Raw genomic sequence first — 110,104 nt, 5'->3', positions numbered from 1 at the left:
GCCGTGCAGCGCGGCGAGCACGCGGGGCAACCCATTGACGCGGGGCTGATCATCCACGAGTCGCGCTTCACCTTCCACGAGTACGGCCTGAGCCGACTGCTGGATCTGGGCGCGTGGTGGGAACAGGAGACGGGTCTGCCGCTGCCGCTGGGCGCGATCCTGGTGCGCCGCGACCTGCCGCACGACGTGCAGCGCGGCCTGAACGCGGCAGTGCGGGCCAGTCTGGAGTACGCGTACGCGCATCCGGACGCGGCCCGCGCGTACATCCGCGAGCATGCGCTGGAGATGTCGGACGAGGTGATGCAGGCGCACATCGACCTGTACGTGAACTCCTTCAGCCTGGACGTCGGCGAGGAGGGTGAGCGGGCCGTGCGGGAACTGCACCGCCGCGCGGTGGAGGTCGGGGCGACCCGCCCCAGCGAGTGGCCGCTGTTTGTGGAGTGACGGGGGCGCGGGCTCATGAGGGGCTTCCTGATCTGACTTTGGGACGAACCTGAAGGGAGCTTCACAAGGTGGGACGGCCCCCGTTTGGGGGCGGTCAGGGTCTGGGATGGTGGGGTCGTTCGACCGAAGCCGGCCGGTTCCTGACAGGTGCGCTCACGGCGCGGCCGGGGACGGCCCGGCCACACGACGAGGTTTCCCCATGAAACGTACCCTGACCACCCTGACTGCCTTCCTCGCCACCGCTGCTCTCGCCGGGGGTGCCCAGGGGCAGACCGTACCCGACCGCGGCACCGTGACCGTGAACGGCTCGACCGTGTTCTACAAGGCGACCGGCAGTGGCCAGCCGCTGCTGCTGATCCACGGGTACCCGCTGAGCGGCGAGCTGTTCAAGAACAACCGCGCGCTGCTCGCCCGGAACTTCCGCGTGATCACCGTGGACCTGCCCGGCTTCGGCCTGAGCCGCGCCCCGAACGCGGACGCCAGCATCGAGAACTACGCCAGCACCGTGCTGGGCGTCATGGACGCCCTGAAACTGAACCAAGTGGTGGCGGGCGGCATGAGCATGGGCGGCATGACGCTGTTCCAGATGTACAAGATGGCCCCCGAGCGCTTCAGGGGCCTGATCTTCATCGACACGACCGCCGATCCCAGCGGCGTGGCCGAGAAGGTCAACTGGCTGGGCACCGGGCAGCAGGCGCAGGAGAAGGGCGTGGCGAGCCTCGTGGACATCCTGATGCCGCGCATGCTGACCGGCCAGAGCCGCATGACGATGCCCAATCAGGTCATGCACCTGGGCAGCCTGGTGAAGCAGGCCAGCCTGAACGGCGCGGTGGGCGGCGCGACGGCCCTGGCCAACCGCCCGGACGCGAATCCCATCCTGCCGACCATCCGGGTGCCCACCCTGTACCTGTTCGGCGCGGAGGACAACCTGACGCCGCCCGAGGTCGCCATGAAGATGCAGATGAACACCCCGGGCAGCCGACTGGTGCTGATTCCCGGCGCGGGGCACGCCGCGACCTTCGAGAAGGCCAGCGCCGCGGCGCGCGCCATGAACGACTTCGCCCTCAGCCTGCGCTGAGCCTGACCCCGCTCTTCTCTGCGGCACGCCCTCTCACGAGACCGGGCGCGCCGTCTCTCCCCACCCTCACCCTCCGGAGGTCACCCATGAAGACCCTGACTCACCTGCTGGGCCTCGCCGCGCTGCTGAGTGCTGGCGCCCTGGCACAGACGGCCCCACCCACCCCCCGACCCATCGCGCCCGGCGAGCCGCCCGTGACCGTCACCGCCACCCGCAACGAACCCACGCCGCTGGAGTTCACGGCGGACAAGCTCGCTCGCCTGAAGGTGCCGGCCGGGTTCACGCTGAAGGTCATGGCGACCGGGCTGGGGAACGCCCGCATGCTGCACGTCATGCCCGACGGCGGCATCTACCTGTCGCGCCGCGCGCAGGGGGACGTGTGGTACCTGAAGGACACCAACCGGGACGGTCTGATCCGCGCGACCGAGCGGCGGCAGGTGGCGCAGAACATGAAGCTGGCGCACGGCCTGGATGTCAGGGACGGCAAACTGTACGTGGTGGGCGAGAAGACCATCTGGGTGATGGACATCGCCCGTGACGGCGGACTGAGCGTGCCGCGCGTGTTCGCCGACGGCTTCCCGGACGCCGGACAGCACCCCGCCCGCAGCCTGAAATGGGGCCCGGACGGCTACCTGTACGCCAGCTTCGGCTCGACGAACAATGACGCGCCCACACCCAACCCCGAGGAGGCCACCATGCTGCGCATCAGCCCGGACGGGAAGACCCGCGAGATCTTCGCGCGTGGGCTGCGGCACACCATCGGCTTCGGCTGGCACCCGGTCAGTGGCGTGCTGTACGGCGCGGATCAGGGCAGCGACTGGCACGGCGACAACATCCCCCCCGAGGAGATCAATGTCATTCAGCGCGGGAAGAACTACGGCTGGCCCTTCTGCTACGGCGACAAGCAGCCCGACCCGTACGTGAACGTGGGCAACATCCCCGGGAAGATCACGAAAGCCGAGTACTGCGCGGGCACGCAGGGCAGCGTCCTGAACTACACGGCGCACGCGGCGGCCATCGCCATGACCTACTACACCGGTACGCAGTTCCCGGCCGAGTACCGCAACGACGCGTTCATCGCGTACCGCGGCTCGTGGAACCGCACCGAGCCCAGCGGCTACGAGATTGCCCGCGTGGTGTTCGGCACGCAGAACACCCCCGAGCGGATCGAGCCGTTCGTGACCGGGTTCGTCTTCCAGGACGGCGAAGTCTGGAAGCAGTTCGGCCGGGTGGCGGGCGTCGCCACGTACACCGACGGCAGCCTGCTGTTCACGGACGACCAGAGCGGCGTCCTCTACCGCGTGCTGTACACGGGAGGGAACTGAGATGCGACTCACCTCGGGCAGACTGAATGCCGGCCAACGCACCCTGATCACGGCGGCCCTGCTGGGCAGCGCGGCCCTGACCGGAACCGGACTGGCGGGCGGGGCCACCCAGCCGGTGCCCGCCCCGGCCTCCACACCGCTGAAAGCCACGGCGGCCCTGCGCGACACGGCCGGGCAGGTGCTGGGCACCGCTACCCTCGAGCAGCAGGGGGCAGGCGTGCGGATCACGGTGAATGTGACTGGCCTGAAGCCCGGCCAGCACGGCATGCACGTCCATGAGTACGGGCGCTGCACGCCCGGCGTGGACGCCGCGACGAACACGGTCGTGGCGTTCGGCGGGGCGGGCGGGCACTTCGATCCTGGCATGAGCCGCAATCACGACGATCCGCAGGCGGACAACCACGCCGGGCACGGCGGGGATCTGCCCATGCTGACGGTCGGTGCGGACGGCACCGGGCGCATGACAGTGGTGACCACCAAGGTCAGTCTGACCGGCATGACCGGTGTCCTGAACCGCTCGCTGGTGATTCACGCTCAGCCGGACGACTACCGCAGTGACCCGGCGGGCCTGACGGGCGCGCGGGAACGCTGCGGCGTGATCACGCGGGACAATTTCAGTGTCCGTGACTACCCGCTGCCCGGCTCCCAGACCTTCCCGGAAGGTGTGGCGGTCGATGCAGCGCGGGGCGTGGCCTACACGGGCAGCGCAGCTAGCGGCACGATCTACGCCGTGAACCTCGCCAGCGGGGCCGTGTCGACCTTCGCCGAGGGGGGCGGGCACGGCCGGGCGTCTGCGCTGGGCCTGAAGGTGGACGCGCAGGGCCGCGTGTGGGCGGCGGGCGGCGCGAGCGGCACGGTCAGTGTCCTGCGCCCCGATGGTTTCCCGGTCGCGATCCTGAACACCCCGAAGTCCCCGAACGCGTACGTCAATGACCTGACGCCCGCCCCGGACGGGAACGTGTATGTCACGGATTCCAGCCGCCCCGTGATTTTCCGGGTCACGCCGGATCTGAAGCTGAGCGCGTGGCTCGACCTGAGCGGCACGCCCATCCGGTACGCGCCGGGCATCAACCTGAATGGGATCGTGCCCACCCCGGACGGGCGGGCGCTGCTGGCGGTGCAGCTGAACACGGGTGACCTGTGGCGAATCGACCTGCGTACGAAGGCCATGCGGCGCGTCATGGGCGGCCTGACCCGCGGGGACGGCCTGCTGCTGGACGGCCGGACGCTGTACGTGGTGCGCAACGCCGAGCAGGTGATCACGAAGGTCACCCTGAACGCCGACTGGACGGCGGGGCAGGTCGTGGCCGAGGAACCGCTGATGGGACTGCGGTTTCCCACGACCCTCGCCGCGGTCGGTGGGGACCTGATCGTCGCGCAGGGCCAGCTCGACAAGTTGCAGGGCGGCACGCCCGAGACGCCCTTCAAACTGACACGGTTCAAGAAATTCTGAACCCGGTTCAACGCGCTGGGCACGGCTGGGACACACCCCAGCCGTGCCCGCGCCCCTGCAGGTGAGGAATGTAAGAGCCGGATGATCGCCAGTAGGGTACGCTGTGCGGGTGACGAAGCAAGGCGCGCCAGCCGTCCCGGCCATCGAGGTCCGGGGGCTGTACAAGACATACGGTTCGAACGCCGTCCTGGAGGACGTGCACCTGACCGTGAAACCCGGAGAGGTATACGCCCTGACCGGCCCCAACGGCGCCGGGAAGACCACCCTGATCCGCACCATGACCGGCCTCGCCTTCCCCTCGGACGGCGAGGTCCGGCTGCTGGGGCGTGACGTGCACACCGACGGCCAGCGGGCCCGCGCGTACCTGGGCGCCGTCGTGGAAGCCCCCGCGAAGTTCTACCCGCAGTTCACCGGCACGCAGAACCTGCAGATCCACGCGAACCTGTCCGCGATGGCCCCGGGCGGGCGCCGCATCAGCCGCGACCGCATCCGCGAGGTGCTGGCCCTGCTGGAACTGACCCGCATGGCCGACCGCCGAGTCGGCGAGTACTCTCTGGGGCAGCGGCAGCGGCTGGGCGTGGCGAGCGCCATGCTGGCCGAACCGAAGGTCCTGATCCTGGACGAACCCACCAGCGGCCTGGATCCCCTCGGCATCGGGCTGATCCACCGGATCGTGACCAGCCTCGCCACGAGCGGCTGCGCGGTCGTCCTGAGCACGCACCACCTGCGCGAGATCGCCACGTACGCACACACGGTCGGCATCCTGACCGGCGGGCGACTGGTGGACACCGTGGACCTGCGCGCTCGGCAGGCCGCGTACCGCTTCCGGGTGGACGACCCGGTCGGCGCGGCCGCCGTGCTCGAACGCCTGCCGTTCGTGCGGCGCGTGAGCACCCGCACGCCGTACGCGATCGCGCACCTGGGCGGCGAGTCGCGCGTGCCGGACGCCCTGTCGCACCTGCATGGCGAGGGCATCCGCGTGTTCGAGGCCAGCCCCGACCACTTCGACCTGTACGAGTACTACCGCGAACGCGTGGAGCAAGCATGACCACCATTCACCGCACCGGGGGACGCGCATGCTGACCTTGCTCAGCCTGGAATTCCGCAAACTGTTCGGCGCGCGCAGCGTCCGGCTGGCGCTGCTCGTCACGCTGCTGCTGCCGCTGCTGTGGGCGTTCGCGCCGCGCCTGGACCAGCTGTTCGCGCCGGGTCAGGCGGTCGCGCTGGTCAGCGGGTGGCAGCTGCCGTTCATCAGCATCTTCACGAGCATCCAGTTCCTGCTGCCGCTGTTCATCGCCGTGATGGCCGCCGAGATGATCGGCGCGGAGGTCGCGCACGGCACGCTGGCGCCGCTGCTGCTGCGCCCCGTGGACCGCACCCGCGTGATCCTCAGCAAGCTGATCGTGGCGATCACGTACCCGTTCATCCTGCTGCTCGTGACGCTGCTCGGGTCGCTCATCGCGGGCCTGCCCCTGGGGTACGGCAACTTTCAGGGCGGCACCGGGCTGGGCGCCGGCGGCCTGGTGGGCGTCGGCACGCTGACCAGCGAGGCGGCCTTCGGTGAGGTCCTGCGCGGCACGCTGCTCGCCGGGGTGTCCCTGATGCCCATCGCGGCGCTGGCGCTGCTGTTCGGCATCCTGTACCTGAACACCGCCGCCGCCGCGCTGGCGACCTTCGCGACGCTGATCGTCATGCGGCTGTTCGTGGTGCTGCCCCAGGCGATCCAGCCGGTGCTGCTCACGAACTACTTCCAGCTGTTCCTGCCCAGCAACCAGGACACGCTGGGCAAGGACGTCATCCTGCTGCTGATCTACACGGTGGGGTTCGGCTTGCTGAGCATCTTCGCGTTCGACCGCCGCGACGTGTAATACGGACTCCGATTGAATGGGCTGCAAAGCCCGCTGGGTCCGAGCGGATGCGAGAAGGAGAGAAACGCCCCTCCGGACGTGCAGCCGGCAATCCGGTGAAGTTCCGGATTGTTGGCGAAACAAACGGAATCCGTATAACGGACCGGCACGCACGCGGGAGGGGGTCACGGTTCACGCCGCGGCCCCCTCTGCCCGTGTGTCATTTCGGCGCGCCGGGACGGTCGGGCTGCGCTACAGTGCGCCGCGCCCGCCCGAGCGGGCCACGGAGGTTTCCTGTATGCGTCATCCTGCTCTGCTCCTGACCCTGGCCCTGTCGTTCCTGCCTGCCGCGCACGCCGCGCCCACGCAGCCCAAAGCGCAACAGCTCGCGGTGTTCAAGGTCGCGGCCCTGGCCAGCGCGACCGTCACGCCCGCCACGCTGCTCGCCTCGGGCGTGACCGCCGAGACGGTCACCATTCCCGCCGACTACCTGTACAAACGCGACCTGCGCGTGCGCGCCTACGACCTGGACGCGTTCCTGAAGGCCCGCATCCCGGACATCGAGGCGCTGGCCGCGCAGGGCGCGCAGGTGATGTTCTGGTGCCGTGACGGGTACGCGCCCATGGCGAAACTCTCGGACCTGCTGGGTCGCGGCGGCCTGATCGCCGTGGCGGACGCCGACGCCACGGCGGACGTGCGGTGGCCGAACGCGCCGTACAAGACGTCCGTCCTGACCGCGCCGGAGATCGGCAACTACGTCGTGTGGCGCGCCGCGCAGTTCCCCGCCAAGCCGCAACCGTGGGGTCTGGAGACTATCTACGTCCTGCCCGCGGGCACGGCACTGAAGAAGTAACGCCGTCACCCCCCACCCCGGTCCGCCGCCGCATCCATGCGGGCGGCGGACATTCGTTGGGGCACGCACAGCGGTTTCCAGTTCCGCCCAGGGGCCAAGGGGGCACGCCCCTGGGTTCCACTTCCAACCGCTGATGTGGGCGGCGTCTCGCTCTACTCGTTTGAGACTGAGGGGGTTGCTCAGCGTCCCTGGACCCCGCTGTTTGGGCTAACCTGCGCGCATGACGGCGCCCATCTCCCTGAACGCGGGCGGCAGCCTGTACGACCGGATCGGTCCGGACGCCCTGTCTGCCCTCGTCACGCGGTTCTACTCGTACGTGGCGCAGGAGCCGCTGCTCACGCCGATCTTCCCGGACGACCTGACCCTGACCGCCGAGAAGCAACTGGCGTTCCTGACCGGCTTCCTGGGCGGCCCACCGCTGTACCACGAGCGCTACGGGCACCCGCGTCTGCGCGCGCGGCACCTGCCGTTCGAGATCACCCCGGCGCGCGCGCGGGCGTGGCTGGCGTGCATGAACGCGGCGCTGCGCGACACGCCGCCGATCGGCGCGGAGCAGATCAGCGTGGACGACGCGCGGGAACTGTACGCGGCCCTGTCGCGCGTGGCGGTGCACATGGTGAACGCAGAGGACCACCCCGCCTCCTGACCGGGACTGTGTGATACGGATTCCGTCTGTTTCGTTCACAACCCGGAACCACACCGGGTTGCCAACTCCACGCCCGGAACCCGTTTGTCTCCTCCTCGCTCTGCTGCGCAGCTCTGCGAGTCCGCTCGGGTTGAAAGTTTATGCAAACTTTTCAACCGGAGTCCATATGACCCGGCGAAGGGTTGGACAACTCCTGGCAATTGACTAGCAGGGTGGGGGCGGGGGTTGCGGGGCTTTCCTACACTGCGCAGCATGACCCACCAGCGCAGCATCGAGGACCTCCGCGCCGAGGTCGACCAGATCAACCGTGACCTGCTGACCCTGCTGTCCAAACGCGGCGAGGTCGTCGCGCAGATCGGGCACGCCAAGACCCAGGAGGGCCGCCCGAACCACTACGACCCGGCCCGCGAGGACAAGCAGCTCAAGGAGATCGAATCCCTGAACCAGGGCCCGTTCACGAGCGCCGCCGTGAAGGCCATCTTCAAGGAGATCTTCAAGGCCAGCCTGGACCTCGAGGAGAGCAACGACAAGAAGCAGCTGCTCGTCTCCCGCAAGGTCAAGAGCGAGGACACCGTGCTGGACATCGACGGTGTGCGCATCGGCGGGGACGCGCCCCCCATCATCGTCGCCGGTCCCTGCTCCATCGAGAGTGAGGAGCAGATGGAGCAGACGGCCGCGTTCCTCGCCGCGCGCGGCGTGAAGATCCTGCGTGGCGGCGCGTACAAGCCCCGCACCAGCCCCTACGGCTTCCAGGGCATGGGCGTGGACGGCCTGATCCTGGGCAGCCGCGTCGCCAAGGAGCACGGCATGCTGTTCGTGACGGAAGTCATGGACACCCGTGACGTGGAGATCGTCGCGGAGCACGCCGACATCCTGCAGGTCGGGGCGCGCAACATGCACAACTTCGCGCTGCTGCGCGAGGTGGGCCGCTCCCGCCGCCCGGTGCTGCTCAAGCGCGGCCTGAGCGCCACCATCGAGGAGTGGCTGTACGCCGCCGAGTACATCCTCTCCGAGGGGAACAACGAGGTCATCCTGTGCGAGCGCGGCATCCGCACGTACGAGAAGTGGACCCGCAACACCCTGGACCTGTCCGCCGTGGCGCTCGCCAAGCAGGAGACGCACCTGCCGGTCATCGTGGACGTCACGCACGCCGCCGGGCGCCGCGACCTGCTGATCCCCCTGGCGAAGGCCGCCCTGGCCGTCGGCGCAGACGGCATCCACGTGGAGGTGCACCCCAGCCCCGCCACCGCGCTGAGCGACAACGAGCAGCAGCTGGACTTCGCCGGGTACGACAAGTTCAGCGACGCCCTGAGCAGCCTGCTGCGCCAGCCCGCCTCCGTCTGACAGCGGTTTCCAGTGGAATGGAAGGGCCGACACCGCGCCCTTCCATTCCACGTTCGACCACTGGTGGTGTCAGGTGCCCGCTCTGCTTCGCGGCTCTCCGAGTCCCCTCGTTCAGTTCTGCTGTGACACGGGATGAAAGTGACCTGCGTCCAACTTGATCGCGTTGCGTTATGCCCTCTTCCCCGTGTGACTCGGAAGAGCTGAGCGGCAGAGCGGGCGGGGCTCGCAGAGCAGCGAGGCAGTGGAGCGACAGTGCGGAAGAGGCAGGTGTTCACCGGGCGACTCCGAGTGACGTGGAATCATACGGACTCCGGTTGAAAGGTTTGCAAAAACTTTCAACCCGAGCGGAGCGAGCAGGAGAAACACGGGTTCCGGGCGTGGAGTTGGCAACCCGGCGTGGTTCCGGGTTGTTAACGAAACAGACGGAATCCGTATCACTTGGATCCCGCATGAGTCTCATGCCCTGAAGCGGCGCCCCCGACCTGTCCGGGGGCGCCGCTCCGATATGAACTAGAAGGGGCTGAAGACGAACTTGTCGCTGTTGCCGCCGCGCAGGACGCTCTCTGTCTGCTCGCCCAGGTAAGTGCGGCCCGTGATGGCTTCCAGGGCGCCCCACACGGCGCCGAGCGTGAAGGTGCAGCGGCGGTCGCTGCCCTGGGGTTCCCCGGCGGAGCAGACCGTGTCCTGCGTCTCGATGATGACATTCTCGCCGTCGTCGTAGGAGCGGGTCACGGCGGCCAGTCGGGTGCCATCATGGCCGATTGCCGCGTTCAGCAGCGAAGCGATCTGATCGGTGGGTGGGTTGCTGCCGGTCAGGCCCAGTTCCCGCACGAGAGTGTGCCCGCGGACCTTTCCGGCGCGCGTGAAGACCACGGCGGCGCCATCCGCGCCGAGGGTGTCCTCGACACCGACGATCACGGCCTTGAAGCAGACGACAGAACTGAAATCTCCGAGCTGAGAGCGGTAGGTGGGGGCGGTCATGGGGGTCCTCCTGGGGTAGCGGGTGGCGAGCAGGTCACGGAGTTCGGCGGGCAGATCATCCATGCCAGCGGTGGGGCAGACGAGCGGGAATTACAGGATGCCGGCGACGAGTTCGGCCGCGTCGCGGGCTTCCATGTGCAGCAGGCCCAGGTTCACGCCGGGCGGCGTGACGACGGCGAGCACGCCCTTGAGTCCGGCGGCGTAGATGTACACCTGGCCGCTGGCGCCGCCGACGCTCATGTCGGTCAGGCTGCCGGAACCCAGCGTGTCGTTGATGCGTTTGCCCAGGCCCAGGGCAGTGGCGGCCATGGCGGCCACGCGGTTGGCGTCGGTACCCTCGCCCATGGCCTGCGCGATGGGCAGACCGTCGACGGTGGCGACCAGTGCGCCGCGCAGTTCGGGCATGGCGCTGCGGAGGCTGGTGAGGACGGCGTTGAGGCGTTCTTGCTTGCTGATGGTTGCGGTCATGAGGAGCTCCTTGTCGTTCCGGTCAGGCCGGGTGGTGGGTGAGGGTGCGTTCCAGCAGGCACACGAGCAGGTGCCGGGCGTCGTCGGGGCGGGTGGTATTCAGACCAATGACCTGCGTTTCGGGAAGGTCGAAGTACAGTGCAACGTCGGTGGGGTCCCACACGCGCGGCTGGTCCTGCCGGGTCACGCCGATCACGAAGGGGACCGGGACGCGGCTGGTAATGAATTCGAGAATGTTGCGGGCGTGCGTGAAGTCCTGCGGTCGGTCACCGGCGACGAGCAGCACGAGGCCCAGCGCGCCTTCGCAGAGGACTTCCCACATGAAGTTGAAGCGTTCCTGCCCCGGTGTGCCGTACAGGTGAACGTCGTGACCGGCGAGGGCCAGGGTGCCGAAGTCGAAGGCGACGGTGGTGTTGGCCTTGCCGATGTCCTCGCTGGCTTCGGCTTCGGTTGCGAGGACGGGCGTTTCAGACAGGGTCTGTACGAAGGTGGTCTTGCCCGCGCCGACCGGGCCGGAAATCACGAGTTTCAGGGGGGCGTGCGGGTTCAAGCGCGCGCTCCGGTGAGGCGGCGCAGGGCGCCCAGCAGTCGGTTGATGATCGGGGCACTGGCGGTCAGGGTGGGCTGGGCAGCGGGCGCCGGGTCCGTCATGTGCCCAGCCTGGCGCTCTGCCTGACCATTCGCCTGAGTGGTGGGAGGGGTGAGCGATTCGGCGCTACGGACAGGGCCGATGAGCGCGGCGGCGCGCAGGTGATACAGACTGATCTGGAGGTCCTGGATGGTCCGGCCCGTGGCGCGGCTGAGTTCGGTGGCGCTGGCGCCGACGCGCAGATGCGGGGCGAGATCAGTCCAGGTGGCCTGGAGGGCGCCCGGGACAGCCGCGGGGGCCAGCGACTGGAAGCGGGTGTCGGGGTGGGGGCGGCGTTCGGCGGGCACGTCTGCCAGTGGCACGTTCTGAAGTGTTTCCAACAGAGGCAGGACGTAGAGGGTCTGCTCGTTGGAATTCAGGGAGCGCTTCTGGAATTCGAACGCACCGGTCCGCCGGGTGCTGACATCCTGCAGGACCTGGGTCGCCTCGTTGGAGACCGTGACGGGGAAGCCGTCGATGTACAGTGCGAGCAGGTGTCCCTGTAGCAGGGTGAGTTCCAGGGTGCGGCCCTGGTAGGCTTCGTGGAGGTAGAGACTGCCGGTCTGGGGTCTGAGTACCTTCGCCAGATCGGTGAAGGCATGGTGCGCGAGGTCACCGAAGAGGGCCATATCAACTCCTTTCCGTGAGAGAACCTGTTGAGTTGGTCAAGGGTAGGAGAGGACGTAGGAATCGCGGTGATGCTCGGCCCTTATGTGTAAATTCTGGCAATTGTCATTTGACTGATTTCTTACATCCCCGGGTCGCGCTGCCCGGTCCCACCTGAAGTACGTCCTGGACGGTGGGTGCTCCAGCTACACAGGCGCGCCAGCAGTGGACTCGCGACCATCAGTGTTACGCTCGGAACTCAGCACACCGCTGGAGATCTTGCAGATTCCTGACAGACCGCGTGACTCCGTCCGGCACCGGGGCGGCACATGGATTCACCCACACGGCCCGCAGTCCGGCGCGCCGGGCGCCCTGCACGTCCTTCTCCCAGGAGTCCCCCACCATCACGGCCTCCTGTGGCGTGACGGCCAGCGCGGCGCAGGCGGCGTGGTACGCGCGCGGGTCGGGTTTCGCCGCCGGGACCTCCTCGACGCACAGCACCGCGTCCACCAGGGCGGCCAGGCCGAAGTGCGCGAGTTTCAGGGCCTGCACCTCGCGCACGTAGTTCGTCAGGACCGCCAGCCGTAACCCGGCGGCGCGCAGGTCCCGCAGCACGTCCGCCGCGCCGGGCAGGGGCGCCCAGGCGGCGCGGTACGACTCCCGGTACGTGACGGTCGCCGCCTCGCCGTCCGCATCCGGCACGCCCAGTTCGGTCAGGAGGCGCGTGAAGCGCAGCACCCGCGCCTCGTGCGCGGTCAGCTCGCCCCGGAACAGCAGCGGGTCGATGGCGCGGATGTGCGCCGCGTGCCGCGCGAACAACTCGGCGGGCGGGACGCTCAGGCCGGACTGCGCCGCCAGGACACGCAGCCCCGCGTGCGTGCAACTCGTGTCGTCGAACAGCGTGTCGTCCAGGTCGAAAATCACGGCGCGCAGGGGCAGGGTCACCGCCCGACTCTACCCCCCCTGTGCCCTATCCGCCCAGCAGAAGCGGCTGCGTGGGCACCTGCCCGGCCGGGACCAGTCCCGCCGCCGTGATGCCCGCCAGCCGCACGCCCCGCCCCGCGAGCAGCTCCGGCGTCAGCAAACGCGCGGCGGCGCGGGCCAGCTCCGGCGCGGCGTGAACGGGCAGCGGGAGGGTGACCCGGCGCGTCAGGACGCTGCGGTCGTCGAACTTCAGCTTCAGCACCACCGTCCGCGCGGCCAGCCCCGCCCGCTCCAGGCGGCGCTCCACACCCTGCGCCAGCACGGGCAGCCGGGCCGCCACCGCGTCCACGCCGCGCAGATCGTGCCCGTACGTCTCCTCGGTGCCCACGCTGCGGTGCGGGCGGTCCGGCTCGACCGGCCGGTCATCCAGGCCCCGCGCGATCCGCGAGAAGTGCGCGCCGTGTACCCCGAAGCGCGAGGTCAGGGCGGCCGGATCGGCGGCGCGCAGGTCCGCGCCCGTGCGGATGCCCATCCCGGCCAGTTTCGCCGCGGTCGCCGGGCCGATCCCGTGAAAATCCCCAACCGGCAGCGCAGCCAGCAGTTCGTCCACCTGCGCGGGCAAGATCACGGTCAGCCCGTCGGGCTTGTGCAGCCCGCTCGCGAGTTTCGCCAGGAACTTGTTCACGCTCACGCCCGCCGTCGCCGTCAGGCCCGTCCCCGCGCGGATCTGCCGCCGGATCGCCTGCGCAATCCGCGTCGCACTCGGCCCGCCCATCAGGGGCGCCGTCACGTCCAGGTACGCCTCGTCCAGCGACAGTGGCTCCACCAGCGGCGTGAACGCGTGGAACACCGCGCGGATCTGCGCGCTCACCTCCCGGTACGCCTCGAACCTCGGCTCCACCACCACCAGCGCCGGGCAGCGCTCCAGCGCCCGGTACAGCGGCATCGCCGACCGCACTCCGAAGGGCCGCGCCTCGTAACTCGCGGTCAGGACCACCGACCGCCGCCCGCCCCACGCGACCGCCACGGGCCGCCCCCGCAGCCGCGCGTCATCCCGCTGCTCCACCGACGCGTAGAACGCATCCATGTCCACGTGAATGATCTTGCGGAGCGCAGGCACCCGCCCATGCTAGAGCGCAGCGACCGGTGGGGTCAGGGGCGGGTCTGGAAGGCCGAGATCTCCCGGTAGATCAGGTGCCGCGTGCCGTCCACCGGCGACCAGAACCACACCCGGACCGGGTACCCATACCGCCAGTCGAACACGGCCGCCACCTGGAAACAGAAGCTGGGGGCGTCGCGGGCCCTGTCGAGCATGGCCTCCACCTCGCCAAAGAGCCCTTCAATGGGACCTGGGCTGCCCCGCACCGGCGGCCCGGTCAGCACCGTCGTCTCGCTGTTCGTGTCCTGAACCCGGTACAGGGTGAAGGTGTAGCCCGCCGGGGCGGCCCTCTGCCAGCGCAGGTGCGCAGCCTCCAGCGCGTGCCCGGTCCGGGTCAGGCGCTCGTCCTGGCCAGGCGGGCAGCCCTGCGCGCCCGCCACACCCAGCAGGAGGCACAGCGCCGCGCCCGTCCACCTTGCAGCCCACCAACGCCCTGTGCGCATGCGGCAGTCCACCACACCGGTCCGGGTCAGTCGAACTGGATGAAGATGGCCTTGAGGTACTGCGCTTCCGCGAAGGTCGCGTGGTGGTCGGGGGCGTGCTGGCTGGTGTGCAGTTCGCGCCACTTGCGGCCCGAGCGGGTGGCGGCGTCGCGGACGGCGTCCCAGAATTCCTCGGCGGTGACATGCGCGGAGCATGAGGCGCTCAGGAGGATGCCGCCGGGCGCGAGGCGGCGGATGCCGTCGGCGGCGAGTTTCCCGTACGCGCGGATCGCGCCCGCCCGTTCGGTCTCGCGGCGGGCCAGGGAGGGCGGGTCGAGAATCACGAGGTCGAAGTCGCGGTCGGTGTCGGCCAACCACTCGAACACGTCGGCCTGGATGGTCTCGTGCGGGGCGGTCAGTTTCGGGTTCAGGGCGTAGTTGCGCCCCGCGCTGTCCAGCGCGTGCGCGCTGATGTCGAGGCTGACGACATGCGCCGCCCCGCCCCGCGCGGCGTACAGGCTGAAGCCGCCGCTGAACGAGAAGGCGTTCAGGACCCGGCGGCCCCGCGCGTACTTCTCGACGCGGCGGCGGTTGTCACGCTGGTCGAGGAAGAACCCGGTCTTCTGGCCGCGCAGCACCTCCGCCTCGAACGCCAGTCCGGTCTCGTGGAAGACGACGGTGCCGCTTCCGACACTCCCGGCGAGGAGCTGACCGTCGAACAGGCCCTCCTCTCGGGCGCGGGTCTGGATGTTGCGGCTCAGGCGCAGCACCAGCGCGAAGTCCGGGAAGCGCTCGGCGAGGAGGCCCAGGATGCGTTCCAGGTGCGGGAACCACGCGGCGGTGTACAGCTTCACGACCAGCGTGCTCGCGTAGCGGTCCACGACCAGCCCGGGGAAGCCGTCGGATTCGCCGTTCACGACGCGGTACCCGTCGGTGTCCGGGCCGAACAGCGGCGCGCGGCGCAGCAGCGCCTCGTCCAGTCGCGTGGCCCACCACGCGTCGTCCAGCGTGGCGGGGGTGCCCTGGTGCAGCACCCGCACCCGCAGCGGACTGTCCGGGTCGAACAGACCGATCGCCAGGAAGCGGTCGCGGCGGTCGTAGATCACGGCGAGTTCACCCGCTTCGCCGTCACGGTTCTGGGCGCGGAGGCTGGACTCGTACACCCAGGGGTGCCCGGCGCGGACGTGCGCCTCGGCAGCGGGGGACACCCGCAGTCTCAGGCGGGAACGGGTGGGGGGGGCGGCAACATCCGGCATCCCTCCAGGGTATCGCACGGGCCCGAATTGGCGGGAGGGGGCGCGCCCGACTGGACGGCCCCCTTCCCTCTCTGCGCGACTCATACGGATTCCATCTGCTTCGTTGACAGATCGGAACACCACCGGTCTGCCAACTCCACGCCCGGAACCCGCTCCACTCCTTCTCTGCTCCGCAGCTCTACGAGTCGCATCCGCTCGGATTGAACGGTTTTGGCAAACCATTCAACCGGAGTCCGTATCAGGCGGCGGGCGCGTCCCCCTGCGCGCGGGGGGCGAGGGCGCGCAGCACCAGCGGCGCCAGCACGGTCGTCAGAAGGACCATCAGGAGCACCTCGGCGTACACCTGCTTGCCGATCACGCCCGCCGCGAGGCCCAGGCTGGCGACGATCAACCCGACCTCGCCGCGCGGGACCATGCCCACGCCGACCAGCAGCGACTGCCGCCCGCCCATGCTGCGCGCGCCGATCAGGCCGCCCGCGACCTTGCCGATCACGGCCAGTACGGTCAGGATCAGGCCCGCGACGATCACGACCGGGTCACCCAGCACGCCCAGGTCCAGTTGCAAGCCGACGACGACGAAGAACACGGGGGCGAGGAAGGACTCCAGCGCGTGCACCTTCGACTCGAATTCCACCTCGTCCTTCACTTCGGCCAGGACCATGCCCGCCAGGAACGCCCCGATGATCGGCGCGAGGCCCGCCACGGTGCTCAGCGCCGCCACGCCCAGACCCACCACGATCGCCACGTTGAACATGCGCGACAGGCTCAGGTTCTGCAGACGGGGCTGGAAGCGCCGGACGAGCGGGATGCCCACGGCGAGCACCAGCGCCACGAAGCCCACGCTGAGGCCCAGGATCAACGCCACCTGCGCGGCACTCATGCTCTCCCCCGCCCCCAGGCCACTCACGACCGCCAGCAGCGTCAGGCCCAGGATGTCGTCGATGACGGCCGCGCCCAGGATCACCTGCGCGAACCGGGCGTCCAGCACGCCCATCTCCTGCAACACCTTCGCGGTGATGCCCACCGACGTCGCCACCAGGGACGTCCCCACGAACAGCGCACTGACGTTCTCCTGCCCCTGCCACAGCCCGAAACCGAAGCCCAGCGCCAGCGGGAACGCGATACCCAGCACCGCCACCAGCAGCGCCTCCTTGCCCACCGACAGCAGATCCCGGAAGCGGGTCTCCAGGCCCACCATGAACAGCAGGAACACCGCCCCCAGTTCCGCGAGGCTGAGCAGGAACTCATCCGGGCGGACCAGACTCAGCACGCTCGGCCCGATCAGAATCCCGGCCAGCACCTGCCCCACCACCGCCGGAACCCCCAGCTTCGAGGCCACCGTCCCGAACACCGCCGCGGCCAGCACCACCCAGAACAGCCCGAACAGCAGATCCGCCGTTCCCGCCGAACTCGCCGCCAGCGCGCCGCCCGACAGCAGCACGCCCAGCGGCAACGCCGCACGCCAACCCAATCCCTTGAACACCACGATCACCTCCACACCTGAAAGAGCGAAAAGCAAAAGGCATGGAGTCAGGCCAACTTGACCTGACTCCACCCCAGCGGTCTATGGGAACCGCACCCCGCCGCACCGAAGCGACGAACTTGCTTTCCATCCTAAAGGAACAGACCCCGCCTTGATCAGAATCTTAATGTCAGGTGAACAGCGGGGGGGATGCCCAGCATGCGCCACATGAGAGACCGGGGCCACCCTACAGTGACCCTCGTGCAACTCGCCGCTCCCCTCCTGCTCCTGACCGCCACTCTCATGACCGCCTGTGGCGGTGACCAGACCACGAACACCCCGGACACCACCGGCCCACAGCTCACCCTGACCCAGAGCACCTCCAATCAGGACAGTGACGTCACCATCACGGCCAGCGCGACCGACACCAGCGGCGTCAGCAGGGTCGAGTTCTACCAGAAGGGCGTGCTGAAGGACACCGACACCACGGCGCCCTACGAGTACACGGTCAACGTCCTGAACGACAACCGCACCGGCTTCACCGCGAAAGCCTACGACACCAAAGGCAACGTCAGCACCAGCGCCGTGTTCAACGTCACCACACTGAACCAGGGCGTGTGGGAATGGGGCATCTACGACTCTGCGAACACCCTGCTCGACAGTGGTGTCGCCGTGTACGACGACGAGGTCATCGACACCGACGGCAGCGTAGCCCTCGGCGGGTACGCCAACAAAGCCCTGACCCGCACTGGCCTGACCCTGCTGGGCAACATCAGCAGCAAGACGAAACTGGAAACGGCCTTCGAACTGAACTCGAACCTGTACTTCGCCGGTGAGGATCTCGACGGGAAATTCAGCGTCGAGAAGCTGAGCGACGGGAAGTTATACACGGCGTTCATCGGCGGCGGCAGCACCTTCGACGGCAGCAACACTCCCGTCCAGAACGTCGCTATCGTCATGCTTCAGGTGTCCACCGAGGTGCCGCAGATGACCGCCACGCGGACCGCCACCACCATCCAGCGCCTCGCCGCGCAGCGCACCCTGGGAAGCCTGAGCGTCCAGTCCCAGTCCGTGAACGCCGCCGCGATCCTGAACGCCAGCCGGTTCATCAAGCGCTGAACCCGTAACGGAAGCAGGGCACCCCCTTCCCGGCGGGTGCCCTGCTTCCGTGTTCAGGTCAGTCGGCGGCCTGGTCCGCGCCGTACACCTCGATGATCCCGGCGGCGCCCATGCCCCCGCCGATGCACATGGTGATCAGGGCCTTCCCGCCCCCACGGCGCTGCAGTTCGTAAATGGCGGTCGTGGCGAGTTTCGCGCCGCTGCACCCCAGGGGGTGACCCAGGGCGATCGCGCCGCCGTTGACGTTCATGATGTCCTGGTTCAGGCCCAATTCGCGCGCGACGGCGAGGGACTGCGCGGCGAACGCCTCGTTCAGTTCGATCAGGTCGATGTCGTCCAGGGTCAGGCCGGTCTGCGCCAGCACCTTCGGGACGGCCTTCACGGGGCCGATACCCATCAGTTCCGGTTCGACGCCCGCCACGGCGAAGCCGAGGAACTTCGCCAGCGGTTTCACGCCGAGTTCCTGCGCCTTCTCACCGCTCATGATCAGCACGGCGGCCGCGCCGTCACTGAAGGGGCTGCTGTTCGCGGCGCTGACCGAACCGGTCGCCTTGAACGCGGGGCGGACCTTCGCCATGTCCGCGAGGTTCGCGTCCCGGCGGATCAGTTCGTCCTTGTCGAAATTCACGGTCTCGGACTTCATCTTCGTGCCCTTCAGCTTGTCCACGCGGACGGGCACGGGCACGATCTCGGCGTCGAACTTCCCGGCGTCCTGCGCCGCTGCGGCGCGCTGGTGGCTGCGGAACGCGAACGCGTCCTGATCCTCGCGGCTGATGCCGTACTTCGCGGCGACGTTCTCGGCGGTCATGCCCATGCCGATGTACGCGCCGGGACGGGCGTCCACCAGTTCCGGGTTCGGGCTGGGGTTGTGACCGCTCATGGGCACGAAGCTCATGCTCTCCACGCCGCCGGCCAGCATCACGTCCGCCTGCCCCGCCTGAATGGCCGCGGCGGCCATGGCGATGGTCTGCAGGCCGCTGGAGCAGAAGCGGTTCACGGTCACGCCTCCCACGCTGTCGGGCATCCCGGCGCGCAGCGCGGCCAGACGGGCCACGTTCAGGCCCTGCTCCGCCTCGGGAATCGCGCAGCCGAGGTACACGTCCTCGACAATCCCGGCCTCCACACCGGCGCGCTTGACGGCCTCGTTCAGCACCAGCGCCGCGAGATCGTCGGGGCGGGTGTTCGCCAGGGTACCTTTCACGCCACGACCAACGGGCGTCCGGACGGCAGAAACAATAACAGCATCACGCATAGTCGTTACTCCTTACAGATTCCAGGCGTCATAATCGCCAGATAGATATTTTTCGAGGAAGCCAGCCAGAGAGAAGGCAATCTGTATTCGGCTGTCATCTTCATGTCGCCACACGTAGACACTCTGATCAACACAGCTCTTCAAGCGCCTGAAGAAGAAGAGGTCACCGCTGGCATCTTCGCCAAAGAAAAACAGTCCCGTGACAGGCATATACAGCTCGTCCCAGTTCTCAGTGATGGGTCGAGTGTTTCTGACGACGGCATCTTTTGACGGGAAGACAATAGACGAGTACACATCAAGACCATCCGAACAGCGCAGGAAGTCCTCGTACTCCTGGGGGAGTTGAAGCCCAGCGCAGCTGCGGAGATCCTGCAAGTCCATGTCAGTGACAGGTGCCCTCAGAGTCACTCTGTCCGACATGGTCGTCAGTCTCCGCCAGTCGCTCATCCCGCCACCTCTGGCAGGACTTTGCCGATGAAGGTTTCGAGTTGGGCGTCGTACTGTTCGGGGTTGATGTTCCACACGCGGATGTGTTTGCCGCCTTCGACCCGGTGGTATTCGATGAGGTCGGGGCGGGCGGCGGCCAACGCGTCGGCCTGCGCGATGGGGATGGTGCGGTCGCGCGTTCCGTGCCACATGAGGATGGGGAGGTTGAAGCTGGGTGCGGCGCGGATCTGGTCGACGGTGTCGAAGTCCTGGCCGCTGCGGCGCGTCACGACCCACTGAGTGAAGGTGGCGACGTGCCGCGCCAGGAAGGGTGGGAGGCCGAAGCGTTGGCCCTGGGAGAGGATGGTGGCGCGCCAGTCCAGCGCGGGGCAGTCGAGCATGACGCCCGTGACGGGAATGGGGTAGGGCTGGTGCCGTTCGCGCAGGGCGCTGAGGGCGATGTTGCCGCCCATGCTGAACCCGTACAGCACGGCCCGTCTGTACCCGGCCTGTTGCGCCCAGTGCAGGGCGCTGATGACGTCCTCGGCTTCCTGGTCGCCCAGGGTCAGGTAGCCGCTCTCGCTGCGGGGCGCGCCGTGCGCGTTGCGGAACGTGACGAACAGGCTGCCCGCGCCGGTGCGCCGCAGCGCGGGGAGCATCCGCAGCGCCTGGGCGCGCTGTCCGCCGTGCCCGTGGATGACGATCACGACGGCGTCCGCGCGGCCCGGTGCGTCCCCGCTGGGGGGGATGTGCCACGCGGGCATGTCGCCCAGCGGCGTGTGCACGTTCGTGTCCTCGAACTCGACGCCCAGCTGGGCGGGCGTGCCGTTGTACACGAACGTGCTGGCCCACGCGAGCGCGCCGTTGGGCAGCACGCCGCGTTCGTCCTGCACCTCGCGGCGCACCAGGGTGCCGACGACCTTCCGTTCGCCCAGCACCGCGTGCCCCTTGTTCGGGAGCAGCGGCACGATCCCGATGGGACCACGCGAGAGCGTCTCGGCACTGGCGGGCAGGTACACCTCGTTCCCGCGCCGACCCACCGGTACGAACACGCCCTTCACCCAGCGCGTCTTACTCCGCAGGGTGATGTCCGCGCCCACCAGCGCGCCCGCCAGCACCACCCCGGCGTAGGCCAGGGCAGCCCAGCCGAGGGCGCGGCGTTTCCGGACGTTCAGGAGTCGGTCGGTCAGGCGGGTCATGCGGTCATCCTTGCAGAAGGTGCGGGGCGGAGGTGACTTGCTCCTCCCCCTTCAGGGGGGAGGCCGGGTGGGGGTGGCCCGCGGCGCTGCTGGCGCACCCCCTCTCACCCCCTCTGCTTCGCAGCTCTGAGAGTCCGCCCCTGTGGGGCACCTCCCAGGGAGAGGCGGGGCTCAGTTCCTGAGCGGTTTGCCGGTCTTGAGCATGTGCTCGATGCGCTGCTGGGTGCCTTTCTTCCCGAGGAGGGTGAGGAAGGCTTCGCGTTCGAGGTCGAGGAGGTGCTGTTCGCTGACCTTGGCGGTGCGGTTGTTGCCGGTGCCGCCGGACAGGACCTTGGCGAGCTGTTCGGATACGACGAGGTCGTAGTCGGTGATGTAGCCGCCCTGGTGCATGCCGTGCAGGGCGCTCTTGATGGCGCCGATGGCGGCGTCGCCCATGACGGGGATGTCCTGGCGGGGGGTGGGTTGCACGTAGCCGGGGGCCAGGGCGATGACCTGACGTTTGGCGTCACCTAGGATGTGGTTCTTGTTCATGGCGACGGTGTCAGTGTCGCGCAGGAAGCCGAGGTTGCGGGCTTCGAGAGCGCTGGTGCTCACCTTCGCGGTGCCGATGAGTTCGAAGGCGCGCTGCACGGCAGGCAGGAGCGTGGCGCCGAGGCGCTGGCTGGGCTGCTGCATGTCCGTGAAGCGCAGCAGCATTTCCTTGGTGCCGCCGCCGCCGGGGATGAGGCCCACGCCGACTTCCACGAGGCCCATGTACAGTTCGGCGCTGGCGACGACGTGGTCGGCGTGCAGGGTGAACTCGGCGCCGCCGCCGAGCGTCAGGCCGAAGGGCGCGGCGACGGTGGGGTGGGGGCTGAAGCGCAGGCTGGTGGTGACCTGCTGGAACTGCTTGATCATGTCGTCGAGTTCGTCCCACTCGTCCGCCTGGGCCTGCGACAGGATCAGGGGGAGGTTGGCGCCCGCGCTGAAGTTGTCGCCCTGGTTGCCGATGACGAGGCCGTGGTAGCCCATGTCCTGCACGAGTTTGTGGGCGTCCTGCACGGTGCGGAGCTGGTCCTCGCCGAGGGCGTTCATCTTGGCGTGCCATTCGGCCAGGAGGACGCCGTCGCCCAGGTCGACGACGCTGGCCCCGGCGCGTTTCTTGACGATCTTGGTGGCGTCCTTCTTCAGGTCGGTCAGGATGAAGTAGGGGGCCTGGTAGGGGGTGGGCTGACCTTCGGGCGTGACGATCTCGCCGTTCTGGTAGAAGGCGTCGCGGCCACTGGCTTTCATGGCGGCCAGCAGGGGGGGCAGGGTGCGGCCCTCGGCTTCCAGGTTGGCGATGACGGTCTGGACGCCCAGGGTATCCATGGTCTCGAAGGGACCCTGTTCCCAGCCGAAGCCCCACTTCAGGGCGTTGTCGATGTCCTGAAGGCGGTTGCTGACGTTGCCCGCCATCTTGGCGGCGTACCAGAAGCCGTCGTTCATGACGCCGCGCAGGAAGTCGCCTTCCTTGCCTTCGGCGGCGTACAGGGCCTTGACGCGCGCGGCGAGGGGCTGGCCCTTGACGGCTTCGACGGCGGCGACCTTGACCTTGCCCTGGTCCTCGTACTCGAAGGTGTCGAGGTTCAGGTTGAGGATCTTGGTCTTGCCTTTCTCGTCCTTGGTCTTCTTGTAGAAGCCGCTGCCGGTCTTGTCGCCCAGCCACTTCTTCTCCTCGACCAGGGTGCGGAAGGCGGGCGTGAGGGTGAAGTCCTCGTCGTCCGGGGTGGCCTTCCCGAGGTCGTTGGACACGTGGTAGATGATGTCCAGGCCGGACAGGTCGGCGGTGCGGAAGGTGGCGCTGCTGGCGCGGCCCAGGGCGGGGCCGGTCAGCTGGTCGACCTGCGCGGGGGTCAGCCCGGCCTTGACCATGTGGTCCATGGCGCGGACGATGCCGTACACGCCGATGCGGTTGGCGACGAAGCCGGGGACGTCGTTGGCGACGACGATGCCCTTGCCGAGGGTGGTTTCCGCGAATTCGCTGAAGGCCTCGGTGACCTTGGGGTCGGTCTTGGGGGTGGGGATGACTTCCAGCAGGTGCAGGTAGCGGGGCGGGTTGAAGAAGTGCGCGCCCACGAAGCGGCGCTGGAAGTCCTCGCTGCGGCCCTCGATCTGGAGGTGCATGGGGATGCCGCTGGAATTGCTGCTGATGATCGCGGTCTTCTTGGCGACCGCCTCGACCCGCGCCCACAGGTCGCGTTTGGCGTCGAGTTTCTCGATGATCGCCTCGATGATCCAGTCGGCGTCCTTGAGTTTCTTCAGGTCGTCTTCGAGGTTGCCCACCTGGATCAGGGCGGCGCGGGCCGGGTCCATGAACGCGGCGGGGCGGGCTTTCAGGGCGCGCTGCACGCCACTCTTGGCGAGGAAGTTGCGGTCGGGGTTGTCGGGCAGGACGATGTCCAGCAGGGTGACGGGAATCCCGGCGTTGGCGAGCTGGGCGGCGATGGCAGCGCCCATGACGCCTGCGCCGATGACTGCGGCTTTCTGAATCTTCATGCGACCTCCTGCGAGATACCTATAAAATTAGACTCGGTTCAAGTTTAAGACTGCGGCGGGGCGTTTGTCCACCAGCCCCGCAGGCCCGTCAGCGCCCGCCGTCCCGCCACCAGATACGCGGGCCGGCCCTGCTGCACCGCGAACGCCAGATCACCCAGCGCGCGGCACAGCGCGTACCACGCCGCGCGCTCCCACACGGCACCAGACGCCGGGTACACGCTCCGCGCCGCCTGCACCACTGCCCGGTCACCCCAGTGGAGCAGACCCGCCAGATCCCGCGCCGGGTCCCCCAGCGCCGCGTCCGCCCAGTCCAGCACACCCACGAGTCGCCCCGCCGGGTCCAGGTGAACGTGCTCGGCCGCGAAATCCCCGTGAATGGGGACCGGCCCCACCTCCCCCAGGTCGGGCACCGCTTGCACGCGGGCCGCCCAGGTCCCGGCCTCCGGCAGGACACCCGCGTCCGCCGCGACCCTCAGGTCCTCCAGCGCCGCGTCCCGCCAGTCGTGCCCGGTCGGGTCGAGATCCACCCCCAGCCCGGAGCCCTGCGGATTCAGGGCGTGCAGGTCGGCCAGCCAGCCCCCCAGCGCCCCGCCCAGCGCGCCCGGATCGGACAGCGGCTGCCCCAGTGCCGACACGCCGGTCACCCGCCGCGCCACGCTGAAGCCCTCCGGGGCCAGGGGCGCCGGGTCACCCAGGTGCAGCACCTCCGGCAGCGGCGCGCCGGGCAGCCGGGGGGCCAGCCACGCCAGCAGCCGGGCCTCGCGCCGCAGGGCCTCTCCCCCACCCGGCCAGCGGGGCAGGCGCACCACCCGGTCCTGCCCCAGCGCATAGGCGCGGTGGTCGCTGCCCGCACCCAACCATGACACCGCCCCCAGCAGGCTCACCGCGTCCGGCGGGGCGCACAGCAGGGCCGCCACCTGCGCCGGAGTCAGGCTCGGGAGTGCCGGGGCGTTCATGCCGCCAGTCCACCACGCGCGGGTGAGGGGCGCGCTACTTGATGAAGCCTTTCACCACGAACACCAGCGCCAGCCCCGCCAGGGCCAGCAGCGCCGCGCCGCTCAGGCGGCGGTCCGTGCGCCAGCCCGCCGCCGCCACCCACAACGCCGCCAGGACCGGCACGGCCGCCACCCATACCACGCCCACCCAGGAGTAATCCGGCAGCAGCACCCCCACCGCCAGCAGCGCCACGCCCACCCGGAAGCCCAGCGGGTACAGCCACGCGGGCAGCCCGGCCAGTTCGCTGCGGTCGGGTGTCATACGGACTCCGATTGAATGGGCTGCAAAGACCATTCAATCCGAGCGGACGCGAGAAGGAGCAACACGGGTTCCGGACGTGGAGCCAACAATCCGGTGAAGTTCCGGATTGTTGGCGAAATAAACGGAATCCGTATCATTCCCAGTCCGGGTACTGCTCTGGCGCGGTGCCCAGGCTGTCCAGCACGCGGGGCAGGCGCACGCGGGGCGGGGCGTCCTGCAGGCCCTGGTAGGTCACGTCGAACATCCAGTCGTCGCCGTAGTCGAACAGGAACGTCCAGGTGGGTGTGCGTCCGAATGGTTCGGTGACCGGGACGCCCTTCACGCCGCGCTCGACCGTTGCGTCGGTGTCACCCGCCGCGCTGGCCGCTCCGTACAGGTGGAGCATCTGCTCCAGGCCGCCGGGCTGCGTCAGGGCCTCTCGGAAACCGGGCGGCAGGCCGTCCGTTTCGATGTCGTCCAGGTCGAGCAGATCCGCAGCGACGATGTTCAGTTCGGCCTCCACCTCGGCCCGCAGCCGCTCGGGCACGAGTGGCAGCAGTTCCTCGCCCAGGCGGCGGGTCAGGAACGTGGTGGTGTCCGCCATGACCTTGCGGCGGTCCACGACCTCCAGCAGGAGCGAGATCGCCACCTGCGCCTCGCTGGGCGCGGCCGCCTCGCCCAGCATGGGCTGCACGTCGGCGTCGTGGAACAGTTCGTACTTCACGCCCGAGCGGTACGGGTCCTTCCCGTCGAAGAAACCGAAGGCGTGATCGAAATCGAAGTCGAACGCGCCGACGATCCCGGCGGCCAGGGCGTACAGGTCGGCGTCGTGCGGCACGCCCAGCACCCGGTAGGGGGAGCGGCGTTCGCCGGGCACCTTCACGCGGCTGACCACCTTGAACACGTGCATCTGACGGGGGGTTTTCTTCGTCATGTCGGGTCTCCTGCGGGCGTCAGGCCCAGTACTTCCACAGCAGTTGCGTGGCGGTGAAGATCAGCAGCAGGCTGAAGAACAGTTTCAGCTGCGCGGCGGGAATGCGGCTCTGCAGGCTGGCCCCGGCGCGCGCGCCGATCAGGACGCCCAGCGCCACCCCGGCAGCCAGCCGCAGGTCGAGCAGGCCGCCCGCCTGGTACACCAGCGCGTTGCCGACGGCGGTCAGGCCCATGATGAAGGTACTCGTGGCGATGGCCTGCCGGATGGGTACGCCCGCCATGAGGTTCAGGACCGGGACCTGCACAGTGCCGCCGCCGATGCCCAGCAGGCCGCTCATGATGCCCGCGAAGGTCATGGCCGGGGGCACCAGCCGGGAGGGTTCGCGTTCGACCTCCACGCGTTTCAGGCCGCGCAGGAGGGTGTACGCGGAGTACAGCAGCAGCGCCGCGAACACGGTCGCGACCGCGCGCGCCGGGAGGATCAGGCCCAGGAACGACCCGGCGGCCCCGCCGACGATGGTGTACGGCGAGAGCAGGTACCCGGTCCGGGCGCGCACGAGGCCCTGCTGCAGGTAACTGGCGGCGCCGCTCAGGCCCACGGCGAGCACCCCGATCTGGCTGATCGCGACCGCCTGCGCGATCGTGATGTCCCGCCCGAAGTGCGGCAGCAGGAATTCCAGCGCGGGGACGACGACCACGCCGCCCCCCAGGCCCAGGATCGCGCCGAGCACCCCGGCGAGCAGGCCCACGCCGATCACGGCGAGCGTCACGGCGCTGATCACGCGCGGCCCCGCCCGGCGGGCGTGGTCAGGAGGCGGACACGGGTTGAACTCACGTCCCGGAGGCTAACACGGGCGGGTCACTGGCCCGGCGGGTCGGTCCGCAGCGCGTCCGGGAGGGCCGCGGCCTCGCGCAGCTGCCCGCCGCCCCCACGCTTGGCGAGGTACAGGGCGGCGTCCGCGCGACCCAGCAGCGCGTCGGGGGACACGCCGGGTTCCCCCTGCGCCGCGCCGACCGACACGCCCAGCGTCATGTGACCGCCGCGCACGTCGAAGGGGTCCGAGAGCCGCTCGATCAGGCGCGTGGCGACCTGCCGGACCTGCGGGGCGTCCAGGGGCGCGCGGCTGAGCAGCGCGAACTCGTCGCCGCCCAGGCGGGCCGCGTCGAACCAGGGTTCGCCGACCTCGTGGATGCGGCGGGCCACGTCGCGCAGCACGCGGTCCCCGGCGGCGTGCCCGTGCGTGTCGTTCACGGGTTTGAACCCGTCGAGGTCCAGCATGAGCAGGGTGCGCGGCCCGGTCTGGGCCTGCATGAGCTGCCGGAACCCGTCACGGTTGAGCAGGCCGGTCAGGCTGTCGTGCAGCGCGCGGTATTCCATCTCGTCGCGGCTGCCGCGCAGTTGCGCGGCCTGTTCGGCCAGCAGGCGGTTCAGGCGGGTGGTTTCGCTCAGCGTGTACGCCTGCCGGATCATCACGAGCGCGAACACGGTCACGGTGAACCACACGACGCCCCGCCCGCGCAGGTCGAGGCTCAGGCCGTTGAAGATCAGGATCAGGCAGGCGGTGAGCACCGCGAGGTACGGCAGGGTCCGCACGATCAGCGTCACGGCCGCCGGGGTGGGCGCGGCGGGGGCGGACCGCCGGGCGAGCAGCGCGAACCCCACCGCCTGCCCGGTCGTGCCCCAGGTCCACAGCAGGTCGGTCAGGCCGACGGGAATGCGCACGGGGCCGTCGACGAGGTACAGCAGGTCCGCGGCGACGTAGGCCAGCAGGCCCGCCACGAGCGGCCAGGTGGGCGCGCGGTCCACCCGCAGCCGCAGCAGCACCAGGGTCAGGAGGATCACGTCCAGCATGACGTACGACACGTTCACGGACTTGAACAGCAGCGTGGCGCGCGGGTCGGCCAGCAGCGGCACGAGGCCCAGCACCCAGGAGAGTTCCGCGACGACCACGCCGGTGATCAGGCTGTCGAGCACCCATTCGGGCGGGGTCAGGCGCCGCTCACGGGGTGCCGGGCGCGGTCCGGTGCGGGCGGCGCCCAGCAGGAGCGCCACCAGCCCCAGGTAGTACGCGTGGTACAGCGCGTCCCCGACGCCGTAATCGGGGGCGCGCAGGTCCCGCAGGTCGTACGCGGCGACCAGGATGACCTCGGCGCCCGCCAGGAAGGCCAGGCAGGCGGCGGCCCACACCGCCAGCCGCCGGTCGCGCGCGCCGCGGACCGCCTGCCAGCTGGCCAGCGCGGCCAGCGCCGGAACGAACAGGTACAGCCGGTCCGAGACGGTCAGGAGTTCCCCGGCGCGGTGACTGTAGATCAACGACACGCTGTGCGCGGCGGCCAGCAGCAGCAGCGGCACGAACAGGGTGGGCAGCGGGAAGGGGCGCATGGGCGGTCCAGTCCCAGGGTAGCGCGCGGCACTCCGCCGTGGCTTCCGCGCGTTCCCACCCGGTGAGGGGGGCTGCGGGGGTGCCTTCGGGCTTCACGTGATGCCACGTCCGCCGCAGTCGCCCGGTGGCCTCCTGGCCCTTGCGCCCGATTCGCTCGACTGCGGCGCAGCTCTGCGGGTCGCGCGGGGGCGAGGGGACACCGACTCGTGTTCAGGTCGGTTCATCCCGTCTGGCCCGGCCAGGACGGCGTCAGGGCCCGGGGGACCGCAGTGCACGGCCGATCTGACCGGCGGTCGGGGACGCAGCCGGCCAGAGAGCGCACCGGACGGTCCGGGCGCCCGCCACCGCAGATGACCGGGTGATCGATTCATGAAGGTGCGCCGCGCCGGCCGTCAGAGTCTGACAGACCGGCCACGACCCGGCCCGCCCGGTCAGGCGACCACGCGGCCCGCGCGCAGACCGCCCTCGGGCCGCGCCTGGAGCCGTCCCTGCCCGCGGCGCCCGCAGCGGCGTCCCCCGTCCGGCCCGACCCATTCATGAAACCCAGGGCGGACGGCAGGTGGGGAGCCTGTCAGGGGCCCTCCCGTACCGTCAACGCACCACTGGCAGACCCCTGACAGCTCCGGCAGGCCGCCTGCCCCACCCCCGGATTCCTCAGCCCTCACACTCCATCCGGAGGCTCACCCATGAAAGGAACGACCGCCCTTCTGACTGCCGCCCTCAGCCTGCTCAGCGCCGCCATGGCCGCCGGGACCACGCAGGGCACCTCCATCACGAACACCGCGACCCTGACCTACAAGGACGCGCTGAACCAGAACCGGACCGCCAGTTCCAACATCGTGACCGTCACCGTCCGTCAGGTGTACGTGACGACCGTCACGCCCGACGCCGCCGAGGGCAGCATTCCCGCCGGGCGGCAGCTGAGCACCTACGTGGGCGGCACCCGCCAGTACCCGTACACCCTGACCAACGGCGGGAACGGCCCGGACAGCTTCACGCTGAGCTTCACGCAGTCCGGCGCGGACGACTTCAACCCTGGCCTGACGGTGTACCGCGACCTGGACGGCGACGGGAACTTCACCGACGAGGTCACCGCGCCCATCAGCCTCGCGGCGGACGCCAGCGTGAACCTGATGGTCAGGGCCACCGTCCCCAGCGGCCCGCAGGTCGGGGACACCGGGATCTTCGCGCTGGTCGCCACGTCCACCGGGGACACCAGCGTCACCGACACCAACAACTACGCGCAGCTGACCGTCTCCGCCGACGGCCTGCTGGGGGTCACGAACACCGTCTCGCCTGGCGGGACCGCCGTGCCCGGCGCCACCCTGACGTACACCGTGACCGGCACCGTCGCCAGCGGCAACCCGGTCGGCGCGGTCAGCAACGTCGTCACCGTGGACGGCGCCCCCCGCAGCGGCGTGCTGATCACCGACACGCTGAGCAACCTGAACTTCACGGCCCTGAGCAGCGTCAGCGCCACGAACGGCGCGGCGACCGCGCTGTACTCCACCGACGCGGGCAGCACCTGGACCGCCACGAACCCCGGCAGCGGCGTGAACGCCGTGGCCATCCTGGTCGAGGGCAGCGGCAGCTTCCTGCTGGCCGGGAACACCGTGCAGCTGGTGTACACCGCGCAGGTGCCCGCCACCGCCCTGGCGGGCAGCACCGTGGGCGGCAGCGCGGCCGCGCGGTTCGACGGGAACGGCGACGCCGCCACGAACGAACTGCCCGAGACCACCACGCCCGTCGCCGTGAGCACCACGGTCGCCACCGTGACCGGCGGGGCGGTCGGCCCCAGCGCCTTCCCGCAGGCCGGCGCGACCGGCACGTACACGCTGGGCGGCGTGACCATCGCCCGCAGCGGCGACACGCAGGCGACCCAGACGGACATCGTCGCGGGCACCCGCGTGACCTTCCGGCAGACGCTGCGCAACACCGGCAACGCCAGCAACGACTTCACGCTGGCCGTCAGCGGCGCCCCGAGCGGCTGGACCTGCACCGTGAACACCATCGACGGGTCCGACACGCTGGGCACCCTGACGAACCCCGTCACGGTCGCCGCGCTGACCGACTACGCCTTCGCGGTGTCGTGCGCGGTGCCGTTCAGCGCCGCCGGCAGCACGAACGTCGCCCTGACCGTCACCGCCACCCCGGCGGGCGGCAGCGCCGACACGACCACCAGCACCGTCACGGCCGTCACCGCCGCCGGACTGCCGCAACTGGGCAACGGGGACGGCAGCGACGCCACGGCGCCCACCAGCACGAACGTCACGGTGGGCGGCAACCCGGGCGGGAACGCCCTGTTCCGCCTGGAACTCCTGAACGGCGGGCCCGTGGACGAGGCCTTCACCCTGAGCGGCCCGGCGGGCACCGCGTTCTCCCTGGACCTGGACGGCGACGGCGTGATCGACCCGGGCGAGCCGACAGTCACGACCACCACCGCCCTGACGCCCGGCCAGAGCGTCAACCTGATCGCGGCCGTGCCGGTCGCGGCGGGCAGCGCCACCGGCACCAGCGCCGCGGTGTTCACCGCGACCAGCACCCTGGACGCGACCCGCACGAGCAGCGTCACGGACACGCTGCGCGTGGCGGGCCGCAGCGTGACCGTGACCGGCAGCGGCGGCTCGCGCAGCGCGACCACCCCCGCGGACGGGTCGTTCACGCTGTTCGTGCCCGGAGGCTGGACGGGCGTCACGCTGGACTTCTCGGGCGCCGAGACCGTCACGGGCGTCCGGGTGGATGGCGCGGCGACCCTGGCGACCGACGCGCTGGGCAGCGGGGTGCGGCCCGCGACCCTGCCGGTCCCGGCGGGCGCGCCGAGCGTGGTGACGCTGGGCGTCACGGGCCGCCCGGCGCTGAGTCCGGACCGGTCCGGGCGGAGCATCGCGCCGGGCACGCTGCGGTACCTGCACACCCTGAATCCGGGGTCGGTGGGCACGCTGAGCTTCACGAAGACCGGCGCGTTCGGGCGGGCGTTCTACCTGGACAGCGACTGTGACGGCGTGGTGGGGGCCGCCGAGCGCACGCCCGTGACGACCGTGACGGTCGGGGACAGCTGGCCGCGCGCGGCGGACGGCGCCCTGCGAAGCTGCGCGCTGGAGGTCGAGGTGAGCGTCCCCGCGAACGCCGCGTCCGGCACGGCCGAGGCGGCCACCGTGACGGCGCAGCTGGCCTGGGCGGGCAGCGCGGTGACGGACAGCGCCGCCGTGACGGACACGACGACGGTCAGTCCGCCTGCGGCGATCACGAAGACGGTGGAGAACCTCACGGGCGCGCCGGGCGTGGTGGGCACGGCGGCGCTGGCGCGCCCGGGCGACCGGCTGCGTTACTGCCTGAACGTCACGAATCCCGCGCCGGACGGTGTGACGGACCTGACGGTCAGTGACACGCTGACGGGGGCGGCCGGGTACGAGCCGGGCAGCCTGTCGCTGGACGGGGTCGCCCTGACCGACGCGGCCGACACGGACGCCGGGAGCGTGAGTGGCCGGACGGTCACGGTGACGCTGGCGACCCTGACGGCCGGTCAGACCCGGCAGGTGTGTTTCGAGGTGACGGTCCCCTGACCCCGGGGGGCATGGGGGCGCGCAGCCGACCGGTCGAGCCCCGCACCCCGCGCAGCAGAGGCGTTCCGGGCGTGGTCCCGGTGCCTGCGCTGCGCGGGGTGCGGCCCGCTTCATGCAGGCGCGGGGGCTGTGGGGCGGGTGGGTGGCGGGTGGGGCAGGACATTCGTCTCATCATTAATCCAAGCGGTTTACTTAGGATTAAGGGGATGAAACGCACCCTGCTCGCCGTCACCGCCCTGCTGCTCACCGGCACCAGCCTCGCGCAGACCAAGACCCTGACCGTGTACTCCGGCCGCGCCAAGACCTTCGTGGACCCGGTCGTGCAGCAGTTCGAACGCCAGACCGGCATCAAGGTCAACGTCCGCTACGGCACCGACGCGCAGCTCGTCGCCGCCCTGCGCGAGGAAGGCAGCCGCAGCCCCGCCGACGTGTACTGGGGCAACTCGGTGGGTGCGCTGGGCGAACTGGCCGAGGAAGGCAAGTTCAGCAAGCTGGGCGCCGCCCTGACCCGCAACGTCAGTGACGACTACCTGCCCGACAGCCGCACCTGGCTGCCCACCACTGTCCGCTTCCGCACGCTGGCGTACAACACGGGCAAGATCAAGCCGGATCAGCTGCCCGACTCGATCATGGACCTGCCCAAGATGACCAGCCTCAAGGGCCGCATCGGCTGGACGGTCAGCTACCCCAGCTTCCAGGACTTCCTGGGCGTGATGATCGCGCAGCAGGGCGAGCAGAAGACCCGCGCCTGGATCGAGGGCATGAAGGCCCTGCAGCCCAAGGACTACAAGACCAGCAACGTGGGCATGCTCGAGGCCATGCGCGCCGGTGAGATCGACGTGGCCCTGACCAACCACTACTACATCCAGCGCGTGAACCGCCTGAGCTACCCGATCGACACGTACTTCTTCAAGAACGGCGACATCGGCAACCTGGGCAACGCCACGGGCGCGGGCATCCTGAAGACCAGCAAGAACCAGGGCAATGCCGCGCGCTTCCTGAGCGCCCTGGTCGCCAGGGACGCCCAGACGTTCTTCCTGAGCGTGAACTTCGAGTACCCCGTGACCTCGAACATCCTGCAGCCCACGACCATGCTGCCCTACGCGGACGTGATCAAGCGCAGCCCCAAGGTGGACCCCACCGTCATGCCGAAGAACATCGAGAAGGCGCAGAAACTCCTGCGTGACGCCGGACTGCTGTAAGCCCCGTCCGGTCAGGCCGCCGCCCCGCTTGGCAGGGGTGGCGGCCTGCTCATGGTCCGGGGACACCCGACCCGAAACCCGAGTAAACCGCTCTGCTATCGTGACGGGGCTGCCCGCGTGGGCGCACCCCACCCATGACCCGACGACGCCCGCCCCTCGCCCTGCTGCTGCCCGCCCTGCTGACCGTGGCGGGCGTCCTGCTACCCCTGATGTACCTCCTGATCCGCGCGCTGGGCGCCGAGGGCACCGAACTGCGCGAGATCGTCTTCCGCACCCGCAACCTTGAACTGCTCGCCAACACGCTGCTGCTGACGGCCAGCACGCTGGTCACGACCACGCTGGTCGCCCTGCCGCTGGCGTACCTCGCGGCGCGCACCGACCTGCGCCCCCGCCGCGCGCTGATGCTGGCCGGCGTGCTGCCCCTGGCGATTCCCGGGTACGTGGGCGCGTACGCCATGATCGCCGCGAGCGGCCCCGGCGGCACCATCGAGGCGCTGACCGGTCTCGACTGGCCCGGCCCCAGCGGCTTTACGGGTGCGCTGGGCATCCTGACGCTGTTCACGTTCCCGTACCTGTTCCTGAACCTGCACGCCGCGCTGCGCGCCCAGGACCCCGCCCTGGAGGACGCCGCCCGCCTGCTGGGCCGCACGCCCGCGCAGACGTTCCGCGAGGTGACCCTCCCGTACCTGCGGCCCGCGTGGCTGTCCGGCGCGCTGCTGATCGCCCTGCACGTCCTGGGGGACTTCAGCGTGGTCAGCCTGATGCGCTACCCCACCTTCAGCGCCGCGATCTACCAGCAGTACACCGCCGCGTACGACCGGGTGTACTCCGCGTGGCTGGCGCTGGGCCTGCTGCTCGTGACCGGCGCGGCCCTGCTGCTGGAGGCGCGGCTGATGCGCGGCCTGCACCTCGCGCGGGTCAGTCCCGGCGGGGCGCGCGAGGTCCGCACCACCCGCCTGGGCCGCGCCCGGCCCCTGGCGTGGGCGTTCGTGGCGGCCCTGGTCGGCGCGGCGCTGATCGTCCCGCTGGGCACCATCGGGTACTGGCTGCGCCTGGAAACGAACCCCTTCGCGTGGGCCAGCCTGTTGGACGCCCTGAAGAGCGCGCTGGGTGCGGCCGCCATCGCCGCCGTGACCACCACCGCGCTGGCGTTCCCGCTGGCGTACATCGGCAGCCGCGCGCAGGGGCGACTGGCGCGCTTCACGGAACGCGCCGCGTACCTCGGGTACGCCACGCCCCCCCTGGCATTCGCGCTGGCGCTGGTGTTCTTCAGCCTGAAAGTCGCCCCGCCGCTGTACCAGACCTTCCCGCTGCTGATCCTCGCGTACACCCTGCACTTCGTCGCCGAGGCCGTCGGCCCGATCCGCACCAGCTTAAGCACCGCCACGCCCCGCCTGGAGGAAGCCGCGCGGCTCCTCGGGCAGACCAGCCGGGGCGCGCTGGCCCGCGTCACGCTGCCCCTCATCCGCCCCGGGCTGCTCGTCAGCGCCGCGTTCGTGTTCCTGAGCGTCCTGAAGGAACTCCCGCTGACGCTGCTGCTCGCCCCCATCGGCTTCGAGACGCTGGCCCGCAACGTCTGGGCGTACACCGAGGAAGCCCAGTACGCCGCCGCCGCCCCCTACGCCCTGGCGCTGGCCCTGAGCGGCGCGGTCCTGACCCTGCTCATCCTGCGCCGCGAACGCCGCCCCGCCCCCAGACCACCCCGCCCCCCCAAGGAACAGGCATGACCCCGATCCTCCAGCTCGACCACCTCAGCAAACGCTACGCCCCCGGCCACCCGCCGGTCGTGAACGACCTGAACCTCAGCGTCAGCGCCGGGGAACTCCTGACCCTGCTCGGCCCCTCCGGCTGCGGCAAGACCACCACCCTGCGCCTCATCGCGGGCCTCGAACAGCCCGACAGCGGCGACGTCCTCATCGGGGGGCGCAACGTGACCACCCCCTTCGCGCCCCCCGAACGGCGCGGCGTGGGCCTCGTCTTCCAGGACTACGCCCTGTTCCCGCACCTGAGCGTCCTGGGGAACGTCCTGTTCGGCCTCTCGCACCTGCCCCGCGCCCAGCGCCTCCCGCGCGCCCGCGAGACCCTCGCGCTGGTCGGCCTGACCGTCTTCGAGAGCCGCCGCCCGCACGAACTCAGCGGCGGACAGCAGCAGCGCGTCGCCCTGGCCCGCGCCCTCGCGCCGCGCCCCACCCTGCTGCTGCTGGACGAACCGTTCAGCAACCTCGACGCGCAGCTCAGGCACGCCACCCGCCAGGAAATCCGCAGCATCCTGCGCGCCGCAGGCACCACCGCCATCCTCGTCACGCACGACCAGGAAGAGGCGCTGGCGTTCAGCGACCGCATCGTCCTCATGCGCGCCGGACAGGCCGAACAGATCGGCACCCCGCACGACGTGTACACCCAACCCCGCACCGCGTTCGTCGCGAACTTCCTGGGCCGCAGCAACCTGCTCTCCGGCACCGCCGACCGCCACATGGCCCGCACCGCGCTGGGCATCATCCCCCTGCAGGAAGCCCGCAGCGGCCCCGTCCTCGTCAGCGTCCGCCCCGAACACCTGCGCTTCACCGACGACCCCGCCGCGCCCGAGGTCACCATCCAGGCCCGCGAATTCAAGGGCCACGACATCACGTACACCGTCACCCTCGACGGGAACCGGCAGGAACTCCTCGTGCACGGCCCCAGCGACGACCTGCGCCCCGAAGGCAGCCGCGCGCGCCTGAGCGTCACCCAGCCCGCCCGGCCCGTGCAGTGAGGACAGGCAAACCACCGCCGCCACCAGGGCAGGATATCCACAAGGGGCAGTGTGAAGCTGGGCCGTGAGCCTGTCGGACTTGGTGCGCCCAGGGTAATGAACTAGTACTTTATCCGACTCTCTAAAGGTTTTAGCAACGCGGAACCAAGGCGTTTGAATCCTTCCAATATAACTTCAGGTCGATCAGAGGCAATCAAATGACCAGATCGCACGTAATATGATAATCCAGTAGATTGACCGACTAATTTCACCGTGGATAGAAGTGAAGTTTATCCATTTGAGGCCGGACTATTACTGAATTCAAGCACCATTTTTACGTGTTCTGCATATGGGCCTTCAGGACTTACAAGCAGGCATTCCAATGCCGTTGATGTAGGGACCATTGATGCAAACGGGTACTCACTTTGCAGATACTTTTCAATCTCGGATTTGCGGCCACCGTTGAGGTCTACAACCTCGGTGGTGCAGAAGGTGAGACCGTCAAAGGTCCGGATTGTCTCACCCGTACTGCTCAATCCAAAGAGGACCAGAGCAAATAGTCGCTTCATAGTCTTATTCTGCATTTTTGATGGCACCGATGAACGCGCAGAAAACCCGACAGATTTCAGCGTTGCTCACGGGTTGGTCACGCGCCCCTCTGGGGGAATCAGGGACAAAAAGAAAACCGCGCACTCGGCGCGGTTTCTTATGGTGGAGGCTTGGGGATTCGAACCCCAGACCCTCCGCTTGCAAAGCGGATGCTCTCCCGCTGAGCTAAGCCCCCTCAGCGCCCGGCAATGTATCAGAGGGGTGCGGTTCTGGCAAGGGGGGGGCGGCGTAGGCCGTGCGGCGGAGGCTGCCCGGGTGGGGGGCGGGTAGAGTGGCGGGCATGTTCCGTCGCCGCCCTCCTCTGCCCCCGTTCCCGCCGGGTGGGGTGCTGGTGGGTGGTGCGGCGCGTGACTGGTTGCGTGGGGTGGCGGCGAAGGATTTCGACTGGATGGTGCCGGACCCGGCGGGCGCGGCGCGGGGGCTGGCGGGAGCGCTGGGTGGGTCGGCGTTCGAGCTGGACGCGGCGCGGGGGTACTGGCGGGTGTCGGCGGCGGGTGGGGTGCAGCATGATCTGGTGCCGCGCCCGGCGGACCTGGAGGAGGACCTGCGGCGGCGGGATTTCACGGTGAATGCGCTGGGGGTGCTGCCGGGTGGGCGGGTGCTGGACGTGGTGGGCGGGCAGGCGGACCTGCGTGCGCGGCGGCTGCGGATGGTGTCGCGGGAGAATCTGCGCGCGGATCCGCTGCGGGCGTGGCGGGCGGCGCGGTTCGAGCTGACGCTGGGGTTCCGGCTGGAGGCCGGGACGGAGGCGGCGGTGCGGGAGGTCGCGTCGGATCTGGCGGGGGACCGCCTGCCGCTGCCCGCGTGGGAGCGGGTGCGGGATGAGGGGCACGCGCTGCTGCGATCAACGGACGCGGCGCGGGGTGTGGAGCGGCTGGAGGAGCTGGGCCTGCTGGCCCTGACCGTGCCGGAGCTGCGAGAGGGACGGGGCGTGACGCAGGGCGGCTTTCATCACCTGGACGTGTTCGCGCATGGCGTGGAGGCGCTGCATCAGCTGATCGGGCGCTTCCCGGACGCCCCAGTGCCGCTGCGCTGGGCGGCGCTGCTGCACGACGTGGGCAAACCCCGCACGCTGGCGCGTGACGAGCTGACCGGGCGGGCGTCGTTCCACGGGCATGACAGGGTGGGGGCGGCCATCACGGCGCAGGTGCTGACGCGCCTGAAACTCCCGGGTGAGGACGTGCGGCACGCCTCGGCGCTGGTCGGGGCGCACATGGTCCCGCTGCCCGCCACCGAGCGGGAGGCGCGGCGCTTCGTGCACCGCCGCCGCGCGCTGCTGCCGGATCTGCTGGCGGTGATGCTGGCCGACCGGGAGGCGGCGCGCGGCCCGATGAGCAGTGAGGCGTCCCGCCGGGCGTACGCGCGCGGTATCGAGCGGGTCCTGGCGGCGCTGGAGGAACAGCCCAGCGCCCCGCCTCCGCTGCTGCGCGGCGAGGAGATCATGGCCCTGCTGGGCGTGCCGCCGGGCCCCCGGGTGGGCGAGGCGACCCGCGCGCTGGCCGAGGCGACGGCCCTGGGCGAGGTCACGACGCCCGACGAGGCCCGCGCGTTCCTGCGCGCCTGGAACGCCCCGAACTAGCCGGGTCCAGGGGCCGTCAGCATTCCGACAGGCCGGGGGGGCTATCCTGGCCCGGTCATGAACGCGCTTCACCCCGACCACACCCTCGATCCCCGTCCCGTCACGCCGCAGTGGGTGACGGACGCGGTGTTCTACCAGATCTTCCCCGACCGCTTCGCCCGTTCGGGTCGCGTGCGGGGCCTGAACCTGCAGGAGTGGGGGGACACGCCGCACTTCAACCGCTACATGGGCGGTGACCTGTGGGGCGTGGCGGCGAAACTGGACTACATCCAGAGCCTGGGCGTGAACGCCATCTACTTCTGCCCGGTGTTCCAGTCGGCCAGCAACCACCGCTACCACACGCACGACTACTACCAGGTGGACCCCATGCTGGGCGGCAACGAGGCCCTGCGCCACCTGATCGACGAGGCGCACGCGCGCGGCATGCGCGTGGTGCTGGACGGCGTGTTTAACCACGCCAGCCGGGGGTTCTTCCAGTTCAACGATCTGCTGGAGCAGGGCGAGGCGAGCGCGTACCGCGACTGGTTCCACGTGGACGGCTGGCCGCTGCACCCGTACGACGACGCGCGGCCCGCGAACTACGCGGCGTGGTGGGGCAACCGCGCGCTGCCGAAGTTCAACACGGACAACCGCGCGGTGCGGGCGTTCCTGTGGGACGTCGCCGAGCACTGGATCCGGTTCGGGGTGGACGGCTGGCGGCTGGACGTCCCGAACGAGATCGACGACGATTCGTTCTGGCAGGAGTTCCGGCGGCGCGTGAAGGCCATCAACCCGGACGCGTACATCGTCGGGGAGATCTGGGGGGACGCGCACCGCTGGCTGCAGGGCGACCAGTTCGACGCGGTCATGAACTACCACTTCACGCGGCCCTGCCTGGCGTTCTTCGGGGCGCACACGCTCGATCACCCCATGAACGAGCGCAGCGGCACGGGGCGCGTGGACGCGATGGACGCCGCGGCGTTCGTGCAGCGCATGACCGAGGTGACGCGCATGTACCACCCGGACGTGGTGCGCGTGCAGCTGAACCTGCTCGACTCGCACGACACGGCGCGCTTCCTGACCGCCGTGGGCGGGGATCACTCGGCGTTCCGGCTGGCGACGGTGTTCCAGATGACGTACGTGGGCACGCCCTGCATCTACTACGGCGACGAGGTCGGCCTGCCCGGCGGCCCGGACCCCGACTGCCGCCGCGCGTTCCCCTGGGACGAGGGCGCCTGGAATCAGGAGACCCTGGCCCTGACCCGCAAACTGACGGCGGCCCGTCACGCCACTCCGGCGCTGCAGCGCGGGGACTTCCACGTGACGCACGCGCAGGGCGAGCAGCTCGTGTACGCCCGCCGTCACGCGAGCGGCGCGGCGTTCGTGGGCCTGAACGCGGGCCGCGAGGACGCCCACCTGCCCTTCACGGGCGTCACGCCCGGCGACTACCGCGACGTCATCACGGGCCGCACCGTGCACCTGACCGGCGACACGCCCCTCAGCGTGCCCGCGCGCGGCGCGATGGTGCTGGTGCCGCTGGGGTTGTAGGTTGTCGGCTGTGGGTTGTAGGGCATGCATCCGGTGTTCCCACAACCCACTGCCCACTTCCCACACCCTTTACAGCAGGATCACGTCCACGTCGTCTCCGGGCTGCACGGGCTGTCCTTCGGGGACGATGACCAGGGCGCCCGCGTCGCTCAGCGAGCGCAGGATGCCGCTGCCCTGCTGGCCGTAGTCGCGGACCTGCCCGCCGTCGATCACGCCGCGCCAGAACGCGGTCTTGTCGGGCAGGGCGCGGAAGGGCGTGGCGGCGCGCAGGCGCAGCGTCTGGGGGGGCTGGCCGGTCAGGGCGGGCCGCACGATCACGTGGAACACCACGAGGCTGCTGACCGGGTTGCCGGGCAGGCCGAACACGGGGAGGCCGTTCCAGCCGCCCAGGATGGCGGGGCCGCCGGGGCGCATGCGGACCTTCCAGAAGCTCACGCGGCCCTGTTCGACCAGCAGGTCCCGCATGAAGTCGTACTTGCCCATGCTGACGCCGCCGCTGGTCAGGAGGACGTCCGCGCCGCCCGCCGCGTCGATGGCCGCCTGGAGCGCCTGCGGGCTGTCGGGCGCGTGGCCGAGCGGGAGGACCTCGCACCCGGCTTCGAGCAGCATGGCGTGCAGGCCGACGCTGTTGCTGTCGTACACCTGCCCGGCGGTCAGGGGCTGGCCGGGCGGGACGACCTCGTCCCCGGTGGAGAGCAGCGCGACCCGCAGGCGGCGCTGCACGCTCAGCCGCGCGTGCCCGAGGGCCGCCGCCAGCGCCAGCCGGGGGGCCGTGAGGAGCTGCCCGGCGTGCAGGACGACCTCGCCCGTGCGGAAGTCGCCGCCTTCAACGCGGACGTCGGCGGGACTTGCAGGGCGGCGCAGGAGCACCCCGTCCGGGCCGTCGTCGCTCAGCTGTTCGACCGGGCAGATGGCGTCCGCGCCCGCCGGGAGGGGCGCGCCGGTGTAGATCCGCACGCACTCGCCCGCCCCGACCGTGCCGCCGAACGCGGCCCCGGCGCGGCTCTCGCCGATCACGCGCAGGCGTGCCGGGGCGTCCGGGGAGGCGCCCAGCGTGTCGGCCTCGCGGGCGGCGATGCCGTCCAGGGCGCTCTCGGTGGCGCTGGGGTGGCTGACCAGCGCGGGCACGTCCGCGGCCAGGGTGCGGCCGTACGCCTGCGCGAGGGGCACCGTCTCGGCCGTCCGGGCGGGCAGCAGGGTGCTCAGGTGGGTGCGGGCGTCGTCCACGCTGACGTGCATGGGGAAGGTCGGGGCGGTCATGAAGGCAGGATAGGCGCGCGGCGCACGCGGCGCAGCCCCGGCCCGTCTAGCCTGAAGGGATCATGGTGGGTTGGAGGCGGGCCCTGTGGGCGATTCTGGGTGGCGCGGCGCTGTTCGCGCTGGGACTGCTCGGCATCTGGCTGGCCGGGTGGTGGCCGGGTCGGGATGCGGCCCGGCCACCCGCGCCGCGCGTGGAGGCACCGCTCGCGCCGCCCGGGGCGTCCGCACCGGAGGTCCCGGCCGCCCCTGAGGTTCAGGAGCCGTCCGTGCCCACGGACCTCGCCGGGGCCCGGCAGGAGCCTCTGGGCACAGTGCCCACCGCCCCGACCGCAGAGGAGCAGACGCCAGGTGAGCAGACGCCAGAGGAACGGACGCCGCCCGCCTCCGCCCAGTCGGCGCCGGACACGCCGGAACCGCTGCTCGCTCCACCAGTGTCGGCCTCACCAGAGGCGGCCCCACCGGAGTCGGCCCGACCGGAGTTGGCGGGTGCCCGGACCTCTCCCCTGCTGGCGGGCCTGAACCGGGTGCGGGCCCGCGCCGGACTTCAGACCGTGACGGCCGAGGCGGCGTGGCAGGCGGGCTGCGCGGGGCACGCGCGGTACCTCGTGCGGGAGGACCGCGCCGAGCACCGTCAGGACCCCGCCAGTCCGTTCCGGTCCGCGGCGGGCGAGGCGTGCGCGCCCGGCCATTACTTCGTGTCCAGCCGCGCGGAGTCCGGGCCCGAGCGGGCATTGACGTACTGGTTGGGGGGCGCGTTTCACCTGCCGCAGCTGATCGATCCGCGCCTGACGCGCGTGGCGGCGGGCGTGGCGCACGACGCCGCCGGGGCCTTCCAGTCGGCGGTGGTACTGGATGTCCGGCGCGGCCTGACAGGGACGGGGCGCTACCCGGTGCGGTACCCGGGGCCGGGGCAGGCGGCGCCCAGCCTGCGGGCCGCGACGGGCGAGTGGCCGGACGCGCTGGCCGGGTGCCCGGCGGTGGCGGCGCGCGGCGCTCCGGTCGCGCTGCTGCTCGGCCCGGACCGGGCGGGTGAGGTGAGCGGCGTGACGCTGCGCGTGAACGGGCAGGCGGTGGGCGCGTGTCTCCTCACGGCGTCCACCTTCACGGGGGCGAACGAGGCCGAGACGCGCGTGGGCCGAGCCGTCCTGGCCGCGCAGGGAGCGGCGCTGGCCCTGCCGGACGCGCCGCTGCCGACCGGGGCGGACGTGCAGGTCAGTTTCGACACGCCGCGCGGGCCGGTGGCGTGGGCGTTCCGCACGCAACCGTGACCGTCAGGAGACCGCGACCTGCGGGTGCCGGGGTACACTCCTGAGTGGCGAGCACGCCTCTCGCGCCCACCTGATCTCGGTGGGGCCGCGAAACGGAGACCCCATGAACATCACCCAGGACAAGGTTGTCGAACTCGACTACACACTCACCGTGAACGGTGAGGTCATCGACCAGAGCGAACCCGGCGAGCCGCTGGTGTACCTGCAGGGCCACAGCAACATCATTCCCGGACTGGAGCGCGCCCTGGAAGGCAAGGCCGTCGGGGACGAGCTGCAGGTGACCGTGCAGCCCGAGGACGGCTACGGCGAGCGGGACGAGGAGAACGTCGAGGAACTGTCCCGCGAGGACTTCGAGGACGACATCGAGGTCGGCGCGACGTACTACGCGCAGGCCGAGGACGGCAGCGTCATCCCCTTCACCGTGATGGACGTCAGCGGCGACACCGTCAAGGTGGATTTCAACCCGCCCCTGGCCGGGATGGTCCTGAACTTCGACGTGAAGGTCCTGAACGTCCGTGACGCCACGCCCGAGGAACTCGACCACGGGCACGCGCACAGCGACGGCGACCACGACCACGAGTAAACCCTGAACCAGAGCGGCGCCGCCCCCGGCATGGATGGGCGGCGCCGCTGCGTTTCAGCTACTCCTGATCGTCGTAGAGGTGCAGGAGCATGGCCTCCGGGTCCCCGCCCGGGTGGTGGTGCCGGGCGACCAGCCGCGCGACGCGGGGTCGCGCGCCCGCGTGTGCCAGCAGCCGCGCGCCGAGTTCCGGGTGGTGCGCGCGGATGCCGACTGCCCCGACGGGCGGCAGCACGCGGGACAGCCGGTTGGGAATCAACCCGACCAGCACGCGTTCCCACAGGGAGTAGGGGCGCAGGCTCTTGCCGCAGTCGTGCAGCAGTGCGGCGGCGATCAGTTCGGGGTCGGCGTGCGGGTGGTCGCGCAGCAGGTGCCGGGTGACGCGGCAGGCGTGCTCGCGGTCGCGGGGGTCCATGGCGCGGTACACGACCTGCTCGGCGGGGGTGAGCAGGTGCTCGGCCCAGGGGTCGTCGGGGTGGGCGTCCTCGGCGTTCACGCTGCGCAGCAGGCGGCGGGCCTTGGCTGCGTACCCGTTGGCCTTGCGGCGGAGTCGGGCGAGGAGGGAACGGCGCGGCATGCGCTGAGCATAGTACGGATGCGGGCGCCCCCGGTTTTAGAGAACTCTGGTCAACGGAGCGGGACGCCCCGGGAGATCCCAGAGCGTCCCGGCGGGGCGACGATCAGTCGGCGGCGGTCTCGGTTTCGAGTTCCAGGGCGGCCAGGGCGCGTTCGGCGCTCATGGCGGCGCGGGTCCCGGCGCCGACGCTGGTGCCCAGCTGGCGGTAGATGTAGTCGCTGACGTCCCCGGCGGCGAACAGCATCGGTACGCTGGTGTAGATCTCGTCGGTGACGTCCACGTACCCGTCGGGGCGCAGCTTGACGGTGTCCTTGACGAATTCGGTGTTGGGGGTGTGGCCGATGAAGATGAACACGCCGTCGGTGCTCATGTCGGTCTCCTCGCCGGTCTTGAGGTTCTTCAGGCGGACGCCGGTGACGGTGTCCTCGCCCTTGATTTCCTCGACGGCGGTGTCCCAGATGAATTTCATCTTGGGGTTCGCGAACGCGCGGGCCTGGGCGACCTTGTTGGCGCGCAGGGTATCGCGGCGGTGGATCAGGGTGACCTCGTCGGCGAACTTGGTCAGGAACAGGCCTTCCTCGACGGCGGCGTCCCCGCCGCCCACCACGACGACCTTCTTGCCGCGGTAGAAGAAGCCGTCGCAGGTGGCGCAGGTGCTGACGCCCTTGCCCCAGAAGTGCTCCTCGCCGGGCACGTACAGGCGTTTGGGGTTCGCGCCGGTGGCGAGGATCACGGCCTTGGCGCGGTACGTGCCGCTGTACCCGGTGACGGTGAAGGGGTAGGCGTGTTCGCGGTCGTCGTCGGTGCGGGTGATGCTCTGGACCTCGTCCATCTCGATGATGCCGCCGAACTTCTCGGCCTGCTGCTGCATGCGGCTGGCGAGTTCCATGCCGCTGATGGGTTCGGGGAAGCCGGGGTAGTTCTCGACTTCCTCGGTCTGGGCGATCTGCCCGCCGGGGAGGCCCTTTTCGAGGATCAGGGTGCTGAGGCTGGCGCGGCCGGTGTAGATCGCGGCGGTGAGGCCGGCGGGGCCGCCGCCGACGATGACCACGTCGTAGTTCTGGGTGTTGCCCGTCATGGTTGAAGGGTACCACCGGGCACGATTGGGGATGGTCAGCCACGCACAGTTTATTTTTTAAAGCATCACCCGGATGGGCTGGCGGCCCGGGCAGGAGCGCAGGCGTCCACCCACCCCCCCATCCACAGGCCGCCGGACCGCTCCGCTCACAGCGGTTGCCAGTTCCGCCCAGGGGCCAGGAGCACGCCCCTCAACGCCACGGTCAACCGCTGTCCTGCCCAGGTGCCCGCTCCGCTCGATTCAGAGGTCCTGGGACACCCCTTCAAGACCTCCGAATGCTGCTGTCAGCGCGCGTCCACGGCGAACTCCGCGCCGGACTGCAGGCTCAGCAGGCGCGCCACGTTCACGGGGAACACCGCCGTACGCCCCGCCACACCCAGTTCCACGCCGCGCGCCGCGCCGGACACCAGCCGCACCTGCGCGCCCGGCAGGTCCGCCAGTGCGGCCAGCGGCACGAACGCCACCCGGTCGAACAGCCGCACCGTCACCGGGAGGTTCTGCGCCTGCACCCGCAGCGTCGCGGTCCGCACCGTCACGTTCCGAACGGTCAGGCCCAGCGCTCCGGCCACCTCGGTCAGCGGCAGGAACAGCTGCCCGTCCGCGACGCGCGCCTGCTGCCCCGCCGCCGCCGCGAACTGCTCCGGCGTCAAGGCGGGTTGGGCAGGCTGGGTGGGTTGCGCAGGCTGGGTGGGTTGGGTCGGCTGGGCGGGCTGGGTAGGTTGCGTCGGCGTCGTGGGCTGCGCTGGTCGGGTCGGCTGGGCCGGTTGGGTCGGCTGCGCGGGCTGGGTGGGTTGCGCTGGCTGAGTGGGTTGGGCCGGCTGGGTGGGCTGCGGGGGCCGAGCGGGCTGCGCCGGGGCTGTCGCGACCGGCGTGGCCGGCTTCAGGGCCGCCACGACCGCGCTGGCCGCCGCGCGGCGCGCCTGCGTCTGCGCCTGCAGCTCGATGGGCGTGGGCACGCGCCCCACCGGGTTCGGCGCGCCGTGGAAGGTCGTCCATGGCCCCACCGCCAGTGGCCGCTGCTTCTGCACGATGTTCAGGCCGCCGCCGTCCGTCACGAAGTACAGGCTCCCCTGATCGCTGACGCTGATCCCCGTGTCGATCTTCTTGCCGGTCTTGATCTGCCACAGTGCCTGCCCGGCCTTCCCGATGGCGTGCACGGTGCCGCTCAGGTCCGGGACGATCACGGACCCGTCACTGAGTTCCACGGCGCTGCCCGCCACCCCGGCACCGGCGCGGTACGTCCATTCGGTCTCGCCGCTGGTGTTCACGGCGTACACATTGCCGTCGTAACTGCCCACCACGACCAGCCCGCCGCTCGTGATGATCGGGCTGGCGTTCACGAACAGCCCGGTCAGGACCGTCCACTTCGGCTGGCCGTCCGGCCCGACCGCGTGGATGCGGCGGTCGCTGCTGCCGAAGTACACGCTGCCGTCCGGCCCGACGGCCGGGGAGCTGAACACCAGCGAACCCGCCGTGTACGCCCACTTCAGCTGCCCGCCCGGCGTCAGGGCGTGCATGCGGTTGTTCTGCGCGCCGAAGTACACCGTGCCGTCCGGGCCGATCGCGGGGCTGCTGAACACGGGCGCGCCGACCTTGTACGTCCACAGGGTCTTCCCGGCGGGACTGAGCGCGTGAATGGTGCCGCCCGCCGTGGCGACGATCACGCTGCCGTCGATGCGCAGCGCGGGCGTGGCGAAGATGTCCCCGTCCAGCTTCAGTTTCCACAGCAGCTTCCCGGCGGGGTCCAGGGCGTACACGGTGTCGTCGTAGGACGCGGCGATGGTTACGCCCTGCGGAGTCACGACCGGGTACGCGCGGCCGATGTCGCCCACCGGGAACACCCAGCGCGAGCTGCCGGTGGCGTCGGTGCGGTGGATCTTGGCGTCCGAGCCGACGAACGTGAGCTCACCGTTCCCGGAGACCGTCACGCCGGAAATGACGCGCAGTTCCTTGAAGACGTCCACCTTCGGCGCGATGAACTGAGGGGCGGGTGAAGGCGTGGATTGCGCTCTGGCAGCGGAAAAACCGGCCAGAGTCATCAGAAGGACAGCGGGGAAAACGGAGGTTGTTCTCATGTTGGATTGGGCTCCTTTACACACTCTTTACGGTGCTGTTCGCGGCGTGGACGAGCCCCAGGGTAGAGCCTAAGATGCGAACTGTTATGAAGAAGATTCTCATGCTGACCGCGTTCGCGCTGACCGGCCTCGCCGCCGCGCAGGACACCACCACGACCACCACCGAGACGACCACGACCACGACGACCGTCGCGGAACCCGTGAACGCCCCGGCCATGATGAGCGCAGGCGACAACTTCGCCAAGGCGCAGGAGTACGCCGTGCAGGCCGACGTGGCCTACCCCGTGCCCTTCTACGACCGCACGCTGTGGAAGGCCGCCGTGGACCACGCCTACTACGCCGCCAGCATGGAAGCCGGCAACCGCGACTACAACGCGTACCTGGCGCAGCTTTACACCAAGACCCAGTGGTGGATCAACGCGTACAACGCCTGGACCCGCCTGGGCGACCTGAACGACCAGGAGAAGCAGTGGGCGTCCCTGAGCGCCGCCAAGCTCGCCTACCTCGCGCTGCAGCGCGGCGACCAGACCATGGCCCGCATGTACGTCGAGAAGGGCATGGCCTGGGCCGACAGCGCCAGCCTCCAGGCCATCATGAAGCGCCTGCAGTAAGTCACCCAGCACAGCATGAGAGCGGGAGGCCCAGCGTGGCCTCCCCTTTCATTGCTGTGCGAGTCATACAGGATCACATTGACCTGCTTGCACCGTGATCGTGTTCCGTTGTCCACTGTCCCCCTATGGGACACGTAGAGCTGCGCAGCAGAGAGAGCGGGAGGCGCGAAGCGACGGAAGGGTGAGGGGACCACCGGGCGACTCCGAATGATGTGGAATCACTCGAATCCCCCATCATTGCTGTGCGGGGCGGGCAGCGGCGCGCGGGCAGCCGGAACCGCAGCAGGAGGCGGGACGCCGCATATCTCCCACGGCGTCCCGCCTCCTGCACGCCGCGCCCTTACTTCAGGGTGCGCAGCGTCTCACGCATGATCTCCAGACCCGTCGCGGCCTCCTCGCGGGTCAGGATCAGCGGCGGGGAAATGCGGATCACGGCCTCACCGCAGTCGAGGTTCAGCAGGCCACGCTCGAACATCGCCATGCTCGCCCGGTCCCGCAGCGCCCCGTCCGGGCTGCCGTCCGGCTTCACGAACTCCAGACCGATGAACAACCCGCGCCCGCGCACGTCACCCAGGAACGGGAATTCCGCCTGCATGCCCTTCAGCTCGGCCATGATGAACTCGCCCACCTGCGCGGCGTTGTCCATGAGGTTTGCGCCACAACCCGGGTGCTGCACCTTGCCTTCCAGCAGGTCCAGCGTCGAGTGCGCCGCCGCCGCCGCCACCGGGTTCCCGCCGTACGTGCTGCCGTGCGACCCGACCGGCCACGTCATGACGCTCTCCTTGGCCAGCAGCGCACCCAGCGGCATGCCCGACGCGATGCCCTTCGCGGACGTGATGATGTCCGGCTGGCAGTCCATCCCGTTATTGCCGAAATGCTGGAAGCTGAACATCTTCCCGGTGCGGCCCATCCCGGCCTGCACCTCGTCGAAGATCAGCATGATCCCGTACTTGTCGCACAGCGCCCGCAGGCCCGGCAGGAAGTCCGCCGGGGGCACGATGTACCCACCCTCGCCCTGCATGGGCTCCACGATGATCGCCGCGACCTCATCGGCGGGCAGGATGCCCACGAACAGGCTCTCGATGTGCTCCAGCACCGCCTGACCGCACGTCTCGGCCGTGCTGCCCAGCGGCGGACGGAACGGATTCGGGTACGGCACGTGCGACACGGCAGGCAGCAGCGGACCGAAGCCACGCTTGTACTTCGTCTTGCTGCCCGTCAGCGTGATCGCGCCGTACGTGCGCCCGTGGAAGCTGCCCATCGTCGAGATGATGTGCTGCCGCCCCGTGTGGTTGCGCGCCAGCTTCACGGCCGCCTCGACCGCCTCGGCGCCGCTGTTGCTGAAGAACACGCGCCACTTCTCGGTGCTGCCATCAGGAAGGGGTTTCTCCACGTGCTTCACCAGCCGCTCGGCGAGGCTGGTCGTGATCTCCTGCGGATAATCCGTCAGGCACACGTGCGTGAACTTCGTGATCTGCTCCTGCACCGCCTGCACCACATGCGGATGCGCGTGCCCGGTCGTGCTCACCGCGATCCCCGCGAAGAAATCCAGCATGGTGTTGCCGTCCACGTCCGTCAGCCACACGCCCTCACCGTGATCCGGCACGAACGGATACGGACGCATGTAGGACGTCGAGAGGTGCTGGCTGTCGCGCTCCATGATCGAAGCGGTCTTCGGGCCGGGCAGGGAGGTCTTCAGTTCAGGTTGACGGGGTTTCGGAAGGGTGGTCATGTTCACTCCTGTCTTGGTTGGGAAATCGAGAGGTCGAAAAGTCGAAGAGTCTGAGCGTCTAAGGGATAGGGTTCAGGCGTTTGATCAGGGTCATGAGTTTGGCCGAGAGGGTGTGTGCATCCTGCCTGAGGGTACGGGCCGCCTCTGCATCGAGGAAACCCAACTGCTCTGCAATCTGCGCACCTGCCACCACTTCAAAGAGAGATCCACGCGCGATCATCAGGTACCGCACCAACTCCCGGTCGCCGCCGCGCCCCCGACCCTCTGCGATGTTCAGTGAGATGGACACGGCAGCGCGGCGCATCTGATTGGTCAGACCGAACCTCTCCGTATCTGGAAACGTGGTGGTTGCCCGGTAGACCTGCGTGGCGTAGGCCACCGAGAGGTGATAGACGTCCAGCTGCTCGAACGGAAAGTAGGAGTCCACGCCTTCACCTTAGACACTTCGACCCTCAGACCCTTGGACGCTGCTCAGTCGCCGCTGACGGGTTGCGGGGTCTGGGTCATGCCGTCGGGGGCGGTGTCGGTGGCCTGCGCGCCGATGCCGTGGGCGGCCCATTTGTCTTCGCGGCTGTTGAGGCGGTGCTGGGTAGCGCCAGGGCGGTGGCGGGATTCGGCGAATTCCTTGGGTTCAATGGAAATGCGCTCGCCTTCCATGAGGCCGAAGATGCCGCTCTGGCCGGGTTCCTTGCGTTGCCAGTCGGTGGGGACGAGCATGTCGGGGCCGGTGTAGTCGGTGGGTTCGCTGTACGCGGCGATGTAGCCTTCGAAGTTGCGCAGGATGAGCTTCTCGGGGCTGTGCGAGAGGACGTAGTTGGGGGCGACGGGGATCTTGCCGCCGCCGCCGGGGGCGTCCACGACGTAGGTGGGGACCGAGTAGCCGCTGGTGTGGCCGCGGAGGCTTTCCATGATTTCCAGGCCCTTGCTGACGGTGGTGCGCAGGTGCCCGGCGCCGTGGACGAGGTCGCACTGGTAGATGTAGTAGGGGCGGACGCGGATCTTGACGAGTTCGCGCACGAGTTTCTGCATGATGACGGGGTGGTCGTTCACGCCGCGCAGCAGCACGCTCTGGTTGCCCAGGGGCACGCCGGCGCGGGTGAGGCGGTCGCAGGCGTCGGCGACTTCCGGGGTGATTTCCTTGGGGTGGTTGACGTGGATGTTCATCCACACCGGGTGGTTTTCACTGAGGACGTCGCAGAGTTCCTGCGTGACGCGCATGGGCATGAACACGGGGACGCGGGTGCCGATGCGGATGATCTCGATGTGCTCGATCTTGCGCAGTTCGGACAGCAGGCGGCCCAGGACTTTCGGCGCGAGGGTCAGGGGGTCACCACCGCTGAGCAGCACGTCGCGGACCTGGGGGGTGTTGCGCAGGTAGTTCAGCTGCTGCTCGTACTCGGCGGGGTTGAAGGTCTCGGTGGGGTCGCCCACGATGCGGCTGCGGGTGCAGTAACGGCAGTAGCTGGCGCACTGGGTGGTGACGAGCATCAGCACGCGGTCCGGGTAGCGGTGCACGAGACCGGGGACGGGGCTGTGCTTGTCCTCCGCCAGGGAGTCTTCCATCATGCTCGTGAACGGCTGGAGTTCTTCCTCGGTGGGAATCACTTGGCGCCTGACGGGGCAGGTGGGGTCGTCGCGGTCCATGAGGCTGGCGAAGTAAGGGGTGATGTCCAGGCGGAAGATGCCCTCCGCGCTGGCGCCCTTGCGCTCGCTGTCGGTCAGGGTGAGGACTTCCTCGAGTTCGGCGACGCTGTTGATGCGGTTTTTCAGCTGCCATTTCCAGTCGTACCACTGCTCGTCGGGCACATCGGCCCATTTATCGGCGCGGTGGTTGCGGGGCAGCATCATCTGGCTGCGAAGGGTGGCCTGCGGGTGAATCGGCATGGGAGAACCTCCGGTGGTGCGGCGTGAACGGGTGAAACTCGAATTGAGTGCGCCTTTATTGTCCGCGCTGGGCGGGCCGGATTGGAATGCGCGTCGCCTGTCAGGTGCGCGGGGGTCGCCGCACACCAGCCTCGCAAACGCCACCCCCCACCTTCCAAATGCTAAGGTGGTGCGGATGAGACAGTCCGGCGGCCACCTCGACCCCCTCGACCACCGCATCCTGCAGGAACTCCAGACGGACTCCCGCCTGAGCATGCGAGAACTCGGCCGCCGCGTCGGCCTGAGCGCCCCCGCCGTCACCGAACGCGTCCGCCGCCTCGAAGACGCCGGCGTGATCCTCGGCTACGGCATCCGCGTCGCCAGCAAACCGCTCGGGCGCACCATCACCGCGTTCATCGGCGTGCAGGACAGTGGCCGCAACGACCCCACCCTGGTCCGCTGGGCCACCAGGCACGACGGCGTGCTGGAATGCCACAGCGTCACCGGGGACAACTCCTGCATCCTGAAAGTCGCCGTGCCCGACGTCGGCGCACTGGAGAACATGCTGACCGAACTGATCAACATGGGCTTCACCTGCGACACCAGCATCGTCCTCAGCACGCCCCTGGAAGGCAAACTGCTCCTCCCCCCCAGGTGATGACAGGGCGACTGAACCCGGCAGGCGACTTCTCGTTCACGCATCTGCTTGATCACATCCGCTCGCTCGGGTTGACCCCGAATCCCCCAGCGACACTCGAGAGCGTGGAGCGCCTGGAACAGACGCTCGGCCTTGAGCTGCCCGCCCCTGTACGCGACCTGTACCTGACCCTGGATGGGCTGGACGGCCCACAGCGGGAGGTGATGTGGTGTCGCCTGCTCGACCTCAGTGACATTGCACCGGCCCTGAACGACCTGAACGCGCCGCTGCACGAACTGGCCCCGAGTCTGGTGAACTACGGCATTCCCCTGTTCAACGACGGCGGGGACAACTACCTCGTATTCACGCTGCTGCCGGAGTGTCCGGGCCGACTGGTGTACTCCACGGCTGGCGACGATTTCTCACCGGAGGTCATGTTCCGCAATCTTCACGAGCCGTTTTTCGCTCACTGGCATGGAGGGGAGCTGATCCTGCCACAGGGGTACACCGCGCAGCCTGAACCGACGACGGCTGATGCTCTGGCCCGGCAGGCCTGCCTCCAGCGGGCCCAGCACGCGACGGAGTATGAGGCCCACTTCTTCCAGAGCCTCGCTGCTGGCCTCACGCCGTCCCGGTAAGCTGCTGTCATGTGGCCTGAGCTGCGGGAGCTGTTCGTGCGGGACCTGGGGAAGCTGATCGCGGCACTGGAGGCGTACCCGGACGACGCGGCCGTGTGGCGGGTGCGGGGGGACATCGTGAATCCGGCGGGGACGCTGGCGCTGCACCTGATCGGGAACCTGTCGCAGTTCGTCGGCGCGGATCTGGGCGGCGCGGCGTTCGTTCGGGACCGGGCGTCGGAGTTCGCGCGGCGGGACGTGCCCCGCGCGGATCTGATCGCGGGGCTGCGGGAGGTGTCGGCGCGGGTGGTCTCGGCCCTGGACGGTCTGGACGCGGCGCGGCTGGACGAGGTTGAGTGCACGGCAGTTGCCGGGTTTCCCGGACGGCATGACGGTCCGGTACTTCCTGATTCACCTGTACGGGCACCTGAACTGGCACCTGGGGCAGGTGGCCTACCACCGGCGGATGCTCTGACCAGGGCTGGATCGGGTAGACTGCGGGGCTGATGTCCGACGCTGCTTCCCCCTCCTCCACTGTTCCGCCCCAGGCCACGGGCATCACCCTGGTCGTCACCGAACGCGTCCGCCTGTCGAAACTCGACGCCTACGAGGCGTGGGCGCGGCGCCTGCATGCCCTCCAGGCGACCCAGCCGGGCTTCCTGGGCCTGCACGTCCTGCGGGACGCGGGCGGCCCGGTCGCGGAGTACGTGACGCTGGTGCGGTTCGCGTCCCCGCAGGCCCTCGCCGCGTGGCGCGCCACGCCTGCGTACCGTTCGGCGCTGGCGGAACTGGACGAGTTCACCGCCGACGAGGTCGAGTACCGCGAGGCGCAGGGCCTGGAGGCGTGGTTCGACCGCCCGGCGCGCCTGCCCGCCCCGCCGCTGTGGAAGAACGTGATCGTGGGCATCGTGGGTGTGTACCCGCTGATCATGCTGTTCGCCATGCTGCTGCGGCCCTTCACCGGGGAGTGGCCCGCGTGGGCGGCCACGCTGGCGACCGCGTCGCTGTCCACGCTGTTCCTGAACTGGCCGGTGCTGCCGTGGCTGTCGCGCCTGCTGCGCCCCTGGCTGTACCCCACCCGGCGCGGGTGAGCAGGACAGCGAGGCGGCCCCGGTGTGCATCCGGGGCCGCCTCCCTTGCGTGCGGGTGTCACGTCCAGGTGCCGCTGACCTCACGGACGTGCAGGGTGGGGCCGTCCGCCGCGACGATCACGACCCGCGCCCCCTGTGGGGTGTCGGGGCCGGTGGCACGCCACTCGCTGTCCCCCACCCGCACGCGGCCGATGCCGTTCACGATGGGCGTGACGACCGTGACGGTCTGCCCCACCAGCCGGTGCGCGCCCCGGTTCACGCGGCCCGCCTCGGGCGAGTCCGGCAGGACGCGCGTCACGTAACGGCGGCCCAGCGTGACCGCCGCGACGCTCAGCGCGGCGAACAGCAGCAATTGCACGGCGACCGGCAGGACCGGCAGGACAAACACCAGCAGGCCCAGCGCGAACGCCGCGAGGGCCAGCCACACGAAGAAGATGCCGGGCGCAGCGACTTCCAGGATCAGCAGCAGCGCACCCAGCACCCACCAGTGCCAGGACTGCACGCGTTCCAGGGTGGGCAGCCAGTCCACGGTCAGCCCTTGCGTCCGAAGGCGTCGCGGGCGATCTCCGCGACGCCCTGCAGGCTGCCCAGGATGCTGGTCGCCTCCAGCGGCAGGATCAGGGTCTTCTGGTTGGGCGCGCTGGCGATGTCCTTCAGGGCGTCCACGTAGCGCTGCGCGACGAAGTAGTTGATGGCCTGCACGTTCCCGGCGGCAATCGCGTCACTGACCAGCCGGGTCGCCTCGGCTTCGGCCTGCGCGGCGCGTTCGCGGGCCTCGGCCTCCAGGAACGCCGCCTGACGGCGCCCCTCGGCGGAGAGGATCTCGGCCTGCTTCTCGCCCTCGGCCTTCAGGATCGCGGCCTGCCGGAATCCCTCGGCGTCGAGGATGTTGGCGCGTTTCTCGCGTTCGGCCTTCATCTGGCGGGCCATGCTGGCGACCAGATCGGCCGGCGGCTTGATGTCCTTGACCTCGATGCGGGTGGCCTTCACGCCCCACGGCTCGGTGGCCTCGTCCACGACGGTCAGCAGGCGGGCGTTGATCTGGTCGCGGTTGGACAGCAGTTCGTCCAGGTCCATGCTGCCCATCACGGTGCGGATGTTCGTCATGGTGAGGTTCAGGATCGCCTGGTTCAGGTTGCTGACCTCGTAGCTGGCCTTGGCGGCGTCGAGCACCTGGTAGAACACCACGCCGTCCACGGTGACCAGGGCGTTGTCCTTGGTGATGACTTCCTGGCTGGGCACGTCGAGCACCTGTTCCATCATGTTCACGCGGCGCCCGATGCGGTCGATGTACGGAATGATGATGTTCAGCCCTGGCTTGAGCGTCCGCTGGAACTTCCCGAAGCGTTCCTGCGTCCACTCGCTGCCCTGCGGGACGCTCTTGACCCCGGCGAACAGGGTGATGATCACCAGCAGCAGCAGGACGATCACGAAAATGGTGAATCCCATGAAATTGCCTCCCTTTACGGGGCAGTACGCGCCCCCACCGGGCCGGGTTCCCACGGGACGCTCAGCACCCCCAGCAGGGGCAGATCCTGCCACAGCGGGTACGGCTCCACGCCGCGCAGCGCCGCGACGAGCAGGCTGATGACCGTCCCGTGCGCCACGACCGCCACGGTCGGCTGCGGGTTGGCGGCCATGACGGCGTTCACGGCGTTCGAGAAGCGGGTGTGGGCATCCCGCGCGGTCTCCTCACAGCGGTTTCCAGTTCCATTGAGGGGCCAACAGCACGCCCCTCAACTCCACCTCCAACCGCTGTCCTTCTCAGGTGCTCGCTCCGCTCGATTCAGAGGGATTGAGAAAAACCTTCAATCCCTCTGAATTCTGCTGTCGCCGACCACCAGCTCATCCGGCTGCGCGAAGAACGCGCGGTACTCCGCCTGGAAGTCCGCCGGGTCGGCGTGAAAGCGGACCGTGTAGCGCAGCTGCTCGTGCAGGCCGTGCATGGGCCGCAGCGGCACCCCCAGGTGCCCGGCCAGCGCCTGCGCGGTCGCGTGCGCCTTGGGTTCCAGCGAGCACACGATCACGTCCGGGCGCGGGTCCAGCCGGGCCGCCAGCGCGGGCAGCTCGGTCAGGGCGTCCGGGGCCAGCGGCCACTCGTGCGCCGGGACGCCCGCCACGAACTGTGGTTTGCCGTGCTTGATCAGGTGCAGGGTGCGGGACATGAGCGCAGCAGAGCATGGGCGCTGTCCCGCTGGCGTCTGCCGGATCGCGTAGACGGGACGACCGCCCACTCCCGGACGCGCCGCTAGACTCGCGGGGATGAGTGCGCCGCTGGTGGCCCTGAGGAACGTGGACGTGATCGCGGGCGGGGACACGCGCCTGCGCGGGGTGACGCTGGACGTGCCGCGCGGCGCGGCGCTGCGGCTGTGGGGACCGAACGGGGGCGGGAAGACGACGCTGCTGCGCCTCCTGGCGGGCGAGGTCGCCCCGGTGCGCGGCGAGCGGGTGTACGGGCTGGGGGGCGGGGTGCAGCGGTCGGCGGTGCGGGCGCGGCGGTCGCTGCGGCTGGTCGGGCCGGACGCCGAGGCGTTCTACCTGACGCGCGAGTGGGTGCAGACCGTGCAGGACGTGCTGCTGGCGGCGCTGTCCGGCGAGAGGTTGAACCTGTGGGAGGCCACACCGGGGGCGCAGGCGCGCGTGGCGGAGGTCGCGGCCCTGACGGGGCTGGGGGCGCTGCTGGGGCGGGACGTACGGACGCTGAGTCATGGGCAGCGGCGGCGGGTGATGCTGGGCGCGGCGCTGATGCCCGCGCCGGAACTGCTGCTGCTGGACGAGTTCACGGACGGCCTGAGCCCGCAGGCCCGCGCGGAGCTGAGCGCGCTGATCGCGCGAGTACACGCGTCGGGGGTGGGCGTGGTGCTCGCCACGCACCGGCCCGAGGAGGCCCCGGACCTGCCCTGGCGGACGCTGCGGGTGGAGGGGGGCGTGGTGACCGAGGCCACGCCGGTCGGGCCCGCCCCCTCCCCTGCCCTGGTGCTGCCGGGAGCGTCGGGTGGAGGGGAGGTGCTGCTGGCCGTGCAGGACGCGGTCGTGTACCGGGACGGGCACCGGGCGCTGGGGCCGGTGGGCTGGACGTGGCGCTCGGGGGAGCACTGGCTGGTAACCGGCGAGAACGGCAGCGGCAAGAGCACCCTGGCGCGCCTGATCGCCGGGGAGCTGCACCCCGCGCTGGGCGGGCGCGTCCGGCGGCCGTTCCTGCCCCGTGACCTGCTGACCGAGCGCCGCGCGCAGATCGGGCTGGTCAGCGCGGAGCTGGGCATCCGGCAGCGGCGGGACTGGACGGGCCGCGAGGTGATCGGCAGCGCCTGGAGTGGCGCGGAGGGCTTCAGCCCCGACCTGACGCCCGAGCAGGCACGCGCGGTGGCGGCCCTGGCGGCGGACCTCACCCTGACGAACCTGCTGGACCGCACGGCGGAGTCGCTGTCGCAGGGGCAGCTGCGGCGCCTGCTGCTGGCCCGCGCGGTCGCGCACCGCCCGCGCCTGCTGATCCTCGACGAGGGCCTGGACTTCCTGGACGCCCACTCACGCGCCGCATTCCTGGCGCTGCTGCCCGGGCTGGTCCGCGCGGGCACGCACGTCCTGATCGTCGCGCACCGTGACCAGGACGCCCCGGCGGGTCTCACGCACCACCTGCATCTGGAGGGCGGCCGGGTCGCGTTCACGCGCCCGCTCCGGTCAGACTCGGCTCACCTTCAGGCTCTACCCTGACGCTCATGAAGCGCGCCACCCTGCTTGCTCCCCTGCTCCTCGCGGCCCTGAGCCTCACCCCCGCCCTCGCGCAGGGCCCCACCACGCCCGCGACGCCCGCCGCCGCGGAGGGGACGCGCACCGTGGAGGCCGTCACCGCCACCAGCACCAAGGGCTACTCGATCCGCGTGCCCGCCGGGTGGATTCCGCTGAAGAACGTGCCGGGCGCGGACGTGGCGTTCATCAACCGCAATGCGGGCACCGTGCGTCCCACCGTGACCGTGCAGGTGCAGGACGTGGACCCCAAACTGAAGGCCACCCTGGCGGACTTCCGGGACCTGTTCGCGTCGCAGCTCGGCAAGGACGTACCCAAGTTCAGGATGCTGGGCGAGAAGACCATCAAGCTGGGCAGCACGCCCGCGATCCTCTGGACGTACCTGGGCGACGGCGAGGGCGGCATGGTCCGCTGGACGCAGGTGTTCACCGTGAAGAACAACCGCCTGTTCACCGCGACCCTTGTGCAGCCCAGCGGCACCACCGCCGAGCAGATCGAGGAAGGCCGCGCGATCCTCACCAGCCTGACCCTGAAGTAAGGCCCGACGAGACCGCGACCGCCCTGCATGTGGCGGTCGCGGCCTTTCTGTTACAGCGCGTTGACGATGTCGCGGGTGGCCGGGTACAGCGCGCGGTACAGGCCGTACAGGCGGTCGTACTCGGCGCGGGTGGCCGCGTCCGGCGTGACGGGCGGGCCGGGCTGCACCCAGCGGTCCAGATCGGCGCGGGTGAGCACCCCGGCGGCCAGCCCGGCCAGGAACGCGTCGCCGTAGCTGGCGCCGACGGTCACCTGCGGCACCTCCTGCACCTGCCCGGTGATGTCGGAAACGATCTGCAGCCACGTGCCGCCCTTCGTGCCGCCGCCCACCGCGATGACGCGCCGCACGTCCGCGCCCAGGTCGCGCAGCGCGTCGAGGTTGTGACGGATGCCGAAGCCCACGCCCTCCAGCGCCGCGCGGAACAGGTGCGCGCGGGTGTGCGAGAGGGTCAGGCCCGCCACCACGCCGCGCGCCCGGGGGTCGTTGACCGGCGTGCGCTCGCCGCTGAAGTAGGGCAGCATGAGGAGGCCGTCCGCGCCGGGCGGCAGGGCCGCCGCCTGCGTGAACAGCGTGTCGTACGCGGCGGCGGTGTCCTGCTCGCGGGCGAATTCGTCCACGATCCAGCGGGTGAGGCTGCCGGTGGTGCTCATGCCCGCCGCGAGGTTCACCTGCCCCGCGAACGCGCCGCCCACCGACCACACGCGCGGGTCCGGGGTGGGGCTCTCCTGCGTGAGGATGAAGAAGGTGGACGAGCCGTACATGATCATCAGGTCGCCGGGCCGCGCAGCGCCCACGCTGAGGCCCTCGGCCAGGGCGTCCACGGTGCCCACCGCGACGGGCGTGCCGGGCCGCAGGCCGGTTTCGGCGGCCGCCCCGGCCGTGACCTGCCCGGCCCGCTCGTCACTCCAGGCGAGGCGGGGCAGCACCTCCAGGCCCCGGTCGCCCAGCACCGCCGTAGCGAATTTGTCTGTCCAGGTGCGGGCGCGCGGGTCGTACAGCGGCATGAAATGCGCGCCCGTGTGGTGGTCGATGACGTGCTCGCCGGTCAGGCGGAACACGAGGTAGCTGCCCGCGCTCGTCAGCGTGCGCGCCTGCGTCCAGACCTCCGGTTCCTGTTCGCACAGCCAACGGATCTTGGGGCCGATCGCCTGACTCGTCAGGGCCATGCCGCTGTGCGCGAGGATCGCCGCCTCGCCCAGCTCGGCGTTCAGCGCGTCGATCTGCGCCTGCGCGCGGGTGTCCACGCCGTACAGGATGCCGGGCCGCAGCGGCCGCCCGTCCGCGTCCAGCGGGAGCAGCGTGGGGCCGATCGCGCTACACGCCACGCCCGCCACGCGCCCGGCGGTGCCGGGTTCACGCAGCAGCGCCCGCAGGATCGTGACCACGTCCGCCCACCACACCGCGTCCGCGTCCTGCTCCACGTGCCCGTGCCGGGGCACCGAGATGCCGTGCGCCGCGACGTGCTGCGCCACGATCTCCCCGTCCAGCGTCGTCAGGACGCCCTTGCTGGAGTACGTGCCGACATCCACGCCGATCAGCAGGTCCCGCGCCGGTTCAGTGGACATCGATCATCACCTTCATGGACGTGCGCTTCTCGCGGTCGGCGAAGGCGAACGCGTCGGGTGTCTGCGCGAACGGGAAGCGGTGCGTGACGAGCGCGTCCAGGTTTACGCGGCCACTCGCGGCGAGTTCCACGGCCGCCGGGTAGCAGTTCGCGTAGCGGAACACGCCGCGCAGCGTCACCTCGCGGCTCGCGGCGCTCACGATGTCCAGGCTGACCTCCGGGTCCGGCGGGAGGCCCACGAGTACGGCCACGCCGCCCGGTTTCGGCGCGGCCAGGGTCAGGCGCGTGGTGGGGAGACTCCCGGCGGTCTCGAAGGCGACGTCCACGCCCGCGTGCGACAGTGGCAGCCCGTCGCGCGCGGCGCACAGCTCGCGGATGGCGGCCAGCGCGTCCCCGCTCCGCGCGTTGAGGGTGTGGGTGGCACCCACCTCACGCGCCAGATCGAGCCGGAAGTCCTCCAGATCCACCGCGATGATCGTCGTCGCGCCCGCCGCGCGGGCCGCCATGACGGTCGTGCAGCCCACCGGCCCGGCGCCCAGCACCGCCACCGAGTGACCGGGGCGCACGTCGCCCCTGCGGGCGGCCCACAGGCCCACCGCCAGCGGTTCCAGCAGCGCCGCCGCGTCGTCACTGACGCTGCCTGGCACCCGGTACACGAAATCGTCGGGCCACAGCACGTACTCGGTCAGCGCGCCGTCCACCGGGGGCGTCGCCATGAACGTCATGTCCGGGCAGAGGTTGTACGCCCCGCCGCGGCAGTACGCGCAGCGGCGGCACGGCACGCCGGGTTCCAGCGCCACGCGGTCACCGGGGTTCACGCGGGTCACGCCCGCGCCCACGGCGTCCACCACGCCGCTCACCTCGTGCCCCAGGACCAGCGGGCCGTTCACCACGAAGGGCCCGATCCGACCGTGCGAGTAGTAGTGCACGTCGCTGCCGCACACACCGATCCGCGTGACCCGCACCCGCACCTCCCGCTCACCGGGCGCCGGCACCTCGCGGGACGTCCAGTCCAGCTGGCGCGGGCCGGTCAGGACGGAGGTTCTCGAACTCAGGGTCATGTCACTCCTTGAATGGGTTGAAGGGTCGAGGGTCGAAGAGTCCAAGGGCGATGTTCGGACGCTTCGACCCTCGTTACCCGTGGGGGTTACCAGCAGGTGTAACCGCCGTCGACGACCAGCGCGTGCCCGGTGACGAAACTGGCGGCGTCGGACGCGAGGTACAGCACGGCCGGGGCGATCTCGGCGGGGTCCGCGAGGCGGCCCATCGGGGTTTCCTTCAGCCACGTCTCGCGCCACTCGGGGGTCTCCAGCCCGCGTTTCGTGAGGGGCGTGGCGGTGTAGCCGGGCGCGACGCAGTTCACGCGCACGCCGCGCGGCGCCCACTCGCCCGCCAGGGAGCGGGTGAGGTGAATCACGGCGGCCTTGCTGGCGTTGTACGCCGCCTGTGGCTGCGGGTGGTTGCTGATCAGGCCGCTCATGCTGGCGGTGGACACGACGCTGCCCTGGCCGCGCTCCAGCATGGTCCGCCCGAATTCGCGGCAGCACCAGTACACGCCGTTCAGATTCACGTCGATCACACTGCGCCAGTCGTCGTCCGGGGTGGCCTCGGCGGGGGTGTTGCGGACGATCCCGGCGTTGTTCACGAGGATGTCCACGTCCGGGAGCTTCCGGGCCAGGGCGGCGACGGCGGCGGCGTCGGTGACGTTCAGCACCTCGAACTGCCCGTCCAGGGTCGCGGCGGCGGCCTGGCCCACATCGGGGTTCAGGTCGGCGATGGTGACGCGCGCCCCGGCCTGCGCGAGGCCGCGGGCGATCTCGAAGCCGATGCCCTGCGCGCCCCCGGTGATCAGAGCGTGGCGGCCGTCCAGGCGGAAGAGGTCGAGGATAGTCATGCGTGTTCTCCTTGGGTGGGGGCAGCGTGCAGGGCGCGCAGCGCGCCGAGTGGCCCGTGCGCGGCCAGGGCGGCGCGGGCGTCCAGGTAGGCCTGCACGAAGGCGGGCGCGGCGCTCAGGTCGCCGAACACGTCGGGCTGGTGCAGGAACGCGCCGGGCGTGACCTGAGCGGCCAGGGCGGCGTGGGTGAGGTCGGCGGCGCGGACGTCGTCCAGCCGGTCGCCGCGCGTGGCGGCCTGCGCGACGTACGCACTCCAGGCGGCGACCACCAGGGCGCAGCGGCGCAGGTCGCCGCCCTGTCCAGCCTGGATCCGCGCGGCCTGTTCGCGGGCAACGGGCAGCAGGAACTTGGGGATGCGTTCGCTGCCGTCCACGATCAGGCGGGCCAGGGTGTCCTGAATGGCGGGGTTCGAGAACCGCGCGATGAGATCGTGGCTGTAGGCGTCCAGGTCGATGCCGGGCACGGGGCGCAGGGTGGGGCGGGCCTCAAGGGTCATGTAGTCGAGCAGGAACTGCGCGTAGTCGGGCTGCTGGCAGACCTCGTGCACGAACGTGTGGCCGTCCAGCAGCGCGGGGTAGCTCATGGCCTGATGCGCGGCGTTCAGGAGGCGCAGTTTCATGAGTTCGTACGGTTCGACGTCCGGGACGAGCTGCACGCCCACGTCCTCCAGTGGGGGGCGGCCGCAGGTGAAGTGGTCCTCGAGCACCCACTGCGTGAACGCCTCGGCGACGACCGGGCAGGCGTCCTGCACGCCGTACTCGCGCTCCAGGTCGGCGCGCACGGCGTCCGTGGTGACCGGGGTGATGCGGTCGACCATGCTGTTCGGGAAGGCGACCTCCCGGTCGATCCAGTCGGCCAGTTCCGGGTCCCGGCGGCGGGCGAAGGCGGTCAGGACGCGCCGCGTGACGTGCCCGTTGCCCTGGATGTTGTCGCAGGACATGACCGTGAAGGGGCGCAGGCCACGCTCGCGGCGGCGGCGCAGGCCCTCGGTCAGGAAGCCCAGGGTGCTGCGGGGCACGGCGCCGGGCTGGAGGTCGTGCAGGACGTCCCCGCCCGGGTCGAACTCGCCCGTGGCGTTGTTCAGGCTGTAGCCGCCCTCGGTGACGGTCAGGGACACGATGCGCGTGGCGGGGTGCGCCAGCCGCTCGCAGACCGCCTCGGGGTCGTCCGGGGCGAACAGGTAGTCGTGCACGGCGCCGATCACGCGGGCCTCGCTGTGGCCGTCCGGGGCGCGGGTCAGCAGGGTGTACAGGTGGTCCTGGGCGCGCAGCGCGTCGCGGACCCGGGCGTCGCCGGGCAGGACGCCCACGCCGCAGATCGCCCAGTCGTGCGCGGCGCCCAGGTTCAGCAGCCGGTCGAGGTACATGGCCTGATGCGAGCGGTGGAACGCGCCCACCCCGAAGTGCACGATGCCGGTGCGCAGGCCGCGCGGGTCGTAGGCGGGCACCTGCACGCGCCCGGCCAGGGCGGGGAGGCTCGTGGCGCGCAGGGGAAAACTGAGCGTGGCCACGGTCATTTCACCGCGCCGAAGCTCAGGCCCCGGACCAGCTGACGCTGCGCGATCCAGCCGAAGATCAGGACCGGCAGGACGACCAGGGTGGCGGCGGCGCTCAGCTGCGCCCAGAACAGGCCCTGGCTGGTCTTGAACTCACCGATGAACACGCTCAGCGGGGCGGCGTCCGAACTGGTGAGGTTCAGCGCGAAGAACACCTCGTTCCACGCGAAGATCAGGCACAGCAGGGCCGTGGCGGCCATGCCGGGCGTGCTGAGTGGCAGCGCGATCCCGAAGAATTCCTGCGCAACGGTCGCGCCGTCCACCTTGGCGGCCTCGTAGATCGCGTAGGGGATCTCGGTCATGTAGGAGTGCATCATCCACACGACCAGCGGGAGGTTCATGGTGGTGTACATCAGGATCAGGCCGGGCAGCGTGTCGAGCAGGTCGAGGTTGCGGTAGATCAGGAACAGCGGCACGATCACGCCCACGGCGGGCATGAATTTCGTGGAGAGCATCCAGGTCAGCACGTTCTGTGCGCGGCGGGTGGGGTACACGGCCAGCGCGAACGCCGCCGGGAGGCCCAGGATGAAGGCCAGGACGGTGCTGCCCACGGCGGCGATCAGCGAGTTGCGCAGCGCCGGGAAGTACGAACCCATGGCCTTCTCGAAGTTCTCCAGGGTGGGCGTGAAGATGAACACGGGCGGGGTGGCGAAGGCCTGCGCCTCGGTCTTGAAGGCGGCCATGAACATCCACACCAGCGGGAACAGGAACGCGGCGGCGATCAGGTACGTGACCAGGGTCAGCAGGGTGTTACGCAGTCGGATCTGGGCTTTCATGTCATTCGCTCCTGCTGGTACGGGTCAGGAGGCGCAGCATGTACGCGGCGAGCACGTTCGTGAGGACCACGGTGATCACCCCGGCGGCGCTGGCCAGCCCGATGTTGTACTCCGCGAACGCCTTCTGGTAGATGAAGTACGGCAGGTTGGTGGTGGCCAGCCCCGGCCCGCCGGACGTGCTGCCGTAGATCTCGCCGTACACCTGCAGCAGCGCGATGGTCTCCATCAGCACGACCACCTGGATGGCCTGCGTCCAGTGGGGCAGCACCACGAAGCGGAATTCCTGCCAGGGGCTGGCGCCGTCCAGGCGGGCGGCCTCGATCTGGTCGTCCGGGAGGCTCTGCAGGCCGGTCAGGAGGATCAGCATGGCAAACGGCGTCCATTCCCAGGCGATCATGGCGATCACGCTGGCCATCGGGTGCTGCGCCAGGAAGTCCACCGTGGGCAGGCCCAGGCTGGTCAGCACCCAGGAGAAGAAGCCGAAGGCGGGGTTCAGGAGCATGTTCTTCCACACGACGGCGGTCACGACCGGCATGACCAGGAACGAGCTGATCAGCAGGGTGCGCAGCAGCGCGCGGCCCGGAAAGTCGCGGTTCAGCAGCAGCGCCAGGGCCGCGCCGATGATCAGGGTGAGGATCAGCGTGCCGCCTGCCAGGACGACGGTGTTCCACAGGATCGTGAGGTTCTGCGGGTCGGTCAGCAGGTTCTTGTAGTTGTCCAGCCCGATGAAGGGGCGGGCGCCGGGAATGGCGAGGTTGTAGCGGAAGAACGAGTAGTACACCGTCATGAAGAACGGCACCTGGGTGGTCAGGATCAGGTACAGCAGGGCGGGCCAGATCAGCGCGGCGGGTGTCAGTCGGAAGCCCCGCCTGTGGGCGGCGGGCGCGTGTGGTGTGGCGGCGGCGGTCATGATTCACCTCCTGCGGGTGGGGGGTATCAAGGTGCGGGGGAGGCGAGGTGGTCGCCTCGGGCCTCCCCTGGGGTGCGCTGGGACTGCGGATTGTGGGTGGGCGCGGCGCCCTGGAGGATCACCGCGCCCCGTGGAGTGGTTACTTCTGGTAGCCGCCGTCTTTGGCCGTCTTGTTCGCGGCGTCCTGGCTGAGTTTCAGCGCCTGATCGACGGTGTACTGGCCGCTGAGCGCCCCGGCGAGGTACTGGCCGACCTGCGTGCCGAGCGCCTGGAATTCGGGGATGGCGACGTACTGCACGCCGGTGTAGGGCACGGGGTCCTTGGTGGCCTTGTTCACGTCGGCGCTGTTGATGCTGCTCAGGACCAGGCCGCTGAACGCGCCGGCGGCTTTCCTGTAGTTGGCGTTCTGGTAGGTGCTCGTGCGGGTGCCGGGGGGGACGCTGGCCCAGGTGCCCTTGGTCTTCGCGACCAGGGCGATGTACTCCTTGCTGGTGGCCCAGGTCAGGAACTTGAAGGCGGCGTCTTCCTGCTTGGTGCTCTTGGGAATGGCGAGGTTCCAGCTCCAGTACCAGTTGTTACCGCGGGGGGTGGTGCCGACCGGGGCCTTGGCGAAGCCGACGGATTTGGTGATCTTGCTGCTGCCGGGGTCGCTGAGGAACCCGGCGGCGACGGTCGCGTCGATCCACATGCCGCACTTGCCCTGGCTCATCAGGGTGAGGTTCTCGGTGAAGCCGTTGCCGGTCGCGCCGGGAGGGCCGTACTTCTTGACGAGGTTCACGTAGAAGGTCATGGCGTTCTTCCAGGCGGGGCTGTTCAATTGGGCCTGCCAGCCCTGGTCGAACCAGCGGCCGCCGAAGGTGTTGACCATGGTGGTGAACAGGGCCATGTTCTCGCCCCAGCCGGGCAGGCCGCGCAGGCACACGCCGTACACGCCCTTGGCGGGGTTGTGGACCTTGCTGGCGAAGGTCTGGATCTGGGTCCAGGTGGGCTGGGCGGGCATGGTCAGCCCGGCGGCCTTGAACAGGTCCTTGTTGTAGTACGTCATGCTGCTCTCGGCGTAGAAGGGCACGGCGTACAGGCTGCCGCCGACGGTCAGGGCGCCGCGCACGCCGGGCAGGACGTCGGCGAGGTTGTAGCTCCTGGCGATGTCCGGGTACTTGCCGAACAGGGGGGTCAGGGGTTCGAGCCAGCCGTTCTTGGCCCAGATGGGCACCTCGTAGGCGCCGACGGTGGCGAGGTCGAAGCTGCCGGCGCCGCTGGCGACGTCCAGGGTGATCTTCTGGCGCAGTTCGTTCTCGGGGAGGGTCACCCACTTGACCTGGATGTCGGGGTACTTCTTGTTGAACTCGGGGGTGAGTTTCTGCATGGTGACCATGTCCGGGTTGTTCACGGTGGCGATGGTGATGGTCGCGGCACTGGCCTGGCTGAGCAGGGCGGTCAGGGCGAGCAGGGCAAGTCGGTTCACGGGTGGTCCTCCATGGGGCAGGGGCCCGGTCAGGGGCGTGCGGCGCGGGGGCTGCGCCGGGTGACGGCCGGGCAGCTTCAGGTGACGGGTTCACCTGATCTCGGATTGAATGGTCTCGTGACCATCAGTGAACCACACCGCTTTTCGTTTGTCTACAGGTACCACTGTCGGGGACATCATGTGAAAATGGTCTCGTGACCAGTCGCTTGAGCGTGCCCCCCGCGCTGACCTACAATGCCCCCGTGTCCACCATCCAGGACGTCGCCCGGCTGGCCGGCGTCTCCCCCACCACCGCCAAACGCGCCCTGAAGGAACCCGACAAGCTCACGCCGGACACCCTGGCGCGCGTGCAGCAGGCCATCGCGCAGCTGCACTACGAACCCGACCAGCGCGCCGGAAGCCTGCGCGGCGGCCAGAGCACCACCGTCGGACTGGTCGTCGGCTCCATTCTGGAACCCTTCTTCGCGCAGTTCGCCCGCACCGCCTCGCACGTCCTGGCGGACGCCGGGTACACCCTGATCATCAGCGAGAACGAGTACAGCGCCCAGCGCGAACTTCAGGAACTCCGGCGCCTGTACGGCCTGCGCGTGGCGGGCATCCTGCTGCGCCCCGGCTACGGCCAGGACAGCCAGGAGTACCTCGCGCGGCTGCGTTCACGCGGCGTGGCGGTCACCGAGTACGACTACCGCCCCCCGCACCACGACGAACCCAGCGTGATGCTCGACAACCCGGGCGCGGTGCGGCAGGCGGTCACGCACCTGCACGCGCTGGGCCACCGCCGCATCGCCGCGCTGGGCACCTACCACCCGGTCATCCACCCGGAGGAACGCAGCCGCGCCTTCCCGGAAGTCATGAACGCCCTGGGCCTGACCGTCCCCGCCGAGTACCAGCGCGTCACGCTCCTCACCGAGGACACCGCCTACGCCCTCACGAACGACCTGCTGGACCTGCCCGAGCCGCCCACGGCGCTGATCGCCCTGACCGGCACGCAGGCGTCCGGGGCGTACCGCGCGCTGCGCGAACGCGGGGTGCGCCTGCCGCACGACATCAGCCTCGTGGCCTTCGACAATTACCCCTGGACCAGTCTCGTGGACCCGCCCATCACGGTGCTGGAGCAGCCGGTCGAGGCGATGGCCGAACGGGCCGCCGCGCTGATGCTCGCGCAGCTCGGACACGGCACGGTCACGCAGCGGCACGTGGTGCTGGGCGCCCGGCTGATTGAGCGGGGCAGCACCGCCCCGCCCGCGCGGCCCTGACCGGAAACCGCTTACCAGTCCCCGGTCTGGGTGGCCGCAATCCGGTCCGCCCAGGCGTGCAGGAAAGCCCCGAGCTCCGCCTGGGTGTCCACGCGGGCGTCCGCGTGCGGGGTCAGCAGCGGCAGGTCCCCCACCTGTACGCCGAACGCCGCGACCTCCAGCATCGCCTGATCGTTGTCACTGTCCCCGAAGGCCACGGTGCGGTCATGCGGGACGTCCAGCGCGTCCGCGATCAGGGTCAGCGCCGCGCCCTTGTGAGCGCCCTGCGGCGTGACCGTCAGGAAGTGCGGGTAGGGCGACTGCGCGCCGGTCAGGACCAGATGCGGGTGCCCCTCACGCAGGCGCCCGGCCAGTCCCGCCACGTCCGGGTGGTAGTACCCGGCCTTCAGGATGCCCGCGCGCGGCGCGTCCGCCAGCGGCCGGAACGACCGCGCCAGCATCCAGGGTTCGGGCTCCACGCCGGGCGGCAGGTCCACGTACAGCGTCTCGGCGGTGAACAGCACCACCCGCGCGCCCGGCAGCTCGTGCGCCAGCACCGCCTCCAGGTCCGCGTCGGTGAAACTGGCCTCCAGGTGCAGGTCGTCCCCGACGAGGACCCGCCCGCCGTTGTTCGTGGCGACCGCGTGCGGCCGCATGGCGTCCCGCACCGCGCCGGGCGGCGTGTCGCGCCCCGTGATGATCGCCAGCTGCACGCCCAGGGACCGCAGGCGACCCAGGGCGTCCACCACGTCGGGCGCGGCGGCGCGGCCCGCGTCGGGAATCAGCGTGCCGTCCAGGTCGAAGGCCATCAGCAGGGGCAGCGTGGTGGGGGCGTGCTCGGGCAGGTTCACACCCGGCAGCGTAGAGCACGGGCATGAGGACGCGCCAGCAGTTCCGGACAGGCCCGGCGGCCCGGCGCGCCCGTGACGGTACACTGCCCGCTGGGCCGGGGGGCGACTGGCGCTGAACGTGGGCACACCACGGGGAAGCCCCCGACACGGACTTTTTCCTGATCGCGCGCCTGGGTCGATCCCCGCCCCCGTGGCGGGGTCCTCGGAGGTCACAGTGACGCAGCATGGGACGCAGACCGGCACACAGAGCAGGAGCAGACGGGCACTCATCTCGGTGAGTGACAAGACGGGCGTCGTGGAGTTCGCGCGGCAGCTCGAGGCGCGCGGCTGGGAGATCCTCAGCACGGGCGGGACGTATCAGAGCATCGTGCAGGCCGGAATTGCGGCGCGGCAGGTGAGTGACGTGACGGGCTTCCCCGAGATGCTGGACGGGCGCGTGAAGACGCTCCACCCGGCCGTGCACGGCGGCATTCTCGCGGTGCGCGAGCCCGGGCACCTGGGGCAGCTGGAGGCGCACGGGATCGGCACCATCGATCTGGTGTGCGTGAACCTCTACCCGTTCCGGGAGACGGTGGCGCGCGGCGCACCCGACGCGGACGTGATCGAGAACATCGACATCGGCGGGCCCGCCATGATCCGCTCGGCGGCGAAGAACCACGCGGGCGTATTGGTGCTGGTGGACCCCGCCGACTACCCGGTGGCCCTGCAGGACGAGGTCAGTGACGCCGAGCGGCGCCGCCTCGCCGCGAAGGCGTACCGGCACACCAGCGAGTACGACGCCGCGATCACCGCGTACCTGACCGGCGCCAGCGACGAGCTGCCCACCGCGCTGCCCGGGACGCTGACCCTGAACCTGACGCGCGCCGCGCAGGTCCGCTACGGCGAGAACCCCCACCAGCCCGGCGCGATCTACCGCCTGGGCGACGCCACCGGGCCCGTCATCGACGCGCAGGTCGTGGCGGGCAAGCCCATGAGCTTCAACAACTACGCCGACGCGGACGCCGCCTGGGCGCTGTGCCAGGAACTCGCCGCGCAGGAGGCCGCCCTGCCTGGGCACGCCGCCGTGTGCGTGGCGGTCAAGCACGCCAACCCCTGCGGCGTGGCGGTCGCGGCGGACGTGAAGACCGCCTGGGAACGCGCCCGCGACGCGGACACCCTGAGCGTGTTCGGCGGCGTGGTCGCCGTCAGCCAGCCCGTGACGCTGGAGGCGGCGCAGGCGACGCGCGGCACCTTCCTAGAGGTGCTCATCGCGCCCGAGGTCACACCCGAGGCCGCCGCGTGGTTCGCGGAGAAGAAACCCGACCTGCGGGTGCTGGTGGCCGCGCCCGCCCAGGGCGTGAGCGTGCTCGACGTGCGGCCCCTGACCGGCGGCTTCGCCGTGCAGGAACGCGACGCGCGCCCCTGGGACGACCTGTGCCCCGAGGTCGTCACCAAACGCGAACCGACCGAGCAGGAATGGCTGGACCTGCGCTTCGCCTGGGCGACCGTGAAACACGCCCGCAGCAACGCCGTCGTGCTCGCCAAGGGCGGCGTGACGGTGGGCCTGGGCGCGGGCGCCGTGAGCCGCATCTGGGCCGCCGAGCGCGCCGTGGCGAATGCGGGCGACAAGGCCCAGGGGTCCGTCCTGGCGTCCGAGGCGTTCTTCCCCTTCGACGACGTGGTGCGCCTCGCGGCCAGCGTGGGCGTCACGGCGATCCTGCAACCCGGCGGCGCCAAGCGTGACCCCGAGGTGATCGCCGCCTGCAACGAACTGGGCATCAGCATGGTGTTCACCGGCTCGCGGCACTTCAGACACTGACCGTTCAACTCTGAATCTCTCGGGTGGACGTGGCGGCGTCCACCCCCTTCTTTTTGGTTGATGGCGGATGGCGGATGGCGGATGGCGGATGGCGGATGGCGGATGGCGGATGGCGGATGGCGGATGGTCAACAGCGTGTGCGCGGCGGACCCGCCCATGTCAAGCCGATCCACTCCCTACTTCCCACAACCCACAACCCACTCTCATCCAGATTGTTGCAGAATGCAATCATGTCACCCGACCCCCACAGCCCGGATCTCACGCGGCAGCCGCTGCGGTTCCTGGCGGCGTACTGGACGGCGTGGCAGGGCCTCAGCGCTCAGGTGCAGACCGCCCTGGCGCGCGAGCACGGCCTGGACCTGCGCGCCTTCCTGATTCTCAGCCACGTGCAGGCCGGGCCGCAGACGCCCAGTGACCTCGCCCGGACGCTGGATCTGCCCCGCTACGAGGTCGCCCGCGCCCTGCGGCACCTGCAGGGCGCCGGGGCGGTCACGCACGCCCCGCACCCTACGGACGCCCGGCGTCACGCGCTGCACGTCACGCCCGCCGGAGCGCAGCTGTGGGGCGCCGCCATGCAGACCCTTCAGCACGCCACGCAGCCCGCCCTGACCCGCCTGGGTTCACAGCTGGACGCCGTCACGGCGGGCCTGGAAACCCTGAGTGCCACCCCCCTCCCGGAGGCCACCGCATGACCATCAACGAATCCAGCCCGCCCGAACCCGCCCGCTGCCCCTTCGGTGGGGACAGCCTCACGCGCCGCGACACGGCCCAGCCCGGCGCGGCTCCCCGGGCAGACGCGCGCGGCGTCGTGCAGGTGCGGTCCTTCCAGGCGGCGCGGGACGTGCTGCGCAGCGAGGCCGTGACCCAGGCGGGCTTCAACGCCGAGACCGTGAACGACGCCGGGATCCTCAAGCGCCGCCCCGTGCTGTTCACCGAGGGTGAGGAGCACCACGAGATGCGCCGCGACACCGCCCGGTACTTCACGCCGGCCGCCGTCGCCACGTACCAGCCCATGATCGCGGCCCTCGCCGACCACCTGATCGGCCAGCTGGCGGCGCGCGGCGAGGCGAACATCGACGACCTGAGCCTCACGCTGGCGGTGCAGGTCGCCTCGCAGGTCGTCGGGCTCACGAGCAGCCGCCTGCCGGGCCTGGAACGCCGCGTCATGACCTTCGTGGAGCACGACGGCAACAGCGAGCCCGGCATGAGCCCCGAGAAGGGCCGCCTGGCAAGCATTCTGGACCAGCGGCACCTGCTGGCCTTCTACCTGCTGGACGTCAAACCCGCCATCCAGGCCCGCCGGAAACAGCGCCGCGACGACCTGATCAGCCACCTGCTCGACCGCGACTACACCGACCTGGAGATCCTAACCGAGTGCCTGACCTACGGCACGGCGGGCATGGTCACCACCCGCGAGTTCATCACGGTCGCCACGTGGCACCTGCTGCGGGCCCCCGAACTGCGCGCCGCGTACGTGCACGGTACCGAGAAGGAACGCCTGGACATCCTGCACGAGATCCTGCGTGTGGAACCCGTCGTGTCCACCCTGTACCGCCGCGCGCAGGCGGACCTGACCGTGGACGGCCACACGGTCCCGCAGGGCACGCTGCTGGCCCTGAACCTCGCGGACGCGAACACCGACCCCGCCGTGGCGGGCGAGCAGGCCGGGTCGGTGTGCCCCGCCCGGCCCCTGCCGCGCGGCGTGCAGGCCCCCGTCATGGCGTTCGGGGACGGGCACCACCGCTGCCCCGGCGCATTCCTGGCGATCAAGGAGACCGACACGTTCCTGCGCCGCCTGCTGATCTGGCAGGACCTGCGCCTGGTGGCCGAACCTCGCGTGACCTTCAACGAGGTCGTGAAGGGCTACGAACTGCGCGGGCTGCGCGTCGCCCTGGGCGGGTCCTGACCCGCAGTGCCCGGCGGATGGGGGCGGACGCGGATCATCACGCGGTCGTTCGCGCCCACCTGCGCCTCGTCGTACGCGGTGCTCGCGCCGGTCTCCTCCTCCCGGATGGGGTGGGGAGACGCGGCCACTTCAGCCGGGTCCTGCCGGCCCAGGTAGCGGGCGTGCAGCGTGGCGCCCATCAGTCGGGACACCGGGACGTCCGCGTGCAGCAGCCGGGGCGCGGACCACTGCTGCGCCACGACCGCCAGGGGCGTGACCCGCACGACGCCCGGGCGGTCCAGTTCACCCGCCGCTGATCGCTGCGGTGTCCGGAGGTCCTCGCGCAGCTCGAGCAGCCAGGTCGCCTGCCCGCCCGGCACGGACGCCAGCACCCGGAAGATCGGGCGGTCCAGCACGGCAGACAGGGGCAGGTTCTCCTCGAACATCAGCAGGCGCCAGTGCGCTTCGCTGTCGTCGCCCAGGCTGACGCTCTCGCGGTCGAACGCGACGTGCAGCAGCCCGGGCCGCAGGACGTCCCGGCGGTGTGACGCCTCACGCTGCCGCCACTCGTCCTGCGGGTCACGGGGCGGCGGGGGCGGCGTGCGGCGCGCCCGGGTCCAGCTCAGTCTGGCGCGGGCCAGTCCGGCGCGGACCAGGGGCCGCAGCAGCCACACCAGCAGCAGGACCGCGGCCCCGCCGATCACCTGCAGGGCGCTGTCGGGTGGGGTCATGCCCTTGCGGGCCGGGTGCGGCGCTCAGGCACTCTTCTTCCAGCGGCCCTTGCCCCGGTGCCCGACGCGGTTCCCGGCGTGGGCGGTGCGGGCGCGGACGTGCTCGTCGTCGTAGCGGAGCATGACGGCCAGCCGGGCGCGGCTGATGATGTGGTGCGGGTGCTTGGGCACGAACGCCGTGACGATGTCCACGTGCCCGTCGCGGTGCGGCTCGGCGACGACGTGCAGGGGCAGCGCGACGCCGCACGCCTCGAAGTAGCCGCACACCAGCCAGCGGCGCTCCTGGGTGTACACGGCGCGCACGCGGCCGGTCAGGAGGACGTTCAGGACGTCGTGTTCCAGGAAACCCTCGGCGCGGGCGTGCCCGATGGCGTGCGGGCACATGTGGTACCGGCCGTCGTACACGGCGTCGCGCAGCCGGGCGTGCGCCTGCGCGAGACTGAAGTCGTCGGTGCTCACGCCGCCCAGTTCCGCCTGCCGCTGCGGTTTCAGCGGCGCCTGCGGCCGGGCGGCGCGCGCCGGGGTGGGCGCCGGGGCGCGCCGGGCGGCCTTCTCGGCGCGGGACAGCTGCGCGCGCAGGGCGAGCAGGTCGGCGCTGGCAGCCAGGGTGTTGGCGTGCCCAGGGTCGGCGGGGCGGGCGGGGGCGTCGGTTCCTGGCCGGGCGCGGCGGGGCGGGGCCCCGGGGGCCGGTTTGCTGGACTGTTTCGTCACGGCGGTGCACCTCCGGTTCTTCCGGGCCTGCTGGCGGCGCTGCGTGGCCGCCCCTTTCCATGAGAAGCTCCCAAAAAAGAAAAGGCCCCTCAAACACGGCTTCGTGTCTGTGGGGAGGCAGGCGGCGTACCCTGTTCAGGGCATGCGCGCAGCATATCACGCGCCCCCGGCGGCGCAGGGTGAGCGGCGGAACAGACGCGCCCGGCCCGGCCTCTCTAGGCTGGGGGTCAGCACCCGCACCGCTCCCGACGTCACGTTCTCCCGCTGCCCTGGTCCTTCCTGGAGGTCACCTCATGATCCGACCCATGCTGGCCACCGATGTCCCCGACGTGCTCGCCCTGCTCACCTGGATGGACGACGCCCCCGAACGCGAGGTGTTCTCCCCCGACGCCCGCGACCCGCGCGAACTGCAGACCGAATGCGAGGACAACCTCTGCCTCGTGGACGTGGACGACGAGGGCGTGCTGGCGTACTGCGCGCTGTCCCCCTTCCGGGACGGCCTGGTGCTGGAGGGGCCCGTCAGTGACGGCGGGCACGTGCAGGCCCTGCTGGGGCGCGCGCTGGCCCACACGGACGGCCTGCCGGTGTACGCGTTCGCGGCGCAGGAGAACCTGCCGGTGCGCGCGGCGCTGGAGGGCGCGGGCTTCGCGGCGATGCACACCACCGACTTCTACGGCGCGCCGCTGGACCGCCTGACGCCGCACGCCTGCGCGCCCGCCGGACACCGCATCGCGCGTAGGCTGCCCATGGCGGCGTACCGCGAGCTGTTCAAGTCCAGCGAGGACGCCTGGGCGGGCCGCCTGACCTGGACGCCCGAGCAGTTCGACGGTCACTTCGCGCGGGACGACGTGAGGCTGGTGGCGCTGCTGCGAGGGGATCAGCCGGTGGGTTTCGCGGAACTGGAATTCCGCCCCGAGGACGCCCGCGCGGACGTCACGTACCTCGCGGTGCATCCCGCCGAGCGCGCCCAGGGTTACGGCCTGAAACTGCTGGCCCTGGCCGCCGCCGAGGCCGAGACCCACCCGGAGGTCCGCACGCTGCGGGTCCGCGCGCACGACCACATGAAGCCCGCCCGCGCCCTGTACGCCCGCGCGGGCTTCACGCACTGCCGCAGCATCGTGACGTACATGCGCGACGGCGACGAGGACGTCTGATTCCGTTTGTTTCGTTGACAACCCGGGACGCACTGGGTTGCCACCTCCACGCCCGGCAGCCCGCCCTGCTCCTGCTCGCTCTGCTGCGCAGCTCTGCGAGTCCGCTCGGACCCAGCGGCTGTGTCAGCCATTCCATCGGAGTCCGTCTGAAGGGACCGCCGCACGTGCTGCCGCCAGGGCCGCGGCGCGCTGCCATGTAGTGAACTTGTGACAGGCCGGGCGGCACAGTGAAGCGCATGACCTCAACCGGCGCCGCGGAACCCGACCCTCAGATCAGCGGGGCCGGGCAGGACCTCGCGCAGCGGATCGTGCACCTGGCGCAGGTGGCGCTCAGCGCGCCGGACCTGCCCAGCGGGATCGTGCCCACGCTGGAGGCGCTGATCAGTGACACGGCCGCCGTGGGCAGCGCGTACTTCCACCTGGAAGTGCAGGACCTGACGTTCCGGGTGCGCGCCGCGACCGGCGAGATGCCCGCCACGCCCGCCATGCAGGCGATCGCCACGCACGGCCTGCCGGCCGGCACGCCGCTGCTGCTGGCCCTGCGCGACAGCCGCGCGCCGCTGTACTTCGCGGACACGGCGGCCTCGCCGGTCACGGCAGGTTTCCCGGAACTGGGCGTGGCGAGCCTCGCGGCGGCGCCCGTGCGCGCCGCGACGGGCGAACTGCTGGGCGCGTTCCTGATGCATACCTTCACCCCGCACGGCTGGCAGGCGCACGAGCAGGCGCTGTTCGGGAGTATCGGCGCGACCCTGGCGACCCTGGCCGGGCGCCTGACCGCCGAGCAGCAGGCCCGCGAGGCGCGCGAGGCGGCCCTGCGCGCCCTGGGTCTGGCGCTGGAAACCCGCGACCGGGAGACGCTCGGGCACACCGACCGCGTGACGGCGCTCGCGCTGCGCATGGGGCGGGAACTGGGCTGGGACGCCGAGCGGCTGGAGGCGCTGCGCTGGGGCGCGTACCTGCACGACATCGGGAAGATCGCGGTGCCGGACAGCGTGCTGCTCAAACGCGGCGCGCTGGACGCCCCCGAACGCAGCGAGATGCAGCGGCACGTGACCGAGGGCGTGCGGTTCGCACAGGCGCTGGGGTTCCTGCCGCCGCAGGCGATGAACGTCATCCGCGACCACCATGAACGCTGGGACGGCGCCGGGTACCCGTCCGGCGCGGCCGGTCACGCGATCAGCGAGGAGGGGCGCGTGTTCGCACTGTGCGACGTGTTCGACGCCCTGACCAGCGAGCGGCCGTACAAGACCGCCTGGACGCCTGCGGCGGCCCTGGCCGAACTGCGCACGCAGGCCGGGGCGCACTTCGACCCCGCGCTGGTGCGCACCTTCACGGACCTGATCGAACGGGGTCCGGACCCCCAGGACCCGGGCGGCGCCCCGCACGGCCTGGCCTGATCCGGGCGTGATTCCACGTCACCGGGCGACTCCGAATGATGTGGAATCACTTGAATCCCGTATCAACTGCATTCCGTATCAACTGCATTCCGTATGGGTGCCGCCCCGGTCTGCATCGCGGTGCGGGCCACACATGCGCGCGGGGGGCGGGGGTACGCTGCGCGCCTATGGCGAAGAAGGATCGGCGTTCCCCGCAACCGGCGTTCGTGACCCTGCGGGACATGCCGGGCACGCGGGTGATGTTCTGGGTGGTGGACGCCTGCCCGTACTGCGGCGAGCGGCACGCGCACGTGATCGGGAACCTGCGCACGGCGGACCCGGTGGACGCCCTGGGGGAGATTCCCGCGCCGTGCCAGCCGGAGCGGCTGTACGTGCTGTCCCTGCCGCCCAAACCCAAGCGCAAGGGAGGCAAGGAGGAGCGCCGCCGGGCCCGCCGGGACGGCAAACGCGAGGACCTGGACGACGAGACGTGGTGAGCAGGCGCTGACCTACGCGCGGCGCAGGGGCCGCAGCCAGTCGAGAATCCAGCGGGCGACCTGATCGCCGCTGGCGGTGGTGATGTCCAGGTGCGCCGCTCCCTTCAGCGTGTGTACGGTCAGCGGGGCGCGGGTGCCGGCGGCGTACTCGCGGAACTGCGCCTCGGTCGTCACGCCCTGCTCGGCGGCGATGCCCAGGACCGGCAGGGTCAGGTCGCGGGCGCTGCGGACCGGGAGGGTCTTCTCGAAGGGCGTGCCGGTCGTGTCGGTGCGCGCGGCGGCCAGGTCCAGGGTCAGGCGGTTCGGGAAGTACCACTCGGCGTAGTCGCTCTGGGGGGTCAGGTAACGGCGGACGAAGTCGCGGGCGTCGGTGACCTGCCCGGCCTCGCTGCCCCACCCGACGGGCCGGGCCGGGTCGGCCGCGCCGGTGATCCAGCGGGTGTCCTTTGCGCCCAGCACGCGGTTCAGGAGGTACGGGGCGTCGCTGGCGTTCGTGGCGTGCCCCGCATTGATCGCCAGGAACGGCAGCAGCGCGTACCGCTGGTCCAGGCGGGTCATGGCGGCGGCGAGGTTCGTGGCGGGGAACGCCGTGAAGCCGTTCTGCGGGGCGGCCGCGTCGGGTTGCAGCGCGGCCAGCCGGGCCTGCGCGGCGGCGCGGGCGGCCAGCGCGGGGCTGAAGTACAGGGCGTCCACGTAGGGGCTGCGGGTCAGGGTGTTCAGGCCGGGCAGCGGCCCCAGGGGGTTCATGGCGCCCTGCTCGTACTGGTCGGTCGTGAGGGCCTTGCCGCTCATCAGGCCGGGCAGGCCGTCGAGCATGATCAGGCCGCGCACGTCCTTCGCGCCGCGCGCGCCGCTGAAGTCGTACGTGGCGTACAGGCCGGTCAGGGTGCCGCCCATGGAGTGCCCGCCGATGAACACGTTCGGGGTGAGGGTGCGGGCTTCCAGCACGGCGGCGCGCCAGTCGCGCAGGGTGACGTCCAGGCCCCAGTCTTTCATGAACGGCAGGCTGGCGGGCGCGCGGGTGGGCAGGCCGCGCTGCACGATCTGCGTCAGTTGCGGGGCGCCGCCCGTGAGCAGCGGCGCGTGGTCCTCCAGCAGGTTCGCGCGGCGGTCCACTGCCCACACGGCCAGGGTGGGGTCGAGGTTCACGAGTTGCCGCGCCAGCCGGTCGAAGCTGCCCGCGCCGCCCAGGTAGCCGGGCATGAGCAGCAGCACGGCGGCGGGTTTCGCGGGGCCGTAGCGGACGGTTACGCTGGCGTTCAGCTCGGCGGGCGTGCCGGGCACCACGAGGCCGGGCCGCACGACGCGCGTGACAGGTACGAGGTTCAGCGTGGCGGCCGCCTGGGCGTTCAGGTCGTCCAGGGCGGCGTCCTGGGCGGCCGCCGGGAAGCTCAGGGCCCCGAGCAGCGGGAGGAGGAGGGAGGCGCGGCGCATAGGCCCCCAGGGTGGCAGGCGGGGGGCGCCGCAGTGTCCCGGACTGCCTTGACGGGACTTGGGTGTTCCTGTATGGCTTCTTCAGGAAGAGCGCCCCACAGCAGACTCCATACGGGATTAAATTGACTTGCTTCCGACTTTTGAACACGTTCCGTTTTCCCCTCTCCGCCTGTGGGACTCGGAGAGCTGCGCAGCAGAGAGGGAGGGAGGAGCGAAGCGACGGAAGGGTGAGGGGGCCACCGGGCGACTCCGAATGCTGTGGAATCACTTGAATCCCGTCTCAGAGGTGTGAAGGGCGTTCTCACGACCTCTGAAGTCTGCGGTCAGTCCTGCGGGGGCGTGTACTTGTCGCGCAGGTAGGTGGTCCCGGCCTGCTGGTCACGCCGCTGTGATTCGGCTTGCTCCTGGGCGATGCGGGCCATGCGGTCCTCGATCAGGCGCAGCTGCCGGGTCAGTTCCCGCTCGTCGCGGCCCTGCGGCGCGGCCGTCTGGTAGGTGTCCAGGATGCGGGGCAGGTCCTCGCGGGCGGCCTGCCGGGCGTCGAACACGTCACGGGTGAGGGTGGTGGTGTGCGCGGTGGCGCGTAGCGCGTCGCGGGTGGCAGTGACGGCGCCCAGGAGGGCCGGGAGGGTGGGGGCGGGCAGGGCGCGTTCGTGCTGGCGCAGGGTGCGCAGCAGGTCCTGCTCGTCCGGGGGGGCGGCTTCCAGGGTCAGGGGGTCGGGCGTGGGGGCGCGCAGGAGGCGGCGGGCGCGGCGTACGCTCCAGCCGATCACGATCAGGCTCAGGAGCAGCGTGGCGCCCAGCAGCCACCCGGCGACGTCGCTGCCGGACGCCACGCCGATGCCCAGCAGGACGGCCAGCGTGCCCAGGAACGACAGGGCGGTCAGGGTCAGCACGGCCAGCAGGCCGACCCCGGCGAAGCGGCGGGCCTGGGTGCGGCCGTGGGTCAGGGCGGCGCGCGGGTCGCGGCCCGGCTGGAGTCGCCAGGGGTCGGCGGGGTTCAGCGGGCCATGGGTGGGGGGGCTGAGCAGGTCGCGGGCGGCGCGCACGCCGCCCCGCAGGATCGTGCGGGAGCGGGTCATGATGCCGGTACGGTGTCCGGGGCGCCCGGGTTCCCGCGCAGTTCGTGTACACGCGCGGCGAGGGCCTGCCAGGGCGCCAGCTGGAAGTGCGTCTGCCCCAGGGGGCTGGTGCTGGGCAGCACCCACAGTTCGCAGCCTTCCAGGGTCCGGGTCTGCTGCCCGTAGGGCAGGCGGCCGGTGGGGACGCCCAGCGTCTCGGCGGCGCCGCGTTTGCTGGTGAAGGCGACCAGTCGGGGCTGGTGGGCGCGCAGTTTGGCGCGCAGTTCGTCGGGTGCCCAGGCGCCTGTGGGCAGGGCGGCGTCCACGCCACTGTGCCGCTTGGCGACGTCGGTCAGGCCGATGCCGAACTCGGGCAGGCGCGGGTACTCCTGCGGCAGGAGCAGGTCCGGGGTCAGGCCGACCTCGTGCAGGGTGCGCCAGAAGCGGTTGCCGGGGTTGGCGTAGTACGCGCGGGCGGCAGCGCTGATGCGGCTGGGCGCGGTGCCGACGAGCACCAGGGTCAGGCCGGGCCGCAGCACGTCCGGCACGAGGTACTCGCCGCTGCCGGTCAGGTCGGGCGCCGCCGGTGACTCAGTCGTCGTCGTAGCGTTCCTCCGCGAAGGGATCGCCGCGCATGTGGTAGCCGTTGCGCTCCCAGAAGCCGGGCTGGTCGGCACTCATGAATTCCAGGCCGGAGAGCCACTTGGCGCTCTTCCAGAAGTACAGGTGCGGCACGACCAGCCGCAGCGGCCCGCCGTGCTCGGCGTCCAGGGGCTGCCCGTCGAAGGTGTGGGCCAGCAGGTTTTCGGGCCGCAGGAAGTCCGCCAGGGCGAGGTTGGTGGTGTACCCGCCCACCGAGTGCTGCATGACGTGCGTCGCGCCGGGTTTCAGCCCGATGTGCTCCATCAGGTCGGTGACGCGCACGCCGGTCCAGGTGGTGTCCAGCTTGCTCCAGTGCGTGACGCAGTGGATGTCGTACGTCAGGGTGGTCTGCGGCAGGGCCAGCAGGTCCGCCCAGGTGAAGGTGCGTTCCCCGGCGAGGCCCGTGATGCGGATGACCACGTCCTCGGGCCGGTAATGCTGGGTGGGGCCGTAGGTGAGCACCGGGAAGCGCGTGGTGAGGGTCTGCCCCGGGGGAACGCGGCCGCCCATGTCGTCGGCGGGTTTCTTGAAGAACTTGCCAAGCATGCCGCATTCAACACCCCGGGCGCGCGCGGTCCAGGGACGCGGCACACCATCCGGCGCGACATGAAGCGAATCAGAAGGCTGCCGCGCGGCCCGCAGGGTCTGCTGGGGGCAGAGGGCATTCGTCACCGACTCCTGACACGCTCAGGTGTACACTGCACACCAAGTCCGGGCTTCTCTCTCCCGGCGGTGACAGAGGCGACCCGGCCCCCGCGCGCCCCCCCAGGGGGGACACAAGGAGTGAGCCAGTCCCATGTCCATCTTCGATCAGGCCAAACACGACGTCGAACGCGCCCGTTTTCTCGGGGACGTGCGCGACCTCCTGTCCATCCTGCGGCGGCAGCCGAACGAACTGCTGCCCTTCGACTGGGTGCGTCACCTCTCGCCGGACGGCGAGCACCAGCGCGGCCTGGAGACCATCGAGGTCGACCACATCATCGGGTCGGTGGACCGCTACCGCGAGTTCGACCGGCACTACCTGCCCAAGGAAGCGCACCTGGACGAACGCTGGATCGGCGTGCGCGCCGCGCAGTTGCAGGGCAAGGAACTGCCGCCCATCCAGGTGTACAAGGTCGGGGACCTGTACTTCGTCAAGGACGGCAACCACCGCGTGTCCGTCGCCCGCCGTCAGGGGCAGAAGTTCATCGACGCGTACGTGATCGAACTGCACGTCACGGTCCCGCCCGAGGAGGGCGACACCCTGAAGGACCTGATCATCAAGGGCGAGTACGCGCAGTTCCTGAAGGCCACGAACCTCGACACGCTCGTGCCGAACCACCACCCGATCCGCTTCACCACGCCGGGCCGCTACGAGAAACTGCTCGAGCACATCCGCACCCGGCAGTACTTCCTGGACCGCAAACCCGACCGCGCGGGCCTGCCGCCCGTCACCTGGGAGGAGGCGGTGGAGAGCTGGTACCGCCGACTGTACTGCCGGATCGTGGAGAACATCGACCTGCACGACGTGATGTCCCGCTTCCCGGGGCGCACCGAGGCCGACCTGTACCTGTGGATCATGGATCACCGCTACTTCCTGACGCAGAAGTACGGGCACGACGTGGGCAGCGAGGAGGCCACCATGGACTTCCGCGCGCAGCACTCCCCGCCGCTGTACAAGCGCCTGGGGCAGCGCATGAAGCTCGTGCTGCGCGGGAAGATCAACCCCGCGATGTGAACGGGGAGTGGGGAGTGGACTGACCACTCCCCACTCCCCGTTTACCGCGCCAGGACGTATTCCACGAGCGTCCCGACGCCCCAGCCAGTGGCGTGTTCCTCGCGGGTGGCGTTCCCCGCGATGTCCAGGTGCGCCCAGGGGCGCGTGACGAACTGCCCCAGGAACAGCGCGGCCTTGATGCTGGCCCCGGCGGGCTGCATGTCGCTGTTCTTCAGGTCGGCCACCGTCCCTTTGCGGTAGGTCCTGAGGTACGGCTGGTGCAGCGGCAGTTCCCAGACGTGCTCGCCCGCGTCCTGCGCGGCGGCCTTCAGGCGGGCGGTCAGGGCGGCGTCGCTGCTGAACAGCGCGGCGATGTCGTTGCCCAGCGCGCTGACCTTCACGCCGGTCAGCGTGGCGAGGTCCACGAGTTCGGTCGCGCCTTCCTCGCAGGCGACGGTCAGCGTGTCGGCCAGCACGAGGCGGCCCTCGGCGTCGGTGTTCGTGATCTCCACGTGCAGGCCGTTGGCGGCGCGGTACACGTCGCCGGGGCGCATGGCGTCCGGGCCGACCATGTTCTCGGCGGCGGCGACGTACGCGCGGACCTCGACGCCCTCGGGGATCAGGTCCCGCAGGGCCGCCAGGGCGCGCACGGCGCCCAGCACGGCGGCCGCGCCGCCCATGTCGCTCTTCATGTTCACCATGCCCGCGGCAGGCTTGATGGAGTACCCGCCGGTGTCGAAGGTGATGCCCTTCCCGACGAGCGCGACGACCGTGTGGGCCTCGCCCCGCGCGGGAATGGTCGCGCGGATCAGGCGCGGCCCCGTGGCGCTGCCCGCCGCGACGGCCGCGAGGAGGTTCATGCCGCGCGCGGTGATGTCGTCGCCGTCCCAGACGTCCACGTCCACACCGTGCGCTTCGAGGGTGCGGGCCTCGCGGGCCAGCGTGGCGGGGTTCAGGACGTTCGCCGGGGCGCTCACGAGGTCCCGCGCGAGGGTCAGGCCCGCGCCCAGCGCCTCAATGCGGGCCTGCTCGTCGGCGCCCAGGCCCTCCACGAACAGCTGAACCGGTGCGGGAGTGGCCTGGCGGTAGCGGCCGTCGCGCCAGTCCTCGGCCAGGGCGGCGGCGGCCAGCGCGGCGGCGTGCTCGCTGGCGGGCACCCTCACGCGCGTGGCTTTCAGTTCGCGGGCCAGCCTCACCAGCGCGGCGCCCATCTCGCGCGCCTCGGCGGCGCTGGCGGGGTGCAGGGCGGCGGCCTGATCGCCGTCCTCGTGGCGGGCGGTCAGGCGGACCTCTCCCCCGCTGAGGTCCCGGGTCAGGCGGCCCCCGTCCGGCGTGACGAACGACAGGGTGAGGTCGGCGGCGTCCATGGCAGTGACCAGAGGCATGCGCGGAGTAGACCACGCGCCGCCCGGATCGGGCTCCGCAGGTCGGGACGGCCGCCGGGTCCGCGCGCGGCGGCGGACCTGCCGGGAAGGGGCAGGGGCGGGCGGGTATACTGCCCTTTACTGTGAACGGCTCCATTCAAATCACCGAGGCGGCCCTCGCCTCACTGATCGGGCTGACTGCCCACGAGATCCCGGGCGTGGTGGGCATGGCCCCCAGCAACCTGAAAGAGGGCCTCAGCCGCGTGCTGGGCCGCGCGAACGTCAGTGACGGCGTCGTGATCAGCCGCGACGGCGCGAAGTATGTCGCGGACCTGTACGTGGTCGTCGCGTACGGCGTGAGCATTCCCACCGTGGCGCGCAATATCGTGGAGCGCGTGGAACACACCGTGAAGACCCAGGCGGGCATCGACCTGGGCGCCGCGCGCGTGCACGCCGTGGGGGTGCAGCGTGTCTGACGTCCCGAACGCCGCGAACACCGGCCACCGCGCGCACCTGACCCCCGCCGATCTGGCCCGCATGCTGCGCTACGCCACCGACTGGCTGGGCGTGTACCGCGAGCAGGTCAACGCCCTGAACGTCTACCCCGTCCCGGACGGCGACACCGGCACGAACATGCACCTGACCATGCAGTCCGTGCGGCGCGAACTGGACACCTGCGACGAGAGCAGCATGCCCGGCGTGGCGCGCGCCATCAGCTACGGCGCGCTGCTGGGCGCACGCGGGAACAGCGGCGTGATCCTCTCGCAGCTCCTCAAGGGTTTCGCCGAGGCGATCAAGGACCTGAAGGTGGTGGACGCCGCCACGCTGGGCCGCGCGTTCCAGGCCGCACAGAAGACCGGGTACGGGGCCGTCATGAAGCCCGTGGAGGGCACCATCCTGACCGTCGCGCGCGGCGTGGCCGAGGGGGCGGCGCAGGGTGAGCACATCGAGGACGTGCTGGAGAACGCCCTGTTCAAAGGCCAGGAACTGCTCAACCAGACGCCCGAGATGCTCCCGGCGCTGAAGCAGGCGGGCGTGATCGACAGCGGCGGGCAGGGTTACCTGTACATCGTGCAGGGCATGCTCGCGCAGCTGCGCGGCGAGGCGCTGCCGCCCGCGCCCGAGATCACCAGCTACGCGCAGGAGCAGTTCGAGAACGAGGAGTTCGGCTTCTGCACCGAGTTCCTCATGAGCGAGGCCACCAGACCCATCGAGGAGATCCGCGAACTCGTCACGCCGTTCGGGGACAGCTTGCTCGTCGTGGGCGCCGAGGGGTACGTGAAGGGCCACATCCACACGAACGAGCCCGATCAGCTGCTCGCCACGGTGGGCCGCTACGGGAAGATGCTCAAGACGAAGGTCGAGGACATGAGCGAGCAGCACACTGAGATCCTCGGCATGGCGGGCGCCACCGCCCGCGCCGAAGAGGAGATCGCGCCGACGGGTCTCGTGGCGGTCGCCAGCGGCTACGGACTGGTCAAACTGTTCCGGGGCTTCGGGGCGCGCATCGTGTCCGGCGGGCAGACCGCGAACCCCAGCGTGCAGGACATCGTGGACGCCGTCCGGTCGGTCAGTGCCGAGAAGGTCATCATCCTGCCGAACAACAAGAACGTCCTGATGGCCGCCGAGAAAGCCATGGAACTCATGGAGGGCCGCGCGGTCGTCATTCCCACCCGCACGCTGGGCCAGGGCATCGGCGCGGCGCTGAACTTCAACCCCGACGTGCCCGCGTCAGAGCTGGTAGACGGCATGACCGAGGCGTCCCGCGCCGTCACGACCTTCGAGGTGACCCGCGCCAGCCGCACCACGAACATCACCGTGAAGGACGGCCGCACCCTGGACATCAAGGAAGGCGACGTGATCGGCCTGATGGACGACGAACTCGTCCAGAGCGGCGGCACCCCCGAGGACAGCGTCATGGAGATGCTCAACCGCCACTACCAGGGCCAGGAGATCATCACCGTGTTCGGCGGCCCCCAGCACACCCAGGAGGACCTCGACGCTCTGGCCGGGCGGATCGGGAAGGAATTCAGCATGGCCGAGGTCGAGACCCACCCCGGCGGGCCGGACCTGTACGACTACCTCGTCACCGTGGAGTGAATGCAGTCCGCACTGCGGAGTGACGTACGGACAGCGCCGGGCAGGGGTCGGAGTTCACTTGAGCTCCGACTCCTGCCCAGTTCATGTCGGTGCGGCAGACTTGCGGGCCGCCGTGGACGCCGCCCAAGTCTGTGCTCAGCGGTGCAGGTTCCGGCATTCGTCCTCAGTCAGCGGGGCCAGGCCCAGGCGCAGCAGTACGGGCTGGCCCGTTCCGGCATTGGCGGCGCTGAAGCTCTCGACCTTGCGCATCAGGAGGATCAGGTCGCGCTGCACCTCGGCCACCTGGGCGGCGGTCAGGCGGGCGGTCGGGGTGCCGCTCAGCATCCGGGCCGGGGGACCCTGCCACTCGTCGAGCGGACTGAGCGGCCGGGCGCTGCGGGGGCCCTCCAGCACCGCGAAGCCCGGCGCGTCCGTCGTGGCGTACACCCGCAGGCCCCAGCCGGGCGCGAAGTCGCTCAGGGCGTGGCGGAACTCCCGCCCGGCCGCGTGGTGGAACAGCGTGTCCAGCGCAGCAGTCTTACCGTCGTGCGCCTGTTGGGGCAGGTGCCGGGCGTCCACGAACAGGTCGTCCGCATGGGCGCGGTACATCTTCACGGGCCGCCCGGCGCGCGCCTGCTCGCGGATCACGCGCAGCAGGCCCGCCCGCACGAGGGCCTGCACATCCCGGTGCACCACCCGGAGGTCCAGCCCGGTCTCGCGCGCCGCGCCGGCCACGGTCTGCTCGCGGCCCAGGAAGGCGCCCAGCACCCGGCGGGTCCGGTCGTGACCAAGGAGGGTCACGGCGGCCGGGTCGGTCACCTCGTGCGGGCTACTCACCGTGGGGCCTGTCATGGCGAGTAGCCTACCCGTGAAGCTGGCTCCATGCCCACCTTCACCCTGCCGACGCTGCCCGACCTCTCCCCGGCCACGCCGGTCCTGTGGCGGGGTCGCGTGTGGACCGGCGTGGCAGACGCCCCGCTGGACGACGGCGCGGTCCTCACTCGCGCGGGGCGGATCGAGGCGGTCGGTCGCGCCGCGCACCTGACCGTTCCGGAGGACGCCGTGAGCGTGCAGACCGGCGGCACGATCCTGCCGGGCCTGATCGACCTGCACGTGCACGCCCGGCCGGGGTACCTGCCGTGGTTCGTGGCGGCGGGCGTGACGACCGTTCGGGACGCCTGCAACTCGCTGGAGACCGTGGCGGCCCTGCTGACCCCGGCGGGGCTCGCGCCGCGCGTGCTGCCCTCGGGGCCGCTGCTGGACGGCCCGGACGCCTTCTTCCGCCAGTTCGGGCACGGCGCGGTCCACGAGCCGGGCGACGGGCAGGAACGCAGCGCCGGGGCGCTGATCGTCCGCACGCCCGTGCAGGCGGACCGCGCCGTGGCGTTGCTGGCGGATCAGGGCGTGACGCACCTCAAGCTGTACGAGGCCCTGGCACCGGACGTCTACGCGGCGGCCACGCGCGCCGCTGCCCGGCTGGACCTGCCGGTCATGACCGACCTAGGCATGCTCACCACGCGGGGCCGGGCGGCACAGGTGGACGCCCGGCAGGCCCTGGCGCTGGGCGTGCGGTCCATCGAGCATGCCAGCGGGTTCGCCCTGGCGGCCGCCCGCGCGGGCTTCGACCCGGCGGGCGAACTGCCAGCCGCGCTGCTGGATGAACTGGCCGCGCTGACCGTGCAGGCGGGCACGGCCCTCGTGCCGACCCTGAGCGTGTTCGAGCCGCTCGCGACCGACACCCCGCCCGATCAGCGTGACCTGCCGCTGTGGGGTGTACGCGGGCCGGTCCGGGAGAGCCTGGACGCCCAGTGGCACGCCGTGCACGCGGGCACCCGGCCCATCCGCTCACTGGCACAGGCGGACGCGCGACTGGCCGCGCAGCTCGCCGTGCGGATCGCGCGGCTGGGCGGGCAGGTCGGGGCGGGCACCGACACCCCGGCGGGCGCGTTCACCCTGCCCGGCGGGAGCCTGCACGCGGAACTCGAACGGCTGGTGCGCGCGGGCCTCACCCCCACGCAGGCCTTGCACGCCGCGACAGGCACTGCGGCGGATATCCTGGGCCGCCCCGATCTGGGCCGCGTGCAGCCCGGCGCGGTGGCGGACCTGCTGATCGTGGCGGGCGATCCCACGACCGATATCCGCGCCACCCGCGACGTCCGGCTGGTGGTGCAGGGCGGGCGGCCCCTCACCCCGGCGGCCCTCAGCGGCGCGTTGGAGGCGTGAAGGCGCCGGCCCGTCACGCCTCCCGGAAGATGTCGAGCGGTAGGAACGCGCTGACGGTGTAGTGGGGGGCGTCCACGATCTGGCTGATCTTCAGGTCCACGCAGGCGCTGGCGAGGACGTAGGCATCTTCCAGGCTCAGGCCGCGCGCTTCCAGGCGGCGCAGCAGGGCGCGCAGGGCGATCCGGGCGGCTTCCATCAGGTCGGGGTGGTGGCCGGTGGTGGCGTGCCACTGGCGACTCTGGCCCCCGCTGGTGGGCGTGATGAATTCCGGGGTGATGATCCCGGCGTCCTTCTCGACATGCACCCGCAGGGTCAGTTGCCCGTTCGTCTCGATCCCGGTGCCGCTGACCTCGCCGTCCCCCTGCGCGGCGTGGAGGTCCCCGGCAGACAGGAGGGCGCCGGGGACCTCCACCGGCAGCCACAGGGTGCTGCCCGCCACGAGCTGCCGGACGTCCATGTTCCCGCCGACGTGCCGGGGCGGCGCGGTGGGGTGCGGGCCCGGCGCGGCGGGCGCGACGCCGATCACGCCGGGGAACGGCGCGAGGGGCACGCGGATGCCGGGGCGGAAGTCGGCGTGGGTGCGGGCGCGCAGGTCCCACAGGTGCGTGTGGGAGCGCAGGCCCTCGGCGGCCAGCGCGGCGTCAATGAGGCCGATGCCGTCCGGGCGGCAGCCGGTCCAGCCCCACGCGGCGGTCTGCACGTCCAGGATCTCGATGCGCAGGGCGTCGCCGGGCTGCGCGCCGTCCACGAACAGCGGGCCGGTCAGCGGGTGCCCGCGCGGGCCGCTCAGGGGGTCGCGGGCGTCCGCGAGGATCAGGTCGCGCAGATCACCTTGGGCGCTCAGTTCGCCACTCGCGACGCGGCGGGCCACGCCGCCACCCGAGGCGTCCAGGGTGTCCAGCGTGACGGTGTCCCCACTGGCGACGGTCAGGGCGGGCGGCAGGCCGTTGTCCCAGACGGTGTGCAGGGCGTCCAGGGTCAGGTGGTGGCGGGTCATGGAATCAGGGTAGAGCAGAACGCCCGCCCCGGCGCGAGTGGACCGGAGCGGGCGGGGGTGGGGCGTCAGGTCATACGGGTTCCGTTTGTTTCGCCAACAATCCGGAACTTCACCGGATTGCCGGCTCCACGTCCGGAACCCGTTTTACTCCTCCTCGCATCCGCTCGGATTGAATGGCCTTTGCAGCCCATTCAATCGGAGTCCGTATCAGAGCTTGGTGATGCGGCCCTTGACGACGTTCTTCAGGCTGGGCCCGAACGCCTTCAGGTAGGCGCTGAGCACGTCGGTGTCGCTCAGGCCGGGCAGCTGGGTGACGTTCGTGGCGCCCTTGAACACCGTGAAGTTGTCGCCACCGCCCGCCAGGAAGTTGTTCGTGGCGACGCGGTAGGTGGCGGTGGCGCTGATGGGCGCGCCGTTCAGGGTGATGTCGGCGATGTTCACGCGCTGCCCGTCGGGGTTGCCCAGCGTATACTTGTAGCTGAAGCCCTCGGACACCTGCAGCAGCTTGACGGCGGTGGCGTTGGCGCCGCTCCACTGCTGCTCGAGCAGGTCCTTGATCTGCTGGCCGGTCAGGGTCACGACGGTGGTGGTGTTCCCGAAGGGGTGCACGGAGAACACGTCGCCGAAGTTCACGGCGTTGCCGGGTTTGATGGCGGTCGCGTCGGGCAGGTCGGCGCGGATCCCGCCGGGGTTCATCAGGCCGATCTGGCTGCCCTGCGCTTTGGTGGCGTACAGCAGGGCGTCGGCGATCATGTCGCCCAGCGCGGATTCGGTGTTGCGGGCGTTGCCGATGCCGCGCTGGATCTGCGGGTCGCCGAGCGTGGCGACCTGCACGTTCTTGATGGCGGCGACCTTGTCGGTGGCCTTGGTGACGATGGCGGTCATGCTGGCGTCCAGGGTGCCCGCGGCCTTGCGGCTGTCGTAGTTCACGACGAGGTTGGCGGCCTTGACCTGCATGACGGCGTGGTTGGCCTTGTCGACCACGAGGTCCAGGCGCTGCAGGAGGTGGCCGTACTGCTCGCCCTGGATGACGATGCGGTCCTTGCCGGTGGGGTCGGGCACGAGGCAGTTGTAGCCCTGGTGGCTGTGGCCGCTGATGATGGCGCTGACGGCGGGGTCGACGCGCTTGGCGATGTCCACGATGGGGCTGGTGGTGCTGAGGGTCTTGCAGCCGACCGTGTCGTACTTGTCGGTGCTGCCCGCGGCGAGTTCACCGCCCTCGTGGATCAGCATGATGATCGCGTCGGGTTTCTTGGCGCGGATCTCGGGGATGTACTTGTTGACGGCGGCGGCCTCGTCGCCGAAGTTCAGCATCTTCACGCCGTCGGGGGACACGATGCCGGGCGTGGTGCGGGTGACGGCGCCCACGAACGCGATCTTCAGGCCGCCGATGTCCTGGATGACGTACGGCGCGAAGGGGCTGCCGGTCTTGCCGGAGGCGGCGTTGTACGTGACGTTCGCGCCGATCCATTTGAAGGTCGCGCCGGTGTAGGTGGTGTCGTACTGGCAGGCCTTGGCGGGGTCGTTGCTGGCGCAGCCGCCGTTCTGCATGCGCAGCAGTTCGTCCAGGCCCTGGTCGAACTCGTGGTTGCCCAGGGCGCTGACCTTCATGCCCATGCCGTTCAGGGCGTACACGGCGGGTTCGTCGCGCAGCAGGCCGCTGGTGATGGGGCTGGCGCCGATCAGGTCGCCGCCGCCGACGAAGATGGTGTTGGGGTTGGCCTTGCGGGCGTCGTTCACCTCGGCAGCGATGGCCTCGATGCCGCCGGCGCCGATCTTGGTGCCGTCGCTCTTCGTGAAGCTGGTGGGGGTCAGGTTTCCGTGGAAGTCGTTCAGGCCCAGGATGGTGACGTTGGTGGGTTCGGGGGCGTACGAACCGGTGGTGCAGGCGGTGAGGCCCAGGGCCACGGTCAGCAGCAGGACAGGCATGGTTTTCATATGACCTGCACAGTCTACTCATGTCGCTGAGGGCTTTGGTGTGCGGGGGGTCAGGTGCACCGGCGGGGTAGCATGGCCGGATGCTGGATCCCCGGGCGCCTCTTCCGTTTCAGGCCACTGTTCATCCGGAGGCGCGCGCGGCGCGGCGCCTGACGTGGGATTCGCGGGAGGCCGGTCCGGACGTGGCGTTCGTGGCCCTGCCCGGCGAGCGGATGCACGGGAATGCGTTCGTGGAGCGGGCGCTGGCGGCGGGCGCGCCGTTCGTACTGACGGATCTGGACGTGCCGCGCGCGGTGCGCGTGGCGGACGCGCAGGCGGCGCTGTTCGCGTGGGCCCGTGCCGAGCGTGGGCGGGCGCCGCTGGTGGTGGGCGTGACGGGCAGCGCCGGGAAGACCACCGCGAAGAGTTACGTGGCGGCGGCGCTGGACGCGCTGTTCATGCCGGTGTTCAACACCATGCCGGCCATCGCGTGCTTCCTGATCGAGTCGGGCGGCGCGGGGCAGCCGCTGGTGGTCGAGATGGGCATCGACCGGGTCGGGGAGATGGCCGAGCTGGTGGATCTGGTCCGCCCGGATGTGGGGGTGATCACGACGATCGGCCCGGCGCACCTGGAGCAGCTGGGCAGCATCGAGGGGATCGCGCGGGAGAAGGGCGTGATCCTGCGTGGCGTGGACGGCGGGCCGGTGCGGGCGCTGGTGGGCGCGCAGGCGGCCGCGTTCTACCCGGGGGTGGACAGGTACGGGTTCGGGGACGTGACCTTCGCGGGTGAGGACCTGCGCGTCACGCCGGAGGGTGCGTCGTTCTCGTTCGCGGGTGTGCCCGTCTCGCTGCCGCTGTCGTCCACGGTGCAGGCGGAGGCGGCGGTGCTGGGGCTGGTGCTGGCGCGCGAGGCCGGGGTGGACGTGGCGGACGCGGCCTCGCGGCTCGCGGGTGTCAGCGTGCCGGGTGGGCGGTACCGGGTGCACCGGGGGCGCTTCACGGTGATCGACGATGCGTACAACGCCTCGCCGGTCGCGGTGCGCGCGGCGCTGGACGCCCTGAGCGGCTGGGCCGGAGCGGACGGGGACGGGGCGGGGCGGCGGATCAGTGTGCTGGGCCGCATGCTGGAACTCGGTCCGACCGAGCGGGCCCTGCACGCCGAGGTGGGCGCGTACGCCCGGGAGCGGGCGGACCTGAGCTTCGGGGTGGGCGCCTTTGCCGCCGAGCTGGGCGAGCGGGCCTTCGCGACGGTCCCGGAGCTCGTGGGGGCGCTGCTGGCGGAGGTGCGGGACGGGGACGTGGTGCTGATCAAGGCCAGTCGCGGGATCAGCTGGACGCCCGAGCGCCGCGCGCAGGAGGGCGTGGGACTGGACGTGGTGGTGAGCGCCCTGCTCGAGGCGCGGGACGGGCCCACGTCGGCCTGACCTTTCCCGGGGTCTTCATGCCCCTCAGGGTGGGGCTGGGCACAATGGCGGGCATGCGACTGCTGAGTGCCGCCCTGCCTGTCCTGCTGTCGGGTGTCCTTGGGGCCTGCGCGCCCGCGGTGACGGGCGCCGCGCCGGGTTCGCCCGCCAGTTCGCTGCGCGCGGCGTTCAGTGACGCCGGGGTGGCGTGGACGGTCGGGGGGCGGGCGTGCGTGGCGCGGGCACCCGCCTTCGAGCCGGTGTGTCCGGCGCTGCCGGGCGTGGTGGATGTCGCCTGGAACGCCGGGCAGGCGTGGGCGGGCGTGCCGTCGCTGGGCGCGGTGGTCACGCTGGACGGCGCGGCGCGCAGCGTGAGCGTGGGCCGGGTGGCGGTCATGAGCGGGGCGCGGGTGTACCGCGAGAACGGCAGCGCGGTGGAGTACGCCGGGGTGGCGGCGGCGGGTGTGCTGGGTCAACCGTCGGCGGCCGTGACGGGCGGGGACGGCCAGGAGTACGTGCTGCAGGACGGCCGGGTGGTGCGCGTGGCGGACGGCTGGGTGCTGCCGGGGGCGGGGTTCACACTGCTGAACGTCCGGCCGGACGGCGTGGCGGGCGGCGCGCAGCCCGAGGTGGTCACCGCGACCGGCACGTACCGCCTGACCGGCACGGCGCTCGAACGGGTGGACGCGGCGGGCGTGGTGCGCGCGCGGGTGCCGCACGGTCCGGGGCGGCTGGGGGTGGTGGGGGCGTGGCTGGTGACGGTCGTCCCGTCCGGCGAGGTGCGGGTGTTCGGGCCGGATCTCGCGGCGCGCTGAGCGGGAGCCCACAGCGGCCCGTGACGGGGGCCCACCACGGGGCGGGCTCGCGTGGCGGTGGGCGGCTGGGGTTGCTCACGTGATTCATACCGGTCCCTCACGGGGGGCGGGTCGGCGTGAGGAATTGCGTGAACCGTGGGGCTGACTTGTGGTGTACTAAGGCACCCCGTTCAAGAAGCCTTCATGTTCGGGGTGGGTGACCGGGCTGCGCGCGCCGTGCCTGCCGGGCAGCGGAGGCCGCAGCAGGTGACCGGAGTCAGGGAACGTTCCCGCTGGCCGGGCGTTTCAGGTGTCAGGGTTCGGTGAGTGCTGAGGTGGTTGAATGGAGTCCCCATGCCCCTTTGCCCGTTGTCTTCTGCGTCGTCCGCTCACTGCCTGCTCCGGCCTTCCCGCCGCCAGATGAGTGAATGCTAAAATCCGCGTGATCCTGGAGGGAGAATGTCGAGTTTCCTGAACCGCTTACTCAGTCCGCGCCCGAACGCTCTGGGCGTGGAGATTGGCACGAGTGCCATCAAGGTCGTGGCCCTGCGCCCCGGCTCACCGCCGTCCCTCCAGCACGCCGTGATGGTGCCCACGCCCATCGGCAGCATGCGCGACGGACTGGTGGTCGAACCGCAGGCGGTCGCGACCGAACTGAAGAACCTGCTGGCCGAGCACCGCATCACGAACCGGTTCGCCGTCACCTCGGTCCCGAACCAGGTGGCGGTGACCCGCAACATCATGGTCCCGAAGATGGACCGCAAGGACCTGCAGGAGGCCATCAAGTGGGAGGCCGAACGCTACATCCCCTACCCCATCGACGACGTGAGCCTGGACTTCGACCTGCTCGACGACCCGGCCAACGTCCCGGACGACGGGCAGATGGAGGTCGTGATCGCCGCCGCGCCCACCGAGGCGGTCGCGCGGCAGGTCGAGGTGCTGCGCCTGGCGGGCCTGGAGCCCAGCATCGTGGACCTCAAGTCCTTCGCGGCGCTGCGCGCCCTGCGCGGCAACCTGCTCGGCGAGCACCTCACCAAGAGCACCCTGACCGGCAGCAACTACACCGAGGCCGGTGAGGTCGCGCTCGTCATGGAGATCGGCGCCAGCAGCTCGGTCATCAACCTCGTGCGCGGCGACCGCGTGCTGATGGCCCGCAACATCAACGTGTCCGCCGACGATTTCACGACCGCGCTGCAGAAGGCCTTCGACCTGGACTTCAGCGCCGCCGAGGAGGTCAAGCTGGGCTACGCGACCGCCACGACCCCCACCGAGGACGAGGAGGACCTGCTGAACTTCGACATGGCCCGCGAGCAGTACTCGCCCGCGCGCGTGTTCGAGGTCGTGCGCCCGGTCCTGGGTGACCTGATCACCGAGATCCGCCGCAGCCTGGAGTTCTACCGCGTGCAGAGCGGCGACGTGGTCATCGACCGGACGTTCCTGGCGGGCGGCGGCGCGAAACTGCGCGGTCTGGCCGCCGCGATCAGCGACGCGCTGGGCTTCCGCGTGGAGGTCGCCAGTCCCTGGCTGACCGTGCAGACCGATCAGGCGAACGTGGACACCGGGTACCTGCAGGCCAACGCGCCGGAATTCACCGTGCCGCTGGGCCTGGCGCTGCGGGGGGTGACCACGCGTGGTTGAAGTCAACCTGCTGCCGCAGCAGTACCGCAAGCAGAGCGAACCGACCCTCTGGCAGCCGGCCGCGGTCGGCCTGGCGGTCCTGACCGCCCTGATCCTCGTGGGTGTCGAGGTCGCCACCGCCACCCGCGTCGGCAACCTGAAAAAGGACATCGACAGCGTGAACGGCGAGATTGCCGCCCTGACGCCCGCCGACCGGGAATTCAAGGCGCTGACGCAGGAGAAGACGCAGCTGACGCAGATCACCGCGATCGCCGTGCAGCTGCGTGACGCCAAGACGTACTGGACGAACGACCTGGCGAGCTTCACGGCGCAGCTGCCCGGCGGCAGCGGCGTGGCGCTCAAGAGCATGACCATCCGCCCGCTGGACGCCGCGGCGCTGGCATCTCAGCAGCAGAACGGTGTGTACACTGGCAAGAACGTGACCCGTGAAATCGAACTGAGCGGCTCGGCAAGCAGTCAGCAGGCGGTCGTGAACTTCCTGCGGACCTTCGAGAACAACCCGAACTTCGGCGTGAACTTCCGCAGCCTGCAGAGCGAGGGCGAGACCGGCCAGTACACCTTCAACGCGACCGTCGGGCTCGTGAAGGGCGACGCGGCCGCGCCCGCCACACCGGCTGACGGCGCACCCGCCGCGCCGCCCGCCCCGGGCGCGCCGGTCAGTTCCGCGGAGGGTGGCCGTGTCGATTAAACTCACGCCCCGCAACCTCTTCTTCGTGGTGCTGGCCGCGTGCCTGCTGGTCGTCGCGCTGTGGTACACCCTGCGCTTCCAGGCACGCCAGCAGGAGATCAGCCTGCTGCAGGGCGACCTGGACACCGCGCAGGCGCGCGTGGCGGTCATGCGCAGCAACGCGGCGCAACTGCCGACGCTGCGCGAGGAGGTCGCGAAACTGAAGGTGCAGCAGGACGAGTTCCTCGCGGCGCTGCCTCAGACCGCGAACTACTACCGCATCCTCGACGAGGTCCGCCTGAACGCCGCGGCCGCCGGGGCGAGCATGTCCTCGTTCAACGTGACGAACGCGACCGCCACCAACCTGCCCGGCGGCGTGCGGCCCATCAACCTGAACGTGAACGTGTCCGGCACCTTCGGGCAGCTGTTCCAGCTGCTGCGCTCGGTGGAGACCATGAGCCGCTTCACGAACGTGAACAACGTCTCGCTGCAGCTGCCGCAGGCCGACAGCTTCGACCCGTCGCTGGAAGGCACGCTGGCCCTGACCGTGTACACCTTCGAGCCCGCGCAGGCCAGCGCGCCGGCCGCCGGCACGACCCCGCAGGCACCGGACGCCGCGCCGGCCGCGCCCGCCCCGGCAGGAGGCACCCAGTGACGCGCGCGCCCGTCAAACTCTCCCGTGAAATGAAACTGCTGCTGGGCCTGCTGCTGCTGGTCGCCGCGATCGGCCTGTGGTACGTGCTGACCAACCGTGGCGCCGCCCCGGACGACACGGCCGTCACGCCCGGCACCACCACCGGCACGCCCGTCACGCCGGGCGACACCGTGCCCGTCACGCCCCCCGAACAGTCCGGCAACACCGGGCAGGACGGTCAGGGCAGCGGCGTGCAGTCCGGCGGTCAGGTGGACGTCGAGGTGATCCCGCCCTTCCCCACCGGCGACACGGCAAGCACCCCGACCCAGCCGGAACCGGCCGACACGCCCCCCACCCCGGCCGGGATCAACCCCGCCGGTACGCTGGCCGCCGTCCCCGGCAACAACCCCTTCCGCCCCCTGGCCATCGAGGACAACGGGCAGCCCAGCACGCCCGCCCCGGCGCCCAGCGCCCCGGCCAGCACGCCCAGCGCGAGCGCCCCGGTGGCCAGCGCGCCGACGGTCACGCCGATCCCCTCGACCGGCGCGGTCGGCCTGAGCCCGCTGCCCAGCAGTGGCAACGACACGGGCGGCGCGCTGCCCGTCCCGACCATTCCCGTCACGGACGGCACGCCGGGCGTGACGCCGATCCCCTCGGGCGGCCCGGTCGCCATCGGGACAACTCCCACCGGTACGACTCCCGCCGGGACGGACACGCCCGCACCGGTCAAACCCCCGGTGGCCGGGGTCAGCGTGCCCGGCATCACCCGCGTGCCCGCCAGCGTCCCGGCCGCCTCCACGCCGGGCGCCGGCCAGGGCGGCGCGGCGGCCCTGCCCACCGGCACCCCCCAGCCCGGCACGCCGCAGGTCATCAGCGAGGTCGCCAGCGGCGGCGGGGTCGTGTCGGCCACGTCGGCCCTGGACAGCTTCGTGCAGACGCAGGAAATGGCGTTCAACGCCGTGGTGCTCGGCCCGGTGAACACCGCGATCTTCCGCAGCAAGGACGGGTACGTGGTCGTCGCCGTCGGGCAGACCCTGCCGGACAGCCAGGTCACCGTGAAGGAAGTCACGGCGACCGGCGCGACCCTCAGCCTCGGCAACGACTCCAAGACCCTCGAACTGGATAAAAGGTGAGCCATGACTAACCGCTTCGCTACTCTGCTGCTGACCGCCACCGTGAGCATGGCCGCCGCTCAGACCACCCCCGCGCCATCAACGCGACCACTCTCAACTGCACCAGTGACCATTAATACTGGTGTTTTCAGAGGACCTCTGTCTGTTCTCCTCTCAGCTCTGGCGCGCTCAGCTGGTTACGAAGTTATTTATAACTTTAATGTTGATGCCCTTCCTTTGATTGACGGAGCAAATATCAGTGGCAACAGTACAGCTCAGGGACAGGGCAATCAGGCTCAATCTGGTTCTTACTCTCTACCGATCGGGAAACCCACCGAGCTACCCGCCAAACCAGTCGTTTATTCTCTAACCAATAAACCCTTTAACGATGTTTGGCCATTACTAATGGATGTCTACGACCTACAGTACGAAGTTATACGCGTAGGCAATGGAGATGTTATACGGATCAGTCAGCGTCCAGCTCAGCTAGGTATTTCCCTGATCAATATCTCAGCTCAATACGCTCAACAAAAAGCACTTGAATTCTTTGGCGAGCCTAAATACGTCGATCTTCCGATATATGACAGCGCCGGAAAAATCGTTGACAAGGTGACGCAGTTTGATCGTTATGTATTGACCTCCCCGAGCATGAGAATTGTTGCCGACGTTGATAATAATCGACTCATTGCGGGAGGGACTTCCGAAGAAACCTCAAAGATCAGAAGTTTCATCTCAACAATAGATATCCCTAAGGTATCTTCAGCGATTACACCTCAGGGACAGACGATCTACACAGCAAAGTCAAGTGTTGCTGATGTCGCAGCAGTGCTGAAGAATCAATTCAACAATATCAAAGTCACGCCGGTTGGTCAGACACCCCAATTAATCCTTTCAGGCCCTAGAGATCAGCTGGACGCCGCGCTGACCCTGCTGGGGCAGGTGGACCGCGTGGCGCCCGTCGTGGCCGGCGCGCAGATCACGCAGCGGATCTTCCAGCTCGTGAACGCCAGCGCCGAGGAGGTCAAGGCGACGCTGGAGGGCACGCTGGCGCGTGACCTGGGCACGACCACGTCCAGCACGACCACCACCGCGTCCACCACGGCGGCGACCACCGCACCGTCTGCCGCGCAGGCGAACACCGCGACGATCATCGCGGACAAGCGCACGAACACCGTGATCGTGCGCGGCACCGCCGATCAGGTGGCGCAGGTGGCGGACCTGATCCCGCAGCTGGATCAGAAGGTCCCGCAGATCAACGTGCAGGTGCGCATCCAGGAGATCACCGAGAAGGCGTCGCGCGCGCTGGGCGTGAACTGGTCGGCCGGTTTCGGCGGTTTCTCGGTGAGCAGCAGCAACTCGGCGGGTCTGGGGGTTTCCTTCGATCCGACCCGCAGCCTGCTGGGCTTCAACCTGGGCGCGTCCCTGAACGCCCTGCAGGGTCAGGGGCTCAGCAAGAGCGTGTACGACGGCAGCATCACCATGCAGAGCGGCCAGCGGTCGCTGGGGGCGTCGGGCGAGACGCAGAACGCGTCGAGCACGGCGGCGGCCAGCATCAAGAGCGGCGGCCGTCTGGAAGTGAACATCCCCTCGGCGGCAGCGAACGTCCCGGCGATCCAGAAGCAGATCGACTACGGCGTGAACCTGGACTTCTTCAGCCCGCAGGTCGCGCCGGACGGCACGATCACGCTGCGCGTGCGCGGCCAGGTGAACGACCTGCGGACGACGATCGCGGCGAACACCATTCCGAACGTCCTGCAGTTCACGAACAGCGAGGCGCAGACGACCCTGACCTTCAAGAACGGGGAGACGCTGCTGCTCAGCGGGCTGCTGGCGACCAAGACCACCGAGAACAAGGACGGCACGCCGTTCCTGTCGAGCATCCCGGTGGTGGGCAGCCTGTTCGGGAAGCAGAGCACCTCCACGGAGAAGACGCAGTTGCTCGTCGTGATCACCGGCACGATCGTCCAGTAACACGCTCTCTTCCGGCGCGCCTCCTGCATGGGGGCGCGCTTTGTTTGTGCAGGGGCGTGGGGCCGGTGCTGGGCAGGCGCTACAGTCGTGGGGCATGAGGTACCTGACCGCTGGCGAATCGCACGGGCCGCAACTGACGGCCATCATCGAGGGGCTGCCCTCCCAGTTGCCGCTGGGCAAGGGGGACATCGACCCGTGGCTGCGCAGGCGTCAGGGTGGGTACGGGCGTGGGCGGCGCATGGTGATTGAGACGGACGAGGCCGAGATCCTGTCCGGGGTGCGGGCCGGGCGGACGACGGGCGCGCCGGTCACGCTGGCGATCGCGAACAAGGATCACCGGAACTGGACGGAGATCATGTCGCCCGAGCCGGGCGGCGAGCCGCGCAAGAAGGCCCTGACGGACGCGCGGCCCGGGCACGCGGACCTGACGGGCGGCGTGAAGTACCGCCACAAGGACCTGCGGGACGTGCTGGAGCGGGCCTCGGCGCGGGAGACGGCGGCGCGCGTGGCGGTCGGGAGTATCGCGCTGAAGCTGCTGTCGGAGCTGGGCGTAGAGGGCGCGAACTACGTGTCGAGTCTCGCGGGGATCGAGACGAAAGTGCCGTTCAGCTGGGACGCGCTGGAGGCCATCGAGAACAGCGACCTGCGCACTCCGGACGAGGACGCCGCCGCCATGATGCGTGAGCGGATCGATCAGGCGAAGAAGGACGGGGACACGCTGGGCGGCATCCTGGAGGTGCGCTTCCGGGGCCTGCCGGTGGGCCTGGGGTCGTTCGTGCATTACGACCGCAAGCTGGACGGGAAGATCGCGCAGGCAGCCCTGAGCGTGCAGGCGATGAAGGGCGTGGAGATCGGCCGCGCCTTCGAGAACGCCGTCCAGCCGGGCAGTCGCGTGCATGACGCCGTCTACTACCGCGAGGGGACGTACGCGCGGGACACGAACGGCGCGGGGGGTCTGGAGGCCGGGATGACGAACGGCGAGGAGCTGATCGTGCGGGTCGCCATGAAGCCGATCGCCACGCTGATGAAGCCGCTGCCGACCGTGAACGTGGTGACGCACGAGGCGGTAGGCGCGGCCCGCGAGCGCAGTGATACGACGGCGGTTCCGGCGGCGGGCGTGATCCTGCAGTGCGTGATCGGCTGGGTGCTGGCCGAGGCGATGCTGGAGAAGTTCGGTGGGGACACCCTGCCGGAATTGCAGGAGCGCGTGGCGGCGGCGCGGGCCTTCGCGCAGTCGTACTGAGCGCATGCTGAACGACACCGAGGGTAGCCGCCCGCACCTGCGGGCGTTCCGGGCCGGACTGGAGGCCGGTCTGGCCGGGCACCTGCGCGACGTTCCTGAAGAGCCGATCGGGGGACGCGTCACGCCGCGTCCGGAGGATTCCCGTACACTGTCCCCCATGTTCAGTTCGGGCCTCATCGAGCGTCCGGTGTCGTGGGTGGCGCTGGCGGGCTTCATGGGCACCGGCAAGAGCCGGATCGGCTGGGAACTGTCGCGGGCGCTGGCGCTGCACTTCGTGGATACCGACAAGCTGATCACGCGCGTGGTCGGTAAGAGCATCCCGGAGGTGTTCGCGCAGGAGGGCGAGGGGTACTTCCGCGCCTGCGAGCACGAGGTCGTGGGGCGCGTGACGCGGCTGGAGCACGCCGTGATCAGCCTGGGCGGCGGGACGTTCATTCAGGAGGACAACCGCCGCTGCCTGCTGGAACGCGGCCCGGTGGTGGTGCTGTGGGCCACGCCGGAAACGGTGTACCAGCGCACGAAGCACAGCGACCGGCCGCTGCTGCGCACCGAGGACCCCCTGGAGCGCATCCGCACGCTGATGGACGAGCGCGCCCCGGTGTACCAGCAGGGCACCATCCACGTGCACAGCGACGGGCGGCCCAGCGAGGAGATCGTCGAGGAGATCATCGACCGGCTGTGGTCGTGGGCGGACGCGCAGCACGCCTGGGCCCTGGATCATGTGGCGCACGATCACACGCCGGACGCGGCGGGCGGCGGGGAGTCGCGTGCGTCGGATTGAGGTCGGCGGCGCGCAACCCTACGCGGTGGAGGTCGGCGCGGGACTGCTGGGCACGCTGAGGGTCCCCGAGCGGCACGTCGCCCTGATTCACCCGGTCGACCTGCCCCAGGAATTCGTGACGCGGGTGCAGGCGGCGTTGCAGCCCACCGTGACGATTCCCGTGCCCGCGCGGGACGACTGCAAGACGCTGGAGGTCCTCTCGGGCGTGCTGTCCCGGCTGGCGGGCGCGAACATTCCCCGTGACGGCGCGGTCGTGGGCCTGGGGGGCGGCGCGGCGACCGATCTGGCGGGCTTCGCGGCGGCCAGTTACCTGCGCGGCGTGGCGTTCTACACGCTGCCGACCACGCTGCTGGGCATGGTGGACGCGGCGGTGGGCGGCAAGACCGGCGTGAACCTCCCCGAGGGGAAGAACCTGGTGGGGGCGTTCTGGCCACCGCGCGCCGTGTGGTGCGACACCGATACCCTGGGCACCCTGCCCGGCGCGGTGTTCCGCGAGGGGGCCGCCGAGGCGTTCAAGCACGGCCTGATCAGCGACCCCACCCTGCTGGACCGGGTGCTGTCCCCGGACTTCCGGCCCGGCGGCGCGCTGCTGGAGGGCACGCTGGCCGATGCGATCGCCGTGAAGGCGGGCGTCGTCACCCGTGACCTGACCGAGCGCGGCGAGCGGGCGTACCTGAACTTCGGGCACACGCTGGCGCACGCGCTGGAGGCCGTCACGCACCACGGCGTGTCTCACGGCGACGCCGTCGGGTACGGGATGCACTACGCGGCGCGGCTGTCGCGCGCGCTGGGCGGCGCGGACCTGACCGGGCACACCCGCGCGTTCCTGACGTGGCAGCAGCCCACGCCCCTGCCCCCCGTGACCTTCGAGGACGCCCTGACCTTCATGGCCCGCGACAAGAAGGCCGACGCGGACGGCGTGCGCTTCGTGCTCCTGCGCGACCTCGCGCAGCCGTACCTGACGCGCGTGCCCGAAAGCGTGCTGCGCGAGGAATTCAGCGGCTGGCAGCAGGATCTGCGCGACCTCAATCTGCTGGCCTGACCGCCCCCATCCGTCCGGGCTGCACAATCCGCCCCTGGCCCACACGCCGGGGGCGGTACGCTGCGGGCATGCTGCTCGTGCTGAACGGCCCCAACCTCAACCGACTCGGCCTGCGGGAACCCGGCGTGTACGGCTCCCAGACCCTCGAAGACCTGGAACGCCAGTGCGACGCCTGGGGCGCGGAACTCGGGCAGGCCGTCACCTGCCGCCAGAGCAACTACGAGGGCCAGCTCATCGAATGGATCCACGAGGCCGAGGAGCACGGCTTCACCGGCATCGTCCTGAACCCCGGCGCGCTGACCCACTACTCGTACGCGCTGCGCGACGCCATCGCCGGGCAGCGCGTCCCCGTGATCGAGGTGCACATCAGCAACGTGGACGCCCGCGAGGAATTCCGCCACAGGAGCGTCACGGCCGCCGTGTGCCGCGGCAAGATCAGCGGCCTGGGCTTCCTCGGCTACCGCCTGGGCCTGGAGGCACTCGTCGAGGGACAGGCGTGAGCAACTGGCGGCCCTACCCGCGCCGGGCAGACAGCACCGTCACCGGGGACCTCTGGCAGCTGGACGGCATCGGCGACGCGCACCACGCGCCCCGGCCCGTGCTGGTGTGGCTGCCGCCCTCCTATCACGCGGACACGTTGCGGCGGTACCCGGTCGTGTACTTCCACGACGGGCAGAACGTGTTCGACGCGGCCACCAGTTACAGCGGCGAGTAGGGCGCCGACGAGACCCTGAACGCCCTGGCCGCGCAGGGCACCGAGGCCATCGCGGTCGGCATCCCCAACGGTGGGGATCGTCGCTTCCACGAGTACAGCCCGGTCGAGAACACCGACTACCCGCAGGGCGGCGGGGGCGGCGCCGACGCCTACGTGGCGTTCCTGACTGGCACGGTGAAACCCGCCGTGGACGCCGCGTTCCGCACGCGGCCCGGCCCGGACGACACGGTCGTAATCGGCTCCAGCATGGGCGGCGTGATCAGCCTGCACGCCTGGCTGACCCGCCCCGACGTGTTCGGGCACGCCGGGATCATGAGCCCCGCCTTCTGGACGAACCGCGGCTTCTCGCTGCGGCAGGCGCAGCAGGCCCCCCTCCCGGCCGGGCGCGTGTGGGTGGATATCGGCGGGCAGGAAAGCCCGGAATTCCCGAACCGGATGCGCGCCTACTGGGACGAGGCGCACACCCTCGCGGACACCCTGAGGGCCCGGGGGCTGGGCGAGAGGCTGCGCTTCCAGGCCGACCCGGCCGCCCCCCACCACGAGAGTGCCTGGGCGGCCCGGCTGCCCGCCGCACTGCGCTTCCTGCTGACCGGCCGGTAGTCCCACGTGACTTGCCCCACCAGCGCTCATCTGGTACCCTTGCGTTTAGTGTCTCGCGCTTGGTAGGGCCGAGATGACCGGGAGGCACCCGGACACGCCAGCAGCCTTCTCCCCCGTCGGCCTGGACCGTGTCGCAGCCAAATCCCCCAACTTCGGAGTTTCACGGTGAAAACCTACATCCCCAAAAATGACGAGCAGAACTGGGTCGTCGTGGACGCCACGAACGTGCCCCTCGGCCGCCTCGCGACGCTGATCGCCAGCCGCATCCGTGGCAAGCACCGCCCCGACTTCACCCCCAACATGATCCAGGGTGACTTCGTGGTCGTCCTGAACGCCGCCCAGGTCGCCCTGACCGGCAACAAGCTGGACGGCAAGGTCTACACCCGCTACACCGGCTACCAGGGCGGCCTGAAGAAGGAAACCGCCCGCGAGGCGCTGAAGAAGCACCCCGAGCACGTCATCGAGCACGCCGTGTTCGGCATGCTGCCCAAGGGCCGCCAGGGCCGCGCCATGCACAGCCGCCTGAAGGTGTACGCCGGTGAGGCGCACCCCCACGCCGCCCAGAAACCCCAGACGCTCGAGGTCAAATAATGGCGATTCAGCAACCCGAACAGTTCTACGGCACCGGCCGCCGCAAGAGCGCCGTCGCCCGCGTGTTCCTCCGCCCTGGCGAAGGCAAGATCATCGTGAACGGCAAGGAATTCCAGACCTACTTCCGTGGTCTCCTGCGCGCCGTGCACGCCCTGCAGGCCTTCCGTGAAACCGGCACCGCCGGCCGGTACGACGCCGTGATCACGGTCGTCGGCGGCGGCCCCACCGGCCAGGCCGACGCGATCAAGCTGGGCATCTCCCGCGCCCTGCTGAAAGTGAACCCCGACTTCCGCGCGCAGCTCAAGCCCAAGGGCCTGCTGACCCGCGACCCCCGCGAAGTCGAGCGCAAGAAGTACGGCCTCAAGAAGGCCCGCCGCGCCCCCCAGTTCAGCAAGCGCTGATCCCCGCGAGAAAAGCCCCCCGCACCTTCGGATGCGGGGGCTTTTTTGCTGATGGTTGATAGAGGCTGGACCGCTCTCCTCTATCAACCATCAACCATTACCCATCAACGCCTGGTGTGCGCGGCGTAGCGTTCCAGCATCGCCCAGCCCTGCCCGCCGCGCATCACCTCGCGGGCCTGCTCGACACCCTCGCGGATGCTCGCGGCGCGGCCCGCGGTGCGCAGGGCCGCCCCGGCGTTCAGGGCCACGATGTCCCGCTGGGCGGGCGTGCCGCCCCCGGTGAGGAGCGCGCGGGTGATCTCGGCGTTCTCGGCGGGACTGCCGCCCACGATCGCTTCATGCGGGTGGAGGCTCACGCCGGCCTCCTCGGGGTGGAGGGTGCGGTCGATGATCTCGCCGTCGCGGAGGCCGGAAACGGTGTTCACGCCACTGACGGTGAACTCGTCCAGGCCGCTGCCGTTCACGACGGTCGCGCCGCGCGCACCCAGCAGGCGCAGCACCTCGGCCAGGGTGCGGGTCAGTTCCGGTTTGAACACGCCCACGACGAGGTGCGTGGCCCCCGCCGGGTTGCTCAGCGGCCCCAGGATGTTGAACACGGTGCGGGCCGCGAGTTCCGAGCGGACGGGCGCGGCGTGCCGCAGGGCCGGGTGGTAGTTGCGGGCGAACATGAACCCGATGCCCAAAGTGTTCACGGCGTCCGCCACGACGTCCGGCGTGGCGTCCAGGTTCACGCCCAGCGCTTCAAGCACGTCGGCGCTCCCGGCGCGGCTGCTCGCGGCGCGGTTGCCGTGCTTCGCGACGGGCACGCCCGCGCCCGCCACCACGAACGCCGTCGTGGTGCTGATGTTGAAGGTGTGCGCCCCGTCCCCACCCGTACCCACCACGTCCAGCAGCACGTCGCGCGGCTCCACGTTCACGCGCACGGCGTGCTCCCGCATGGCCTGCGCGAAGCCCGCGATCTCCTCGGGCGTCTCGCCGCGCACCCGCAGGGCCGCCAGCGCCGCCGCGAGCCGCACGCCGCTCAGTTCGCCCTCCATCACCTCACGCATGAAGGTCGCCGCCTCCGCCTGCGACAGGCGCTCCCCGTTCATCAACCTCGCGTGCATCACTCCACTCCCTCCCGCCGCGCGCGGAACGCCTGCACCTCGGCCAGGAAGTTCCGCAGCATCTCCAGCCCGTCCTCCGTCGCGATGCTCTCCGGGTGGAACTGCACCCCGAACACCGGGAACTCCCGGTGGCGCAGCGCCATCACGACCTCCTCGCCCGGATCGGTCGTCCACGCCGTCGCCACCAGCTCCGGCGGCAGGTCGCGCACCACCAGCGAGTGGTACCGCGTGACCGTCACGCCGTCCCGCAGGCCCGCGAACAGGCCCGAGCCGTCATGCCGCACCGGACTGGTCTTCCCGTGCACCGGCAGCAGCGCGCGGCCTACCTGCGCCCCGAACGCCTCCCCGATACTCTGATGCCCCAGGCACACGCCCAGCACCGGCACCTCTGCCCCCAGCTCGCGGATCACGGCCACGCTCTGCCCCGCCTCGGCGGGCGTACATGGCCCCGGCGACACCACGATCGCATCCGGATTCAGCGCCCGCACGTCATCCAGCGAGAACGCATCGTTGCGCCACACCGTCAACTCCGCGCCCAGCGCCCCGAAATACTGCACCAGATTGAACGTGAACGAGTCGTAGTTGTCGATCAGCAAGAGGCGGGCTGTGGGCTGTGGGCTGTGGGCTGTGGGAACAGATGGGGTGGTCATTTCGGCTGTCCTTTCGTCCTTTGATGGCGGGCGTCCTGATAGGAGACATAGCTGGCGATGCGCCTCGTCAGGGAATCGAGCGTGGTGAAGATGGCGTCGTCCGGGGCGGGGCCAGCGTCATGCAGGCGGTGGGCAAGGTGCAGCAGGGTGTGGAGTTCGTAGGCGGACCCCAGGGCGATCCGCCCGAACCGGGCGATCTCGGCGGGACTGCCGCGGCCCACGCCCTCGGAGAGGTTGGTCGGGATGGACGACGCGGCCCGGCGGGCCTGTGAGATCAGGCCGTACCGCTCGTCCGCAGGCCAACGTGCCGTGCAGCGGTAGACGTCCTCAGCGAGCTTCAGTCCGTCCTGCCAGATCTCCAACGTCTGGATCCGTCCCGGCCCACTCGCGCCCGTCATTCCCTTCACCACAACCCACTGCCCACAACCTACAACCCCCCTGCGGCGAGCTCGACGGCGCGCATGAGGGCGGCGGCCTTGTTGCGGGTTTCCTGTTCCTCGCTGGCGGGGTCGCTGTCGGCGACGACGCCCGCGCCGGCCTGGATGTGCACGCGGCCTTTGGTGATGACCATGGTGCGCAGGGTCAGGGCCATGTCCATGCTGCCGTTCAGGGCGATGTAGCCGAAACTGCCGCCGTAGGGGCCGCGGCGGACGGGTTCGAGTTCGTCGATGATCTGCATGGCGCGGATCTTGGGGGCGCCGCTGACGGTGCCCATGGGTTGCACGCTGGCCAGGGCGTGCAGGGGCGTCTGGTCGTCCCGCAGGGTGGCGGTGACGCTGGAGACGATGTGCATGACGTGGCTGTAGCGTTCGATGGTGAAGGCGTCGTGCACGCGGACGCTGCCGTACTCGCTGACCTTTCCGAGGTCGTTGCGGCCCAGGTCCACGAGCATGAGGTGCTCGGCGCGTTCCTTGTCGTCCGCGAGGAGTTCGTCCGCGAGGGCCTGATCGCGCTCGGGGGTGGTGCCGCGTGGGCGGGTTCCGGCGATGGGGCGGGTGGTGACGGTGTGGCCGTCGCTGGCGAGGAGGCTCTCGGGGCTGCTGGCGACCAGCGTGACGGGGCCGAGTTGCAGGTACCCGAGGTACGGGCTGGGGTTCACGCGGCGCAGCGCGCGGTACAGCGCGAAGGGGTGCAGGTCGCCCAGGTCGGCGCTGAAACGCTGGCTGGGCACCACCTGGAAGATGTCCCCGGCGCGGATGTACTCCAGGGCTTCCCTGACGGCGGCCTGGAAGGTGTCCGGGGTGAAGTTGCTGGTGAACTCGGGCGGGGTGGTGGGCGTGCGGCCCGGCACGGCAGGGAGCGGCCCGCGCAGCCGCTGGGTGAGGCGCTGCACCTCCTCCTGCGCGCCTGCCTGAGTGTCGGCGGTGGCGACGGTGATCAGGCGGTGTTTGAGGTGGTCGAAGATGACCATGCCGCGCGGCGCGATGAAGCACGCGTCGGGGACGTTCAGTTCGTCGGTGTTCGCGTCGGGGAGGCGCTCGTAGTTGCGGATCAGGTCGTACGCGGCGTACCCGATCGCGCCGCCGATCAGCGCCGGGAGGCCGTCCGGGACGGGCGCGGGGCGGACGGTCGCGTGGTACAGCCGCGCCAGAGGGTCGGTGTCCTGCCCGTCGAAGTCGCCGAAGGTGCCGCTGCTGGTCACGTGCGCGCCGCGCGCCTCGAAGCGGCCCTGTTCGCCCACGCCGATGAACGAGTAGCGGCCCAGTGTCTCCCCGGCCTCCACGCTCTCGAGCAGGAAGGTGACGGTCTCGCCCTGCGCGACTTTCAGGTACGCGGTGACGGGCGTGTCGAGGTCGGCGTTGAGTTCCTGCACGGCGACGGCCAGCGGGGAGCGCGGATTCGGTTGCGTCATGGGTCTCCTGGGGTTCGGGGGCGGGGGGTCAAAAAAACGCCCGGGTGGGAGTTCCACCTGGGCGCGTCTGTGCAGTGTCGGGGCGACAAGCGTGATCAGACCCAGGAGTTTCTGGGCCACCACCACGCACCGGACACGGTCATGCGTGGCAGCATAGCGCGCGGCCCGCAGGGGCAGGGGGCGTGTGTAGACAGGTCACCCCTCCGCCGGGCGGGTCACCCAGGCGTGACGCTCACCGTGACCGCCTGCCCCTCCTCCAGCGACTCCGCGCGGCGCACCGCGACCTTCACCGGCAGCAGGTACCCGCCGTCTTTCGGGAAGATCGATGTGCGGAAGCGGGTCGCCCCCACGACTGCCTCGCAGGGGATCATGCCCCAGCCGTACGTCACGAACCGCGCGGCGTCCTTCAGATCCGGCACCAGCTCTTCTGGCACTCGCAGGAAGTAGTGCGGGGCGGGACCCCGCCAGTGGAACAGCTCGGCGGTGAACGTCAGGGGCATGCGGGCAGCGTAGCGGGAATTAACGGCTCTCTTCCACGCCCCGTAGGACGCTGGTCATCAGCGCCTCGTCGTACAGACCGGCGTAGTGGTCCCCGAGGGTGATGAGGAACTGCATCTCCTCCCGGGTCGTGCGGGCGCTGAGGCGCGTCTCGAAGCTCAGCAGGAGTGCCCCGTACGCGAGGGAGGCCGCGCCCGCGATGGCCAGGATGACCGGCAGTGGTCCGGCCTGGGCGCCGAGCAGGGCGCTGCCGCCGATCAGGATGCTGGTCAGGACGAGCAGCGCCACCGCGAGGTACAGGGCCGTCATGGCGCGCACGATGATGCGGCTGCGCCGCGCCAGCCGGGGGAGCTGCTTGACGATCAGGCGTTTCTCGTCCCGCGCGAGCGCCTCGGCGCGGCCCTCGTCGCTGACGAGCACCTTGAAACGCGCCGTGAGGTGCCGCACGCGGTCGGTCACGCGGCCCAGGCGGCTGCTGGTGCTCATGAGCAGTGTGCCCGCGCCGCTGATCAGTACGGCCGGGGTGATCATGGCGGTCAGGACCTGCAGGTTCGCGTCGGCCATGCCATGAAGGTACGCTGAAACCCCACTGGGACGCCTTCGAAAAATCTGCACGTTCCCTGCGAGAACCCTGCACGGGCCCCCGTCATCCTTTGACCCAGGAGAAGGGCAGCGGCGAGCGCCGCACCCGGATCGAAAAGGAGACCCACCATGAAGAAGATGCTGCTGACCGTCGCCGCTGCCCTGAGCCTCGCCGCCACCGCCACCGCCTTTGCCGCCAGCCCCGCCAACGTGTACGCCACGGACGGAGACGGCAATCAGTTCGACGGCCTGTACACCGAGTCCAGCTGGATGGCTATTGAGGTGCCGCTGGCAGACCTGGGAGATCGCGTGCCGAGTGACCTGAGCATCGCCGTGAGTGGCCTGCCGGCCGGGACGTACGTGACGCTCGACAGTGTGAGCACTCAGGGCAGCTACGCGCTGCTGCACGTCTCGGTGACGCGTGACAGCACCGCCAGCAACGTGAACAGCCTCGCGCAGATCGCTGTGAACTCGGGCAGCACGACGCTGACCACCGTGCAGCTCCCGGTGTACGGCGCCGCGTACGGCGAGTAAGACGCTGGCCTGCCAGGGTGAACGCCTGCCTCCGTCCGGGGCAGGCGTTTTTTCGGTGTGGGCCGCGCATGCTCTAGGCTGCGGGGCATGTGGGAGTCACGACGGGCGGCGGCGGTGCCGGGAAGCGTGTTTGCGCTGATGGACGCCGCGAAGGGGCGGGCGCGGGTGGCGGGCCTGGGCATCGTGGATCTGAGTATCGGCAGCAGTGACCTGCCGCCGCCGGACGCGGTGCTGGAGGTGCTGCGCGGGGCGACGCGGGACGCGGGGACGTACCGGTACCCGCTGTTCAGCGACACGGCGCCGCTGCGGGAGGCGGCGGCGGGGTATCTGGCGCGGCGTTTCGGGGTGGCGGTGGATCCGGCGCGGGAGGTGCTGCCGCTGATCGGCGCGCAGGAGGGGCTGGCGCATCTGCTGCTGGCGGTGACCGATCCGGGGGATACGCTGCTGCTGCCGGACCCGTGCTACCCGCCGTACCTGGGGGCGGCGGCGGTGGCGGGCCTGAACGTGGTGACGCTTCCCCTGCGGCCGCAGGCGGGCTTCCTGCCGGATCTGGATGCGGTGCCGGTGGGCGTCCGGCCGCGCGCGTTGCTGCTGAACTACCCGAACAATCCGACGTCGGCGGTGGCGGACGCGGCGTTCTTCCGGCGGGCGGCGGCGTGGTGCCGGGCGCGGGGGACGCTGCTGGTGCATGACCACCCGTACGCGGAACTGACCTTCGGGGCGTACCGCGCGCCGAGTGCGCTGGAGGCCGGGCTGGAGGGTGTGGTGGAGCTGCACTCGCTGAGCAAGACGCACCACATGGGCGGCTTCCGGGTAGGCTTCGCGGCGGGGGACGCGGGCGTGATCGCGGCGCTGGCGCGCGTGAAGGGCGCCATTGATTTCCATCCGTACCTGGGCATTCAGCGGGCGGCGGCGCACGCGCTGGGGTTGCCGGACGCGGTGGGCCGGGCGGGCGCGGCGGTGTTCGAGGCGCGGCGGGACGCGCTAGTGCCCGCGCTGCGCGAGCTGGGCTGGGAGGTCGCACTGCCGCAGGCGAGCATGTACGCCTGGGCGCGCGTGCCGGGCCTGCGGGACAGCGTGGCGTTCGCGGTGCGCGCCGCCGAGTCGACGGGGGTGGCGATCAGTCCCGGCGCGGCCTTCGGGGCGGGTGGCGAGGGCTTCGTGCGGTTCGCGCTGGTGCAGCCGCCCGAGGTGCTGCGTGAGGCGACGCGGCGGCTGGGGACCGTGCCGACGACCTGAACGGGCGGCGGGGCGCGGGCAGACGTCCGCGCCCCGCCGCCTGAGGTCCTTACACGGATTCCGTTTGTTTCGTTGACAACCCGGGACAGCACCGTGTTGCCAACTCCACGCCCGGAACCCGTTTCCCTCCTGCTCGCTCCGCTCGGGTTGAAAGATTTTGCAAACCTTTCAACCGGAGCCCGTATTACTTGTCGAACTTGCCGTACCCGGCGGCGCTGCGGCGCTGGGCACCGCGGGCGTAGTCCATCTGCATCTCGACCGTCTCGTGCTTGCCTTCGGTGAAGGTGCTGTCATGAATCCAGTAGTTCAGGCGGTCATCGCCGAGCTGCACCCAGAGTTTGTGCTGGTCTTCGGGGTCACGCCAGAAGGCGACGTGTTCGAAGGCGTTGCGCTGCGCCCAGGTCTGAATGTCCGACAGGACGCGGGCGGCCTTGGGGTGGGTCATCTGGAATTCCTGACCGTCGGCTTCGTTGCGGAACTTGATCTCGACCATGGTGGGTTCAGCGTAACAGACGCCGGGTGAACCGCGTTCAGAGTTGCGCGAAGGGGTCTTCATGTGTCCTGTCGCGCGTGGAAGCGGTACCGCTCCTGGCGGGGGCAGCGGCCCGTTCACGCTAGGGTGGGGGGTGATGACGGACGGTCTGAAGGTCACCACGCTGAACGTGAATGGACTCCGCAGCGCGCTGCGAAAGGGCCTGCGCGAGTGGACCGCGCGGGAACAGCCGGACGTGCTGCTGCTCCAGGAGGTGCGCGCCGATCCCATGCCCGGCGCCCTGGCGGACCTGGGTTACGCCGGGGCGTGGTTCCCGGCGCAGAAGGCCGGGTACAGCGGCGTGGCGGTCCTGTCCCGCCGGCCCCTGTCGGATGTCCGCGTGGGCGCTCAGCACGCGGAACTGGACGCCGAGGGCCGCGTGCTGAGCGCCGTGGTGGACGGCGTGCGCTTCGTGAGCGTGTACCTGCCCAGCGGCAGCAGCGGCCCGGACCGGCAGGGCTTCAAGGACCGCACGCTGCTGGACTTCCAGGCGTGGACGGACGCCCTGCTGGCCGAGGGGCGGCCCGTGGTGATCGGCGGGGACTACAACATCGCGCACCAGCAGGTGGACCTGAAGAACTGGCGCTCGAATCAGAAGAACAGCGGCTTCCTACCGCACGAACGCGAGTGGATGACCGCGCACCTCGCGTCGGGCCTGACCGACACGCACCGGGCGTGCCTGGGCGACGCGGCGGAGTACACGTGGTGGAGCAACCGCGCGAATGCCTACGCGAACAACGTGGGCTGGCGCATCGACTATCTGCTCGCGGCGGGCGTGACCGTGCAGGAGGTCCGCGTGGACCGCGAGGCGCGCCTGAGCGACCACGCGCCCCTGAGCGGCGTGATCCGGCCGGGCGG

Annotated in this window: 108 protein-coding genes, 1 tRNA gene, 1 pseudogene and 1 riboswitch (2 of these 111 only partly in view); of the genes and pseudogenes, 54 read left to right on the top strand and 56 right to left on the bottom strand. The window is 70.4% G+C overall.

The window, feature by feature from the left end; translation table 11 throughout:
* The 9 genes from DEIGR_RS04890 to DEIGR_RS04850 all read left to right on the top strand — a co-directional run.
* Window positions 1–444, top strand: partial view of a 1,4-dihydroxy-6-naphthoate synthase gene (locus DEIGR_RS04890; RefSeq protein WP_058975770.1) — the 3' end only. It extends 447 nt beyond the left edge of the window; only the last 444 of its 891 coding nucleotides appear in the window; its start codon lies beyond the left edge, outside the window; it ends in the stop codon at window positions 442–444.
* A gap of 199 nt (window positions 445–643) precedes the next feature.
* Complete coding sequence (locus DEIGR_RS04885) at window positions 644–1,522, top strand: alpha/beta fold hydrolase (RefSeq protein ID WP_058975768.1); 879 nt, start codon at window positions 644–646, stop codon at window positions 1,520–1,522.
* 86 nt (window positions 1,523–1,608) lie between these two features.
* On the top strand, window positions 1,609–2,847 hold the full coding sequence (locus DEIGR_RS04880) for a PQQ-dependent sugar dehydrogenase (protein WP_058975767.1): 1,239 nt from the start codon (window positions 1,609–1,611) through the stop codon (window positions 2,845–2,847).
* Between the two features lies 1 nt (window position 2,848).
* Complete coding sequence (locus tag DEIGR_RS04875; RefSeq protein ID WP_058975766.1) at window positions 2,849–4,300, top strand: superoxide dismutase family protein; 1,452 nt, start codon at window positions 2,849–2,851, stop codon at window positions 4,298–4,300.
* A 109-nt stretch (window positions 4,301–4,409) separates the two neighbouring features.
* Window positions 4,410–5,348 carry an ABC transporter ATP-binding protein gene (locus DEIGR_RS04870; RefSeq protein ID WP_058975765.1) on the top strand — a complete coding sequence of 313 codons (939 nt, stop codon included), beginning with the start codon at window positions 4,410–4,412 and terminating at the stop codon, window positions 5,346–5,348.
* Window positions 5,349–5,376: 28 nt separating this feature from the next.
* Complete coding sequence (locus DEIGR_RS04865; RefSeq protein ID WP_058975764.1) at window positions 5,377–6,168, top strand: ABC transporter permease; 792 nt, start codon at window positions 5,377–5,379, stop codon at window positions 6,166–6,168.
* 277 nt (window positions 6,169–6,445) lie between these two features.
* The gene (locus tag DEIGR_RS04860; protein ID WP_058975762.1) at window positions 6,446–7,000 is read left to right on the top strand and encodes a hypothetical protein; all 555 of its coding nucleotides are present in this window, start codon (window positions 6,446–6,448) and stop codon (window positions 6,998–7,000) included.
* A 220-nt stretch (window positions 7,001–7,220) separates the two neighbouring features.
* Window positions 7,221–7,646, top strand: a complete 426-nt coding sequence (locus DEIGR_RS04855) for a globin domain-containing protein (RefSeq protein WP_058975760.1) — start codon at window positions 7,221–7,223, stop codon at window positions 7,644–7,646.
* 252 nt (window positions 7,647–7,898) lie between these two features.
* On the top strand, window positions 7,899–8,990 hold the full coding sequence (locus tag DEIGR_RS04850; RefSeq protein WP_058975758.1) for a bifunctional 3-deoxy-7-phosphoheptulonate synthase/chorismate mutase: 1,092 nt from the start codon (window positions 7,899–7,901) through the stop codon (window positions 8,988–8,990).
* 510 nt (window positions 8,991–9,500) lie between these two features.
* Here the strand turns inward: DEIGR_RS04850 and DEIGR_RS04845 are convergent.
* The 9 genes from DEIGR_RS04845 to DEIGR_RS04805 all read right to left on the bottom strand — a co-directional run bounded on the left by DEIGR_RS04845 (window position 9,501) and on the right by DEIGR_RS04805 (window position 16,926).
* On the bottom strand, window positions 9,501–9,971 hold the full coding sequence (locus DEIGR_RS04845) for a hypothetical protein (RefSeq protein ID WP_058978537.1): 471 nt from the start codon (window positions 9,969–9,971) through the stop codon (window positions 9,501–9,503).
* 90 nt (window positions 9,972–10,061) lie between these two features.
* The gene (locus tag DEIGR_RS04840; RefSeq protein ID WP_058975757.1) at window positions 10,062–10,439 is read right to left on the bottom strand and encodes a roadblock/LC7 domain-containing protein; all 378 of its coding nucleotides are present in this window, start codon (window positions 10,437–10,439) and stop codon (window positions 10,062–10,064) included.
* Window positions 10,440–10,461: 22 nt separating this feature from the next.
* Entirely contained in the window at window positions 10,462–10,989 is a 528-nt protein-coding gene (locus DEIGR_RS04835) for a GTP-binding protein (RefSeq protein ID WP_058975755.1), read from the bottom strand.
* Window positions 10,986–11,696, bottom strand: coding sequence for a hypothetical protein (locus DEIGR_RS04830; RefSeq protein WP_058975754.1), 711 nt, complete (start codon window positions 11,694–11,696; stop codon window positions 10,986–10,988). Before DEIGR_RS04830 ends, DEIGR_RS04835 begins: the two co-directional genes overlap by 4 nt.
* A gap of 223 nt (window positions 11,697–11,919) precedes the next feature.
* A complete protein-coding gene (locus DEIGR_RS04825; RefSeq protein ID WP_058975752.1) occupies window positions 11,920–12,618 on the bottom strand; it encodes an HAD family hydrolase in 699 nt (232 codons plus the stop codon).
* Window positions 12,619–12,643: 25 nt separating this feature from the next.
* Window positions 12,644–13,717, bottom strand: coding sequence for a DNA polymerase IV (gene dinB / locus DEIGR_RS04820; RefSeq protein WP_236704655.1), 1,074 nt, complete (start codon window positions 13,715–13,717; stop codon window positions 12,644–12,646).
* A 32-nt stretch (window positions 13,718–13,749) separates the two neighbouring features.
* The gene (locus DEIGR_RS04815; RefSeq protein ID WP_058975750.1) at window positions 13,750–14,199 is read right to left on the bottom strand and encodes a hypothetical protein; all 450 of its coding nucleotides are present in this window, start codon (window positions 14,197–14,199) and stop codon (window positions 13,750–13,752) included.
* 26 nt (window positions 14,200–14,225) lie between these two features.
* The gene (locus tag DEIGR_RS04810) at window positions 14,226–15,434 is read right to left on the bottom strand and encodes a 23S rRNA (cytosine(2499)-C(5))-methyltransferase (protein WP_058975745.1); all 1,209 of its coding nucleotides are present in this window, start codon (window positions 15,432–15,434) and stop codon (window positions 14,226–14,228) included.
* A 238-nt stretch (window positions 15,435–15,672) separates the two neighbouring features.
* Window positions 15,673–16,926 (bottom strand): cation:proton antiporter, encoded by a 1,254-nt coding sequence (locus DEIGR_RS04805; RefSeq protein WP_201785745.1) that lies wholly within the window; start codon window positions 16,924–16,926, stop codon window positions 15,673–15,675.
* Between the two features lie 231 nt (window positions 16,927–17,157).
* Here DEIGR_RS04805 and DEIGR_RS04800 point away from each other — a divergent pair, with 231 nt between their 5' ends.
* Window positions 17,158–18,015 carry an Ig-like domain-containing protein gene (locus tag DEIGR_RS04800; protein WP_058975743.1) on the top strand — a complete coding sequence of 286 codons (858 nt, stop codon included), beginning with the start codon at window positions 17,158–17,160 and terminating at the stop codon, window positions 18,013–18,015.
* 58 nt (window positions 18,016–18,073) lie between these two features.
* Here DEIGR_RS04800 and DEIGR_RS04795 read toward each other — a convergent pair whose 3' ends face one another.
* The 9 genes from DEIGR_RS04795 to DEIGR_RS04755 all read right to left on the bottom strand — a co-directional run bounded on the left by DEIGR_RS04795 (window position 18,074) and on the right by DEIGR_RS04755 (window position 27,961).
* A complete protein-coding gene (locus tag DEIGR_RS04795; RefSeq protein ID WP_058975741.1) occupies window positions 18,074–19,267 on the bottom strand; it encodes a thiolase family protein in 1,194 nt (397 codons plus the stop codon).
* Between the two features lie 12 nt (window positions 19,268–19,279).
* Window positions 19,280–19,648, bottom strand: a complete 369-nt coding sequence (locus DEIGR_RS04790) for an SMI1/KNR4 family protein (protein ID WP_160329913.1) — start codon at window positions 19,646–19,648, stop codon at window positions 19,280–19,282.
* A gap of 62 nt (window positions 19,649–19,710) precedes the next feature.
* Entirely contained in the window at window positions 19,711–20,892 is a 1,182-nt protein-coding gene (locus tag DEIGR_RS04785; protein ID WP_058975730.1) for an alpha/beta hydrolase, read from the bottom strand.
* A 171-nt stretch (window positions 20,893–21,063) separates the two neighbouring features.
* A complete protein-coding gene (locus DEIGR_RS04780; RefSeq protein ID WP_058975728.1) occupies window positions 21,064–23,409 on the bottom strand; it encodes a 3-hydroxyacyl-CoA dehydrogenase/enoyl-CoA hydratase family protein in 2,346 nt (781 codons plus the stop codon).
* A gap of 44 nt (window positions 23,410–23,453) precedes the next feature.
* A complete protein-coding gene (locus DEIGR_RS04775; protein WP_058975726.1) occupies window positions 23,454–24,365 on the bottom strand; it encodes a phosphotransferase in 912 nt (303 codons plus the stop codon).
* A 34-nt stretch (window positions 24,366–24,399) separates the two neighbouring features.
* Window positions 24,400–24,666, bottom strand: coding sequence for a hypothetical protein (locus DEIGR_RS04770; protein ID WP_058975724.1), 267 nt, complete (start codon window positions 24,664–24,666; stop codon window positions 24,400–24,402).
* Between the two features lie 133 nt (window positions 24,667–24,799).
* Complete coding sequence (locus DEIGR_RS04765; protein WP_058975722.1) at window positions 24,800–25,579, bottom strand: hypothetical protein; 780 nt, start codon at window positions 25,577–25,579, stop codon at window positions 24,800–24,802.
* A 19-nt stretch (window positions 25,580–25,598) separates the two neighbouring features.
* Window positions 25,599–26,360 (bottom strand): sulfite exporter TauE/SafE family protein, encoded by a 762-nt coding sequence (locus tag DEIGR_RS04760; RefSeq protein WP_058975720.1) that lies wholly within the window; start codon window positions 26,358–26,360, stop codon window positions 25,599–25,601.
* 77 nt (window positions 26,361–26,437) lie between these two features.
* Complete coding sequence (locus DEIGR_RS04755) at window positions 26,438–27,961, bottom strand: GGDEF domain-containing protein (protein ID WP_058975718.1); 1,524 nt, start codon at window positions 27,959–27,961, stop codon at window positions 26,438–26,440.
* 687 nt (window positions 27,962–28,648) lie between these two features.
* Between DEIGR_RS04755 and DEIGR_RS04750 the strand changes: the two genes are divergently transcribed.
* The 4 genes from DEIGR_RS04750 (at window position 28,649) to DEIGR_RS04735 (ending at window position 35,479) form a co-directional block, all read left to right on the top strand.
* A complete protein-coding gene (locus DEIGR_RS04750) occupies window positions 28,649–31,525 on the top strand; it encodes a beta strand repeat-containing protein (protein ID WP_058975716.1) in 2,877 nt (958 codons plus the stop codon).
* A gap of 206 nt (window positions 31,526–31,731) precedes the next feature.
* The gene (locus DEIGR_RS04745) at window positions 31,732–32,727 is read left to right on the top strand and encodes an extracellular solute-binding protein (RefSeq protein WP_058975714.1); all 996 of its coding nucleotides are present in this window, start codon (window positions 31,732–31,734) and stop codon (window positions 32,725–32,727) included.
* Window positions 32,728–32,861: 134 nt separating this feature from the next.
* A complete protein-coding gene (locus DEIGR_RS04740; RefSeq protein WP_058975712.1) occupies window positions 32,862–34,454 on the top strand; it encodes an ABC transporter permease in 1,593 nt (530 codons plus the stop codon).
* Window positions 34,451–35,479 (top strand): ABC transporter ATP-binding protein, encoded by a 1,029-nt coding sequence (locus DEIGR_RS04735; RefSeq protein WP_058975710.1) that lies wholly within the window; start codon window positions 34,451–34,453, stop codon window positions 35,477–35,479. The genes DEIGR_RS04740 and DEIGR_RS04735 overlap by 4 nt, the downstream gene beginning before the upstream one ends.
* A gap of 269 nt (window positions 35,480–35,748) precedes the next feature.
* Here DEIGR_RS04735 and DEIGR_RS20305 read toward each other — a convergent pair whose 3' ends face one another.
* The gene (locus DEIGR_RS20305) at window positions 35,749–36,027 is read right to left on the bottom strand and encodes a hypothetical protein (protein ID WP_153013634.1); all 279 of its coding nucleotides are present in this window, start codon (window positions 36,025–36,027) and stop codon (window positions 35,749–35,751) included.
* A 140-nt stretch (window positions 36,028–36,167) separates the two neighbouring features.
* Window positions 36,168–36,242, bottom strand: a tRNA-Ala gene (locus DEIGR_RS04730).
* 105 nt (window positions 36,243–36,347) lie between these two features.
* Between DEIGR_RS04730 and DEIGR_RS04725 the strand changes: the two genes are divergently transcribed.
* Both DEIGR_RS04725 and DEIGR_RS04720 read left to right on the top strand, forming a co-directional pair.
* The gene (locus tag DEIGR_RS04725) at window positions 36,348–37,646 is read left to right on the top strand and encodes an HD domain-containing protein (RefSeq protein WP_058975707.1); all 1,299 of its coding nucleotides are present in this window, start codon (window positions 36,348–36,350) and stop codon (window positions 37,644–37,646) included.
* Window positions 37,647–37,703: 57 nt separating this feature from the next.
* On the top strand, window positions 37,704–39,173 hold the full coding sequence (locus tag DEIGR_RS04720; protein ID WP_058975705.1) for a glycoside hydrolase family 13 protein: 1,470 nt from the start codon (window positions 37,704–37,706) through the stop codon (window positions 39,171–39,173).
* A gap of 69 nt (window positions 39,174–39,242) precedes the next feature.
* Here the strand turns inward: DEIGR_RS04720 and DEIGR_RS04715 are convergent, their stop codons facing one another.
* Window positions 39,243–40,433, bottom strand: a complete 1,191-nt coding sequence (locus DEIGR_RS04715; protein ID WP_058975703.1) for a molybdopterin molybdotransferase MoeA — start codon at window positions 40,431–40,433, stop codon at window positions 39,243–39,245.
* Between the two features lie 62 nt (window positions 40,434–40,495).
* Between DEIGR_RS04715 and DEIGR_RS19575 the strand changes: the two genes are divergently transcribed.
* Entirely contained in the window at window positions 40,496–41,701 is a 1,206-nt protein-coding gene (locus DEIGR_RS19575; RefSeq protein ID WP_083523928.1) for a CAP domain-containing protein, read from the top strand.
* Between the two features lie 103 nt (window positions 41,702–41,804).
* Complete coding sequence (locus DEIGR_RS04705) at window positions 41,805–42,284, top strand: FKBP-type peptidyl-prolyl cis-trans isomerase (RefSeq protein WP_046843066.1); 480 nt, start codon at window positions 41,805–41,807, stop codon at window positions 42,282–42,284.
* A gap of 58 nt (window positions 42,285–42,342) precedes the next feature.
* Here the strand turns inward: DEIGR_RS04705 and DEIGR_RS04700 are convergent, their stop codons facing one another.
* From DEIGR_RS04700 to DEIGR_RS04690, 3 genes are all read right to left on the bottom strand, one after another.
* Window positions 42,343–42,858: an HD domain-containing protein gene (locus DEIGR_RS04700; protein WP_058975699.1), complete on the bottom strand. Its 516-nt coding sequence runs from the start codon at window positions 42,856–42,858 to the stop codon at window positions 42,343–42,345.
* A gap of 103 nt (window positions 42,859–42,961) precedes the next feature.
* Complete coding sequence (trxB, locus tag DEIGR_RS04695) at window positions 42,962–43,936, bottom strand: thioredoxin-disulfide reductase (RefSeq protein ID WP_058975698.1); 975 nt, start codon at window positions 43,934–43,936, stop codon at window positions 42,962–42,964.
* A gap of 284 nt (window positions 43,937–44,220) precedes the next feature.
* Window positions 44,221–45,900: an outer membrane protein assembly factor BamB family protein gene (locus tag DEIGR_RS04690; RefSeq protein ID WP_236704654.1), complete on the bottom strand. Its 1,680-nt coding sequence runs from the start codon at window positions 45,898–45,900 to the stop codon at window positions 44,221–44,223.
* A 197-nt stretch (window positions 45,901–46,097) separates the two neighbouring features.
* On the opposite strand from DEIGR_RS04690, the gene DEIGR_RS04685 reads away from it, so the two are divergent.
* Window positions 46,098–46,622 carry a hypothetical protein gene (locus DEIGR_RS04685; RefSeq protein WP_229782050.1) on the top strand — a complete coding sequence of 175 codons (525 nt, stop codon included), beginning with the start codon at window positions 46,098–46,100 and terminating at the stop codon, window positions 46,620–46,622.
* A 340-nt stretch (window positions 46,623–46,962) separates the two neighbouring features.
* On the opposite strand, the gene DEIGR_RS04680 is transcribed toward DEIGR_RS04685, so the two are convergent.
* From DEIGR_RS04680 to kamA, 3 genes are read right to left on the bottom strand one after another with little or no spacing between them, the layout of a single operon-like run.
* Window positions 46,963–48,354, bottom strand: coding sequence for an acetyl ornithine aminotransferase family protein (locus DEIGR_RS04680; protein WP_058978534.1), 1,392 nt, complete (start codon window positions 48,352–48,354; stop codon window positions 46,963–46,965).
* Window positions 48,355–48,412: 58 nt separating this feature from the next.
* Window positions 48,413–48,781 (bottom strand): four helix bundle protein, encoded by a 369-nt coding sequence (locus DEIGR_RS04675; RefSeq protein WP_058975689.1) that lies wholly within the window; start codon window positions 48,779–48,781, stop codon window positions 48,413–48,415.
* Window positions 48,782–48,825: 44 nt separating this feature from the next.
* Window positions 48,826–50,238 (bottom strand): lysine 2,3-aminomutase, encoded by a 1,413-nt coding sequence (gene kamA / locus DEIGR_RS04670; RefSeq protein WP_058975687.1) that lies wholly within the window; start codon window positions 50,236–50,238, stop codon window positions 48,826–48,828.
* A gap of 175 nt (window positions 50,239–50,413) precedes the next feature.
* On the opposite strand from kamA, the gene DEIGR_RS04665 reads away from it, so the two are divergent.
* Genes DEIGR_RS04665 through DEIGR_RS04650 form a run of 4 tightly spaced genes read left to right on the top strand, consistent with a single transcriptional unit; the run spans window position 50,414 to window position 52,562 of the window.
* Window positions 50,414–50,875 carry an Lrp/AsnC family transcriptional regulator gene (locus DEIGR_RS04665; RefSeq protein ID WP_058975685.1) on the top strand — a complete coding sequence of 154 codons (462 nt, stop codon included), beginning with the start codon at window positions 50,414–50,416 and terminating at the stop codon, window positions 50,873–50,875.
* Entirely contained in the window at window positions 50,875–51,492 is a 618-nt protein-coding gene (locus DEIGR_RS04660) for an SMI1/KNR4 family protein (protein WP_153013633.1), read from the top strand. The genes DEIGR_RS04665 and DEIGR_RS04660 overlap by 1 nt, the downstream gene beginning before the upstream one ends.
* A gap of 9 nt (window positions 51,493–51,501) precedes the next feature.
* A complete protein-coding gene (locus DEIGR_RS04655; RefSeq protein WP_083523927.1) occupies window positions 51,502–51,978 on the top strand; it encodes a DinB family protein in 477 nt (158 codons plus the stop codon).
* Window positions 51,978–52,562, top strand: a complete 585-nt coding sequence (locus DEIGR_RS04650; RefSeq protein WP_058975681.1) for an antibiotic biosynthesis monooxygenase — start codon at window positions 51,978–51,980, stop codon at window positions 52,560–52,562. Before DEIGR_RS04655 ends, DEIGR_RS04650 begins: the two co-directional genes overlap by 1 nt.
* Window positions 52,563–52,620: 58 nt before the next feature.
* Here the strand turns inward: DEIGR_RS04650 and DEIGR_RS04645 are convergent, their stop codons facing one another.
* From DEIGR_RS04645 to DEIGR_RS04630, 4 genes and pseudogenes are all read right to left on the bottom strand, one after another.
* Window positions 52,621–53,091, bottom strand: coding sequence for an NfeD family protein (locus DEIGR_RS04645; RefSeq protein ID WP_058975679.1), 471 nt, complete (start codon window positions 53,089–53,091; stop codon window positions 52,621–52,623).
* Window positions 53,092–53,093: 2 nt separating this feature from the next.
* The gene (locus DEIGR_RS04640; RefSeq protein WP_058975677.1) at window positions 53,094–54,011 is read right to left on the bottom strand and encodes an SPFH domain-containing protein; all 918 of its coding nucleotides are present in this window, start codon (window positions 54,009–54,011) and stop codon (window positions 53,094–53,096) included.
* A 14-nt stretch (window positions 54,012–54,025) separates the two neighbouring features.
* Window positions 54,026–54,244: pseudogene (locus tag DEIGR_RS04635) on the bottom strand (histidine phosphatase family protein); the annotation flags it as partial.
* A 126-nt stretch (window positions 54,245–54,370) separates the two neighbouring features.
* Entirely contained in the window at window positions 54,371–54,727 is a 357-nt protein-coding gene (locus DEIGR_RS04630; RefSeq protein ID WP_058975672.1) for a histidine phosphatase family protein, read from the bottom strand.
* A 97-nt stretch (window positions 54,728–54,824) separates the two neighbouring features.
* Here DEIGR_RS04630 and DEIGR_RS04625 point away from each other — a divergent pair, with 97 nt between their 5' ends.
* Both DEIGR_RS04625 and DEIGR_RS04620 read left to right on the top strand, forming a co-directional pair.
* Window positions 54,825–56,273 carry an ATP-binding cassette domain-containing protein gene (locus DEIGR_RS04625; protein ID WP_058975670.1) on the top strand — a complete coding sequence of 483 codons (1,449 nt, stop codon included), beginning with the start codon at window positions 54,825–54,827 and terminating at the stop codon, window positions 56,271–56,273.
* 5 nt (window positions 56,274–56,278) lie between these two features.
* Window positions 56,279–56,845 (top strand): PsbP-related protein, encoded by a 567-nt coding sequence (locus tag DEIGR_RS04620; RefSeq protein ID WP_058975668.1) that lies wholly within the window; start codon window positions 56,279–56,281, stop codon window positions 56,843–56,845.
* Window positions 56,846–56,895: 50 nt separating this feature from the next.
* Here DEIGR_RS04620 and DEIGR_RS04615 read toward each other — a convergent pair whose 3' ends face one another.
* The 7 genes from DEIGR_RS04615 to DEIGR_RS04585 form a co-directional block, all read right to left on the bottom strand.
* The gene (locus DEIGR_RS04615; protein ID WP_058975666.1) at window positions 56,896–58,410 is read right to left on the bottom strand and encodes an FGGY-family carbohydrate kinase; all 1,515 of its coding nucleotides are present in this window, start codon (window positions 58,408–58,410) and stop codon (window positions 56,896–56,898) included.
* Window positions 58,400–59,470: an NAD(P)-dependent alcohol dehydrogenase gene (locus tag DEIGR_RS04610; protein ID WP_058975665.1), complete on the bottom strand. Its 1,071-nt coding sequence runs from the start codon at window positions 59,468–59,470 to the stop codon at window positions 58,400–58,402. The genes DEIGR_RS04615 and DEIGR_RS04610 overlap by 11 nt, the downstream gene beginning before the upstream one ends.
* Window positions 59,471–59,556: 86 nt before the next feature.
* Entirely contained in the window at window positions 59,557–60,303 is a 747-nt protein-coding gene (locus DEIGR_RS04605; protein WP_058975662.1) for an SDR family NAD(P)-dependent oxidoreductase, read from the bottom strand.
* Window positions 60,300–61,820 (bottom strand): mannitol dehydrogenase family protein, encoded by a 1,521-nt coding sequence (locus DEIGR_RS04600; protein ID WP_058975660.1) that lies wholly within the window; start codon window positions 61,818–61,820, stop codon window positions 60,300–60,302. The genes DEIGR_RS04605 and DEIGR_RS04600 overlap by 4 nt, the downstream gene beginning before the upstream one ends.
* On the bottom strand, window positions 61,817–62,635 hold the full coding sequence (locus DEIGR_RS04595; protein WP_058975658.1) for a carbohydrate ABC transporter permease: 819 nt from the start codon (window positions 62,633–62,635) through the stop codon (window positions 61,817–61,819). Before DEIGR_RS04595 ends, DEIGR_RS04600 begins: the two co-directional genes overlap by 4 nt.
* A gap of 1 nt (window position 62,636) precedes the next feature.
* Window positions 62,637–63,545, bottom strand: a complete 909-nt coding sequence (locus DEIGR_RS04590) for a carbohydrate ABC transporter permease (protein WP_058975656.1) — start codon at window positions 63,543–63,545, stop codon at window positions 62,637–62,639.
* 139 nt (window positions 63,546–63,684) lie between these two features.
* Window positions 63,685–65,010 (bottom strand): ABC transporter substrate-binding protein, encoded by a 1,326-nt coding sequence (locus DEIGR_RS04585; protein WP_058975654.1) that lies wholly within the window; start codon window positions 65,008–65,010, stop codon window positions 63,685–63,687.
* A 242-nt stretch (window positions 65,011–65,252) separates the two neighbouring features.
* On the opposite strand from DEIGR_RS04585, the gene DEIGR_RS04580 reads away from it, so the two are divergent.
* Complete coding sequence (locus tag DEIGR_RS04580) at window positions 65,253–66,266, top strand: LacI family DNA-binding transcriptional regulator (protein ID WP_058975653.1); 1,014 nt, start codon at window positions 65,253–65,255, stop codon at window positions 66,264–66,266.
* 11 nt (window positions 66,267–66,277) lie between these two features.
* Here the strand turns inward: DEIGR_RS04580 and DEIGR_RS04575 are convergent, their stop codons facing one another.
* Window positions 66,278–67,096, bottom strand: a complete 819-nt coding sequence (locus DEIGR_RS04575) for an HAD family hydrolase (protein WP_322787152.1) — start codon at window positions 67,094–67,096, stop codon at window positions 66,278–66,280.
* A gap of 92 nt (window positions 67,097–67,188) precedes the next feature.
* Window positions 67,189–67,279: riboswitch (ZMP/ZTP riboswitch) on the top strand.
* Between the two features lie 31 nt (window positions 67,280–67,310).
* On the opposite strand from DEIGR_RS04575, the gene purH reads away from it, so the two are divergent.
* From purH to DEIGR_RS04560, 3 genes are all read left to right on the top strand, one after another.
* A complete protein-coding gene (gene purH / locus DEIGR_RS04570; protein WP_058978532.1) occupies window positions 67,311–68,894 on the top strand; it encodes a bifunctional phosphoribosylaminoimidazolecarboxamide formyltransferase/IMP cyclohydrolase in 1,584 nt (527 codons plus the stop codon).
* A gap of 230 nt (window positions 68,895–69,124) precedes the next feature.
* Complete coding sequence (locus DEIGR_RS04565) at window positions 69,125–69,586, top strand: MarR family winged helix-turn-helix transcriptional regulator (RefSeq protein WP_058975651.1); 462 nt, start codon at window positions 69,125–69,127, stop codon at window positions 69,584–69,586.
* A complete protein-coding gene (locus DEIGR_RS04560) occupies window positions 69,583–70,800 on the top strand; it encodes a cytochrome P450 (protein ID WP_058975649.1) in 1,218 nt (405 codons plus the stop codon). Before DEIGR_RS04565 ends, DEIGR_RS04560 begins: the two co-directional genes overlap by 4 nt.
* Here the strand turns inward: DEIGR_RS04560 and DEIGR_RS04555 are convergent.
* Both DEIGR_RS04555 and DEIGR_RS04550 read right to left on the bottom strand, forming a co-directional pair.
* Entirely contained in the window at window positions 70,758–71,510 is a 753-nt protein-coding gene (locus DEIGR_RS04555; protein ID WP_058975647.1) for a hypothetical protein, read from the bottom strand. The genes DEIGR_RS04560 and DEIGR_RS04555 overlap by 43 nt on opposite strands.
* A 24-nt stretch (window positions 71,511–71,534) precedes the next feature.
* Window positions 71,535–72,116: a DUF4258 domain-containing protein gene (locus DEIGR_RS04550; protein WP_058978531.1), complete on the bottom strand. Its 582-nt coding sequence runs from the start codon at window positions 72,114–72,116 to the stop codon at window positions 71,535–71,537.
* 398 nt (window positions 72,117–72,514) lie between these two features.
* Here DEIGR_RS04550 and DEIGR_RS04545 point away from each other — a divergent pair, with 398 nt between their 5' ends.
* The 3 genes from DEIGR_RS04545 to DEIGR_RS04535 all read left to right on the top strand — a co-directional run bounded on the left by DEIGR_RS04545 (window position 72,515) and on the right by DEIGR_RS04535 (window position 75,248).
* Window positions 72,515–73,375, top strand: coding sequence for a GNAT family N-acetyltransferase (locus tag DEIGR_RS04545; protein ID WP_058975645.1), 861 nt, complete (start codon window positions 72,515–72,517; stop codon window positions 73,373–73,375).
* Window positions 73,376–73,611: 236 nt separating this feature from the next.
* Window positions 73,612–74,772, top strand: coding sequence for an HD domain-containing phosphohydrolase (locus DEIGR_RS04540; protein WP_058975643.1), 1,161 nt, complete (start codon window positions 73,612–73,614; stop codon window positions 74,770–74,772).
* A gap of 167 nt (window positions 74,773–74,939) precedes the next feature.
* A complete protein-coding gene (locus DEIGR_RS04535) occupies window positions 74,940–75,248 on the top strand; it encodes a hypothetical protein (protein WP_058975641.1) in 309 nt (102 codons plus the stop codon).
* Window positions 75,249–75,260: 12 nt separating this feature from the next.
* Here DEIGR_RS04535 and DEIGR_RS04530 read toward each other — a convergent pair whose 3' ends face one another.
* The 4 genes from DEIGR_RS04530 to DEIGR_RS04515 all read right to left on the bottom strand — a co-directional run bounded on the left by DEIGR_RS04530 (window position 75,261) and on the right by DEIGR_RS04515 (window position 78,931).
* On the bottom strand, window positions 75,261–76,682 hold the full coding sequence (locus tag DEIGR_RS04530) for an alpha/beta fold hydrolase (protein WP_058975639.1): 1,422 nt from the start codon (window positions 76,680–76,682) through the stop codon (window positions 75,261–75,263).
* 323 nt (window positions 76,683–77,005) lie between these two features.
* The gene (locus DEIGR_RS04525; protein ID WP_058975637.1) at window positions 77,006–77,764 is read right to left on the bottom strand and encodes a hypothetical protein; all 759 of its coding nucleotides are present in this window, start codon (window positions 77,762–77,764) and stop codon (window positions 77,006–77,008) included.
* Window positions 77,761–78,291 (bottom strand): mismatch-specific DNA-glycosylase, encoded by a 531-nt coding sequence (locus DEIGR_RS04520; protein ID WP_058975636.1) that lies wholly within the window; start codon window positions 78,289–78,291, stop codon window positions 77,761–77,763. The genes DEIGR_RS04525 and DEIGR_RS04520 overlap by 4 nt, the downstream gene beginning before the upstream one ends.
* Window positions 78,292–78,334: 43 nt before the next feature.
* Complete coding sequence (locus DEIGR_RS04515; protein WP_058975634.1) at window positions 78,335–78,931, bottom strand: sulfite oxidase-like oxidoreductase; 597 nt, start codon at window positions 78,929–78,931, stop codon at window positions 78,335–78,337.
* A gap of 250 nt (window positions 78,932–79,181) precedes the next feature.
* On the opposite strand from DEIGR_RS04515, the gene DEIGR_RS04510 reads away from it, so the two are divergent.
* Window positions 79,182–80,102 (top strand): DUF4032 domain-containing protein, encoded by a 921-nt coding sequence (locus DEIGR_RS04510; protein WP_058975632.1) that lies wholly within the window; start codon window positions 79,182–79,184, stop codon window positions 80,100–80,102.
* Window positions 80,103–80,143: 41 nt separating this feature from the next.
* Here the strand turns inward: DEIGR_RS04510 and DEIGR_RS04505 are convergent, their stop codons facing one another.
* On the bottom strand, window positions 80,144–81,466 hold the full coding sequence (locus tag DEIGR_RS04505) for a M17 family metallopeptidase (protein WP_058975630.1): 1,323 nt from the start codon (window positions 81,464–81,466) through the stop codon (window positions 80,144–80,146).
* A 122-nt stretch (window positions 81,467–81,588) separates the two neighbouring features.
* Here DEIGR_RS04505 and DEIGR_RS04500 point away from each other — a divergent pair, with 122 nt between their 5' ends.
* Window positions 81,589–81,921, top strand: coding sequence for an Asp23/Gls24 family envelope stress response protein (locus DEIGR_RS04500; RefSeq protein WP_058975628.1), 333 nt, complete (start codon window positions 81,589–81,591; stop codon window positions 81,919–81,921).
* A 61-nt stretch (window positions 81,922–81,982) separates the two neighbouring features.
* On the top strand, window positions 81,983–83,545 hold the full coding sequence (locus tag DEIGR_RS04495) for a DAK2 domain-containing protein (protein ID WP_058978530.1): 1,563 nt from the start codon (window positions 81,983–81,985) through the stop codon (window positions 83,543–83,545).
* A 135-nt stretch (window positions 83,546–83,680) separates the two neighbouring features.
* Here the strand turns inward: DEIGR_RS04495 and DEIGR_RS04490 are convergent, their stop codons facing one another.
* Complete coding sequence (locus DEIGR_RS04490) at window positions 83,681–84,376, bottom strand: helix-turn-helix domain-containing protein (RefSeq protein ID WP_058975626.1); 696 nt, start codon at window positions 84,374–84,376, stop codon at window positions 83,681–83,683.
* Window positions 84,377–84,406: 30 nt separating this feature from the next.
* Here DEIGR_RS04490 and DEIGR_RS04485 point away from each other — a divergent pair, with 30 nt between their 5' ends.
* Window positions 84,407–85,747 (top strand): amidohydrolase family protein, encoded by a 1,341-nt coding sequence (locus DEIGR_RS04485; protein WP_058975624.1) that lies wholly within the window; start codon window positions 84,407–84,409, stop codon window positions 85,745–85,747.
* Window positions 85,748–85,760: 13 nt separating this feature from the next.
* Here DEIGR_RS04485 and DEIGR_RS04480 read toward each other — a convergent pair whose 3' ends face one another.
* Both DEIGR_RS04480 and DEIGR_RS04475 read right to left on the bottom strand, forming a co-directional pair.
* The gene (locus DEIGR_RS04480; RefSeq protein WP_058975622.1) at window positions 85,761–86,744 is read right to left on the bottom strand and encodes an acetamidase/formamidase family protein; all 984 of its coding nucleotides are present in this window, start codon (window positions 86,742–86,744) and stop codon (window positions 85,761–85,763) included.
* 207 nt (window positions 86,745–86,951) lie between these two features.
* Entirely contained in the window at window positions 86,952–88,682 is a 1,731-nt protein-coding gene (locus DEIGR_RS04475; protein WP_058975620.1) for a bifunctional metallophosphatase/5'-nucleotidase, read from the bottom strand.
* Between the two features lie 80 nt (window positions 88,683–88,762).
* Between DEIGR_RS04475 and murF the strand changes: the two genes are divergently transcribed.
* From murF to rpsI, 15 genes are all read left to right on the top strand, one after another.
* Entirely contained in the window at window positions 88,763–90,085 is a 1,323-nt protein-coding gene (murF, locus tag DEIGR_RS04470) for a UDP-N-acetylmuramoyl-tripeptide--D-alanyl-D-alanine ligase (protein WP_058975618.1), read from the top strand.
* A 53-nt stretch (window positions 90,086–90,138) separates the two neighbouring features.
* Window positions 90,139–90,879 (top strand): hypothetical protein, encoded by a 741-nt coding sequence (locus tag DEIGR_RS04465; RefSeq protein ID WP_058975616.1) that lies wholly within the window; start codon window positions 90,139–90,141, stop codon window positions 90,877–90,879.
* Between the two features lie 438 nt (window positions 90,880–91,317).
* The gene (pilM, locus tag DEIGR_RS04460) at window positions 91,318–92,496 is read left to right on the top strand and encodes a type IV pilus assembly protein PilM (RefSeq protein ID WP_058975614.1); all 1,179 of its coding nucleotides are present in this window, start codon (window positions 91,318–91,320) and stop codon (window positions 92,494–92,496) included.
* Window positions 92,489–93,184: a hypothetical protein gene (locus DEIGR_RS04455; RefSeq protein WP_058975613.1), complete on the top strand. Its 696-nt coding sequence runs from the start codon at window positions 92,489–92,491 to the stop codon at window positions 93,182–93,184. The genes pilM and DEIGR_RS04455 overlap by 8 nt, the downstream gene beginning before the upstream one ends.
* Window positions 93,174–93,818 carry a type IV pilus inner membrane component PilO gene (locus DEIGR_RS04450; protein ID WP_058978529.1) on the top strand — a complete coding sequence of 215 codons (645 nt, stop codon included), beginning with the start codon at window positions 93,174–93,176 and terminating at the stop codon, window positions 93,816–93,818. Before DEIGR_RS04455 ends, DEIGR_RS04450 begins: the two co-directional genes overlap by 11 nt.
* Window positions 93,815–94,930, top strand: coding sequence for a hypothetical protein (locus DEIGR_RS04445; RefSeq protein ID WP_153013630.1), 1,116 nt, complete (start codon window positions 93,815–93,817; stop codon window positions 94,928–94,930). The genes DEIGR_RS04450 and DEIGR_RS04445 overlap by 4 nt, the downstream gene beginning before the upstream one ends.
* 804 nt (window positions 94,931–95,734) lie before the next feature.
* Entirely contained in the window at window positions 95,735–96,880 is a 1,146-nt protein-coding gene (locus tag DEIGR_RS21240) for a type II secretion system protein GspD (protein WP_236704652.1), read from the top strand.
* A gap of 94 nt (window positions 96,881–96,974) precedes the next feature.
* Window positions 96,975–98,123 (top strand): chorismate synthase, encoded by a 1,149-nt coding sequence (aroC, locus tag DEIGR_RS04435; RefSeq protein ID WP_058975609.1) that lies wholly within the window; start codon window positions 96,975–96,977, stop codon window positions 98,121–98,123.
* 4 nt (window positions 98,124–98,127) lie between these two features.
* Window positions 98,128–98,904, top strand: coding sequence for a shikimate kinase (locus tag DEIGR_RS04430; protein WP_322787151.1), 777 nt, complete (start codon window positions 98,128–98,130; stop codon window positions 98,902–98,904).
* A complete protein-coding gene (aroB, locus tag DEIGR_RS04425) occupies window positions 98,891–99,946 on the top strand; it encodes a 3-dehydroquinate synthase (protein ID WP_058975607.1) in 1,056 nt (351 codons plus the stop codon). Before DEIGR_RS04430 ends, aroB begins: the two co-directional genes overlap by 14 nt.
* Before the next feature lie 68 nt (window positions 99,947–100,014).
* Window positions 100,015–100,446 (top strand): type II 3-dehydroquinate dehydratase, encoded by a 432-nt coding sequence (aroQ, locus tag DEIGR_RS04420; protein ID WP_058975605.1) that lies wholly within the window; start codon window positions 100,015–100,017, stop codon window positions 100,444–100,446.
* Entirely contained in the window at window positions 100,443–100,661 is a 219-nt protein-coding gene (locus DEIGR_RS21235; RefSeq protein WP_236704651.1) for an alpha/beta hydrolase-fold protein, read from the top strand. The genes aroQ and DEIGR_RS21235 overlap by 4 nt, the downstream gene beginning before the upstream one ends.
* Window positions 100,662–100,676: 15 nt before the next feature.
* Complete coding sequence (locus tag DEIGR_RS21230; protein ID WP_269083804.1) at window positions 100,677–101,261, top strand: alpha/beta hydrolase; 585 nt, start codon at window positions 100,677–100,679, stop codon at window positions 101,259–101,261.
* Window positions 101,262–101,426: 165 nt separating this feature from the next.
* A complete protein-coding gene (gene rplM / locus DEIGR_RS04410; protein WP_058975603.1) occupies window positions 101,427–101,852 on the top strand; it encodes a 50S ribosomal protein L13 in 426 nt (141 codons plus the stop codon).
* Complete coding sequence (gene rpsI, locus DEIGR_RS04405) at window positions 101,852–102,253, top strand: 30S ribosomal protein S9 (protein ID WP_046843115.1); 402 nt, start codon at window positions 101,852–101,854, stop codon at window positions 102,251–102,253. Before rplM ends, rpsI begins: the two co-directional genes overlap by 1 nt.
* Before the next feature lie 104 nt (window positions 102,254–102,357).
* Here the strand turns inward: rpsI and trpD are convergent, their stop codons facing one another.
* From trpD to DEIGR_RS04375, 6 genes are all read right to left on the bottom strand, one after another.
* Window positions 102,358–103,344, bottom strand: coding sequence for an anthranilate phosphoribosyltransferase (gene trpD, locus DEIGR_RS04400; RefSeq protein WP_083523925.1), 987 nt, complete (start codon window positions 103,342–103,344; stop codon window positions 102,358–102,360).
* Between the two features lie 14 nt (window positions 103,345–103,358).
* Window positions 103,359–104,009: an anthranilate synthase component II gene (locus DEIGR_RS04395; RefSeq protein WP_058975599.1), complete on the bottom strand. Its 651-nt coding sequence runs from the start codon at window positions 104,007–104,009 to the stop codon at window positions 103,359–103,361.
* A complete protein-coding gene (locus tag DEIGR_RS04390; protein WP_153013629.1) occupies window positions 104,006–104,407 on the bottom strand; it encodes a four helix bundle protein in 402 nt (133 codons plus the stop codon). The genes DEIGR_RS04395 and DEIGR_RS04390 overlap by 4 nt, the downstream gene beginning before the upstream one ends.
* 29 nt (window positions 104,408–104,436) lie before the next feature.
* Window positions 104,437–105,861, bottom strand: a complete 1,425-nt coding sequence (gene trpE / locus DEIGR_RS04385; RefSeq protein WP_058975597.1) for an anthranilate synthase component I — start codon at window positions 105,859–105,861, stop codon at window positions 104,437–104,439.
* Between the two features lie 215 nt (window positions 105,862–106,076).
* A complete protein-coding gene (locus DEIGR_RS04380) occupies window positions 106,077–106,361 on the bottom strand; it encodes a DUF1905 domain-containing protein (protein WP_058975595.1) in 285 nt (94 codons plus the stop codon).
* A gap of 19 nt (window positions 106,362–106,380) precedes the next feature.
* Window positions 106,381–106,923 carry a DUF2721 domain-containing protein gene (locus tag DEIGR_RS04375; RefSeq protein ID WP_058975593.1) on the bottom strand — a complete coding sequence of 181 codons (543 nt, stop codon included), beginning with the start codon at window positions 106,921–106,923 and terminating at the stop codon, window positions 106,381–106,383.
* Between the two features lie 147 nt (window positions 106,924–107,070).
* On the opposite strand from DEIGR_RS04375, the gene DEIGR_RS04370 reads away from it, so the two are divergent.
* Together DEIGR_RS04370 and DEIGR_RS04365 are read left to right on the top strand one after the other, a co-directional pair.
* Window positions 107,071–107,475 (top strand): hypothetical protein, encoded by a 405-nt coding sequence (locus DEIGR_RS04370; protein ID WP_153013628.1) that lies wholly within the window; start codon window positions 107,071–107,073, stop codon window positions 107,473–107,475.
* 87 nt (window positions 107,476–107,562) lie between these two features.
* Window positions 107,563–108,714 (top strand): aminotransferase class I/II-fold pyridoxal phosphate-dependent enzyme, encoded by a 1,152-nt coding sequence (locus DEIGR_RS04365; protein ID WP_058975589.1) that lies wholly within the window; start codon window positions 107,563–107,565, stop codon window positions 108,712–108,714.
* A gap of 184 nt (window positions 108,715–108,898) precedes the next feature.
* Here DEIGR_RS04365 and DEIGR_RS04360 read toward each other — a convergent pair whose 3' ends face one another.
* On the bottom strand, window positions 108,899–109,207 hold the full coding sequence (locus tag DEIGR_RS04360; protein WP_058975587.1) for a hypothetical protein: 309 nt from the start codon (window positions 109,205–109,207) through the stop codon (window positions 108,899–108,901).
* 136 nt (window positions 109,208–109,343) lie between these two features.
* Between DEIGR_RS04360 and DEIGR_RS04355 the strand changes: the two genes are divergently transcribed.
* On the top strand, window positions 109,344–110,104 hold the 5' portion of the coding sequence (locus DEIGR_RS04355) for an exodeoxyribonuclease III (RefSeq protein WP_058975584.1). The gene runs 19 nt beyond the window's last position; only the first 761 of its 780 coding nucleotides appear in the window; it begins with the start codon at window positions 109,344–109,346; the stop codon falls past the right edge of the window.

Origin of the sequence: Deinococcus grandis (assembly GCF_001485435.1) — a bacterium.
Classification (GTDB): domain Bacteria; phylum Deinococcota; class Deinococci; order Deinococcales; family Deinococcaceae; genus Deinococcus; species Deinococcus grandis.
Note: the sequence above shows the minus strand (reverse complement) of the source record. Positions and strands in the feature narration are given on the sequence as shown.

What these genes read in the sequence shown, in the direction of transcription:
- DEIGR_RS04625 (WP_058975670.1), top strand. Translation starts at nt 54,825, where the DNA reads ATGAGTGCGCCGCTGGTGGCCCTGAGGAACGTGGACGTGATCGCGGGC.
- DEIGR_RS04495 (WP_058978530.1), top strand. Translation starts at nt 81,983, where the DNA reads ATGCTGCGCTACGCCACCGACTGGCTGGGCGTGTACCGCGAGCAGGTC.
- DEIGR_RS04775 (WP_058975726.1), bottom strand. Translation starts at nt 24,365, where the DNA reads ATGAACGCCCCGGCACTCCCGAGCCTGACTCCGGCGCAGGTGGCGGCC.
- DEIGR_RS04510 (WP_058975632.1), top strand. Translation starts at nt 79,182, where the DNA reads ATGTCCATCTTCGATCAGGCCAAACACGACGTCGAACGCGCCCGTTTT.
- DEIGR_RS04885 (WP_058975768.1), top strand. Translation starts at nt 644, where the DNA reads ATGAAACGTACCCTGACCACCCTGACTGCCTTCCTCGCCACCGCTGCT.
- DEIGR_RS04490 (WP_058975626.1), bottom strand. Translation starts at nt 84,376, where the DNA reads ATGACAGGCCCCACGGTGAGTAGCCCGCACGAGGTGACCGACCCGGCC.
- DEIGR_RS04630 (WP_058975672.1), bottom strand. Translation starts at nt 54,727, where the DNA reads ATGTCCCGCACCCTGCACCTGATCAAGCACGGCAAACCACAGTTCGTG.
- DEIGR_RS04485 (WP_058975624.1), top strand. Translation starts at nt 84,407, where the DNA reads ATGCCCACCTTCACCCTGCCGACGCTGCCCGACCTCTCCCCGGCCACG.
- DEIGR_RS04665 (WP_058975685.1), top strand. Translation starts at nt 50,414, where the DNA reads ATGAGACAGTCCGGCGGCCACCTCGACCCCCTCGACCACCGCATCCTG.
- DEIGR_RS04600 (WP_058975660.1), bottom strand. Translation starts at nt 61,820, where the DNA reads ATGACCGTGGCCACGCTCAGTTTTCCCCTGCGCGCCACGAGCCTCCCC.
- DEIGR_RS04590 (WP_058975656.1), bottom strand. Translation starts at nt 63,545, where the DNA reads ATGACCGCCGCCGCCACACCACACGCGCCCGCCGCCCACAGGCGGGGC.
- DEIGR_RS04830 (WP_058975754.1), bottom strand. Translation starts at nt 11,696, where the DNA reads ATGGCCCTCTTCGGTGACCTCGCGCACCATGCCTTCACCGATCTGGCG.
- DEIGR_RS04770 (WP_058975724.1), bottom strand. Translation starts at nt 24,666, where the DNA reads ATGACACCCGACCGCAGCGAACTGGCCGGGCTGCCCGCGTGGCTGTAC.
- DEIGR_RS04700 (WP_058975699.1), bottom strand. Translation starts at nt 42,858, where the DNA reads ATGCCGCGCCGTTCCCTCCTCGCCCGACTCCGCCGCAAGGCCAACGGG.
- DEIGR_RS20305 (WP_153013634.1), bottom strand. Translation starts at nt 36,027, where the DNA reads ATGAAGCGACTATTTGCTCTGGTCCTCTTTGGATTGAGCAGTACGGGT.
- aroC (WP_058975609.1), top strand. Translation starts at nt 96,975, where the DNA reads ATGAGGTACCTGACCGCTGGCGAATCGCACGGGCCGCAACTGACGGCC.
- DEIGR_RS04380 (WP_058975595.1), bottom strand. Translation starts at nt 106,361, where the DNA reads ATGCCCCTGACGTTCACCGCCGAGCTGTTCCACTGGCGGGGTCCCGCC.
- DEIGR_RS04480 (WP_058975622.1), bottom strand. Translation starts at nt 86,744, where the DNA reads ATGACCCGCCACCACCTGACCCTGGACGCCCTGCACACCGTCTGGGAC.
- DEIGR_RS04780 (WP_058975728.1), bottom strand. Translation starts at nt 23,409, where the DNA reads ATGAAGATTCAGAAAGCCGCAGTCATCGGCGCAGGCGTCATGGGCGCT.
- DEIGR_RS04855 (WP_058975760.1), top strand. Translation starts at nt 7,221, where the DNA reads ATGACGGCGCCCATCTCCCTGAACGCGGGCGGCAGCCTGTACGACCGG.
- DEIGR_RS04845 (WP_058978537.1), bottom strand. Translation starts at nt 9,971, where the DNA reads ATGACCGCCCCCACCTACCGCTCTCAGCTCGGAGATTTCAGTTCTGTC.
- DEIGR_RS04535 (WP_058975641.1), top strand. Translation starts at nt 74,940, where the DNA reads ATGGCGAAGAAGGATCGGCGTTCCCCGCAACCGGCGTTCGTGACCCTG.
- DEIGR_RS04705 (WP_046843066.1), top strand. Translation starts at nt 41,805, where the DNA reads ATGAACATCACCCAGGACAAGGTTGTCGAACTCGACTACACACTCACC.
- DEIGR_RS04370 (WP_153013628.1), top strand. Translation starts at nt 107,071, where the DNA reads ATGAAGAAGATGCTGCTGACCGTCGCCGCTGCCCTGAGCCTCGCCGCC.
- DEIGR_RS04375 (WP_058975593.1), bottom strand. Translation starts at nt 106,923, where the DNA reads ATGGCCGACGCGAACCTGCAGGTCCTGACCGCCATGATCACCCCGGCC.
- DEIGR_RS04765 (WP_058975722.1), bottom strand. Translation starts at nt 25,579, where the DNA reads ATGACGAAGAAAACCCCCCGTCAGATGCACGTGTTCAAGGTGGTCAGC.
- DEIGR_RS04505 (WP_058975630.1), bottom strand. Translation starts at nt 81,466, where the DNA reads ATGCCTCTGGTCACTGCCATGGACGCCGCCGACCTCACCCTGTCGTTC.
- DEIGR_RS04865 (WP_058975764.1), top strand. Translation starts at nt 5,377, where the DNA reads ATGCTGACCTTGCTCAGCCTGGAATTCCGCAAACTGTTCGGCGCGCGC.
- DEIGR_RS04850 (WP_058975758.1), top strand. Translation starts at nt 7,899, where the DNA reads ATGACCCACCAGCGCAGCATCGAGGACCTCCGCGCCGAGGTCGACCAG.
- DEIGR_RS04515 (WP_058975634.1), bottom strand. Translation starts at nt 78,931, where the DNA reads ATGCTTGGCAAGTTCTTCAAGAAACCCGCCGACGACATGGGCGGCCGC.
- DEIGR_RS04795 (WP_058975741.1), bottom strand. Translation starts at nt 19,267, where the DNA reads ATGCGTGATGCTGTTATTGTTTCTGCCGTCCGGACGCCCGTTGGTCGT.
- DEIGR_RS04650 (WP_058975681.1), top strand. Translation starts at nt 51,978, where the DNA reads ATGTCCGACGCTGCTTCCCCCTCCTCCACTGTTCCGCCCCAGGCCACG.
- DEIGR_RS04640 (WP_058975677.1), bottom strand. Translation starts at nt 54,011, where the DNA reads ATGGGATTCACCATTTTCGTGATCGTCCTGCTGCTGCTGGTGATCATC.
- pilM (WP_058975614.1), top strand. Translation starts at nt 91,318, where the DNA reads ATGTCGAGTTTCCTGAACCGCTTACTCAGTCCGCGCCCGAACGCTCTG.
- DEIGR_RS04525 (WP_058975637.1), bottom strand. Translation starts at nt 77,764, where the DNA reads ATGACCCGCTCCCGCACGATCCTGCGGGGCGGCGTGCGCGCCGCCCGC.
- DEIGR_RS04390 (WP_153013629.1), bottom strand. Translation starts at nt 104,407, where the DNA reads ATGACGGGCGCGAGTGGGCCGGGACGGATCCAGACGTTGGAGATCTGG.
- DEIGR_RS04680 (WP_058978534.1), bottom strand. Translation starts at nt 48,354, where the DNA reads ATGACCACCCTTCCGAAACCCCGTCAACCTGAACTGAAGACCTCCCTG.
- murF (WP_058975618.1), top strand. Translation starts at nt 88,763, where the DNA reads ATGCTGGATCCCCGGGCGCCTCTTCCGTTTCAGGCCACTGTTCATCCG.
- kamA (WP_058975687.1), bottom strand. Translation starts at nt 50,238, where the DNA reads ATGCCGATTCACCCGCAGGCCACCCTTCGCAGCCAGATGATGCTGCCC.
- DEIGR_RS04790 (WP_160329913.1), bottom strand. Translation starts at nt 19,648, where the DNA reads ATGGACTTGCAGGATCTCCGCAGCTGCGCTGGGCTTCAACTCCCCCAG.
- DEIGR_RS04555 (WP_058975647.1), bottom strand. Translation starts at nt 71,510, where the DNA reads ATGACCCCACCCGACAGCGCCCTGCAGGTGATCGGCGGGGCCGCGGTC.
- DEIGR_RS04660 (WP_153013633.1), top strand. Translation starts at nt 50,875, where the DNA reads ATGACAGGGCGACTGAACCCGGCAGGCGACTTCTCGTTCACGCATCTG.
- DEIGR_RS04840 (WP_058975757.1), bottom strand. Translation starts at nt 10,439, where the DNA reads ATGACCGCAACCATCAGCAAGCAAGAACGCCTCAACGCCGTCCTCACC.
- DEIGR_RS04365 (WP_058975589.1), top strand. Translation starts at nt 107,563, where the DNA reads ATGTGGGAGTCACGACGGGCGGCGGCGGTGCCGGGAAGCGTGTTTGCG.
- DEIGR_RS04565 (WP_058975651.1), top strand. Translation starts at nt 69,125, where the DNA reads ATGTCACCCGACCCCCACAGCCCGGATCTCACGCGGCAGCCGCTGCGG.
- DEIGR_RS04685 (WP_229782050.1), top strand. Translation starts at nt 46,098, where the DNA reads ATGAAGAAGATTCTCATGCTGACCGCGTTCGCGCTGACCGGCCTCGCC.
- rpsI (WP_046843115.1), top strand. Translation starts at nt 101,852, where the DNA reads ATGGCGATTCAGCAACCCGAACAGTTCTACGGCACCGGCCGCCGCAAG.
- trxB (WP_058975698.1), bottom strand. Translation starts at nt 43,936, where the DNA reads ATGACGGGCAACACCCAGAACTACGACGTGGTCATCGTCGGCGGCGGC.
- aroQ (WP_058975605.1), top strand. Translation starts at nt 100,015, where the DNA reads ATGCTGCTCGTGCTGAACGGCCCCAACCTCAACCGACTCGGCCTGCGG.
- DEIGR_RS04545 (WP_058975645.1), top strand. Translation starts at nt 72,515, where the DNA reads ATGATCCGACCCATGCTGGCCACCGATGTCCCCGACGTGCTCGCCCTG.
- DEIGR_RS04785 (WP_058975730.1), bottom strand. Translation starts at nt 20,892, where the DNA reads ATGACCCGCCTGACCGACCGACTCCTGAACGTCCGGAAACGCCGCGCC.
- DEIGR_RS04860 (WP_058975762.1), top strand. Translation starts at nt 6,446, where the DNA reads ATGCGTCATCCTGCTCTGCTCCTGACCCTGGCCCTGTCGTTCCTGCCT.
- DEIGR_RS04475 (WP_058975620.1), bottom strand. Translation starts at nt 88,682, where the DNA reads ATGAAAACCATGCCTGTCCTGCTGCTGACCGTGGCCCTGGGCCTCACC.
- DEIGR_RS04605 (WP_058975662.1), bottom strand. Translation starts at nt 60,303, where the DNA reads ATGACTATCCTCGACCTCTTCCGCCTGGACGGCCGCCACGCTCTGATC.
- DEIGR_RS04430 (WP_322787151.1), top strand. Translation starts at nt 98,128, where the DNA reads ATGCTGAACGACACCGAGGGTAGCCGCCCGCACCTGCGGGCGTTCCGG.
- trpE (WP_058975597.1), bottom strand. Translation starts at nt 105,861, where the DNA reads ATGACGCAACCGAATCCGCGCTCCCCGCTGGCCGTCGCCGTGCAGGAA.
- DEIGR_RS04735 (WP_058975710.1), top strand. Translation starts at nt 34,451, where the DNA reads ATGACCCCGATCCTCCAGCTCGACCACCTCAGCAAACGCTACGCCCCC.
- DEIGR_RS04745 (WP_058975714.1), top strand. Translation starts at nt 31,732, where the DNA reads ATGAAACGCACCCTGCTCGCCGTCACCGCCCTGCTGCTCACCGGCACC.
- DEIGR_RS04720 (WP_058975705.1), top strand. Translation starts at nt 37,704, where the DNA reads ATGAACGCGCTTCACCCCGACCACACCCTCGATCCCCGTCCCGTCACG.
- DEIGR_RS04750 (WP_058975716.1), top strand. Translation starts at nt 28,649, where the DNA reads ATGAAAGGAACGACCGCCCTTCTGACTGCCGCCCTCAGCCTGCTCAGC.
- DEIGR_RS04715 (WP_058975703.1), bottom strand. Translation starts at nt 40,433, where the DNA reads ATGACCGCCCCGACCTTCCCCATGCACGTCAGCGTGGACGACGCCCGC.
- DEIGR_RS04540 (WP_058975643.1), top strand. Translation starts at nt 73,612, where the DNA reads ATGACCTCAACCGGCGCCGCGGAACCCGACCCTCAGATCAGCGGGGCC.
- DEIGR_RS19575 (WP_083523928.1), top strand. Translation starts at nt 40,496, where the DNA reads ATGGTGGGTTGGAGGCGGGCCCTGTGGGCGATTCTGGGTGGCGCGGCG.
- DEIGR_RS04560 (WP_058975649.1), top strand. Translation starts at nt 69,583, where the DNA reads ATGACCATCAACGAATCCAGCCCGCCCGAACCCGCCCGCTGCCCCTTC.
- DEIGR_RS04875 (WP_058975766.1), top strand. Translation starts at nt 2,849, where the DNA reads ATGCGACTCACCTCGGGCAGACTGAATGCCGGCCAACGCACCCTGATC.
- DEIGR_RS04725 (WP_058975707.1), top strand. Translation starts at nt 36,348, where the DNA reads ATGTTCCGTCGCCGCCCTCCTCTGCCCCCGTTCCCGCCGGGTGGGGTG.
- DEIGR_RS04755 (WP_058975718.1), bottom strand. Translation starts at nt 27,961, where the DNA reads ATGCGCCCCTTCCCGCTGCCCACCCTGTTCGTGCCGCTGCTGCTGCTG.
- DEIGR_RS04615 (WP_058975666.1), bottom strand. Translation starts at nt 58,410, where the DNA reads ATGTCCACTGAACCGGCGCGGGACCTGCTGATCGGCGTGGATGTCGGC.
- DEIGR_RS04530 (WP_058975639.1), bottom strand. Translation starts at nt 76,682, where the DNA reads ATGCGCCGCGCCTCCCTCCTCCTCCCGCTGCTCGGGGCCCTGAGCTTC.
- DEIGR_RS04810 (WP_058975745.1), bottom strand. Translation starts at nt 15,434, where the DNA reads ATGCCGGATGTTGCCGCCCCCCCCACCCGTTCCCGCCTGAGACTGCGG.
- DEIGR_RS04655 (WP_083523927.1), top strand. Translation starts at nt 51,502, where the DNA reads ATGTGGCCTGAGCTGCGGGAGCTGTTCGTGCGGGACCTGGGGAAGCTG.
- DEIGR_RS04465 (WP_058975616.1), top strand. Translation starts at nt 90,139, where the DNA reads ATGCGACTGCTGAGTGCCGCCCTGCCTGTCCTGCTGTCGGGTGTCCTT.
- DEIGR_RS04740 (WP_058975712.1), top strand. Translation starts at nt 32,862, where the DNA reads ATGACCCGACGACGCCCGCCCCTCGCCCTGCTGCTGCCCGCCCTGCTG.
- DEIGR_RS04815 (WP_058975750.1), bottom strand. Translation starts at nt 14,199, where the DNA reads ATGCGCACAGGGCGTTGGTGGGCTGCAAGGTGGACGGGCGCGGCGCTG.
- DEIGR_RS04620 (WP_058975668.1), top strand. Translation starts at nt 56,279, where the DNA reads ATGAAGCGCGCCACCCTGCTTGCTCCCCTGCTCCTCGCGGCCCTGAGC.
- DEIGR_RS04610 (WP_058975665.1), bottom strand. Translation starts at nt 59,470, where the DNA reads ATGACCCTGAGTTCGAGAACCTCCGTCCTGACCGGCCCGCGCCAGCTG.
- DEIGR_RS04880 (WP_058975767.1), top strand. Translation starts at nt 1,609, where the DNA reads ATGAAGACCCTGACTCACCTGCTGGGCCTCGCCGCGCTGCTGAGTGCT.
- DEIGR_RS04395 (WP_058975599.1), bottom strand. Translation starts at nt 104,009, where the DNA reads ATGACCACCCCATCTGTTCCCACAGCCCACAGCCCACAGCCCACAGCC.
- DEIGR_RS04595 (WP_058975658.1), bottom strand. Translation starts at nt 62,635, where the DNA reads ATGAAAGCCCAGATCCGACTGCGTAACACCCTGCTGACCCTGGTCACG.
- DEIGR_RS04360 (WP_058975587.1), bottom strand. Translation starts at nt 109,207, where the DNA reads ATGGTCGAGATCAAGTTCCGCAACGAAGCCGACGGTCAGGAATTCCAG.
- trpD (WP_083523925.1), bottom strand. Translation starts at nt 103,344, where the DNA reads ATGAACGGGGAGCGCCTGTCGCAGGCGGAGGCGGCGACCTTCATGCGT.